This is a genomic window from Roseobacter sp. (assembly GCF_039970775.1).
Classification (GTDB): Bacteria; Pseudomonadota; Alphaproteobacteria; order Rhodobacterales; family Rhodobacteraceae; genus Roseobacter.
The window spans coordinates 1-114,817 of sequence record NZ_JBDVLG010000051.1; the positions used below are offsets into that span (position 1 = coordinate 1).

At 59.3% G+C, this 114,817-nt stretch carries 105 protein-coding genes and 2 pseudogenes; 57 read left to right on the forward strand and 50 right to left on the reverse strand.

All coding sequences use genetic code 11. The features are described 5' to 3' along the window. From ABJH13_RS12880 to ABJH13_RS12895, 4 genes are all read right to left on the reverse strand, one after another. Window positions 1-607, reverse strand: a 607-nt coding sequence (locus tag ABJH13_RS12880; RefSeq protein WP_348406619.1) for an ABC transporter permease, incomplete at its 3' end; no start/stop codon positions are given. Continuing rightward, window positions 604-1,329, reverse strand: coding sequence for an ATP-binding cassette domain-containing protein (locus ABJH13_RS12885; protein ID WP_348406620.1), 726 nt, complete (start codon window positions 1,327-1,329; stop codon window positions 604-606). The genes ABJH13_RS12880 and ABJH13_RS12885, both read right to left, overlap by 4 nt. Continuing rightward, window positions 1,323-2,006 carry an ATP-binding cassette domain-containing protein gene (locus ABJH13_RS12890; protein WP_348406621.1) on the reverse strand — a complete coding sequence of 228 codons (684 nt, stop codon included), beginning with the start codon at window positions 2,004-2,006 and terminating at the stop codon, window positions 1,323-1,325. Before ABJH13_RS12890 ends, ABJH13_RS12885 begins: the two co-directional genes overlap by 7 nt. Then, window positions 2,003-3,526, reverse strand: coding sequence for an ABC transporter substrate-binding protein (locus tag ABJH13_RS12895; RefSeq protein WP_348406622.1), 1,524 nt, complete (start codon window positions 3,524-3,526; stop codon window positions 2,003-2,005). The genes ABJH13_RS12890 and ABJH13_RS12895 overlap by 4 nt, the downstream gene beginning before the upstream one ends. A 281-nt stretch (window positions 3,527-3,807) precedes the next feature. On the opposite strand from ABJH13_RS12895, the gene ABJH13_RS12900 reads away from it, so the two are divergent. Both ABJH13_RS12900 and ABJH13_RS12905 read left to right on the forward strand, forming a co-directional pair. After that, window positions 3,808-4,212, forward strand: coding sequence for an Rrf2 family transcriptional regulator (locus tag ABJH13_RS12900; protein ID WP_348406623.1), 405 nt, complete (start codon window positions 3,808-3,810; stop codon window positions 4,210-4,212). Window positions 4,213-4,346: 134 nt separating this feature from the next. Continuing rightward, a pseudogene (locus tag ABJH13_RS12905) lies at window positions 4,347-4,539 on the forward strand (SDR family oxidoreductase); the annotation flags it as partial. 71 nt (window positions 4,540-4,610) lie between these two features. Here the strand turns inward: ABJH13_RS12905 and ABJH13_RS12910 are convergent. The 8 genes from ABJH13_RS12910 to ABJH13_RS12945 all read right to left on the reverse strand — a co-directional run bounded on the left by ABJH13_RS12910 (window position 4,611) and on the right by ABJH13_RS12945 (window position 11,298). Then, window positions 4,611-4,727, reverse strand: a complete 117-nt coding sequence (locus ABJH13_RS12910; RefSeq protein ID WP_348406624.1) for an EcnA/B family entericidin — start codon at window positions 4,725-4,727, stop codon at window positions 4,611-4,613. A gap of 95 nt (window positions 4,728-4,822) precedes the next feature. Then, window positions 4,823-5,302 (reverse strand): class I SAM-dependent methyltransferase, encoded by a 480-nt coding sequence (locus tag ABJH13_RS12915; RefSeq protein ID WP_348406625.1) that lies wholly within the window; start codon window positions 5,300-5,302, stop codon window positions 4,823-4,825. Beyond that, a complete protein-coding gene (locus tag ABJH13_RS12920; RefSeq protein ID WP_348406626.1) occupies window positions 5,299-6,060 on the reverse strand; it encodes a polysaccharide deacetylase family protein in 762 nt (253 codons plus the stop codon). Before ABJH13_RS12920 ends, ABJH13_RS12915 begins: the two co-directional genes overlap by 4 nt. Next, the gene (locus tag ABJH13_RS12925) at window positions 6,050-7,192 is read right to left on the reverse strand and encodes a glycosyltransferase (RefSeq protein WP_348406627.1); all 1,143 of its coding nucleotides are present in this window, start codon (window positions 7,190-7,192) and stop codon (window positions 6,050-6,052) included. Before ABJH13_RS12925 ends, ABJH13_RS12920 begins: the two co-directional genes overlap by 11 nt. After that, window positions 7,189-7,773: a histidine phosphatase family protein gene (locus tag ABJH13_RS12930; protein WP_348406628.1), complete on the reverse strand. Its 585-nt coding sequence runs from the start codon at window positions 7,771-7,773 to the stop codon at window positions 7,189-7,191. Before ABJH13_RS12930 ends, ABJH13_RS12925 begins: the two co-directional genes overlap by 4 nt. Then, a complete protein-coding gene (locus ABJH13_RS12935) occupies window positions 7,770-8,843 on the reverse strand; it encodes a glycosyltransferase family 4 protein (protein WP_348406629.1) in 1,074 nt (357 codons plus the stop codon). Before ABJH13_RS12935 ends, ABJH13_RS12930 begins: the two co-directional genes overlap by 4 nt. After that, window positions 8,840-10,087, reverse strand: a complete 1,248-nt coding sequence (locus ABJH13_RS12940) for a glycosyltransferase family 4 protein (protein WP_348406630.1) — start codon at window positions 10,085-10,087, stop codon at window positions 8,840-8,842. Before ABJH13_RS12940 ends, ABJH13_RS12935 begins: the two co-directional genes overlap by 4 nt. Beyond that, the gene (locus tag ABJH13_RS12945) at window positions 10,084-11,298 is read right to left on the reverse strand and encodes a glycosyltransferase (RefSeq protein ID WP_348406809.1); all 1,215 of its coding nucleotides are present in this window, start codon (window positions 11,296-11,298) and stop codon (window positions 10,084-10,086) included. The genes ABJH13_RS12940 and ABJH13_RS12945 overlap by 4 nt, the downstream gene beginning before the upstream one ends. Window positions 11,299-11,588: 290 nt before the next feature. On the opposite strand from ABJH13_RS12945, the gene ABJH13_RS12950 reads away from it, so the two are divergent. After that, complete coding sequence (locus tag ABJH13_RS12950; protein WP_348406631.1) at window positions 11,589-13,943, forward strand: mechanosensitive ion channel family protein; 2,355 nt, start codon at window positions 11,589-11,591, stop codon at window positions 13,941-13,943. Window positions 13,944-13,966: 23 nt separating this feature from the next. Here ABJH13_RS12950 and ABJH13_RS12955 read toward each other — a convergent pair whose 3' ends face one another. The 4 genes from ABJH13_RS12955 to ABJH13_RS12970 are packed head-to-tail and all read right to left on the reverse strand — an operon-like array spanning window position 13,967 to window position 19,833. Next, the gene (locus ABJH13_RS12955) at window positions 13,967-15,121 is read right to left on the reverse strand and encodes an ABC transporter permease (RefSeq protein ID WP_348406632.1); all 1,155 of its coding nucleotides are present in this window, start codon (window positions 15,119-15,121) and stop codon (window positions 13,967-13,969) included. Continuing rightward, window positions 15,121-16,146 (reverse strand): ABC transporter permease, encoded by a 1,026-nt coding sequence (locus ABJH13_RS12960; protein WP_348406633.1) that lies wholly within the window; start codon window positions 16,144-16,146, stop codon window positions 15,121-15,123. Before ABJH13_RS12960 ends, ABJH13_RS12955 begins: the two co-directional genes overlap by 1 nt. Beyond that, a complete protein-coding gene (locus ABJH13_RS12965; protein WP_348406634.1) occupies window positions 16,143-18,071 on the reverse strand; it encodes an ABC transporter substrate-binding protein in 1,929 nt (642 codons plus the stop codon). The genes ABJH13_RS12960 and ABJH13_RS12965 overlap by 4 nt, the downstream gene beginning before the upstream one ends. Then, entirely contained in the window at window positions 18,064-19,833 is a 1,770-nt protein-coding gene (locus tag ABJH13_RS12970) for an ABC transporter ATP-binding protein (protein ID WP_348406810.1), read from the reverse strand. Before ABJH13_RS12970 ends, ABJH13_RS12965 begins: the two co-directional genes overlap by 8 nt. A 174-nt stretch (window positions 19,834-20,007) precedes the next feature. On the opposite strand from ABJH13_RS12970, the gene ABJH13_RS12975 reads away from it, so the two are divergent. Next, complete coding sequence (locus ABJH13_RS12975) at window positions 20,008-20,493, forward strand: class I SAM-dependent methyltransferase (RefSeq protein ID WP_348406635.1); 486 nt, start codon at window positions 20,008-20,010, stop codon at window positions 20,491-20,493. Window positions 20,494-20,521: 28 nt separating this feature from the next. Here ABJH13_RS12975 and rpe read toward each other — a convergent pair whose 3' ends face one another. Beyond that, window positions 20,522-21,211, reverse strand: a complete 690-nt coding sequence (rpe, locus tag ABJH13_RS12980) for a ribulose-phosphate 3-epimerase (protein ID WP_348406636.1) — start codon at window positions 21,209-21,211, stop codon at window positions 20,522-20,524. Between the two features lie 142 nt (window positions 21,212-21,353). Here rpe and ABJH13_RS12985 point away from each other — a divergent pair, with 142 nt between their 5' ends. The 3 genes from ABJH13_RS12985 to ABJH13_RS12995 are packed head-to-tail and all read left to right on the forward strand — an operon-like array spanning window position 21,354 to window position 23,933. Continuing rightward, window positions 21,354-22,373 (forward strand): ABC transporter substrate-binding protein, encoded by a 1,020-nt coding sequence (locus tag ABJH13_RS12985; protein ID WP_348406637.1) that lies wholly within the window; start codon window positions 21,354-21,356, stop codon window positions 22,371-22,373. Between the two features lie 5 nt (window positions 22,374-22,378). Continuing rightward, window positions 22,379-23,146, forward strand: coding sequence for an ABC transporter ATP-binding protein (locus ABJH13_RS12990; RefSeq protein WP_348406638.1), 768 nt, complete (start codon window positions 22,379-22,381; stop codon window positions 23,144-23,146). Between the two features lies 1 nt (window position 23,147). After that, window positions 23,148-23,933, forward strand: a complete 786-nt coding sequence (locus tag ABJH13_RS12995) for an ABC transporter permease (protein WP_348406639.1) — start codon at window positions 23,148-23,150, stop codon at window positions 23,931-23,933. Here the strand turns inward: ABJH13_RS12995 and ABJH13_RS13000 are convergent. After that, window positions 23,930-25,633 (reverse strand): AMP-binding protein, encoded by a 1,704-nt coding sequence (locus tag ABJH13_RS13000; RefSeq protein WP_348406640.1) that lies wholly within the window; start codon window positions 25,631-25,633, stop codon window positions 23,930-23,932. The genes ABJH13_RS12995 and ABJH13_RS13000 overlap by 4 nt on opposite strands. A 10-nt stretch (window positions 25,634-25,643) precedes the next feature. Further along, window positions 25,644-26,516 carry a MurR/RpiR family transcriptional regulator gene (locus tag ABJH13_RS13005; protein ID WP_348406641.1) on the reverse strand — a complete coding sequence of 291 codons (873 nt, stop codon included), beginning with the start codon at window positions 26,514-26,516 and terminating at the stop codon, window positions 25,644-25,646. Window positions 26,517-26,635: 119 nt separating this feature from the next. Here ABJH13_RS13005 and ABJH13_RS13010 point away from each other — a divergent pair, with 119 nt between their 5' ends. From ABJH13_RS13010 to ABJH13_RS13040, 7 genes are read left to right on the forward strand one after another with little or no spacing between them, the layout of a single operon-like run. Beyond that, window positions 26,636-27,400: an N-formylglutamate amidohydrolase gene (locus ABJH13_RS13010; protein ID WP_348406642.1), complete on the forward strand. Its 765-nt coding sequence runs from the start codon at window positions 26,636-26,638 to the stop codon at window positions 27,398-27,400. Then, window positions 27,397-27,975, forward strand: a complete 579-nt coding sequence (locus tag ABJH13_RS13015) for a TRAP transporter small permease subunit (RefSeq protein ID WP_348406643.1) — start codon at window positions 27,397-27,399, stop codon at window positions 27,973-27,975. Before ABJH13_RS13010 ends, ABJH13_RS13015 begins: the two co-directional genes overlap by 4 nt. Continuing rightward, window positions 27,965-29,287 carry a TRAP transporter large permease subunit gene (locus tag ABJH13_RS13020; protein ID WP_348406644.1) on the forward strand — a complete coding sequence of 441 codons (1,323 nt, stop codon included), beginning with the start codon at window positions 27,965-27,967 and terminating at the stop codon, window positions 29,285-29,287. Before ABJH13_RS13015 ends, ABJH13_RS13020 begins: the two co-directional genes overlap by 11 nt. 48 nt (window positions 29,288-29,335) lie before the next feature. Then, the gene (locus ABJH13_RS13025) at window positions 29,336-30,370 is read left to right on the forward strand and encodes a TRAP transporter substrate-binding protein (RefSeq protein WP_348406645.1); all 1,035 of its coding nucleotides are present in this window, start codon (window positions 29,336-29,338) and stop codon (window positions 30,368-30,370) included. Window positions 30,371-30,428: 58 nt separating this feature from the next. Beyond that, window positions 30,429-31,793 carry a glutamine synthetase family protein gene (locus ABJH13_RS13030; RefSeq protein ID WP_348406646.1) on the forward strand — a complete coding sequence of 455 codons (1,365 nt, stop codon included), beginning with the start codon at window positions 30,429-30,431 and terminating at the stop codon, window positions 31,791-31,793. A 3-nt stretch (window positions 31,794-31,796) separates the two neighbouring features. After that, window positions 31,797-33,170: an aldehyde dehydrogenase family protein gene (locus tag ABJH13_RS13035; protein ID WP_348406647.1), complete on the forward strand. Its 1,374-nt coding sequence runs from the start codon at window positions 31,797-31,799 to the stop codon at window positions 33,168-33,170. Between the two features lie 4 nt (window positions 33,171-33,174). Beyond that, on the forward strand, window positions 33,175-34,320 hold the full coding sequence (locus ABJH13_RS13040; protein ID WP_348406648.1) for an iron-containing alcohol dehydrogenase: 1,146 nt from the start codon (window positions 33,175-33,177) through the stop codon (window positions 34,318-34,320). 3 nt (window positions 34,321-34,323) lie between these two features. Here ABJH13_RS13040 and ABJH13_RS13045 read toward each other — a convergent pair whose 3' ends face one another. After that, window positions 34,324-35,073, reverse strand: coding sequence for a sulfite exporter TauE/SafE family protein (locus ABJH13_RS13045; RefSeq protein WP_348406649.1), 750 nt, complete (start codon window positions 35,071-35,073; stop codon window positions 34,324-34,326). A 206-nt stretch (window positions 35,074-35,279) separates the two neighbouring features. Between ABJH13_RS13045 and ABJH13_RS13050 the strand changes: the two genes are divergently transcribed. The 3 genes from ABJH13_RS13050 to ABJH13_RS13060 all read left to right on the forward strand — a co-directional run bounded on the left by ABJH13_RS13050 (window position 35,280) and on the right by ABJH13_RS13060 (window position 38,792). Continuing rightward, window positions 35,280-36,668: a cytochrome ubiquinol oxidase subunit I gene (locus ABJH13_RS13050; protein ID WP_348406650.1), complete on the forward strand. Its 1,389-nt coding sequence runs from the start codon at window positions 35,280-35,282 to the stop codon at window positions 36,666-36,668. 3 nt (window positions 36,669-36,671) lie between these two features. After that, a complete protein-coding gene (locus ABJH13_RS13055; RefSeq protein WP_348406651.1) occupies window positions 36,672-37,676 on the forward strand; it encodes a cytochrome d ubiquinol oxidase subunit II in 1,005 nt (334 codons plus the stop codon). An 87-nt stretch (window positions 37,677-37,763) separates the two neighbouring features. After that, window positions 37,764-38,792 (forward strand): aldose epimerase family protein, encoded by a 1,029-nt coding sequence (locus ABJH13_RS13060; RefSeq protein WP_348406652.1) that lies wholly within the window; start codon window positions 37,764-37,766, stop codon window positions 38,790-38,792. Here the strand turns inward: ABJH13_RS13060 and ABJH13_RS13065 are convergent. From ABJH13_RS13065 to ABJH13_RS13080, 4 genes are all read right to left on the reverse strand, one after another. Continuing rightward, entirely contained in the window at window positions 38,789-39,460 is a 672-nt protein-coding gene (locus ABJH13_RS13065; RefSeq protein WP_348406653.1) for an HAD-IA family hydrolase, read from the reverse strand. The genes ABJH13_RS13060 and ABJH13_RS13065 overlap by 4 nt on opposite strands. Before the next feature lie 72 nt (window positions 39,461-39,532). Beyond that, the gene (locus ABJH13_RS13070; protein WP_348406654.1) at window positions 39,533-40,921 is read right to left on the reverse strand and encodes a PepSY domain-containing protein; all 1,389 of its coding nucleotides are present in this window, start codon (window positions 40,919-40,921) and stop codon (window positions 39,533-39,535) included. A gap of 62 nt (window positions 40,922-40,983) precedes the next feature. Continuing rightward, on the reverse strand, window positions 40,984-41,289 hold the full coding sequence (locus ABJH13_RS13075) for a hypothetical protein (protein WP_348406655.1): 306 nt from the start codon (window positions 41,287-41,289) through the stop codon (window positions 40,984-40,986). A 263-nt stretch (window positions 41,290-41,552) separates the two neighbouring features. Further along, window positions 41,553-42,629, reverse strand: coding sequence for a DUF2793 domain-containing protein (locus ABJH13_RS13080; protein ID WP_348406656.1), 1,077 nt, complete (start codon window positions 42,627-42,629; stop codon window positions 41,553-41,555). Between the two features lie 212 nt (window positions 42,630-42,841). Between ABJH13_RS13080 and ABJH13_RS13085 the strand changes: the two genes are divergently transcribed. Beyond that, on the forward strand, window positions 42,842-43,360 hold the full coding sequence (locus tag ABJH13_RS13085) for a FecR family protein (protein ID WP_348406657.1): 519 nt from the start codon (window positions 42,842-42,844) through the stop codon (window positions 43,358-43,360). Further along, window positions 43,357-45,135, forward strand: coding sequence for an adenylate/guanylate cyclase domain-containing protein (locus ABJH13_RS13090; RefSeq protein WP_348406658.1), 1,779 nt, complete (start codon window positions 43,357-43,359; stop codon window positions 45,133-45,135). Before ABJH13_RS13085 ends, ABJH13_RS13090 begins: the two co-directional genes overlap by 4 nt. Window positions 45,136-45,145: 10 nt before the next feature. On the opposite strand, the gene ABJH13_RS13095 is transcribed toward ABJH13_RS13090, so the two are convergent. The 4 genes from ABJH13_RS13095 to ABJH13_RS13110 form a co-directional block, all read right to left on the reverse strand. Further along, window positions 45,146-45,925, reverse strand: a complete 780-nt coding sequence (locus ABJH13_RS13095; protein ID WP_348406659.1) for an IclR family transcriptional regulator — start codon at window positions 45,923-45,925, stop codon at window positions 45,146-45,148. 10 nt (window positions 45,926-45,935) lie between these two features. After that, on the reverse strand, window positions 45,936-47,294 hold the full coding sequence (locus tag ABJH13_RS13100) for a TRAP transporter large permease (protein ID WP_348406660.1): 1,359 nt from the start codon (window positions 47,292-47,294) through the stop codon (window positions 45,936-45,938). Then, window positions 47,294-47,962 (reverse strand): TRAP transporter small permease subunit, encoded by a 669-nt coding sequence (locus ABJH13_RS13105; RefSeq protein ID WP_348406661.1) that lies wholly within the window; start codon window positions 47,960-47,962, stop codon window positions 47,294-47,296. The genes ABJH13_RS13100 and ABJH13_RS13105 overlap by 1 nt, the downstream gene beginning before the upstream one ends. A 114-nt stretch (window positions 47,963-48,076) precedes the next feature. Next, window positions 48,077-49,306, reverse strand: coding sequence for a TRAP transporter substrate-binding protein (locus ABJH13_RS13110; RefSeq protein ID WP_348406662.1), 1,230 nt, complete (start codon window positions 49,304-49,306; stop codon window positions 48,077-48,079). A gap of 107 nt (window positions 49,307-49,413) precedes the next feature. Here ABJH13_RS13110 and ABJH13_RS13115 point away from each other — a divergent pair, with 107 nt between their 5' ends. The 3 genes from ABJH13_RS13115 (at window position 49,414) to phnN (ending at window position 54,000) form a co-directional block, all read left to right on the forward strand. After that, window positions 49,414-51,009, forward strand: coding sequence for a choline dehydrogenase (locus tag ABJH13_RS13115; RefSeq protein ID WP_348406663.1), 1,596 nt, complete (start codon window positions 49,414-49,416; stop codon window positions 51,007-51,009). An 87-nt stretch (window positions 51,010-51,096) separates the two neighbouring features. Beyond that, window positions 51,097-53,259, forward strand: a complete 2,163-nt coding sequence (locus tag ABJH13_RS13120) for an esterase-like activity of phytase family protein (protein ID WP_348406664.1) — start codon at window positions 51,097-51,099, stop codon at window positions 53,257-53,259. Between the two features lie 198 nt (window positions 53,260-53,457). After that, the gene (phnN, locus tag ABJH13_RS13125) at window positions 53,458-54,000 is read left to right on the forward strand and encodes a phosphonate metabolism protein/1,5-bisphosphokinase (PRPP-forming) PhnN (RefSeq protein ID WP_348406665.1); all 543 of its coding nucleotides are present in this window, start codon (window positions 53,458-53,460) and stop codon (window positions 53,998-54,000) included. Here phnN and ABJH13_RS13130 read toward each other — a convergent pair. Further along, window positions 53,979-54,644 (reverse strand): DUF1045 domain-containing protein, encoded by a 666-nt coding sequence (locus ABJH13_RS13130; RefSeq protein ID WP_348406666.1) that lies wholly within the window; start codon window positions 54,642-54,644, stop codon window positions 53,979-53,981. The two genes, phnN and ABJH13_RS13130, sit on opposite strands and share 22 nt — an antisense overlap. A 53-nt stretch (window positions 54,645-54,697) precedes the next feature. Here ABJH13_RS13130 and ABJH13_RS13135 point away from each other — a divergent pair, with 53 nt between their 5' ends. The 3 genes from ABJH13_RS13135 to ABJH13_RS13145 all read left to right on the forward strand — a co-directional run bounded on the left by ABJH13_RS13135 (window position 54,698) and on the right by ABJH13_RS13145 (window position 57,347). Further along, entirely contained in the window at window positions 54,698-55,843 is a 1,146-nt protein-coding gene (locus ABJH13_RS13135; RefSeq protein ID WP_348406667.1) for an alpha-D-ribose 1-methylphosphonate 5-triphosphate diphosphatase, read from the forward strand. A gap of 65 nt (window positions 55,844-55,908) precedes the next feature. Further along, window positions 55,909-56,871 (forward strand): NADPH:quinone oxidoreductase family protein, encoded by a 963-nt coding sequence (locus ABJH13_RS13140; RefSeq protein WP_348406668.1) that lies wholly within the window; start codon window positions 55,909-55,911, stop codon window positions 56,869-56,871. A 158-nt stretch (window positions 56,872-57,029) separates the two neighbouring features. Continuing rightward, complete coding sequence (locus ABJH13_RS13145; RefSeq protein ID WP_348406669.1) at window positions 57,030-57,347, forward strand: polymer-forming cytoskeletal protein; 318 nt, start codon at window positions 57,030-57,032, stop codon at window positions 57,345-57,347. A gap of 38 nt (window positions 57,348-57,385) precedes the next feature. Here ABJH13_RS13145 and ABJH13_RS13150 read toward each other — a convergent pair whose 3' ends face one another. Further along, window positions 57,386-58,363, reverse strand: coding sequence for a DMT family transporter (locus tag ABJH13_RS13150; RefSeq protein ID WP_348406670.1), 978 nt, complete (start codon window positions 58,361-58,363; stop codon window positions 57,386-57,388). A 171-nt stretch (window positions 58,364-58,534) separates the two neighbouring features. Between ABJH13_RS13150 and ABJH13_RS13155 the strand changes: the two genes are divergently transcribed. The 9 genes from ABJH13_RS13155 to ABJH13_RS13195 all read left to right on the forward strand — a co-directional run bounded on the left by ABJH13_RS13155 (window position 58,535) and on the right by ABJH13_RS13195 (window position 66,684). Next, on the forward strand, window positions 58,535-59,473 hold the full coding sequence (locus ABJH13_RS13155; RefSeq protein WP_348406671.1) for an ABC transporter ATP-binding protein: 939 nt from the start codon (window positions 58,535-58,537) through the stop codon (window positions 59,471-59,473). After that, entirely contained in the window at window positions 59,470-60,231 is a 762-nt protein-coding gene (locus tag ABJH13_RS13160) for an ABC transporter permease (protein WP_348406672.1), read from the forward strand. The genes ABJH13_RS13155 and ABJH13_RS13160 overlap by 4 nt, the downstream gene beginning before the upstream one ends. 69 nt (window positions 60,232-60,300) lie before the next feature. After that, window positions 60,301-61,098, forward strand: a complete 798-nt coding sequence (locus ABJH13_RS13165; protein WP_348406673.1) for a S49 family peptidase — start codon at window positions 60,301-60,303, stop codon at window positions 61,096-61,098. A 172-nt stretch (window positions 61,099-61,270) separates the two neighbouring features. Then, the gene (locus tag ABJH13_RS13170; protein ID WP_348406674.1) at window positions 61,271-62,221 is read left to right on the forward strand and encodes a calcium/sodium antiporter; all 951 of its coding nucleotides are present in this window, start codon (window positions 61,271-61,273) and stop codon (window positions 62,219-62,221) included. Then, window positions 62,146-63,024, forward strand: coding sequence for an SDR family oxidoreductase (locus ABJH13_RS13175; RefSeq protein WP_348406675.1), 879 nt, complete (start codon window positions 62,146-62,148; stop codon window positions 63,022-63,024). The genes ABJH13_RS13170 and ABJH13_RS13175 overlap by 76 nt, the downstream gene beginning before the upstream one ends. 281 nt (window positions 63,025-63,305) lie before the next feature. Beyond that, window positions 63,306-65,189, forward strand: a complete 1,884-nt coding sequence (uvrC, locus tag ABJH13_RS13180; RefSeq protein ID WP_348406676.1) for an excinuclease ABC subunit UvrC — start codon at window positions 63,306-63,308, stop codon at window positions 65,187-65,189. A gap of 126 nt (window positions 65,190-65,315) precedes the next feature. Further along, complete coding sequence (gene pgsA, locus ABJH13_RS13185; protein ID WP_348406677.1) at window positions 65,316-65,984, forward strand: CDP-diacylglycerol--glycerol-3-phosphate 3-phosphatidyltransferase; 669 nt, start codon at window positions 65,316-65,318, stop codon at window positions 65,982-65,984. Then, window positions 65,981-66,226 carry a molybdopterin converting factor subunit 1 gene (gene moaD, locus ABJH13_RS13190; RefSeq protein ID WP_348406678.1) on the forward strand — a complete coding sequence of 82 codons (246 nt, stop codon included), beginning with the start codon at window positions 65,981-65,983 and terminating at the stop codon, window positions 66,224-66,226. The genes pgsA and moaD overlap by 4 nt, the downstream gene beginning before the upstream one ends. A 5-nt stretch (window positions 66,227-66,231) precedes the next feature. Continuing rightward, a complete protein-coding gene (locus ABJH13_RS13195; protein ID WP_348406679.1) occupies window positions 66,232-66,684 on the forward strand; it encodes a molybdenum cofactor biosynthesis protein MoaE in 453 nt (150 codons plus the stop codon). A 69-nt stretch (window positions 66,685-66,753) separates the two neighbouring features. On the opposite strand, the gene ABJH13_RS13200 is transcribed toward ABJH13_RS13195, so the two are convergent. The 3 genes from ABJH13_RS13200 to ubiA all read right to left on the reverse strand — a co-directional run bounded on the left by ABJH13_RS13200 (window position 66,754) and on the right by ubiA (window position 69,992). After that, window positions 66,754-67,077 carry a hypothetical protein gene (locus tag ABJH13_RS13200; protein ID WP_348406680.1) on the reverse strand — a complete coding sequence of 108 codons (324 nt, stop codon included), beginning with the start codon at window positions 67,075-67,077 and terminating at the stop codon, window positions 66,754-66,756. Further along, window positions 67,070-68,968 carry an OmpA family protein gene (locus ABJH13_RS13205; protein WP_348406681.1) on the reverse strand — a complete coding sequence of 633 codons (1,899 nt, stop codon included), beginning with the start codon at window positions 68,966-68,968 and terminating at the stop codon, window positions 67,070-67,072. The genes ABJH13_RS13200 and ABJH13_RS13205 overlap by 8 nt, the downstream gene beginning before the upstream one ends. 61 nt (window positions 68,969-69,029) lie before the next feature. Continuing rightward, window positions 69,030-69,992: a 4-hydroxybenzoate octaprenyltransferase gene (gene ubiA / locus ABJH13_RS13210; RefSeq protein WP_348406682.1), complete on the reverse strand. Its 963-nt coding sequence runs from the start codon at window positions 69,990-69,992 to the stop codon at window positions 69,030-69,032. Window positions 69,993-70,015: 23 nt separating this feature from the next. On the opposite strand from ubiA, the gene ABJH13_RS13215 reads away from it, so the two are divergent. The 3 genes from ABJH13_RS13215 (at window position 70,016) to ABJH13_RS13225 (ending at window position 72,690) form a co-directional block, all read left to right on the forward strand. Next, a complete protein-coding gene (locus ABJH13_RS13215; RefSeq protein WP_348406683.1) occupies window positions 70,016-70,735 on the forward strand; it encodes a 16S rRNA (uracil(1498)-N(3))-methyltransferase in 720 nt (239 codons plus the stop codon). Continuing rightward, the gene (locus ABJH13_RS13220; protein WP_348406811.1) at window positions 70,726-71,253 is read left to right on the forward strand and encodes a hypothetical protein; all 528 of its coding nucleotides are present in this window, start codon (window positions 70,726-70,728) and stop codon (window positions 71,251-71,253) included. The genes ABJH13_RS13215 and ABJH13_RS13220 overlap by 10 nt, the downstream gene beginning before the upstream one ends. A 66-nt stretch (window positions 71,254-71,319) precedes the next feature. Next, window positions 71,320-72,690, forward strand: a complete 1,371-nt coding sequence (locus ABJH13_RS13225; RefSeq protein ID WP_348406684.1) for a glutamate--cysteine ligase — start codon at window positions 71,320-71,322, stop codon at window positions 72,688-72,690. A gap of 148 nt (window positions 72,691-72,838) precedes the next feature. Here the strand turns inward: ABJH13_RS13225 and ABJH13_RS13230 are convergent. Together ABJH13_RS13230 and ABJH13_RS13235 are read right to left on the reverse strand one after the other, a co-directional pair. Then, window positions 72,839-73,648 (reverse strand): annotated as a pseudogene (locus ABJH13_RS13230) (TIGR03915 family putative DNA repair protein); the annotation flags it as partial. After that, a complete protein-coding gene (locus ABJH13_RS13235; RefSeq protein WP_348406685.1) occupies window positions 73,645-74,880 on the reverse strand; it encodes a putative DNA modification/repair radical SAM protein in 1,236 nt (411 codons plus the stop codon). The gene ABJH13_RS13235 and the pseudogene ABJH13_RS13230, both read right to left, overlap by 4 nt. Window positions 74,881-75,055: 175 nt before the next feature. Here ABJH13_RS13235 and ABJH13_RS13240 point away from each other — a divergent pair, with 175 nt between their 5' ends. The 9 genes from ABJH13_RS13240 to cysG all read left to right on the forward strand — a co-directional run bounded on the left by ABJH13_RS13240 (window position 75,056) and on the right by cysG (window position 88,177). Next, window positions 75,056-75,640 carry an ANTAR domain-containing protein gene (locus ABJH13_RS13240; RefSeq protein ID WP_348406686.1) on the forward strand — a complete coding sequence of 195 codons (585 nt, stop codon included), beginning with the start codon at window positions 75,056-75,058 and terminating at the stop codon, window positions 75,638-75,640. Continuing rightward, the gene (locus ABJH13_RS13245) at window positions 75,637-76,809 is read left to right on the forward strand and encodes an ABC transporter substrate-binding protein (RefSeq protein ID WP_348406687.1); all 1,173 of its coding nucleotides are present in this window, start codon (window positions 75,637-75,639) and stop codon (window positions 76,807-76,809) included. Before ABJH13_RS13240 ends, ABJH13_RS13245 begins: the two co-directional genes overlap by 4 nt. A gap of 274 nt (window positions 76,810-77,083) precedes the next feature. Further along, complete coding sequence (locus ABJH13_RS13250) at window positions 77,084-78,451, forward strand: CmpA/NrtA family ABC transporter substrate-binding protein (protein ID WP_348406688.1); 1,368 nt, start codon at window positions 77,084-77,086, stop codon at window positions 78,449-78,451. Between the two features lie 112 nt (window positions 78,452-78,563). After that, window positions 78,564-79,646: an ABC transporter permease gene (locus ABJH13_RS13255; protein ID WP_348406689.1), complete on the forward strand. Its 1,083-nt coding sequence runs from the start codon at window positions 78,564-78,566 to the stop codon at window positions 79,644-79,646. 5 nt (window positions 79,647-79,651) lie between these two features. After that, window positions 79,652-81,328, forward strand: coding sequence for an ABC transporter ATP-binding protein (locus ABJH13_RS13260; RefSeq protein WP_348406690.1), 1,677 nt, complete (start codon window positions 79,652-79,654; stop codon window positions 81,326-81,328). Window positions 81,329-81,332: 4 nt separating this feature from the next. Beyond that, a complete protein-coding gene (nirB, locus tag ABJH13_RS13265; protein WP_348406691.1) occupies window positions 81,333-83,768 on the forward strand; it encodes a nitrite reductase large subunit NirB in 2,436 nt (811 codons plus the stop codon). Continuing rightward, window positions 83,765-84,094 carry a nitrite reductase small subunit NirD gene (nirD, locus tag ABJH13_RS13270; protein ID WP_348406692.1) on the forward strand — a complete coding sequence of 110 codons (330 nt, stop codon included), beginning with the start codon at window positions 83,765-83,767 and terminating at the stop codon, window positions 84,092-84,094. The genes nirB and nirD overlap by 4 nt, the downstream gene beginning before the upstream one ends. Beyond that, window positions 84,094-86,724, forward strand: coding sequence for a molybdopterin-dependent oxidoreductase (locus ABJH13_RS13275; RefSeq protein ID WP_348406693.1), 2,631 nt, complete (start codon window positions 84,094-84,096; stop codon window positions 86,722-86,724). Before nirD ends, ABJH13_RS13275 begins: the two co-directional genes overlap by 1 nt. A gap of 46 nt (window positions 86,725-86,770) precedes the next feature. Further along, window positions 86,771-88,177: a siroheme synthase CysG gene (gene cysG / locus ABJH13_RS13280; protein WP_348406694.1), complete on the forward strand. Its 1,407-nt coding sequence runs from the start codon at window positions 86,771-86,773 to the stop codon at window positions 88,175-88,177. A gap of 9 nt (window positions 88,178-88,186) precedes the next feature. Here the strand turns inward: cysG and ABJH13_RS13285 are convergent, their stop codons facing one another. Both ABJH13_RS13285 and ABJH13_RS13290 read right to left on the reverse strand, forming a co-directional pair. After that, the gene (locus ABJH13_RS13285) at window positions 88,187-89,071 is read right to left on the reverse strand and encodes an MBL fold metallo-hydrolase (protein WP_348406695.1); all 885 of its coding nucleotides are present in this window, start codon (window positions 89,069-89,071) and stop codon (window positions 88,187-88,189) included. A gap of 72 nt (window positions 89,072-89,143) precedes the next feature. Continuing rightward, window positions 89,144-89,548, reverse strand: coding sequence for a rhodanese-like domain-containing protein (locus ABJH13_RS13290; protein WP_348406696.1), 405 nt, complete (start codon window positions 89,546-89,548; stop codon window positions 89,144-89,146). A gap of 333 nt (window positions 89,549-89,881) precedes the next feature. On the opposite strand from ABJH13_RS13290, the gene ABJH13_RS13295 reads away from it, so the two are divergent. Then, window positions 89,882-90,373 carry a hypothetical protein gene (locus ABJH13_RS13295; protein ID WP_348406697.1) on the forward strand — a complete coding sequence of 164 codons (492 nt, stop codon included), beginning with the start codon at window positions 89,882-89,884 and terminating at the stop codon, window positions 90,371-90,373. Between the two features lie 30 nt (window positions 90,374-90,403). Here ABJH13_RS13295 and ABJH13_RS13300 read toward each other — a convergent pair whose 3' ends face one another. Continuing rightward, complete coding sequence (locus tag ABJH13_RS13300; protein ID WP_348406698.1) at window positions 90,404-90,979, reverse strand: TlpA disulfide reductase family protein; 576 nt, start codon at window positions 90,977-90,979, stop codon at window positions 90,404-90,406. A gap of 24 nt (window positions 90,980-91,003) precedes the next feature. Here ABJH13_RS13300 and argH point away from each other — a divergent pair, with 24 nt between their 5' ends. The 6 genes from argH (at window position 91,004) to ABJH13_RS13330 (ending at window position 98,000) form a co-directional block, all read left to right on the forward strand. Continuing rightward, complete coding sequence (argH, locus tag ABJH13_RS13305) at window positions 91,004-92,416, forward strand: argininosuccinate lyase (RefSeq protein ID WP_348406699.1); 1,413 nt, start codon at window positions 91,004-91,006, stop codon at window positions 92,414-92,416. After that, complete coding sequence (locus tag ABJH13_RS13310; RefSeq protein ID WP_348406700.1) at window positions 92,413-92,586, forward strand: hypothetical protein; 174 nt, start codon at window positions 92,413-92,415, stop codon at window positions 92,584-92,586. The genes argH and ABJH13_RS13310 overlap by 4 nt, the downstream gene beginning before the upstream one ends. 150 nt (window positions 92,587-92,736) lie before the next feature. Then, window positions 92,737-93,057 carry a DUF2834 domain-containing protein gene (locus tag ABJH13_RS13315; protein WP_348406701.1) on the forward strand — a complete coding sequence of 107 codons (321 nt, stop codon included), beginning with the start codon at window positions 92,737-92,739 and terminating at the stop codon, window positions 93,055-93,057. A gap of 258 nt (window positions 93,058-93,315) precedes the next feature. Then, entirely contained in the window at window positions 93,316-94,026 is a 711-nt protein-coding gene (locus tag ABJH13_RS13320; RefSeq protein ID WP_348406702.1) for a VPLPA-CTERM sorting domain-containing protein, read from the forward strand. 135 nt (window positions 94,027-94,161) lie between these two features. Further along, window positions 94,162-95,427, forward strand: a complete 1,266-nt coding sequence (gene lysA / locus ABJH13_RS13325) for a diaminopimelate decarboxylase (protein ID WP_348406703.1) — start codon at window positions 94,162-94,164, stop codon at window positions 95,425-95,427. Between the two features lie 38 nt (window positions 95,428-95,465). After that, entirely contained in the window at window positions 95,466-98,000 is a 2,535-nt protein-coding gene (locus ABJH13_RS13330; RefSeq protein ID WP_348406704.1) for a TIGR02302 family protein, read from the forward strand. Window positions 98,001-98,006: 6 nt separating this feature from the next. Here the strand turns inward: ABJH13_RS13330 and ABJH13_RS13335 are convergent, their stop codons facing one another. Then, window positions 98,007-98,765, reverse strand: coding sequence for a zinc-ribbon domain-containing protein (locus ABJH13_RS13335; protein WP_348406705.1), 759 nt, complete (start codon window positions 98,763-98,765; stop codon window positions 98,007-98,009). A gap of 158 nt (window positions 98,766-98,923) precedes the next feature. Here ABJH13_RS13335 and ABJH13_RS13340 point away from each other — a divergent pair, with 158 nt between their 5' ends. Genes ABJH13_RS13340 through ABJH13_RS13355 form a run of 4 tightly spaced genes read left to right on the forward strand, consistent with a single transcriptional unit; the run spans window position 98,924 to window position 101,835 of the window. Next, window positions 98,924-99,601: an ATP-binding cassette domain-containing protein gene (locus ABJH13_RS13340; RefSeq protein WP_348406706.1), complete on the forward strand. Its 678-nt coding sequence runs from the start codon at window positions 98,924-98,926 to the stop codon at window positions 99,599-99,601. Further along, window positions 99,598-100,503 (forward strand): FtsX-like permease family protein, encoded by a 906-nt coding sequence (locus ABJH13_RS13345; protein WP_348406707.1) that lies wholly within the window; start codon window positions 99,598-99,600, stop codon window positions 100,501-100,503. The genes ABJH13_RS13340 and ABJH13_RS13345 overlap by 4 nt, the downstream gene beginning before the upstream one ends. After that, window positions 100,503-101,243, forward strand: coding sequence for a lysophospholipid acyltransferase family protein (locus ABJH13_RS13350; protein ID WP_348406708.1), 741 nt, complete (start codon window positions 100,503-100,505; stop codon window positions 101,241-101,243). The genes ABJH13_RS13345 and ABJH13_RS13350 overlap by 1 nt, the downstream gene beginning before the upstream one ends. After that, window positions 101,218-101,835 (forward strand): MSMEG_1061 family FMN-dependent PPOX-type flavoprotein, encoded by a 618-nt coding sequence (locus ABJH13_RS13355; protein WP_348406709.1) that lies wholly within the window; start codon window positions 101,218-101,220, stop codon window positions 101,833-101,835. The genes ABJH13_RS13350 and ABJH13_RS13355 overlap by 26 nt, the downstream gene beginning before the upstream one ends. Window positions 101,836-101,874: 39 nt before the next feature. On the opposite strand, the gene lpdA is transcribed toward ABJH13_RS13355, so the two are convergent. From lpdA to mdh, 11 genes are all read right to left on the reverse strand, one after another. Continuing rightward, window positions 101,875-103,263 carry a dihydrolipoyl dehydrogenase gene (gene lpdA, locus ABJH13_RS13360; RefSeq protein ID WP_348406710.1) on the reverse strand — a complete coding sequence of 463 codons (1,389 nt, stop codon included), beginning with the start codon at window positions 103,261-103,263 and terminating at the stop codon, window positions 101,875-101,877. A 245-nt stretch (window positions 103,264-103,508) separates the two neighbouring features. Beyond that, complete coding sequence (locus ABJH13_RS13365) at window positions 103,509-103,898, reverse strand: MAPEG family protein (RefSeq protein WP_348406711.1); 390 nt, start codon at window positions 103,896-103,898, stop codon at window positions 103,509-103,511. Between the two features lie 42 nt (window positions 103,899-103,940). Further along, window positions 103,941-104,306, reverse strand: a complete 366-nt coding sequence (locus tag ABJH13_RS13370) for a hypothetical protein (protein WP_348406712.1) — start codon at window positions 104,304-104,306, stop codon at window positions 103,941-103,943. A 13-nt stretch (window positions 104,307-104,319) separates the two neighbouring features. Further along, window positions 104,320-105,816: a 2-oxoglutarate dehydrogenase complex dihydrolipoyllysine-residue succinyltransferase gene (gene odhB, locus ABJH13_RS13375; protein WP_348406713.1), complete on the reverse strand. Its 1,497-nt coding sequence runs from the start codon at window positions 105,814-105,816 to the stop codon at window positions 104,320-104,322. Between the two features lie 19 nt (window positions 105,817-105,835). After that, window positions 105,836-108,793 carry a 2-oxoglutarate dehydrogenase E1 component gene (locus ABJH13_RS13380; protein ID WP_348406714.1) on the reverse strand — a complete coding sequence of 986 codons (2,958 nt, stop codon included), beginning with the start codon at window positions 108,791-108,793 and terminating at the stop codon, window positions 105,836-105,838. Window positions 108,794-109,234: 441 nt separating this feature from the next. Then, window positions 109,235-110,122, reverse strand: a complete 888-nt coding sequence (sucD, locus tag ABJH13_RS13385) for a succinate--CoA ligase subunit alpha (protein ID WP_348406715.1) — start codon at window positions 110,120-110,122, stop codon at window positions 109,235-109,237. A gap of 110 nt (window positions 110,123-110,232) precedes the next feature. After that, a complete protein-coding gene (locus ABJH13_RS13390) occupies window positions 110,233-111,051 on the reverse strand; it encodes a glycosyltransferase family 25 protein (RefSeq protein ID WP_348406716.1) in 819 nt (272 codons plus the stop codon). Window positions 111,052-111,128: 77 nt separating this feature from the next. After that, on the reverse strand, window positions 111,129-111,521 hold the full coding sequence (locus ABJH13_RS13395) for a hypothetical protein (RefSeq protein ID WP_348406717.1): 393 nt from the start codon (window positions 111,519-111,521) through the stop codon (window positions 111,129-111,131). Window positions 111,522-111,655: 134 nt separating this feature from the next. Beyond that, window positions 111,656-112,345 carry a hypothetical protein gene (locus ABJH13_RS13400; RefSeq protein WP_348406718.1) on the reverse strand — a complete coding sequence of 230 codons (690 nt, stop codon included), beginning with the start codon at window positions 112,343-112,345 and terminating at the stop codon, window positions 111,656-111,658. A gap of 4 nt (window positions 112,346-112,349) precedes the next feature. Beyond that, window positions 112,350-113,543: an ADP-forming succinate--CoA ligase subunit beta gene (sucC, locus tag ABJH13_RS13405; RefSeq protein ID WP_348406719.1), complete on the reverse strand. Its 1,194-nt coding sequence runs from the start codon at window positions 113,541-113,543 to the stop codon at window positions 112,350-112,352. 263 nt (window positions 113,544-113,806) lie between these two features. Next, window positions 113,807-114,769 carry a malate dehydrogenase gene (gene mdh / locus ABJH13_RS13410; protein WP_348406720.1) on the reverse strand — a complete coding sequence of 321 codons (963 nt, stop codon included), beginning with the start codon at window positions 114,767-114,769 and terminating at the stop codon, window positions 113,807-113,809. Between the last annotated feature and the right edge of the window lie 48 nt (window positions 114,770-114,817).

Consider the following 114,817-nt stretch of genomic DNA (forward strand, 5'->3'; position numbering starts at 1 on the left):
GCGCGCGGGCCTCCAGAATGCCGGAGCGGATGATCCGTGTGAGTGCGGCCGCCACGCCGAGGCCCAGCGTCAGCGCGGGCAGGATCACGTGGGTGGGGGTGCGCGTGCCCATGGCGGGCAGCCATGCCAGTTTGACCGCAAACAACAAGATCAACAGCAGCCCCAGCCAATACGCAGGGATAGCCGCGCCCAATGACGCCGTGGCCACGGCCAGCCTGTCGCCCCAGCCGCCGGGCCGCCGTGTGGCCAAAACCGCGAGGGGAATAGCAACCACAAGCCCAAACGCCAGCCCCGCCAGCGCCAGCGGCGCGGTGTAGGATATCGCGGTGGCAAGATCGGGCCAAACCGGGCGCCCCGTGACAGCCGAATTGCCAAAATCCCCGACCAAAAGTGGCCCAACCCAGTCGCGAAAGGCGGGCCAGAACCCTGCATCCAGCCCCGCTTCGACCCGCAGTTGATCAATGACATCGCTGGACACAACTGCGTTAAACCGCGCCAATGAAATCGCCAGCGCGGGGTCTCCGGGGGCGTGCCACAGCAAGGTAAAAGTGGCCAGCGCCGTCACCGAGAGCACCACAACCGCGCGCAAGACCAAGCCAGCTATCACGCGACGCGTTCCAATGCGCCCAAGGCAAAGGCCGCAGCGCGCAGTGTTTTGCCGTAGTCAGATGCGGGGTTTTGCACAAAGGCCTCTGTGGGGGTGATCTCTTCTATACGGCCGTGTCGCAAGACGGCGATGTCATCGCTGAAGGCTGTTGCGTAACCCAGATCATGGGTCACGATAAGTGCTGCAAAGCCTTCTTCGCGCTGTCGTTCTGCGATCAGCCGGGCAGTGTGTTTTTGGGTTACGGCATCCAGCGCCGATAGCGGTTCGTCGAATAAAATCAATGCGGGGCGGGCGATCAGGGCGCGCAAAATACCGGCGCGTTGTGCCTGCCCGATAGAGACCTCGGCGGGCAGCCTGTCCAATAGATCAATGGGCAATTCCAACCCGTTGCACAGACGCGTCAGACGCGTTGGGCACAAAGGCGTTGCATGGGCGGTCAGGGGTTCCAGCACAGACCGGCGCAGTGACAGCGCGGGGTTGAAGGCGGCGCGCGGTTCTTGCATGACCAGCGCGGGGTGGCAGGTTTTGACGGGGGCACCAGCCCACGTGATATGGCCGCGCGCTAATTTCACCAACCCCAATATCGCCGCGACCAGGGTGGATTTGCCGGCACCGCTTTCGCCTACCACGGCCAATGTATGTGCGGGTGGTAGGTCCAACGAGATATCTGATAAAGTCGTGTTTTTGCCGCGTTGAACGCTGATGTTGTCTAGTTTCAGCACGGCAAAACCCGCCAATTGCGATGGGTGCAAAGCAACCGTGCTGCGGGGGTTTTGGGTGTGTGCAACAGGTCCAGCGTGGGGCGGTCTTCGACGATCTGACCTGCGTGCATCACCAAAAGCCGTGCAACATGCTGTGCGGCCAACCCAAGATCATGGGTGATCAACACCAACGCGGTCTCACGGTCGGCCAAATGCGTGGTCAGCAGATCCATGGTGCGGGCGGCAACCACGGGATCAAGCGCAGATGTGGGTTCATCCATCACCAACACATCCGGCGTGCCGATCAGCGCCATTGCGATCACAAAGCGTTGCTGCATGCCGCGGCTCCAGCTCCAGGGGCGTTTGCGCAGGTCGCCGCTTTCGATCTTGAGCGCATGAAACAACATCTGTTGGCGCGCGGCGTCATGGGGCAGGCCAAGCGCGCGTTCGGCTTCGTGCCAATGGAACCCCATGCTGCGCAGCGGGTCCAGCGCCTCATCGGGGCTTTGGGGGACATGTGCGGCGCGCGCGCCCTGTGCGGGCAGGGCATCAATCAGCGCGTGGCCCAATGTGGATTTGCCCGACCCCGACGCACCAACAAGCCCGATGCGCGCACCGGGGGGGATATCTATCGAGGTCGGGTGCAGGATGGTCCGGCCCGAACGCTGCGCGCTTAGGCCGGAAACGGTGAGTGTCATTTGGTAAAGGCCGTCTCGTGGGTGATCCAATAGGTTTCTGTTGGGTGCACCTTGTAGCCGGTCAGGCCTGCTTTTGCGACATTGGCCTGACTGACGTGGAACACCGGGATGAGTGCGGTATCAGAGGCGATGATGTCTTGCACCTGATCGTAGATTTTCTCGCGTTTGGCCTGATCAAACGTGACGCGCCCGGCGTCTAACAGCGCATCCAGATCCGGGTTGGAATATTTCCCCGCGTTTGATCCGCCGTCTGTTTTGACCAAGAATTCCAAGACCGATCCGGGATCGCCTTGGGGCAGCATGACCCACGCCTGTAGGAATAAATCGCCCTCGCCTGCGGCAAGCGCATCATTGCTGGCGCCGTATTCACCGACCCTGATCGACGATGAGATGCCGATTTGTTGCAAGAACGCTTGGGTCAGTTCTGCGGTGGGCGGAAGGGCCGCGCGCGAGGCATAGGTCAGGATGTTGACCTCGAGCGGGGCTCCGTCGAGCATCCAACGCCCACCTTCCTTGGTGGCGCCTGCTTGGGTCAGCAACGCTTCGGCCTGTGCCGGGTCGTAGGCGGGGTCGATATCCGCAGCCCAGCTTTTGCCACGGGGATAAACGGTGCCCGCCGGGACCCCGCCAACACCAGAAAGTACCGTGTCAACAATGCCTTGCCGGTCGATCGCAAGAGACACCGCCTTGCGGATCAATGGGTTAACCATTGGCCCGGTTGTTGCATTCACCGTGTAAAAATAAAGCCGCGCGGTGGGGGCCGTAAACCCAAGCGCACCGGTTTCTTTAATGCGGTCAAAATCGGCTTCGGGGTAGTTGACCACCATGTCGATCTCGCCCGCTTCAAACGCCAGCGCCGCTGTCGCAGGATCCCCAGAGACGACGACACGCACCTCTTCGAGACCCGGCGTGCCTAGGCGGTATTCTGGGTTGGCTTCGGCGCGATACAATTGATCAGGGATCGCCTCGCGGAACACATAGGGGCCTGTCGCGTTGATCGGATAGGCGTCTGAGACAGGGCCCAAAATGGCGATGCCGGGTTCGGACAATGTCCAAGGGAAGGCAGCGTTTGGGGCGTTGGTTTCAAACACAATCACTGCGTCGCCGTCAGTGGACATGCCCGCCAGATCCAGCAGTTTGGCGATGCGCGCATTATGCGCCGGGTGGTCTGCATCAGAAATTGCCGCGATGGCAGCGATTGCCGCATCAGACGTGACGGCAGTCCCGTCGTGAAAATGCAAGTCATCACGCAGGGTGACGCGCCATGTTGTGGGCCCCGTTTGATCCACGCTTTTGGCAAGGCGTGGGTATAGGTTCATGTCGTAATTGATGCCCATCAGGGTTTCGGTCACGCCGGTTTGGTTCGACATCCAACCGTTGTAGCCTGCGCGCGGGTCCGGGACTTCGGCGTTGGGCCCAAAGGTCACCGATATCGACAGGCTGCCGTCTTGTGCGGCGGCAGGCAGCACCGGGGTAAAAGCGGCAAGGGTGGCAAAGGCCAACCGGGTGAATAAGGACATAAGTTTGGTTCCTTTAGGGAGTGGTTTTTATGCGGTGTTGGAGCGGCGGCGTTGAAAGATGCGCGGATATATGTGGGTGATGGCACAGCACAGGGTGGCGGCGTTTTTGCTGGCTGGGTCCACGTGGCAAGTCGTGCGGGGTGGCCTGATTTGGCGAAATGTGCAAGATCGCATTTGGGACACCGATGGGACCGTGCTTGACTTCTTACGCAACTATCGCAGTTACTGGAGGCGCGCAATAACTTCTGTTGCTTGATGTTACAATTGTGAGGAGCTTTGGCATGAAACGGAACAGCCGTCTTTTTCTGGCATTGCATACGTTAAGCCACATGGCGAATGAACCGGCACGGGTGCGCACATCCGCCGATATCGCCGAGCACGCGGGCACCAACCCGGTGGTGGTGCGCCGGGTTTTGGGGCACCTGCGCGCGGCGGGGTTGTTGACCTCGGAAAAGGGGCACGCGGGGGGCTGGCGTCTGGCGCGCGCGCCCGAAACGATCACATTGGCAGACGTTTACCTCGCGCTGGACGAAAGTCTGGTCGCATCGCACGACCCTGAAATGGTGCCTGACTGTTCGGTTGAACATGCGCTGCACCGCCGCGTTGCCGTTGTTTTGGACGAGGTCGAACAGAGCCTGATTGGCCGTTTGGCCGAGACATCTATAGTGGACGTGCGGGGCACCTAACACCCGGTGCACGCTGTTGAATGCGTCGGGCGCGTACTCGCCTTTGTGTCATGCATAGCAAAATCGCAATAGTCGCCGGCGCTGCCCGCGGTATCGGCTTGACCACGTCTAAATTGTTACAGGGCGGTTGGCGCGTGGCGATGGCGATACATTCGCAAGAGATCATCGATGCCTACCATGATGCGATCCCGCTGAACCGGTACGGCATAGAGACCGAGATCGCCGGTTTTATGTTCGGCCAAGGCCAGTTACGTCACGGGCCAAGTGATTGCAGCAGATGGTGGGTTTGAGGCAACGGGCGTGGGTTTGCCTGCGCTGCGGTCTTAGCCCGGTGTGGGGCTGGCGACAACAGGCGCGCCTGTTGTCGCGTTTGGCGGGTCGGTCCCGCCTGTGTTTGGCTAGATCGCGTCGTCGAGCGCCTCACCGGCGTTGGTGACGTCGCGGCCGATGCCTTTGGTGGTTTCGCAGGCCGTCAGAGTGAAAATGACGGCAAGGGCAACGGCAAGTTTGATCATGGGAGAGGTCCTTTGTTTGAATTCCTGTCCCAACTTATACCGATTTCCCGTATGAGTTCACCTAAAAAACGCGGTGGCGGGCGGCATTGCAGATATCAAGGGGCGCGGTAGAACAGATAGCGGTCCGGGGCGATGGTGTCAGGGCCTGCGATCTGTTCAAATCCGATCAGCGGCTGTTGGCTTACGACCAGCCCGCCTGGCACCATCAAGGGTGCAATCAAAGGTGATAATCGCGCGCCCTCGGCCACGTCTTTGTCTTTGACGCCAAACCCGAAATCATAGTGGGCCAACACGATACGTGCGCCTTGGTCGGCCAAACGGGCCAACATGGCGTCGGCCTCACCTTGCAAGAAACACTCCGCGGGCGGGATGCACGACGGGTGGGGTTGCAAAATGCGGTCGATCACCCAAATGCGCCGGTTGGGCAGGCGGTCACGCAGGTGGTCATAGGTGCGCCCGTTACCCAAGCCCAATTCCAGCACATCGCCGTTCAGTGGCGCGATCGTTTCGGCGGCCCAGTTGATCCCGTCGATTTGTGCGGTCAGCCTGCGGCGCATGGATTCCAATCGGCTCATGACGTCTCCTTGAGGGTGTGGGTCAGGGGGGTGCTGGTCGCGCCGCCCTCCAGAAGTTCTATCAAGAACCTACGTGAAAAAGACCAGATATCAACGTTGTGCACCAGATGATGCGTCAGATATCCAAAGGGTTCGGTGGCATCGGTGTCGCCGCATCTGCGCGCGGCCAGCTGGTGCACGGTTTCGGCGATGATCTCTGCGGGTGGCTTCAGGCCGCGTGTGCCGCGCCAATCGATGGGGTCGATGTGGGTGTTCACGGCCATTAACCCGGCCACTGGATGGCGGCAGGGGCGGGGCTGAAACGTTGACACGATGCGGTGGCCTGCGCTGACCAAATGGGGCAAAATATTCGGGTGCAGCCGGTTCCACGGCGCCACAAACACAGGCAACAGCGCGTCACCAAACAGCCCGCGTAATTTGGCCATCCCGCCGTGCAATTGCGCAGGCGTGTCGGGATGCAGGGCGCCGAATTCGGCCTTTTTTTGGCCGTTGGGCGCGCGGTTTTCATGGGCCCAACCGTGCACCGTGGGCAGGAACAACGGGGTGTCTGCGACCGCATCCGCCAGCGTTTGGTCGGCCAAGGCCGGGATCACAGCAATATGCACCGGCAGCCCAATGTCATGTACCAGATCATGCAACTGCGCCAAGGCGGGTGTTGCGGCAATGGCATCGTCATCGCGCCACCACAGCGGCAGCGTCGCGCGATCTGCGCGCCACAGGGCCAATTCGCGGCGCAGGGGGGACCAGTCAGCTGTCATTGTTCGCTCGCAATCGGTCTAGGATACGTACGGTTTCTGCGGCGCCATCCAACCCCTGTGTGAGGGGGGGGCGTCGTGGGCTTTGTAAGGCGCGCGCAAGACCATCGCGCAGGGTGTCTGCGCTCAATTTGGCGGTCGGCAACACCGCGACACCTGGCCAGTGGGCAAGCGCTTGGGCGCGCAGGGTTTGTTCGGTCTCGCCGCCCGCATCGAACGGGACCAACACAGCAGGTGCACCCGTCTGCAACAGATCTAATGCGGTGTTGTACCCGGCCATCGACACCGACGCGGTCACGTGGTGCAACATCTGGCGAAAATCGGGCCGCGCGGGTTCGACATGGGCGTTGGCTGGTGCATGGGCGCGCAAATCCGCGACACGGGCGGGCGCATCGGCGCCCCCAACCAACAGCCGCCACTGTTGGGCCGGGTTGGCGGTGGCGGCGTGCAGGGCTGCGTAAAACAGGTCTGTCCCCACATCACCGCCGCCTGCGCTGACCAAGATCTCGCCGGCGCCAAGCGCCTGTGGGTGGGGCAATGCGGCGGGCGGCGCCACAAAACCGGTGTAGTGCAATCGGGCCGCCAGCGTGGGGGTGACCGGCCAACTGACATCAAGAGGGGTCACGTCTGGGTCGGAATGTACCAGCACGGCATCATAGAACTGGTCGAGGATCGCGTGCGTTTTATCGGCTTTGGCAGGTTTGGACGGTGGCGCCAGGATATCACGGATGGATGCGCAGATGACCGCGGGCCGGGGCAACGCGTGGGCTGTTTCGACAGCAGTCAGGAATTCGGCAGCCAGCACCCGACGCCCAAAGGGGAATAATTCGGTCACCAAAACATCAGGCGCGATGTCGGACAGGGCACGCCGGATCATGGTCTGCCGGGCGCGCAGGTGATCCGCGCTTGCGGTATCGCCCGCAGCATCACGCAACTGGGTGAAATTGGTGCCGTCTGATCGCAGCGGCGGCAGTTGCACCAAGGTTAGGCCTGTCGCATCCAGATGGGGGGCAGGCACCCCCCCCGACAGCACGGTCGCATCATGCCCGGCATCCCGGCAGGCCCGCGCCAAGGTCAGTGCCCGCGCCAAATGCCCGGTGCCCAACAGATGCGTCACGAGAAAGGCGACCTTCATGGCGCGCGTGCCTCTAGGCGGACAGGCGAGGGTTCTAGGTGCCAGTCATCGCCGGACAGGGTGATCACATACAGCCGGTTGCGTTTGATCTGAAACGGGGCGGGGCCCTCAAACGCCCAACCGGTGGCCTGCGCCAACAAAACGCGCATGATCCCGATGTGGCACACCGCGACGGTGTCTGTGTGTAGGGCCGCGACCCAAGGCATCAGGCGGGCGCGCACTTCGGCGGGGCTTTCGCCGCCGGGGGGGCGGTAGTCCCACCCCCATGTTTCGATGTCGCGAAAGCCGCTGTCGGTGTCTGCGCGCAGGGTTTTGCCGTGCTGGCCTTCCCACGTGCCCCAATCCATTTCGGTCAATGCGGGGGTGGTGTTGGGGGTGCGTGCCGCGACCAGTTCGGCGGTACGCCGGGCGCGGGACAGGGGGCTGGCCCAAAGTGCGGCCGTGTCCCATGGAGCAGGCAGCCGCAGCTGCGCCAATGCGGTTTCGGCGGCGGCATCCAGCGCAACATCGGTGCGCCCCTGAATACGGCCTGCGCGGTTCCACGGGGTGTGCCCGTGCCGCAACACTCCCAACCGCATCACGCCGTTGCCTGAGCAATGGCATCGCACAGCGTTTTGCTGGCGTCGGGCAGCAGGTGGCGCTGTGCCACATGCGCGCGCGCGCGGTCGCCTGCGGCCTGTCGGGCGTGGGGGTCGGCCAGCCATTTGTCGATACATGCGGCCATGGCGGCGGGGCCTGCATCGACGGGCGGGTAGGTGCCGGGGGCCAGAACATCGCGCACGCCGGGGCGGTCTTGGGCCACGACGGGCACGCCCGTTGCCTGCGCTTCGAGATAGGTCATCCCAAAGGCCTCGTTAACGCCGGGCCAAAACAACAGACTGGCGTCGGCATAGCTGGCTTGCATCTGTGCCGCGTCAAGGGAACCACGCAACCGCACCCGCGGTCCGAAATCTTGCATCATCGACGCCACCGCATTGAGGGCCGGGCCATCCCCGGCGATCACGACCTGCCAGTCGGGTGTTTGCAACAAACGCAGCGTGTCAGAGATAAGCTCGTAGGAGGCCAGTTTGTCGCCGTATCGCAGCATGCCAACGCTGAGCATCGGGCCCGCGCGTGTGCCCAGTTCGGGCAGATCCGTGCGTGCCAAAAACGGCCGCAACTGCAACAGACGTTGGTGCGGAGGGCCGTAGGCGCGCAGGGCTTCGGCGTCTTGTTCGGTCACATATAGCACGGTGTGGGCTGCATCGGTCGCGGCCTCGGCAGCGATGGCAAAGCGGCGCCAAGAGCCGGTCAGGCGCTTGCGTGCGCGGCTGGCTTCGATCTGAATATAGGGGATGTTCAGCGCGGCACTGACGGCGGGGCCAACCAGATCGGGCGCTTTGTAGTAGCTGTGGTAGGTGACCCAAACGTCCCATTGCGTGTGTTGCGCGCTTTGTATCACGCGCTGGGCTTCTGCTTGGGCGGCGTCGAACAGGCGCTGTTGGGCGGCCGCATCGCCCGCCTTGTCGCGGATTTGCAGGGTCGAGACAAGATCCCAGCCAATACCGCCATAGTCCAATGCCTTGAGCAACGCGCGCGCCATCGTGCGGTCACCTGACGGGACGGGGTGGTCGGGCGACTTCATCGGGGCGTAGAAGGCCACGCGTGTCATTTGGCGGCCCGTATCATCGCGCGCAGCCTTTGGTCGAGATGCGCGATGCCCGGATTCATTTGAAACGCATCCGTCAGGCGGGTGTGGGCGGCATCTGCCATGCGTCGCGCCTGTTCGGGGTCTGCGGCAATGGTGCCCATCGCGTGGGCGAGGGTAGCGGGCGCGTCATCGGTCAGAAGGCCGTGAACGCCGGTGTCAATGAATTCGGGGATAGCCGAGACAGGCGTGGACAAAATGGGCAGCTTTTGGCTGGCGGCTTCCATCAAGACATTGGGCAGTCCGTCGCGGTCGCCATCATCGGCCACGCGGCTGGGCAGCACAAAAAGATCACAGGCGCGCATTGCGGCGATCACTTCGGGCTGGTCGCAGGCACCACGCCAAGTGATGCGATGATTGACCCCGCGCGCGGTGGCCTGCGCCTGCAACGCGTCATTCAATGCGCCGCCCCCGATATGGGTCCAGTGCCAATCAAGGGTGTCGGGCAGCAGCGCAAAGGCGTCGATCAGCCGGTCAAACCCCTTTTTCTCGACCAATCGCCCCACTGACATCATGGCAAAGGGCGCATCCGGCGCACGCAGGGGGCGGTCTGGCGGTGCGGGAAAGCGCGTCAGATCTAACCCGTGATACACCAGATCCACCCGCGCCGGGGTATCGGCCAGCCCCTGTAAATACGTGGCGCCAAACCCGGTGCACGTGGCCCCAAAGGCGGCGCCATGACTGTCTGGGTGCAGCTTTTCGCGCAGGTCCCATTCTGGCGAGGTCCAGATGTCTTTGGCGTGGGCCGAAAACGACCAAGGCAGCCCGCGCAAGATCGCCGTATACCGGGCCACAGACGATGGCGTGTGCATGAAATGGGCGTAAAGGCCGGGGGTGTCGGCGGGCAATTCGCGGGCCAGAACGCAGGCCTGCCCAAAGCGCCGCAACCGGTTGGGCGTGCGGTCGCGAGCGTAATCGCGCCGCAACGCGCCCCACGCCGCCCCAAACCCCGGCTGGCGCAGCGCATGGAGAACCCCGCGCAGCACGCGCAGGGGTTCGTCCTTGAGATATTCGGGCAAATAGCGCACGCGCGCTTGCAGGCGGTCATGCAGCGGGTGGGTTTTGTGGTCCGTCGGGTGGCGCAATGACCACAGCTCCAACGGCAGGCCGCCCTCTTCGAGGGCTACGAGTTCCTGCGCGATGAAGGTCTCGGACAAGCGCGGCCATCCCTTGAGCACAACGGCCAGTTTTTCGGTGTTTGGGGTCATGTGTCGGCCAACAATGCAGAGGCGCGCGCCACGACCACGTCGAGCCCGTCAAGCAGGCCGTTGGCACCGGCGTCAGATGGTTTGCGCTGGGTGGGCAGGGCGCGGATGAAATCGACCATGGTTTGCGGGGTCAGTCCGTCGCGTTTTTCGTCGAGCATGCGCACAAGGCCCAGCTCTTCTGCGCGGGCGGCGCGGATCCATTGTTCTAGGCGGGGCACGGTGCGCGGCACAATCACGGCGCGTTTGTCAAAGGATAAGACCTCGCAGAAGGTGTTGTAGCCGCCCATGCACACGACCCCTTCGGCCCCTGCAAAAAGCGCTTCGATGCGCGATTCAAACCCAACCGCGCTGACACGGCCGTTCAATTGCGCCACGCGGGTCTCAAAGGCGTCGCGCACGTCGCCTGACAAAAACGGCCCGTACACCAACACCGCATTGGGCGCCAACGTGGGGTCCTGTTCGTAGGCCTGCAACACCAGATCGACCATCGCGGCCCCGTCACCGCCGCCACCGGGGGTGATCAAAACATAAGGCGTGTCGGGTGTGTCGGCCACATCGGTGACCTCGCGGCGCAAATAGCCCGTCCAATGGATGCGGGCCCGTGTGGCGGCGGACAAAGGCAACCCCTGCGTCGGGTCGTACACAGACCGTGGGCCGTAGACCCAAATTTGATCGTAGTATTTTTCGGTGGCGTCTGTTGCCCCTTTGCGCGCCCATTCCGTGGCCAGAACCGTCGCCTCGTCGAGCACATCGCGCAGCCCCAACACACAGCGCGTGGTGCCGCGTACGGACAGCCATTCAAGCGTGGGCAAAAGTTCGCCGCGAAACCCGGTTGGCTCTTTGTCAACGATCAGCAAGTCAGGGTCGTACTGTTCGATCGCGCTCTGGATCAGGCCAGATCGCAGGCTGGTCGTGGCGTCGATATCAAGGCCAAGGTTCTGACTGACATAGGTGCCGTCGGGCAATTTGGTGACACCGGGTAGGCGGACATGGTCGACCCGTTCGGGGAAAGTAAACCGCCCCGCCACGGGGGACCCCGTCAGGATGATCGCCGAGGCGTTGGGGTTATGGGCCGTCAGCGCCGAAGCCAGCGCCCGTGACCGGCGCAAATGGCCCAGGCCGAACGTATCGTGGCTATACAGCATCACCCGGTGATGTGGATGCGACCGGCCTGCGTCCTTGTCTGACGACGACCCGCCTGTGGGTTTCATATTTTCTTGCATATTCACGACACAGGGCCCCCGGCAGGGCATGGGGTGTGCCGCAAACAGGTCTTGTTGTCACCGGCCGCGGCGGTTCGAGAGTATATCAGCCGCATTGGCCAGTCCTTGCGTCTTAGCTGCGAGGCCACGGGCCCCTGTCGTTTCGTCGCTTTTGGCACAAAAATACGCGGGGTGCAAAACACGACTGACAAAAGCGCAATGTGGTGATGTTGAATTGCAATGCCCGGCGCGCTCGCCTACCGTCCCGGTGCAACTCTCACTCTGTTTCGGACTTTTTCATGCGCCTTATCTCCCTTATGTCTTATCTGCTTTGTTTAGTTCTGGCGTTGGGGGTGTTTGCGCCGCCGGTACAGGCCCAAGGGGTCGGGTCCCTTTTCAGTGGCGCGTCGACAGACACCGTCGATGACGATGAGCAAATATCCGACATTATGCAACAAGCCGCCGAAAACGGCGTTGGCGTGGTAGTGATCGACCGCGATGGCCACATAATGACCAGTGCTGCCCCCACCGAAGACAGCGCGACAAAGACATCTGATACCTCGACATTCATGAGAGCCCAGGACGTTGCGGTGCGCTTTCGGTCGGCCCTGATCGAACGTGTGCTGGACCTGCCAAGCGCCTTTAACGAAGTGCTGTATATCCTGCGCGCCACCAGCCCAACCGGCGGTATTTGGGCCTATGGGCAGGTCTTGGTCTATTCGTTGTTATTGTTTGGCGTTGGCTGGGTGGTGGAACGGTTCTACTATGGTGAACGCCTTGCCCGTCGCTGGGTGGTGGCAAAAACACAAGATAATCCAAAGGGCTACGCCGAAAAAATGCCCTGGCTGGTGTTTCGGTTTTTCCTAGGCGTCGTGGGGGTGCTGATCTCTATGACGGTGGCCTACGTGCTGGGCGCGCTGGTCTTTGGCCCCATCGAAAACGCGGCGGTACAATTCACAGCCAGCATCGTGAACGCAGGCTATTTCATATGCCGCGTTTTGGCCGCCCTGTGGCGCATGATTTTGTCGCCCTACATGGCGCAATACCGGATCCCACGGATGGAAACCCGAGATGCCAAACGGCTACATGTGTGGTTGGTGACCGTCGGAACGGTGGATGTCTGCGCAATCCTGTTTGGTTTGTGGGTCGGCGAACTGGGCCTGAATTACGACGTCTATGCGTTCTTGTCTTCGATGATGTCGGGGTTTGTGGTCTTTCTGAACGTCTTGATGGTTCTGGTGAACCGGGCGGCGATTTCCAACGCGATCCGCAATGGAACACCGGCAGATCAAGCCAGCCGCGCGATCAAGCTTTTGACGTCAATCTGGGCCCCACTGGCGATTTTATATGTGATCTTTGCGTGGCTGGAACTGACGTATGATCTGGTTTTGGGCAATCCGTCTTCGATCCCACTGATCGCGGGGGCCTATATGATTCTGATGTCGATCATTGTGGTCTATGGGGTGATCAATTTTGTGATTGAGCGCTGCTTTGAGCGGGCGCGGGCCCTGCGCGATCTGAATTCCGCGCGCGAGGAAAGCGATCTGACCGCCACCCAAGAGGCCGCGCTAGAAGAAGAGATGCGCCAGCTGCAAGTGCGCCAACCGCTCAATAGCTTTGAGGGATTAGCGCGGCGTGTTGCTGGTATTTTGGCCTTTGTGGCCGGTACCTACGCGTTTTTCTATATCTGGGATAACAATTCCGCTCAGGTGGTCGAAGGTGCGGCGGCGCAGCTTTTGGACATTATGGTGATCGTGTTTATCGGCTATATCGTCTACCACAGTTTCCGCATTTGGATCGATCAAAAGATCCGCGAAGAACAAGGCGACATGGCCGAGGGCGAGTTGGGCGACGAGGGGGGCGGTACCAGTGCCAGTCGTTTGGCGACACTGCTGCCGCTGTTCCGTAATTTTATCCTGATCGTGGTGTTGGTGACCATCGGACTGATTATTCTGCTCGAAATTGGCGTGAATGTTGGCCCGTTGTTTGCCGGTGCTGGTGTGGTTGGCGTCGCGGTCGGTTTCGGCAGCCAAGCCTTGGTGCGCGACATTTTCTCGGGCGGGTTCTTCCTGTTTGACGATGCGTTTCGCAAAGGCGAATACTTGGATATTGGTGGGGTAAAAGGCACGGTCGAGAAAATCTCGGTGCGGTCGTTTCAGTTGCGTCACCATCTGGGCGCGTTGCACACGATCCCCTTTGGCGAAATTCAGGTGATGACGAATTATTCGCGCGACTGGGTGATCATGAAACTGCCGCTGCGCGTGACCTACGACACCGATGTCGAACACGTGCGCAAACTGATCAAAAAGCTGGGCGTCGCGTTGTTGGATGACCCGGTGATCGGCGAGAATTTCATCCAGCCGTTGAAATCTCAGGGCGTGATCGAAATGCAAGATTCTGCGATGATCATCCGGGTGAAATTCATGACGAGACCGGGCGATCAATGGCTGGTCCGCAAGCGGGTCTACGAAGATATCCGCGAGCTCTTTGCCCGCGAGGGGATCAAATTTGCCCATAAAGAAGTCACCGTGCGGTTGGCCGACGGCAAGGTGGATGACCTGTCTGAAGACGAGAAAAAGACGGTCACTGCCGCTGCGCAAGCGCATATTGAAGAAGAGCTGTTAGACGGGGATGAGGGCGGCGATGACCGCTAAACGGGGGGGGGGCGAAGGGTAGCCTAGCCCTTGTACGGATCCAGCGACGCGCGCAGCCCGTCACCCAGAAAGTTGAACGCCAAAACCACAAAAATAATGGGCAGCATCGGGATTGCTGTCCATGGGTAGATCTCGATGCTGGCGAGGTTTTGCGCGTCATTCAGCATCACGCCCCAGCTGACAGCAGGTGCGCGCAGGCCCAAGCCTAAAAAGCTAAGCGCGGTTTCTCCCAAGATCATTGCAGGAATTGACAAGGTCGCGCTGGCGATCAGGTGCGACATGAAATTGGGCAACAAGTGCCTGCGGATCACCCGGCCGGGTTTGGCGCCCATCATTTCGGCGGCTTTGACATATTCCTCTTCGCGCAGCGACAGGAATTTGCTGCGGACGGCACGGGCCAAGCCGGGCCAATCTAGGATGCCGAGGATGATCGAGATGATGAAAAACACGGCCACCGGCCCCCAGTTGGAGGGCACTGCGGCCGACAGCGCCAACCACAAGGGGAGTTCTGGCAACGACCGCAGGATTTCGATGGCGCGGTTGATGATCCAGTCTGTTTTGCCACCAAAATACCCCGCAATGGATCCAAAAAAGATGCCAAGGACAAAGGACACAGAGATGCCGATCAACCCGACGGTCAATGACAATTGCGCGCCGTAAAAGATACGGCTGAAGACATCGCGGCCCAACCGGTCGGAGCCCCACAGGAACACGGTGGCCCCTTCGGGTGCACAAAAAAGATGCGTGTCAGAGGGGATGAACCCAAACAGATTATAGCGGTCTCCGTCGCAGAAAAACTGCAGTGGCATGGGGCGCGTGGTATCGGTCTCGTAGGTCCAGCGGTAGTCGACCAGATCGGCAGTGGCCACTGTGGGGTAGACAAATGGGCCGATGAACGTGCCGTTGTGCCATAGTTTGATAGATTGCGGCGGCGCGTAAAGATACTCGGAGCTGCGTTCATTAGGGGTGTAGGGCGCGATGAACCCTGCGATTGGCAGCATCAGATAGCTGATCAACAGGAACAATCCCGAGATCAGGCCCAGTTTGTGGCGTTTGAATTTGCGCCACACCAGCACCCAGTTGGGCGCATCCATATCTGAACGTTCGAGTGCAGATAAGTCGGCATCATCCGACCATGGCGTTTCGTCGACATAGCGGCCATCGGGGTCGTTTTTCATCAGCCGCGTGCCCCGTACCGGATGCGTGGATCGAGCAAGACCAACAGCAGATCAGAGATCATAGTGCCGATCAGCGTGAGCAACGCAACGAACATCAATATAAACCCGGCCAAGAACTGATCTTGCGATTTCAGCGCGGTCAGCAACGCAGGCCCGATTGTCTGCAGCCCCAGCACCACCGACACCAAAACAGACCCCGAAATCATGGCGGGCAGCAGGTTGCCGATATCTGCGACAAAGGGGTTAAACGCCATGCGCAGTGGGTATTTTGCCAGTAATTTCGTTGGGGCGAGCCCCTTGGCCTTGGCGGTTTCAACGTAGGGTTTGCTTAGCTCGTCCAACATGTTGGCGCGCAGGCGTTGCATCATCGCGGCGGCCCCTGATGTGCCGATCACAAAGGTGGGCACGATGAGATGCACAAGGATGGATTGCACTTTGCCCCACGACATAGGCTCGCCCTCGAACTGGGGGGACATCAAGCCCCCGATAGGCAGGTCAAAGTACTTGTTGCCGTAGTAAAACAACATCAACGCCAGCAAGAAGTTTGGCGTCGCCAGCCCCAAGTACCCGACAAACGCCGCGGTATAATCAACCCAGGTTTCTGATTTTGCCGCCGCGATCACCCCCAAAGGTAAGGCCACCAGATAGACAAACAAAACCGCCGCAAGGTTTACCAATACCGTCAACCACAGCGCATCGCCTACGATTTCTGAGACCGGTTGGTCGAATTCGAAGGACCAGCCAAAATTGCCTTGGATCAACCCAAACCACCCTTGGGGTCCCGGCGCCATGCCCACCCAGATCAGGTATTGCTGCCAAATTGGGCGATCCAGCGCATATTCGGTGCGCAAAAATTCGGCCTTGGCGATACCTTCTGCCTGACCGGTGGCACGCAATTCTGCGATCTGGTTAGACAGGTAGTCGCCCGGCGGCAGGTTGATGATGGCAAAGATCAGGATCGAGACCACCCAAAGGGTCAGCAACATCGTGATCAACCGGTAAATGGCGTAGCGTAAAAACATCATTGGCTTTGCTGCTGGAACGGTGCGTCATAATAGAATTCGTCGATGCGGTGGATGCCGAAATGCGCGCCGGGGTCCCACGCCCATTTGGCCTGTTCGGGCACGTTGCGCAGTCTGTCGGAAACAACAATCGGTTGTGGCGCTTCTGATAGGATGCCAATGCCAAATTGATGTTGGGCATGAATCGCCAGCATTTCTCGCCAGATCACAGTGCGTTCTTCGGTGTCATCGGTGCGATCCCAGTCGTGGCTGAGTTGCATCAGGCGCTGTGCAGCGGGCATATCAGGGGCCTCGCCGACCTCGCCGCCGGTCTGATAGTATTGCCCCCATTTGGGCCAGGCAAAGAATTCCTGATGCGTGGGGGCCAGATATTCTGGCGGGGTGTAGGCCTGTGGCAGACCATTGTCCCACCCAAACCAAACGGCAGACATGCTGAGCCCCGAATACACGCGATTGCGTAGAATATCACGGTCAAGCGGGCGCATGATCAGTTTGATGCCCAATTCACGCCACGTATCGGTGACGATGGCCAACGCGTTTTCGACCTCTTGGCGTTCGCCGGCAGTCTCGATCACAAATTCCATCGGTCGGCCGTCGGGCAGTTTGCGGATGCCCGCGGGGGTGCGCTCTGTCAGGCCCATTTCGTCTAGTAGCGCGTTGGCCTTGGTGGGGAAGTAGATCGACCACTTGGACAGGTTTGCAGGATCAAACAGGGGGCTCTTGGCCAGCGCCGTCATGCCGCCCTCTTTAGCCAGCCCGAAATACAGCGCGCGGTTGATCATACGCCGATCAATCCCAAGGCTAAGCGCTCGGCGGAACCGGACATCGCGCATCACTTTGCGCCAGACTGGGTCGGCGAAATTTAGGTTTGGATAGATCGTGATCTGGTTTGCCGCGCCATTCGCCCACAGCAAGGTCCGGTAACCCGCGCCATCTTTTTCACCCTTTTTCAGGATGGAAATATCAGGGAAATTCAGCCCGCGCGCCTGCAGATCGACCTCTCCGGCATTGGCTTTGGCGGCGATCAACCCGCCCCCGACCACGGTCATTTCTACCACATCGATGTAGGGCAATTGCACGCCCCGCGCGTCGATGCGGTGGTAATAAGGGTTGCGCACAAAGATATGGCGGCTGGATTTGGTGCCCGACGCATTCATCCACGGCTGCAATGTTGGCAGGTCGGGATTGTCGAATTTATACATGTTGTCGCGGTCGTTGTGCAACGCGGCCCATGTCCGCACACGCGCCTTTTTGATCGCGCGTCTGAGGGTCTTGGGGTCGGTAAAATCGGCATGAAACTGCTTGAGATAATGGGCTGGGCGGTAGATGAAAAACGGGCTGGCCTGCGCCAAAAGTTGCAAGAATTGCGGATTTGGCCGGGGCCATTCGATGACAACCGTATGCGCATCGGGAAACTGCATATCCGCAAGCGTGCCATCGACGATCATGTTTTGTGGCGGGCCTGCGGGGCTCAGCTCTGCGTTCTGAGCGACCTGGGTCCAGTAGTATTCAAAATCGGCAGAGGTAAAGGGGTGCCCATCCGACCACCGATGCCCTTTGCGCAAATGAAGGGTGAATTTACGCCCGTCTTCGACATCTATATCCCGTAAAATATCGGCGTACATTTTGTAGTTCTGGTCGTAGCCCACCAGTCGCGCATAGCCGTAAACGACCATCTGGCGCACATCTTTTGACCGCGACACCAGCGTACGCAACGTGCCCCCCTGTTTGCCGTATGCGCGCCCCTTGGCGGGCAGATCCACGATCAGGGGTTCTGATGGCAAACGGTCCATCACTGGCGGGACGATCCCACTGTTCACTTCGCTGTCCCAAAACGAGCTTTCCTGTGGGGTAGGCGTGGGCGTGGGCACATCCGCGTGCGCGGCAAAACCGGTTAAAACCAACGCGAGAAGGGCATATTTAAACATGGCAACGGACCTTGTGACCGGGTTCCAGCTCTATCAGAGCGGGGGCTGAGGTGCCATCAAATCGAAAGGCTTCGGGCCAATTGGATGGCTTTCCAGCGCCTTTGGCCACCAGATTTAGATCAATCGGCCGGTTGACGTCTGGCTCAGGCTGGGCGGCGATCAATGCACGGGTGTAGGGGTGACGTGGGTTGTAAAACAACGTGTCTGGGGGGGCTTGCTCGACGATCACGCCTTGGCGCATGACGGCGACCTCATCGGCGATACGGGCCACCACCGCCAGGTCGTGGCTGATGAACAGATAGCTTAACCCCATACGGTCGCGAATGTCTTCGAGCAACGTCAGGATCTGTTCTTGCACCGACACATCCAACGCGGACGTCGGTTCATCGCAGACCAACAACACAGGGTCCAACGTCAAGGCCCGTGCGATCGACAACCGCTGGCGTTGGCCGCCCGAAAACGCGTGGGGGTAGCGGCTGAGCATGGACGGGTCGAGCCCGACCCACCGCAACATTTCCGCCGCTTTTTCGCGCCGGTCGGTGCGGGTGCCAATGGCGTGGATATCCATGGGTTCGGTTAACGCCTGCCCAATACGCATGCGCGGCGACAGCGATGAATAGGGGTCTTGGAACACCATCTGCGCCTGCCGTTGAAACTGGATCCGGTCGGCGGATGACATGGCGTGGATTTTTATAGGGTCGCCGTCCTTTTGGGGCCGAAAGAGAACCTGCCCGCCGTCGTCGGGCAGCTCTGCGCCCAAGGCCATGCGTGCGCAGGTGGTCTTGCCGGACCCGCTTTCACCAACCACGGCCAGTGTTTTGCCACGCTGCAAAGACAGGTTCACCTTGTGGCAGGCGGTCACGGCCATCGGTTTGCTCCAACCGCCGGCGCGCATTGTGTAGGTTTTGCACACATCGCGCAGATCCAAAATCAGATCTTCGGCTGTTTCAGGGCGCGCTGGTGCCGCGACCTGTGGGATAACCGGTGCCGCGGCAAATAGCTTTTTGGTATAGCCGTGTGCGGGCGCACCCAAAACCGCAGGCGCAGGCCCGCGTTCCATCACGCGGCCCTTGTTCATCACCACGACCTGTTCGGCCATATTGGCGACCACGCCCAGATCATGGGTCACCAAGATCACGGCCATGCCGGTTTCTTTTTGCAGGTCTTTGATCAGCCCCAAAACCTGCGCCTGTGTGGTCACATCCAGCGCGGTTGTGGGTTCATCTGCGATCAGCAATTCGGGCTTGGCCACCATCGCCATCGCGATCATCGCCCGTTGCCGCATGCCGCCCGACATTTCAAACGGATAAGACCGCCAGACGCGCGCAGGGTCGGGAAACCCAACCCGTTCAAAGGTTTCCAGCACGCAGGCCTTGGCCGCAGCCGGGCGCATGTTGCGGTGCAATCGCAGCACTTCGGCCACTTGGTCGCCCAACCGGTGCAGCGGCGACAGCGACCGCATGGGTTCTTGGAAAATCATCGAGATCTGATTGCCGCGGATGCCCCGAATGTTGCGCCGCGTTTCGGTCAGTAGGTCGCGACTGTGGCCGCCGCAGTTAAACTGAATAACCCCGCTGTCGATGCGTGCAGCGGCGGGTAAAATGCGCAAGACCGACCGGCACGTCAGCGTTTTGCCTGACCCGCTTTCGCCCACAAGCGCCAGCGTTTCACCGGGCATGACCTCAAAGCTGACATCTCGCACGACGGGCTTTGCCGTGCCAAAGCCAATGCTCAGGTCGCGCACTTGCAACAGTGGTTTCACCACGTGATTGTCTTTCCAGTGTTTGCCATGCGTCCTAAACGTTGTCGTCCCGTCTGCGCAGTCAACGCGATTTCACTGCGCGCGTCCAGCACACAGATGCGTGAACGCCTTTGTGCTACCATTTCCTAACAAGAAGAGGCATCAGAATATGAATATTTTGCAAAGGAACTGCATATGAGCCGCCTTGATCTCTTTATTGCCCGTATGGTGTCGCAACGGGCGTGCCTCAATCATGCCGCACAGCTGACCGCGTCAATTGCGGGGCCGGTGTTTGAATTGGGACTCGGCAACGGGCGCACCTATCACCACATGTGCAGTATCTTGCCCCCGCGCGACATTCACGTGTTTGAACGCGCAGTGGCGTCACACCCCGACAGCACGCCCCCCGAAGACCGTGTGCTGTTGGGCGATGTGTTTGACACGCTGCCGCAGGCCTTGGCGCAGTTCGGGGCGACCGCGCGGCTGATCCATGCGGATCTGGGCGGGCACAATGCGCAAAAGAACGATGTTTTCGCGCGCAAAGTGTCGCCGTTGATCGCGCCCTTGCTGGCCCCCGATGGGCTGATGGTATCCAGCGACCGGATGTATTTTGAGGACCTCGAAGAGCTGCCATTGCCCGCAGATGCGGTGCCGGGGCGGTGCTTTATCTACCGTCGGTGAGTTGGGGGTGGACCGCACCTGGTGGTGATCAGGTGTAGGTGCCCACTGCGGCGGCGCGGATGGCGCGGATGTTGTCGCCGTAGGGTGCGGGGTTGCTGACTGACCCACCCCGAAACACCGCCGACCCTGCGACCAACACATCAGCCCCCGCCTTGGCAACGATAGGTGCGGTGGTTGGGTCCACGCCGCCGTCAATTTCGATATGAATGGGGCGGTCGCCGATCATGGCGCGCAACTGTTGGATTTTCGCGGTCATGTCGATGAATTTTTGCCCGCCAAAGCCGGGGTTCACCGTCATCACACAGATCAGATCAACACTGTCGAGCAATTCCGACACCGCGCTGGCCGGGGTGCCGGGGTTCAATGCAACGCCTGCCATGGCGCCCGCGCCCCGGATGGCCTGCACCGTGCGGTGAATATGAGGGCCGGCTTCTATGTGGGCGGTGATCACATCGGCCCCCGCTTGGGCAAAGGCGTCAATATAGGGGTCGACCGGCGCGATCATCAGATGCACATCCATCACGCCTTTGATGTGCGGGCGGATGGCAGCGCAGGTGGCCGGGCCAAAGGTAATGTTAGGCACGAAATGCCCGTCCATGACATCGACATGCACCCAATCGGCGCCTTGGGCTTCGATGGCCGCGCATTCGGCCCCAAAATTCGCAAAATCGGCGGCGAGGATGGACGGGGCAATCTTGATCGAGCGATCGAAGGGCATGGGGCGACCTTTGGTTATGGGGTGGAATCGGGCGTGATATAACGGTGCAAAGAGCTGCGAAGCAAGTGGCATCGGTGCTTGCGGTCAGCGTTAGGTTGGGTAAACGTTAGGGAGAACACTATCATATGGGGGGGAGACCAAGATGACACAGTTCAATCGTCGTGGCGCATTGGGCGTTCTGGGGGCTGCAACGGCTTTGGGGTTGGCCGCACCAGCTTATGCAACGGGGCGCAAAATCACCGTGGGGGCGTTGCGGTTCACCAGCCATTCCGGCACATTTGTGGCGTTTGAGCGGGATTATTTTGCGCAAGCGGGCCTTGATGTTGAATTGAAGTTCTTTCAGGCGGCGCAACCCATGGCTGTCGCGATCGCCAGCGGTGACGTGGATTACGCGATTACCGCGATATCTGGCGGTCTTGTGTCGCTGGCCGACAAGGGCGCGATCAAGGTGATTGGCGGCGCGTTATCCGAAGAAAACGGGATCGACGGTCAAAAGATCTTGGTCAGTGATGCGGCGTTTCGCGATGGCCTGACCTCACCTGCCGCGCTGAATGGCAAACAGTTCGGGATGACAACCGCGGGGTCGTCGTTCCATTATATGGGGTCTAAGATCGCCGTTTCCGAGGGCATTTCAATGTCGTTCCGGGCACTACAAAAAGTGGGTGCCATCATTGGCGCGCTGAAATCCGGGCAGATCGATGCATGGTCTATCGTGCCGCATATTGCGAAACCGTTGGCGGCCTCTGGGGCGGTGCATATCATTGGCGATGTGGCTGACTATTTGCCCAACTACCAAGTAACGACTGTGTTTACCTCGGCCAAACATGCAGCCCAAGACCGCCAGATGACCAATGACTACCTGGCAGCCTACGCGCAAGGCGTGGCGGATTATAACGCAGCGATGATCGCCCAAGATCAGGGCCAAGGTGGCGTCGATGCGATGGTCAACCTCATCCACAAATACGTCTACACGGACCGGACGCGTGCCAAAGCCGCACCATCGATTATCAACGGCACCATGCGCCTGAACGAAGGGGCCGCGTTGAACGTGACATCTGTGCGCGACCAGTTGGAATGGTTTCAATCGCGCGGGTTGGTCGATGAAAATATCGCCCTGACGACATTGCTCGACACGTCGTTTGTTGACACGGTTGGCAGTTAATCACGATGGAACTGCAGTTGCGTGGGATCAACCACAGCTACGCTGACCGCGAGGTGCTGCGCGGCATCGATCTGGATATCCCCGACGGTCAGATAGTCTGTATCGTTGGGCCGTCCGGATGCGGCAAATCTACGTTGTTGCGGATGATGGGCGGGTTGGAACAGCCAGACCAAGGGCAGGTGATCCAACAGGGTGCAGCCCCGGTGGGGTGCCTGAACCCGCTGACCTATATCTTTCAGGACTTTGCACTGCTGCCATGGCGCACGGTGGCGGGAAATGTATCGCTTGTTTTGGAAGATCACCCGATTGCTCAGGCGGATGCGCGGGCCATGGTGGCAGATGTCTTGGCCCGCACGCGGTTGACGGATTTTGCCGATGCCTTGCCGCGCCAACTGTCGGGGGGAATGAAACAACGTGTGGCGATTGCACGGGCCTTGGTGGTGAAACCAGCCGTGATGCTGATGGATGAACCACTGTCTGCGCTGGACAGCCAGACCCGCGAATTGCTGATGGAAGATTTGGTCAACCTGTGGACAACCGCCCCGTTTACAGCGGTTTATGTCACACATAATCTGGCGGAGGCCGTGCGCCTGGGGCACCGGATCGTCGTGCTATCACGCCGACCCGGCCAGATCCGAGAGATCGTTGAATTGGATAAACCACTGGCAGACCGGACCCATGGCGATAGGGATCTGGATGCGCAACAAGCGCATTTATGGGACGCGATGCGCGCCGAAGCTGCCGCCGCAGACGCAGAGCTTGTCGGGGGATAACATGACCACAAATGTTGCCTTTAGGGGGGGGGGGTTCGCACCTCAAAGACGCCGTTTCGTTGGGGTTTGCATCTTTGTCGTGCTCATTTTAGGAGCGGAATGGGGGACGCGCACAGGGGTCATCTCGGCGCTGACTTTGCCGCGCCCCAGCGATGTTTTGCAAACCTTTGCAGAGCTTTACCAGTCAGGGTTGCTCTTTCAACATATCCTGCCGTCGTTGATGCGGTTGCTTGTGGGCGCGGCGATGGGCGCGTCTATCGGGATCGCTGTGGGTTTCTTGATCGGATTGTTCTCTTTTGTGCGTGCAGGTTTGGTGCCTTTGGTGGCCGCGATCTTCCCCATTCCCAAAATCGCGCTGCTGCCGTTGTTTGTCATCTGGTTCGGGATCGATGAAGGCAGCAAATACGCGTTGATCGCGTTTGGCACCTTTACCCCGACAGTGGTGGCGACGTATGCCGCTGTGGATAATGTCGATAGGACACTGATCCGCATGGGGCAAAGCTTTGGGCTCAGCTGGTTCAGCATCGTGCGCAAAATTGTGTTGCCCGGAGCGATGCCGGGCATTCTGGCGGGGCTCCGGATCAGCCTGGCCATCGCGATCATCTTGTTGGTCGCGGCGGAAATGCTGGGTGCGGAATACGGCATCGGTGCCTATATCCTGGAGGCCGGCGCGCTGTATGATCTTGAGCGGCTCTTTGCAGGGGTCACTATTCTATCTATCTTGGGCGTGATCGTGAGTGCCGCGATCGGCGCGATTGAACGGCGCGTCTTACGCTGGCGCAACTAGACCTCGCCGCTATCCCCGCGCAGATCTGCAACCATTTGATCACGCATGATAAATTTCTGCGGCTTGCCGGTGACGGTCATCGGCAGTTCGGTTTTTAGGCAAACGTGGGTGGGCACCTTGAAATGCGCGATATTATCTTTGCAAAACAGACGGATGTCGTCAGCCGTGGCGGTCGCGGTGTCCTGCAGCACGATCCACGCGCAGACGCATTCGCCCAGCGTGTCATCGGGAACGCCAAACACCTGCGCTTGAGCGATATCGGGGTGGGTATATAGGAACTCTTCGATCTCGCGGGGGTAGATGTTTTCACCGCCGCGCAGGATCATATCCTTGACGCGCCCGGTGATACTGCAATAGCCGTCGGCGTCCAGAACGGCCAGATCGCCGGTGTGCATCCAGCCGTCGGCGTCGATGCTACCTGTGGTTTGCGCCTGTGCGCCCCAATAGCCTTTCATCACCGAATATCCGCGCGTTAGCAGCTGACCTTGATGCCCAACCGGAACGATTTGGCCGTGCTGATCGACCAGCCGAACTTCGACATGCGGATGAATGCGGCCCACCGATGACACGCGTTGATCCAACGGATCATCCACGTTGCTTTGAAACGAGACAGGCGAGGTTTCGGTCATGCCGTAGGCGATGGTTACGCCAGACATATGCATCTGCGATTGCACCTGTTTCATGACCGCGCGCGGGCAGGGGGCGCCGGCCATAATGCCGGTGCGCAGGCTGCTCAGGTCGAAGGTGTCGAAATCAGGCAACGCCAATTCGGTCACGAACATGGTCGGCACGCCAAACAGGGCCGTGCAGCGGTGGTCGGCGACGGCTTGCAGGGTCTCACGGGGGGCAAACCCTTCGCCGGGAATAACCATGGCGGCCCCTTTGGTCACGCAGCCCAACGTGCCCATGACCATGCCGAAACAGTGGTAAAAGGGCACCGGAATACACAGCCGGTCGGCCTGTGTGAAGTCCATAGCATCGCTGACAAAGCGGGCGTTGTTGAGGATGTTGTGATGGGTGAGGCTGGCGCCTTTGGGGCTGCCGGTGGTGCCGGATGTGAATTGGATGTTGATCACATCGTGCGGGTCTAACCGGGCGGTGATCGCATCAAGCTGCGCAGTGGTGGCAGTGCCAGATTTACAAATCGTATCAAAGCGATGCATGCCGGGGGGGATATCATCACCCATCACCACCACATGGCGCAGATGGGGCAACCGCTGTGCGCACAAAGGGCCTGCAGTGCGCCCCAATTCGGGCGCCAGCGCGCGCAACATGCCGGTGTAATCAGATGATTTAAACGCCCGCGCCGTGATCAGTGTACTGCAACCCACTGCGTTCAATGCGTATTCAAGCTCGGAGGTGCGGTAGGCGGGGTTGATGCAGACCAGTATGGCACCGATACGGGCCGTTGCGAATTGGGTCAGCAGCCATTCGGCGCGGTTGGGGGCCCAGATCCCGACCCGGTCGCCGGGCGTGATACCCAAGCTCAGCAACCCGCTGGCCAATTGGTCGACCGCGCGGCTGAAATCTTGGTAGGTCCACCGGATGTCTTGGGCGCAGAAAATCGCGGCCAGACGGCCCGGCCACCGCGCGGTGGTTTGGGCCAACATCGCGGGCAGGGTCATGTTCAACAATGGGGCGGACTGGTCGCCAATGACATGCGAAATACCGCCACGGGGTCGTCTGTTGTGCGCTGTCATTGCGGCCCCTTCAGGTGAATTTGCGGAACAATTTGGTCTGATCGAACATGTCTTCCAACGTCTGCATCCGCGTCTTTGTGCTGTCCCACGACAGATCCTGCACCGCTGCGATCAGGGTTTCGACCAACAACAGCGTGGTCGCGGCAGAATCCCATGCGGATGGCACCACGATCCTGCTGGAAAAACAGATATCGGCCATTTGATGCACCGGCGAGCGCCATTGATCGGTAAACAGAATAATCCGCGCGCCCCGGTCACGGGCCATTTCGGCTAGTTTCAGCGTGTTGCTTTCGTACCGCCGCACGTCGAAAATAACAAAGGTATCACCGGTTTGCACATCCAGCAGGTAATGGGGCCACGCGTTGGATGTGGATTGAATATGGGTCACATTCGGGCGGATCATCTGCATGTGCAGATACAGGTATTCGGCCATCGTGTGGGTGATGCGACCGCCCACAATATGCAGCCGGGATGTGGGGTCAGCCAGCTGCGCGCAGGCGGTATCGAAATCGCCGGTGTCGATTTGCCCCAAAGAATGGCGGATGTTGTCGATCACGGCCTCGGTGAACCGATTGAGCATGTGGCTTTGTGGTGCGCCTTCGGCCCAGGTGTCATGTTTGGCGATGGGGCTGCTGACTTGCGCTTTGAGCTCTTCGCGCAGGTCTGCCTGAAAGTCGGGGTAACCCTTGAACCCCAGTTTTTGCACCATGCGCGCGACGGTGGGTGTGGATACATCTGCATCACGGGCCAACGACGAAATAGGCCCCAAACCCGACGCCGGGTAGTTCGCCAAGATTGCATCTGCCAGTTGCCGTTCGGCGCGGGTCAGGCTGTCGAGGCGCGCTTGAATGCGGTCTGCGATGGTTAGGGTGGTGTCATCCACGGGCGGTGCCTTTATATTGACGTTTTTTATTACAGCGGGTAGCAAACTGAAAAGATCGTTTCATTATTCTGTTGACAGAATCTCGATCCGGCAAGAGATTTGTTTCAAACGGGGGTCGAATGTCGGATCAAAACGCAAATTCACACGGTGACGCGGTGGTGCAGGTTGTGCACCCGCGCGGCGCGTCGGGCATTGTGTTGGTGTGCGAACATGCTAGCCATGTTTTTCCGCCGGAATTTGACCATTTGGGGCTGACCGCCGACATGCAACGTGGCCACGCCGCGTGGGATCCGGGTGCGGTGGCGGTGGCGCGCGGGATGTCGCAACAGTTGGATGCGCCTTTGGTTGCGGGGGCGGTGTCGCGTCTGATCTACGATTGCAACCGCCCGCCCGAGGCCCCCTCGGCGATGCCTGACAGCAGCGAAGGCCGTGATATTCCCGGTAATATTGGCCTTAGCGATGACGCGCGCGCGGCCCGTGCCGCTCAGTATTATGTGCCATTTGAGGCCGCAGTGCGCCAGACGATGGATGCCGCGGACGCCCAGATTTTGGTGACGATGCATAGTTTCACGCCGGTGTTCAAGGGACAGCAGCGCGCGGTGCAGATCGGTATTTTGCACGACGATGACACACGTTTGGCTGACGCAATGCTGGCGTGCACGAAACGTCACACCGGGTTGGTCACCCAACGCAACGCGCCCTACGCGCCGCAAGACGGGGTGACCCACACGCTGAAATTACACGGGCTGGACCGGGGCATACCCAACGTCATGCTAGAGGTCCGCAACGATCTTATCGCCACACCGCAGGCGCAGGCTGGCATGGCGCAGATGCTGTCGGGTTGGCTGTGCGAAAGCATCCAAATACTAGAGGCCACACTATGACACGCATCGCCGGATTTTACGTGCGTTGGGTGGATGCCGTGAACTACCGGCTGGGCCGGATCATGATGTACGGTATCTTTGTGATGATGGCGATTTTGCTGTGGTCGTCGGTCTCCAAGACGTTCTTTTTGCCCACGCTGTGGACGCTGGAAATGGCGCAATTCGCCATGGTTGCTTATTATATTACCGGCGGGCCTTATGCGATGCAACTGGGCGCGAATGTGCGGATGGATCTGTTTTATCACGAATGGAGCGTGCGCAAAAAGGCGTGGTTTGATGCGTTTACCGTGCTGTTGTTGATCTTTTATTTGGGCGTGCTGCTCTATGGCGCGTTGGGATCCACCGCCTATTCGCTGGGTTATTGGGGCAAAGAGCCCGTCGCCTATTTCGCGGGGCTGCTCACGGGCAGCGAAGAGATCGGCCGGCTGGAACGGTCAAGCACGGCGTGGCGCCCCTATATATGGCCCGTCAAAGCGGTGATGATCGTGGGCTTTTTTCTCATGTTGCTGCAGGCGATATCCGAGTTGATCAAGGATATTGCGACTCTGCGCGAGGTTGATCTTGATGTCGTATGAACTGATCGCGATCTTGATGTTCGCGTCTATGATGCTGATGCTGATGACCGGCCAGCGGGTGTTTGGCGCCATCGGCGGGGTGGCCGCGATCGCCGCGTTGCTACTGTGGACGCCGGGCGGCGTGAATATCCCGTTTTCCAGCGCGATGAAGCTGATGAAATGGTACCCGCTGCTGACGCTGCCGATGTTTATTTTCATGGGCTACGTGCTGTCAGAAAGCAAGATCGCCGACGACCTGTACAAGATGTTTCACGTCTGGATGGGCCCGGTGTCGGGCGGGCTGGCGATCGGGACGATCGGGTTGATGGTGCTGGTGTCCGCGATGAACGGTCTCAGCGTGGCGGGCATGGCCATTGGTGCCACTATCGCGCTGCCGGAATTGCTGCGCCGGGGGTACGATAAACGGATGGTCACAGGGGTGATCCAGGCGGGGTCGTCCTTGGGTATTTTGGTGCCGCCGTCGGTGGTGCTGGTGCTCTATGCGATGATCGCGCGGCAACCTGTGGGGCAGTTGTGGTTGGCGGGCGTGGTGCCGGGGCTGATGATGGCGGCGGCGTTCATTCTATATATCTACCTGCGCTGCAAGGCGAACCCCAGCTTGGGCCCAGTTTTGCCGCTCGAAGAACGCACGGTGTCAACGGCCGAGAAAATACGCCTACTAAGCGCGGGCCTGCTGCCCATCGGGATTTTCATGGCGATGATGGTGCCGTTTGTGAACGGTTGGACGTCGCTGGTCGAAAGCTCGGCGATTGGGGCGTTGACGGCGCTTGCCGCGGCCGTTCTGAAGGGCCGCATGACCAAAGCGGTGTTTGAAACGTCGGTTCGGCAGACGCTGGCGATTTCTTGCATGTTTATGTGGATAATTCTCGCCGCCCTCGGGTTTGGTGCGGTTTTCGACGGTTTGGGTGCGGTTAAAGCGATAGATCAGTTGTTTACGGACCAGCTGGGCTTGAACCCCTGGATGATCCTGATCTTGATGCAGCTGTCATTTCTGATCATGGGTACCTTTCTGGATGACACAGCGATGCTGGTGATTGTCGCGCCGCTGTACGTGCCCTTGGTGGCCGCCCTTGGGTTTGATCTGATCTGGTACGGGGTGCTTTATACCATCACCACGCAGATCGCTTATATGACGCCGCCGTTCGGATATAACCTGTTTTTGATGCGCGCGATGGCCCCCCCCGAGATCACGATGAAAGACATCTACGGATCTATCTTGCCGTTTGTTATAGTGATGCTGGGGTGTCTTGCACTGATCATGACCTTCCCGCAGATCGCCCTTTGGCTGCCAGAATACGTATACGGAAAATAACCAAGACCCCGACGAGACGGGGCGTTCAACCCCACAAGGAGTAAGACCATGACAACCAGACGTAAGTTTATCACCACAGCTGCGGTGGGTGCCGCCGCCGCCCCGCTGGCCGCCCCGGCGCTGGCACAATCGACCATTCGCTGGCGGATGCAGACCTATGCGGGCTCGTCGCTGGCCGAACACGTGATCAAACCGGCGATCGACAGCTTTAACAAGATCGCGGGCGACCGCATGCAGATCGAACTGTTCTTTGCGGACCAGCTGGTGCCCACCGGCGAATTGTTCCGGGCCATGCAAAACGGCACCATCGACGCGGTGCAATCGGATGACGACAGCATGGCATCGCCCACCGATGTCACCGTGTTTGGCGGCTATTTCCCATTCGCATCGCGCTATAGCCTCGATGTGCCGGTGCTGTTCAACCAATACGGCCTGAACGAGATCTGGGACGAAGAATATTCCAAAGTTGGCGTCAAACACATCAGCGCCGGCGCGTGGGATCCGTGCCATTTTGCGACCAAAGACCCGATCAACAGCTTGGCGGACCTTAAAGGCAAACGCGTCTTCACCTTCCCCACGGCGGGTCGGTTCCTGACGCAATTCGGTGTCGTACCTGTGACCTTGCCATGGGAAGATATCGAAGTGGCGATGCAAACCGGCGAACTGGACGGTATCGCGTGGTCGGGCATCACCGAAGACTACACCGTTGGCTGGGCAGACGTGACCAACTATTTCCTGACAAACAACATCTCGGGCGCTTGGGCAGGGTCGTTCTTTGCAAACATGGAAAGCTACAATGCGCTGCCTGACGACCTGAAAGAACTGCTGAAGGTTTGCATGGATCAGTCGCATTATTACCGTCAGTGGTGGTATTGGGGTGGCGAGGCCAACCTGCGTGTGAACGGCTCCAAAATGCAGCTGACGACGATCCCTGATGAAGAATGGCAGCAGGTCGAAGACGCGGCCCTGAAATTCTGGGACGAAATCGCCGCTGAATCCGAGACCAAGGCGAAGGTCGTTGATATCTTTAAGAAATACAATGCCGACATGGTCAAGGCTGGACGGCCCTACCGCTACGGTTAACACATTTTGGGGGCGGCACGGGTCGCCCCCAACCTACATCAGGATGGAACAACACCTCATGGCTGGCACGTTGAGTTTTGAGCAACTGAAATCGCAGGTTGCAGAGGGCAGTATCGATACGGTGCTGGCCTGTTTTGTGGATATGCAGGGCCGTTTGATGGGCAAACGTTTCCATGCGGCGAATTTTATCGACCATTCCCATGCGGAAACGCACTGTTGCAACTATTTGCTGGCCACGGACCTCGAAATGGCGACGCCCGATGGGTATGCCAGCACATCGTGGCAATCGGGCTATGGCGATTACGTCATGCAACCCGACCTGACGACGATCCGGCCGATGCCGTGGTTGGAGGGCACCGCGATGGTGTTGTGTGACATCTTGGATCATCGCACCCATGCGCCGGTTCCACATGATCCGCGCGCGATTTTGAAAAAGCAGATTGCCCGGCTAGAGGCTTTAGGTTTGACGCCTAAGATGGCGACAGAACTGGAATTTTTCCTGTTCGAGCAGAGCTATGATGAGATCCGCAAAAGCGAGTTCCGTGATCTGACGCCGATCAGCGGGTATAACGAAGATTACAACATTTTGCAGACCACCAAAGAAGAGGCGGTCATGCGCCCCCTGCGCAATCATCTTTATGCTGCAGGTATTCCGATCGAGAACAGCAAGGGCGAGGCCGAGACCGGTCAGGAAGAGCTGAACATCCGCTATGCTGCGGCGCTGGATTGTGCTGATAACCATTCAATCGCGAAGCATGCGATCAAAGAAATCGCGTGGCAACAAGGCCGTGCGGCGAGTTTCTTACCCAAATGGGCGGCGGACAAAGTCGGCAGTTCCAGCCACGTGCATCAATCGTTGTGGCAGGGCGATACGCCTGCGTTTTACGATGCGTCGGGTGATTTGGGCATGTCGGAACTGATGCGACACTATATGGCGGGTCTGATCGCCTATGCGCCTGATTACACGTTCTTTTTGGCCCCTTATGTGAACAGTTACAAACGGTTTTCCAAGGGGACATTCGCGCCCACCAAGACCGTATGGTCTGTCGACAATCGCACCGCTGGGTTCCGTTTGTGTGGTGATGGCACCAAAGGTGTGCGGGTCGAATGCCGCATCGGTGGGTCGGATCTGAACCCTTATCTGGCGCAGGCCGCGATGTTGGCGGCGGGGATCAAGGGCGTCGAAGACAAGATGGATCTGGCACGGCCCACCACCGGCGACGTTTATGAAGACGCCAAAGCCGCAGACATTCCCCAAACCTTGCGTGCTGCGACCGAAACCCTGCGCGGGTCGGCGATGTTGCGTGCGGCGATGGGTGACGATGTTATTGACCACTACACCCGCTGCGCCGAATGGGAGCAGGAAGAATTTGACCGCGCCGTGACCGATTGGGAAATCGCGCGCGGCTTTGAAAGGGCATAAGCCATGACGATCACTTGTATTTCGCCCATCGACGGGTCGACCTATGTCAGCCGCGCCGTGTTGACCGAATTTGAGGCCGCCGAAGCGGTTGCCAAAGCCAAAGCGGCGCAACTGGCCTGGGCCGAGCGCCCTTTGCAAGACCGGATCGATCTGGTCTCGGCCGGTGTCGCCAATGTGGGCGCGATGAACGACGACATCGTACCGGAACTGGCCTGGCAGATGGGGCGTCCGGTGCGCTATGGCGGCGAATTTGGCGGGTTCGAGGAACGCGCAACCCATATGGCGCAGTTGGCCCAAGAGGCGCTGGCCCCTCTTGAGGTTGAGGACAGCGCTGCGTTTAAACGAGTGATCAAGCGTGTGCCACATGGTGTGGTGTTGGTGGTCGCACCGTGGAATTATCCATATATGACAGCGATTAACACCGTGGCGCCAGCGTTGATCGCGGGCAATGCGGTGATGTTGAAACACGCCAGCCAAACCCCTTTGGTGGGCGAAGGGATGGCGCGGGCGTTCCATGCGGCAGGTATCCCCGAAGAGGTGTTTCAGAATGTGTTTCTTGACCATCAAACGACTTCGGCACTGATCGCTGACCGGGCTTTTGGGTTTGTGAATTTCACTGGGTCCGTTGGCGGCGGCAAGGCGATGGAAGCCGCTGCACAAGGCACATTCACCGGGTTGGGGCTGGAATTGGGCGGCAAAGACCCCGGATATGTGACCGATGACGCAGATGTTGATGCGGCCGCCGAAACCTTGATTGATGGTGCGATGTTCAATTCTGGGCAGTGCTGCTGTGGGATCGAACGGATTTATGTCGCCGAGGCGTTGTTCGACCGGTTTGTGGATAAAGCCGTCTCGATCGTAGAATCGTACAAGCTTGGCAATCCGCTGGACGCGGAGACAACGTTGGGCCCGATGGCACAGGCGCGGTTCGCTGATGAGGTGCGTGCCCAAACCGCCGAGGCTGTCGCTGCGGGCGCTAAGGCGTTGATTGATCCAGCATTGTTCCCGCAGGACGGCGGTGCCTATCTGATGCCGCAGATCTTGGTTGATGTGGATCATTCCATGCGTGTGATGCGCGAGGAAAGCTTTGGCCCGGTTGTGGGCATCATGCCTGTACGCGACGACGCCGAAGCGATCCGCCTGATGAACGACAGCGACTTTGGCCTGACTGCGTCCGTCTGGACAGCGGATGCTGCGCGTGCCGAGGCCATTGGCGATGCGCTCGAAACCGGGACCGTGTTCATGAACCGTGCCGATTACCTTGATCCGGGCTTGTGCTGGACGGGGTGCAAGGATACGGGCCGGGGCGGCGGGCTGTCGGTCATTGGATATCACAATCTGACACGCCCCAAATCATACCACCTGAAAAAGGCCTGATCCGATGACGTTGACAGCAAACTGGTCCTACCCCACCGCAATCCGTTTCGGTGCCGGACGCATATCCGAAATTGCCGAGGCCTGCGCGGCGGCTGGCATCACCAAACCTCTCTTGGTCACTGACAAAGGGTTGGCGGACCTGCCGATTACACAAAATACGTTGGAACTGCTGACCGTAGCCGGTTTGGGCCGTGCGATGTTTTCTGACGTTGACCCAAACCCCACCGAAATCAATGCCGCAGAAGGCGTGCGCATCTACCGCGAAGGTGGGCATGACGGTGTGGTGGCTTTTGGCGGCGGTTCGGGGTTGGACCTTGGCAAGGTGATCGCCTTTATGGCAGGGCAAACCCGGCCTTTGTGGGATTTCGAAGATATCGACGACTGGTGGTCGCGCGCGGATCCAGATGCGATAGCGCCCATCGTGGCGGTGCCGACCACGGCAGGCACCGGATCAGAAGTGGGGCGCGCAAGTGTCATCACCAATTCCGAAACCCACGAGAAAAAGATCATTTTCCACCCCAAAATTCTGCCGGCAGTTGTGATCTGCGACCCTGAATTGACCGTGGGCATGCCGCCCATGATTACGGCAGGGACGGGCATGGATGCATTCGCCCATTGCCTCGAGGCGTATTGTTCGCCGCACTACCATCCGATGTCTCAGGGGATGGCTTTGGAAGGTATGCGGCTGGTCAAGGACAACCTTTTGTTGGCCTATGAAGATGGCACAAATCTGGTGGCACGGGCGCATATGATGTCGGCGGCCGCGATGGGGGCCACGGCGTTTCAAAAGGGACTGGGCGCGATCCATGCGTTGTCTCATCCGATTGGCGCGGTCCACCACACCCACCACGGCACAACCAACGCCGTCGTGATGCAGCAAGTGTTGATGTTTAACCGCCCCAAGGTGCGCAAACACCTTGCGCGCGCCGCGAACTACCTCAGCATCTCGGGCGGGTTTGACGGGTTCCACGCGTTTGTGGGGGAATTGAACCAAAAGTTGAATATTCCCAAGAATCTGACCGATCTCGGTGTAAAAGACCCCAATATTGACGCGCTTGTAGCATCTGCTTTGCAGGACCCCAGCGTTGGGGGGAACCCTGTCAAGATGACCGTAAAGAACACTACAGACCTGTTGGAGGCGTGTTTCTAGACGTCACACGTACCAGATCGCCCGGCGGATCAGGTTGATCCCCATTACGGCAAACACCACTAAAATCGCTGTTCGGAACCCGGTTCCGGACAGCCGGTTCCGCACTTTTTCGCCCAGAGTAAAGCCGATCAGCGTTGGGATCAGCATCGCGATAGAAACACCGGCAAGCGGCCCCGTCATGAACCCCAGCTGAATATACGTCACGCACAGGGGCAGGCTGCCTACGAAAATCAGAAAACCAGTGGCACGCACGAACTCGTCTTTGTCCACCTGTTTTGTCGCCAAATACATCGCGATAGGGGCCCCCCAACCGGCCGTCATGCCGCCCACAACACCTGCCAGAACGCCAAACCCGATTTGCGCATGACGGTCATATTTGGCGGCCAGCGGTGGCACCAAGCCGCGCCAAGACATCACCACAAAAAACAAAATAACGGCCCCCAAAATCGCCAGCAGGGCGCGGTCGCCTGTGTCTTGCGTGGCGAAGACTGTCGAGGCGACGCCAACAAACAACACCACTGCAAAGACGCGGTAACGGCGCACCGTTCGCCACAGCTGACCCGCCCGCAGGACCTGCCACGCGTTTGAGCCCAACATCGGAAACAGCACCAGCGCAATCGCCGTGCGTGGGTCCAGCACCAGCGTCATCAACGCAATTGCGGCTGTTGGCATGCCAATCCCGGCCAACCCTTTGACCGCGCCCGCAAAAAGAAACGCGGCGCCTGCCACATAAAACAACGTCAAATAATCCAAGGATGGCCGTCCAATCGTGAGTGCGCGCAGGGCAATTTTCGGGACCGTCACCCCAAATTGACGTGGTGTCAATGACGACAGGCAGCGCCCGTTTGCAACAGACGCCTGTTGCGTTTCGTCGCACGGGGCCTGACGTTGAGGGTGGTCGTATTATTTACCAGTCAGTGAAGCGCGATGTGTGCGCAAAAATTGCCGAGGGTAGACCGATGGACACGTTGTTATTGTCTCGCATTCAGTTTGGCGCGAATATTTCGTTCCATATTTTGTTTCCGACGATCACGATTGCTTTGGGGTGGGTGCTTTTGTTCTTCAAACTGCGTTTCAACGCGACCGGAGACCAAAAATGGATGGATGCCTATATGTTTTGGGTCAAGGTCTTTGCCTTGTCCTTTGCGATGGGTGTTGTGTCGGGCATCACAATGTCTTTTCAGTTCGGCACAAACTGGCCCGGATTTATGGAAACCGTCGGCAATGTTGCGGGGCCCTTGTTGGCCTACGAAGTCATGACCGCGTTCTTTCTAGAGGCGGTGTTTTTAGGGATCATGTTGTTTGGGGCCTCGCGGGTCAAACCTTGGGTGCACACGCTGGCCACGTTTTTGGTGGCCTTCGGTACAACGATGTCGACCTTCTGGATCATCGTGCTGAATTCGTGGATGCACACGCCGCAAGGGTTTGAACTGCGCGATGGCGTTGTGTTTGCAACCAACTGGTGGGACATCATTTTTAACCCGTCGATGCCGTACCGATTGGTGCATATGGTGCTGGCCTCGGGGCTGACGGTGGCCTTTTTGGTGGCGGGTATTTCGGCGCTGCGGCTGCTGTGGGGCGACCGGGCCGAGAACGTGAAATCAACCTTGCGGTTTGGGATCGTCACGGCGGCGTTGCTGATCCCGTTGCAGATTGTCGCGGGGGATTTCCACGGGCTGAACACGCTGGAACACCAGCCTGCAAAAGTTGCGGCGATGGAAGGCAACTGGGACACGAGGCCCAACGTGCCATTGGTGCTATTTGCGATCCCCGACGAGGCCGCGCGCGAAAACCGGTTTGAGATCGGCATCCCCAATGGCGCCTCGCTGATTTTGACACACAAGACCGACGGCGTGGTGCCCGGATTGAACGATTTTGTCGCCGAAGACGGTACCGTCCTGCACCCGCGCGTGGCGCCTGTGTTCTTTAGTTTCCGCATCATGGTGGGGACGGGCATGGCGATGTTGGCGCTGTCTTGGGGAGGGCTGTGGCTGTTGCGGCGATACGGTGCGGGCGACATGCCCCGGTTGCCGCTTTATGGGTTCGCCGCGATGAGCTTTAGCGGCTGGGTCGCCACGCTCGCGGGTTGGTACACCACCGAAATTGGACGCCAGCCGTGGTTGGTGCAAGGCGTTCTGTCGACCAAAGACGCGGTGGGCGATGTGCCCGCAGGCATGGTTTTGGGCACGTTGATCGGCTATCTGGTGATCTACGCGGCGCTGATCTTTGCCTATATCGCGGTCATCACCTATTTGGCGCGCAAAGCGTCGCGCGGCGATCCGCTGTCGTCGCGGAAATACCCGCGCCGGGGTGAAACCGATATGCCGCTATTGCGGCCGGGGGAATAAGACATGGATGTGTTTGGTGATCCGGCCATTTGGCTGCCGTGGAGCTTTGCGGCCCTTATGGGGCTGTCCATTCTGATCTACGTGATCTTGGATGGGTTTGATCTGGGGGTGGGGCTGCTGATGCCTCTGGCCGATGACAGCGAAAAAGACCGTTTGGTGGCGTCGATCGGCCCCTTTTGGGATGCGAACGAAACATGGCTGGTTTTGGCGATCGGGCTGTTGCTGGTGGCCTTTCCCCCCGCGCATGGGGTGATCCTGACGGCGTTATACCTGCCGGTTTTTGTAATGCTGGTCGGGCTGATCCTGCGCGGAGTGTCGTTTGAATTTCGCGCCAAGGCGCCCATTGCGCAAAAACCACGTTGGAATTTTGCGTTTTTCGCCGGGTCGCTTCTGGCATCAATGAGCCAAGGGTTCATGTTGGGCATGTATGTTATGGGGCTGACGTGGACGCTCCCACATGTGGTGTTTGCGCTGCTGACGTCGGTGTTTTTGACCGTCGGGTATAGTTTTATCGGCGCGGCGTGGTTGATCGCGAAAACAGACGGGCCGTTGCAGGCGCGTGCTGTTGGCTGGGCGCGCGGCGGGATCTGGGGGCTGATCCTTGGGATGCTGGCGATTTCACTGGCGACACCGTTTGTCAGCACGCGGATCTTTGACAAGTGGTTCAGCATGCCTGAATTTCTATACCTGTCGCCTCTGCCGATTTTGTCGTTGTCGTTGGTGGCCTATGTGTGGTGGCACCTGCGCCGTTTGCCCGAAGGCCGCGCGCCATGGGGGCCGTTTGCGGCAGCGATGGCGCTGTTTGCGCTGGCGTTTGGGGGGATGGCGTATTCGTTTTACCCCTATGTGGTGCCCGAACAGATCACCATCTATGATGCCGCCGCCGCCCCAGAAAGCCTGTTTATCATCCTGATTGGCACGCTTTTTGTGTTGCCGGCGATCTTGGGGTACACGGTGTTGTCATACTACATTTTCCGGGGCAAGGCGACCGAACTGCGGTATGATTGACCCCCACCGCAAAAATGGCCTTCTCCTTTTGGGGGAAGGCACTTAGCATCCGACCTGAATGTGAAACACCCGCAGGCAGGCCCCTATATGACACGCGACCCTTTTGGCACGTTGGATGGCGTAGATGTCGCGGCGGTGACCCTGTCAAACGGCGGGCTGACGGCGCGGTTTATCACCTATGGCGCGCGGTTGACGCAACTGTGGGTACCAGATGCGATCGGCACGCGGGCAGATGTGGTTTTGGGGTTCGATGATCTGCAAGGATACGTGCAGGGCGGTGGGTATCTGGGGGCGGTGTGCGGCCAATATGCCAACCGTGTCGCCAACGGCCAGTGCCGCGTGGCGGGCCACCCTGTACATCTGGACACCAACGAAGGCGTACATCATCTTCACGGTGGATCGCACGGATTTGACAGTAAAATATGGGAAATCACAGCGCTGGCTGACCATAGCGTGACGTTTTCGGCGGTGTCCGAAGATGGCGAAATGGGGTTTCCCGGTCGGTCGTGCCTGACGGCGCGCTATACCCTGACGCCCGATGCCGCGCTCGACATCGAACTGACCGCCGATACCGATGCGCCAACCCTGATGAACATGACCAACCACGCCTATTTCAATCTGGCCGGGTACACGGGGGGCGATGTTTTAGGGCACCACCTTGGGATCGCCAGCGGGTTTTACACCCCGGTGAACGACGCCCTTTTGGCAACAGGCGAGGTGCGGCATGTCGGTGGCACCCCCTATGATTTTCAAACGTCCAAACCCATCGGGCAGGATATAGTCCCCCTGTGTCCGGTGATGGGCGACGGTGGGTATGACCACAATTGGTGCCTTAATCCGTGCCAAAACGCGGTGCGCTTATTTGACCCCGGATCGGGGCGGCGCATGACGCTGACGACCACAGAGCCCGGCGTGCAGGTCTATACCGGTGGGGCGTTCGATGGTCAGGCACGCGGCAAGGGCGGCCACCCGCTGCATCGGTTTGCGGGCGTCGCGCTAGAGCCGCAAAAGTACCCGTGTTCGCCGAATTTCGCGCATTTCCCCGATGCGACCCTGTGGCCAGGGCAAATCTACCGTCACCACACGCGGTTACAGTTTAGCGCGGACGCGCATTAACCTTTTGGACCGACGGCGGCAAATAGGTCTGGATCTGCCCAATGGTCAAACCGGTGGGCGCATCCGTCATTCGGCAAGGGCGCATTCAGATAGCCCTGCGTGTATAGCCAAAATTCCACACCGGCGGCGCGGGCGGTGTTGTGGTCAATCAGGCTGTCGCCCACATAAATGACGTCTTGGGGCTGTGCGCCCAGATCTGCGATGGTTTTGTGCAACATGGCCGGGTCCGGCTTGCGGGGCAGATCGGGGGTGGCCCCGACGATGCTGTCGAAAAACGTCGAAATCCCCAGCGCGTCGCAGATCTGGTTGGTGGGGGCTTGGGGTTTGTTGGTGCACAGCCCCAATGTGACCCGGCGGTCCTTGAGCCCACCGAGCTGCGCGAGCACCCCGTTGTAGGGTTTGGTCAGCGCCACGCCATTTGCGGTGTAGACATCAAGAAACCGGTCCAGTGTGGCGCGGTGCAGCGCCGCGTTGCTGCCGCCTGTCGCGATCAACCCACGTTCTACCAGTTTTTCAACGCCGTTGCCGATAAACGAAATGACACGCGTCAGATCAAGCGGCCCCCGCTCAAGCGGGTAGAGAGCGGCATTGAGGGCGGCGTGCAGGTCGGGCGCGCTGTGGATCAGCGTACCATCGAGATCAAAGATGAGCGTGGTTTTGGTGTGCATGACTTGGCATAACGCGGCACGGCGTCGGTGGCCAGCCTTGCGCGTCGCGGCGAACCGCGACGCGCTGGTGTGTTACGTCAACGCGCGGCGCAATTGCGGCAGGCGCGACAGGATCACAGTATCGATGGCCAAGACCGTCAGCAGCGCCAAACCGGCCATCGGAAACGCCATAGACACCCCCAGCCCGACCAGCGCGGCCCCCTGCCACAGGGGCATTTCACGTGGGAAGGGCGGGGCCGCCAGCCGGTTTGACCCGCTTGGCCGACGTTTCCACCACAATACAACCGAGCTGACGCATAAAAATAGAACGCTCAGGCAGACGGTTGTGTTGGCCAGTACGCTCAACAACCCCATCGTGCCCATGTGCAGCGAAATCCCTACGGCCATGGCTTTGCCCGCCAGAGAATAGTCGTCATAGCGCACATCGGCGAGAATGTTGCCGGTATATTGGTCCACGTGCACCGTGCGGTCTGACATTGGGTCGGTGCTGTCTGTGTTCATGGAATCCCGGCTGAGGGTCCAGACACCATTGGCCGATTGCGGCAGGTTCATCTGATAGCGGCCACCAAACCCGATGTCGCGGGCCAAAGTATCGATGGTGTCGAGCGTGATCAGCGGGCCCGCGATGCCGGGGGTTCCGGCGGGGCTGCCTGAGACGGGCATCGGGGTGAGCTCTAGCGCCCAAGGCACCTCGCGTCGGGCGTGGTTCATGCTGGCGTGGGTGTCATCGGACAATGGCACGGCATCCCATTTTTCGGCGGGGAATTGGCTCCAGGCTTGCACCATTTTGCCGCCCCAAACACCCGACCACGACAGGCCAGAGAGCAGGAAGAACACCAAAAACACCGACAACCAGATGCCAACGACCCCATGCAGGGATTTCCACAGGCTGCGTCCACGTGCAAATGTTGGCACCAACGTGCGGCGCCAACCGGCCCCGCGGGGCCACCACAAGTAGAGGCCCGTGGCGACTAGCACCATGGTCAGGGAGGCGGCGGTTTCCACCATGCGGTCACCGGTGACGCCCAGCATTAAACTGCCGTGGATGCCATCTGCGAAATCGTACCAGCCGCTGTGGCGTGGGTAGGTTTCGATCACGGTTGCGGTAAACGGATCAACCGCGACCATGATGGCGTCGGCGCCTTGATCAACGCGAAAGAGGGCCGCAACATCCGGCGTGCGGGGGGCGACATATTGGATCAACGTGCCGTCGGGGATAGCCGCGACTGCGGCGTCGGCCTGTGCAGAGACGGCCATTTCCGTGGCCTGCGGGACAACGGGTGTGCGTTCGCCGTCGCGCCCATCGACCCATGCGATCCAAAGCATCGACATTCCGGTGACCGCAAGTGTGCAAAGGAACGGTATGACAAACAGGCCCGCGTAAAAGTGCCAGCGCCAGGCGGCAAAGTAGAGTTTATTCACGCCGGTATCGGTTGGCGCATCTGTATCGAATGTGGTCATGGAGACCTCCAAGCTGGTGCCCGCTCTGTTGCGGGGTGTGATCTGTGAATTTGGGGTTCAGATCAGGCTTGGGGTGGGGCGCGGGTCAGTTGGCTGGGGTCAAGAGGTTTCGCGTGGTGGCGCAGTTGTGCGATCACGCGCATCCGGTCTGTCCGGGTCAGGTGCTGAGTATAGGGGGCCGCAACATGGTGTGGGCACATAAGCGTATCGCCAAGGCGGCAGGCGTCGCAGTTTTGCCCCGCCCCGTTTTGGGTGTCACCCGCGAGGCCGCATAGGTCGTCTAGGGTCCCGCCTGCGTCAAGATAGGCCAGCAGATCAGGGTTCATGGAAGGGGCAGATGTCCGGTGCGCAAATCCGATTGTGGCCATCGCAACGCACACCACCAAGGTGATGAGTAACTTTGCAAAATGGTGCACCGGAAACCGCATAATTCTGTCTAATCCAGATAATGGCACGATGCCAGAGCAACGTGCACATCATCTGCGATCAAAGCCAACCCATTGGCGCCACGCGAGTTTTGTCTGGGTCAGGGCGCGGGTTGGTTTCCCAATTGTCAGTCGCTTTGATGCGCACCCGTTGCAAATGCCACCGCGGGTGCGCAGCTGACGTATGCGCTGCGCACAGCCCCGGCTTAACCGACCTTAAAGCCCCAAAAGCTGGTTTGGTCTGCCATGAAATACCCATCGAACCCGCGCAGCAACCCTTGCAATTCGACAGTGTCGCCCGGTGCCAACAGGGCCATCGTCTGGATCTGCAACGTGGTTTGCTCTGACACATGCGCCCCGGTGATTTCGCCCAACGATCCGGCGATCACGTCTGTCCCGTTAAGCAACAACCGCGCGCTGAGCCGGGCTTTGTCGGATGCATTTTGTTTAAACGTTAACGTCGCGCCAAAGGTGTAGGTGCCCGCAACGGGGGCTATGAATTGGTTGCTGCCCGCGTCCAACACGCTTTGGTCGTTGAATTCAGCCGCGTTGATCGCGATGGTCGTCCAGACATCGGCGCTTGTGTAATTGTCGAAATTGGTCATCGCCTTGAACCGGGGCAGGTTGGGCTGTTCGACCACGCCGGTGCCTGCATCAATCACCAGCCCATCGCGGAAATCGACCCCATCGGCCGAGGTGGACAGGCGTATGTTGTCGCTGCCAAACAGACCCAATAGCGCGCGGGTGTTGAAATCTTTTTGAAAGATCAACCCGGCGTCGTCCAGACTGGTTTCCTTGTTGAGCGTTGACAAAACACTGCCGGTGCCGCCATCGGCCTGATAGAGCGCCGTCCACAAAGCGCTGTTCAGTTTTGCGGCGAATGGGGTGGTTGGCAAGGTTTCCATGCCCAACCCAAATGTGGCGATGTCCTGCAACTCGTCGCTGTCCAGATCGATCCAATCGGTGCCGTCATATACCACCATCGACTCGCGCCCGATGACATAGGCACGCCACCCTGGTTTGGGGTCAAAATACTGCCACAACCCGTTTTCAAGCAATGCAATTGCACCGTCATGACCCGCCCAAGCATCCGTGGCTGCATCCCCCACGATATGGCGGTCCCCTTCGACTGGCGCGGTGGGCGGTACCGATTGATCGTCGGTCAACACGCCAAGTTGGGTTAGCACATCCAGAATGCGCAAGGCTTCGTTGTGGGTGACGTGCTTTTGGGCCTGGCTGGGCAGGATATACGGCAAGGATAGGCAGCTGGAGGTATCGGCCATTGGATTTCCCCTGAGAAGATATGTACCGGCCAAACCTGCGCGAAAGGGATTGCAACGCGCTTAAACGACCGTGCGCATGGGTAACGAGTGCGCGCGGCTCTTTTGTCAAAATGAGATTGGTGCTAGGCCTGACACAGGCCATATCCGGGGCGGGCTGTTTGCCTGGGTGGTGGTGCAAAACGGCGTCTGACTGAAATATGAAGAGTATATATATGACTGTTTTACGGGGCATTGGCGTGTGGTTGTGTTTTACCATGTCGGTGATGGCGGGTGCCGCGCAGGCGCAGGTGCCGCCCAATTGTGCGGTAGAAACGGTGACGGACCCGGACCGGCAGGTGTTGTCTTGCGCCTTTGGCGTGATCATCGAAATGGAGGCCGCGGCCCAATTGGGGTTCGGGGATACACCGGGGGGTGCCGCGCCACAGGTGCTGGATCTGGACCGTGGAGGCGTGTTGTTAGAGGTGGCGCCCGGCACCCTGCGCCCGCAAATCCGCACGCCGCATGCCATCGCGGCCGTGCGTGGCACCGGGTATGTCGTTGATGTGCAAGACATGTCGACGTCTGTGTTTGTCCTGCATGGGGTGGTTGCGGTGTCGCATATCGGCGATGAGGGCGCGCCCGTTGTGTTGCGCGCAGGCGACGGCGTAGATGTGCGCGTTGGCGCCCCACTGGAAGTCCGCCGCTGGCCTGCGGGCCGGGTTGCGGATCTGTTGGCCCGCTTCGGCAGATGAAACCACCGGGGCAACGGCCTTTGTTCCTAGGGGTTTTGGTTCTGGTGATCAGCGGGGCGTGGGCGGCGATGGTCGTGACCCCGCATGTTATGGCGCGGGCCAGCATGCTCGATGGGCTAGAGACCGCGTTTTTGGACATGCGGGTGGTTCTTTTGGGGCCTGCCGACCCGGCGCCAGACGTGGTGATCGTGGCCATCGATGATGCGACCCTGACCTATGCCCAAGACACCAACCTGACGGCGCGCGCCGTACTGGCCCACACGCTTGACCACATCGCAGACATCGGGGCGGGGGCCGTTGGGGTCGACGTGATCCTTGCCGATGCGGGCGATGCCGATGTGACGGCAGATCTCGCTGCGGCGTTAGGGCGGGGGGCCACGGTCATTGCGGCGGGGGGCAGGTTCACCCCCGATACCACGACGCCGCATACAATTTTGCGCCCGCACCCGGCCTTTGCCCAAGCCGCGGATGTGGGGCTGGTGAACCTCTCGACCGATGCACATGGAGTGCCACGATACGCCCCGATGGTGTTCACAACGGACCGGGGTATAGAGCCGTCCTTTCCCATGGCCGTCGCGGCGCGGTTCTTGCAGGTCGCGCCCACCCTTGCGCCGGGTCACCTAACGCTCGGGCACAGTCAGTTGCCGTTGGACATTGGGGCGATGTTGCCCATCCGCCTGATCGGCCCGCAAGGGCACATCCCAACCTATTCCGCACGCGATGTGATGACCGGCATGGTTGCCAGTGAACTGGCGGGCAAAGCCGTTTTGGTCGGCTACACGGCCACCGCCTTTGGCGATACCTTCCCCACCCCGTTTGAGGGCAGTGTCCCCGGCGTAGAAATCCTGGCCGGGGTGGTGTCGCAGATGTTGGGGGGCCCGACGCTGCGGCGTGATCCGGGGGTGCGGCGGGTTGATGCCGCGGTGGGCATAGTGCTGGCGGTTGTGGCGGCAGGGCTGGTGGTGACACTGCCGCTGTCGATGGGCGTGCCCGCTGCGTTTGGGGCGGGGGCGCTGTGGGGCGCGGGGGTGATCGTTGCTTTCTATGTGGGGGTCTGGATGGGGGCAGCGGTCCCGCTTGTCGCTGCGATTGTCCCGATTGTGGGGGCAGGGGGCCTGCGGTATGTCATCGAAAACCGCAGAGCGGCGCGCGGGGTGACGGCCCTGGCCGCACTGAAACAATTCCAATCACCGGCACTGGCCGAGATGATCGCCCGCGACCCGGCTTTTTTGCAGCACCCCACAGCCCGGCCCCTGTCGATTTTCTTTGTGGATCTGAGCGGGTTTACCGCCCTGTCCGAACGGTTGGGCCCGGCGAAAACCCAAGAGCTGCTCAAACAGTTTCACCAACTGACTGCACAGGCCATAGAGACCCACGGCGGTGTCGTGCTTAACTACATGGGCGACGGTGCGCTGGCGGTGTTTGGCATGACAGATGCGGAAACGCCCGCCGATCAGGCGCTGGCGGCGTCTTTTGCGCTGATCGACGATCTGCGGGCGCTTGCCATCGCGTGCCGGATCGGCCTGCACCACGGCGATGTGGTTGTATCGCGGTTGGGCGGAGACCAGCACCATCAGGTGTCGGTGGCGGGCGACGTTGTGAACCTGACCAACCGGTTGCTGGAGATCGCAAAAACGGAACATGCCGTATTGGCCGTGACGGATACGGTGATGCAAATGGCAAGCACACGCGCGTTTCGGGCCTGTGATGTCACCAAACCGGTGGCCGTGCGGGGGCGGTCCGGCAGTGTGGATGTGCATTTTTGGAAGGCCTGACGGAGGCCCGTTAGCTTTGGATCAAAATGCTCAGCTCTTGTGCGGCGGTTTGTAGGTCGCCCACATGTTGGCGCAGAGATGTCAGGTCGTGGCGTTGCAGGGGCGCGTGCACCGATAGGGTCGAGACCAGACGATCTTGGTCATCCAGAATGGGCACGGCAATGGCGGCCATGTCATCCATGAATTCCTGATCATCGGTGGCATAGCCGCGCTTGCGGGTGGCGTCGATCTCGGCTTTGAGCGCGGTTTTGTCGACAATTGTGCCCGGTGCGCGGGGGTCAAATGTAGTGGCGGCCAAATACCGCTCTAGGTAGGCGGGGCGCAACGACGACAGATACATCTTGCCACTTGCCGTGCAATAAAACGGGACCTGCGTGCCAATCGGTAACTGAATGCGCAGCGGCCAGTGGGTTTCGACCCGGTCCAGATAGGTCATGCCATCCCGGTCGGGGGTGGCGATGTTGCAGGTTTCCCCGATTTTATCTGCGACACTGCGCAATATCGCCAACCTGACCGTGCGCATCCGTTGCGAAGACGCCGTGCGCAGCGACAGTTGCCGCAATCGAGGGCCGGGTCCATAAGACCGGCCGTCGATATCTTTTTGCAAGAACCCCTCGGCCTCGGCGGTGTTGAACAGCCGGTGCAACGTGGGCTTTGGCAGGTTCAACACATCCTTGAGGGCTGTGGGCGTCACGGGCACCCCGGCCTTTGCAACTTCTTCAAGCAAGACCAGCAACCGCAAGTTGGTTGGGATCTGGCCTTGTTGTTGGTGTGCGTAATCATCCGGCATGGGGGTTCGTTTACCTATCTGGAAGCAACATCAAGGCCATTTCAGGCGTGAGAGCAACAAAGATCCACACGGCCATCAACGCTGCAAGATACATGGTCGAATAGCGCAGAATTCGGAAGTAGGGAACACCCGTCACGCCAGATGCCACGTAAAGATTAAGGCCGTAGGGCGGTGTGATGAACCCAATGGAGGCCCCCACCAAGAAGATCACCGAAAAGTGGATGGGATCCACCCCAACCGACCCCGCGATGGGGGCCAAAATCGGCGCCAGGATGATCGTCACGGGCAGTGATTCCAGCACCATCCCCGATACGAACACGATCAACATAGCCGTGGCCAGAACCGCGTAATACCCCCCCATCGAAATCACGAAATCGCCGATGACCTCTTGGGCGCCGAGCAATGACAGAATTTGCTGCATCACGACCGAGATCGCAATCAGTGGTGCCAAGATGCCCGTGATCTGGGCCGACCGGACAACAATGCCGGGGATCTGCGGGAGAGTGAACCCTTCGACCAATAGCATTTCGGCATAGCTCTTTTCCTCCCAGGTGCGGCCATCTTTGATCTTGAATACAGAGCTCAGCAGCCAGCTGACCAGCCCCGCGATGATGCAAAACCCAACGGTTACGCCTGCCGCTTCGGTGGGGGAAAATTTCCCTGTGTAGATGCCCCAAAGGACCAACCCGATGGCGAAAAACCCAAGCCACGCGCCGAATGCGGTTTTGAGCACCCGGTTTAGTTGCAGCGGGATCAGAAATCCCCAGCCATTGGCCCGGCAGATGATCCAGCAGGCGAATTGCATCCCAAAGACCATCAACGCGCCGGGGATAATACCCGCCACAAACAGGTCAGAGATCGGTAGGTTCATCATGAAACCATAGACGATAAAGATGATAGATGGCGGGATGATGATCCCCACCGTGCCGCCTGCAGCGGCTGTTGCGGCGGAGAACCGTTCGTCGTAGCCGCCTTTGACCATTTCGGGGTGCAACATTGACCCAATCGTCGCCGTGGTGGCCGAATTGGACCCAGAGATCGCAGCGAACAAACCGCACGCCCCAAGCGACGCCATCGCAAGCCCGCCGCGCAGCCATCCCAGACAGGAATAAGCAAAATCAGACAGTCGCCGGGCGATGCCTGATTTGTTGATCAAATCTCCCGTCAGGATAAACAGCGGCATCGCCAGCAGCGCAAAGCCTTTGTTGAAGACGTTGAGCAGTTCCGACCCCATATTGTCGAGCGTCAGCCCCAGCACAAACGAGCAACCAACCACCCAATAGGCGATCACCAGCAGCACGGGCACGCCCAGCATGAACAAAAACGTAACGCCCAGTGAGATGAGCGTGATAAATGTACCGTCGGTCATTAGGTGTCCCCCCCGATCACGGCTTGTTCAACAAGCGGAGCGCCTGATTTATAGCGTCGCATGTCTTCGGCGATGTTCTGAAACGCGCGCCCGGCCATCAAAACAGCCGCCACTGGTGCGGTGATCAGGAACCACCACTGCATGGTGTTGTCGGTGCCCAGCACGATCTGGAAATTGGCCGCGGAATTGGCGGTTAGGCGGCTGGTGGTGACAAATAGGATCAACGCGAAACCGAACCACAAAAAGAAATCCAGCCACAGGCAGGCGATCTGGCCGCCGCGTGGCATTTTGCTGCGAAATTCGGAAAAGCTAAGGTGGGTGCGTAGGCGGATATTATATGCCGCGCCAAACCACGCCATGATCATGAACAAAAACGGTGGAATCGTCGTTGACCACGGTTGTTGGCTGTTGAACACAAAGCGGTCGATCACCCCCCAGAAAATGATGAACGCGATGGCGAGATACGAATACACCATGATCGTGCGTTCCAGATGGCGTTCGATAAACGGCCACTTGGTGTAGATCACAGACACCCCATAGCCGCTGATGATCAACACGATCACTCCAAGATACCATTTGGCATCCGCGCGCAGGGCATTGGTAATTTCAAAGCTGTCTTGCGAGGCAAGCGCCGAAAAAATTGTCCCGATATCAGATAAAATCGACAAACCTGTTCCTCCCAAAAAGGTTTGGCCCGTCAGATGCGGTGCAGATCACCCCCTGACGGACAAACGGACCGGCCCCGACATGGGGACCGGCTGTTTGGCACAACGCGGGTGGCTTTATGCCTTCCACCACCGGCGGGGTTCGACGTTTTCGGCGAGCGTGTGCGGGTTATTGCGCACCTCGTTGTAGATGTCTTGATAGGTGTCGATGCCACCGGCCCAGCCGTTGATCCGCTCGCGCCACTGCTCCCATAGTTGCGGTTGGAATTCGGGCGAACACATCTCTTCGGCTTTGCGGCGCTCTGCGTCCGACAGGGTCGCCATGCGCACGTTGTTTTTGGCAAAGATCGTATCGGGCAATTGCGGGTCAGAGAAACCAACCGTGTTGACCAACGCGGCCTCGTTGGCGGCCTGCACGTGCACCTGCGTTAGGTAGGACGATTCCATCACCGCGTCTTGTAATTCGCCGCCCAAGCTGTCGAAGACCGACGCCGACATAGCGGTGTGTTCGGTACCGCAAAAGAACCGCAGATCGACGCATTGGCTGACCACGGGTGACATGTTGGCATAGGCCACGGCTGACGCCCATGTTTCGGCGCCATCGATCAGACCCTGTTTCAGACCGTCGAGCGTTTCTTCCCAGGCAATCGGCACCGGGTTCAGGTTCAACGCGTTCATCGCGATGCGGCCCAATTGAGTGCCTGTCACGCGGTTTTTGGAGCCGAACAGCTCTTCGATGCTGGTGACAGTGGGTTTGTCTTCCCATGCCAGACCCAACTGAATGCCGCGCAATTCCGCGTGGCTGAACAGGAATTTCAGGCCGTGACGTTTTTCAAAGGGGTCGCGCAGGATGCGCTGAGATTCGGGGCTGTACATGAAATAATACTGATCCGCCCGCGAGCGGAACATATATGCATAGTCCAGAACGTTCAGATAAGGCGCGCCGCCCGCCGAGTTTTGTGTCGAAGCCGCGTACATGTCGACGATACCCTGCTGGGTTTTTTCCACACAGCTTAGCTGGTTACAGATCTGGTTGTTGCCAATAAATTCGACGCGGATCTCACCGTCTGTGCGGCTTTCAAGATCGCGTGCGAATTCCAGAACGCCGGCGCGTTCAACCAGCAGGTTTTGCGGGTTAAACCCTGCAGCGCCCATTTTCAGCGTAAATTTCGGCTCTTTGGCAAAGCGCTTTTTGTATGTCGATTCAGATGCTTGGGCAAGGTTCGACAGGCTCATCGCGCCGCCAAATGTGCCTGCCGCCAGTAATGTGGAACTAAGGCCATACCGACCTGCAACGCGGAATAAATCGCGCCGTGACAGGTGCTTGATATTGTTCTGAACTTTCATGACTTCCTCCCTGAATGTCATTTTTTGAGACCTGAAGTCCCAAAAAAACAGTAGTATGGTTAATTCTTTTTGCCTAGAGTTTTTTTGCAGTGCTCTAGGAGGTCAAATTGGAAGCAGATTTTATCGTAGTTGGTGCCGGGTCTGCGGGATGCGTTTTAGCCAACCGTCTGAGCGCAGACCCCAAAAACAAGGTCATTCTGCTCGAGGCAGGTGGCCGTGACTGGAACCCGTGGATCCACATCCCGGTGGGGTATTTCAAGACAATCCACAATCCTGCGGTGGATTGGTGTTATAAAACGCAACCCGATCCCGGCCTGAACGGGCGGTCTATCGAGTGGCCCCGCGGTAAGGTTCTCGGGGGCTCCTCCTCCCTGAACGGTCTCCTTTACGTGCGCGGTCAACCACAAGACTACGACCGCTGGCGGCAAATGGGCAATAGTGGATGGGGCTGGGATGATGTTTTGCCGTTGTTCAAGCGGGCCGAAAACAACGAACGCGGCGCCGATGAATACCACGGGAATGACGGGCCACTGTCGGTCTCAAACATGCGCATCCAGCGGCCCATCACCGATGCCTGGATCGCGGCGGCGCAGGCGGCGGGGTACAAGTTTAACCCCGACTACAACGGTGCAGATCAGGAAGGTGTCGGGTTTTTCCAACTGACGGCGCGCAATGGGCGGCGGTGCAGCACGGCGGTGGCCTATCTGAACCCGGCCCGAAAGCGCCCCAATTTGCAGATCATCACCCACGCGCAGGTCGATAAGATCGAGATCTCAGAAGGGCGCGCGACCGGCGTTAGCTACACCGATGCGGGCGGGCAGGTGCAAACGGTGACGGCCCGACGCGAGGTTGTGTTATGCGGGGGGGCGATCAATTCGCCGCAATTGTTGATGCTGTCGGGGGTCGGCGAGGCCGCGCAACTGGCCGATCATGGCATTGACGTAAAACAAGATTTGCACGGTGTTGGCAAGAATATGCAAGACCACCTGCAGGCGCGGTTGGTCTACAAATGCAACGAGCCGACGCTCAACGACGAAGTGTCGAGCCTTGCAGGGCAGGCGCGGATTGGGCTGAAGTATCTGATGTTTCGGTCGGGGCCCATGACGATGGCCGCCAGTCTGGCAACCGGGTTTCTTAAGACGCGACCAGACGTTGAAACACCTGACATTCAGTTTCATGTGCAACCGCTGTCGGCTGAAAACCCCGGCAAGGGCGCGGATAAATTCTCGGCGTTCACGATGTCGGTGTGTCAGTTGCGCCCCGAAAGCCGTGGCGAAATTCGTCTGGCATCGGCGCAACCGCGGGCCTATCCAAAGATCATCCCCAACTATCTGTCGACTGAAACGGATTGCCGCACGATGGTTGCGGGCGTGAACATTGCGCGCAAAATTGCCCGCTGCGCGCCCCTGACTTCGAAGATTTCGCAAGAATTTCGCCCCCACGCCAGTCTGGATATTGACGACTATGATGCCACCTTAGATTGGACGCGCAACAACACCGCATCGATCTATCACCCCACGGGGACGTGCAAAATGGGGTCGGGCGCGGATGCGGTGGTGGATGCAGCCTTGAAGATACATGGGGTCCGGGGGCTGCGCGTTGCGGATTGTTCGATCATGCCCGAGATCGTTTCGGGCAACACCAATGCGCCTGCGATCATGATCGGCGAGAAGGCCGCAGATCTGATACTAGCCGAAACCTGAGGTGTCATAAAACAGATACCAAACTGTCATGCCTTTGTGGTCTGACCCTGCGCCTTTGTGCGCAGTTCAGAACCAAAGGGGACCCCCATGACCAAACACTTGCTGCTTGCCAGCACCTTCGTAACGGCTGTTGCCGCAGGGCCCGCCCTGGCAGACCGCGCCTTTAATCGGATCGCGTCTTTTCCGGTGGCGTCTAATTTCGTTGGGGGCGCACCTGGTGAAACATCCGCCGAGATCATCGATGTCACCGCCGACGGGATGACGCTGGTGTACACCGACAGCCCGGCAGGCGTAATCGGGATGATCGACATCACAGACCCTGCCGCGCCGGCGCCTTTGGGCGTGTTGGAGGTTCAGGGCGAACCCACGGCGGTGTCTGTCATCGGCAACATGGCCTTTGTTGCGGTCAATACATCGCAAAGCTATGACACCCCGTCGGGCCATCTGGCCACGGTGGATCTGGCCGATATGCGCATCACCGCAACCTGCGATCTGGGCGGGCAGCCTGACAGCACCGCGCGGGCCAAAGATGGGTCTTTCATCGCAATCGCCATTGAAAACGAACGTGACGAAGACCGCGGCACAGGCCGTGTGCCGCAAATGCCTGCGGGTGATTTGGTTGTGATCGACATCATCGATGGCGCCGTGGCCTGTGCGACGCTCAGACGTGTCAGCCTGACGGGCCTTGCCCAGATCGCGGGCACGGACCCAGAGCCCGAATTCGTTGACATCAACGCGCTGGGCGAGATCGTCGTGACCTTGCAAGAAAACAACCACATCGCGGTGGTGACCAAAGAGGGCCGCGTGGTGTCGCATGTGTCGGCGGGCGCGGTGGATCTGGAGGGGATCGATACCCTTGATGATCGCGCGTCGTTGGTGTTTGACCAACGCCAACCCGGCCGTTTGCGTGAACCAGACGGCGTGCAATGGATCGACGACGACCACTTCGCGACGGCCAACGAGGGCGATATGGATGGCGGCGCGCGCGGCATGACGGTGTTTCACAAAGACGGCACGTTGGTTTGGGAAAGCGGCGCCAGTTTGGAACACGCGATTGTGCAGATCGGGCACTACCCCGACAAACGTTCTGACAGCAAAGGGGTCGAACCTGAGGGCATGGAATTCGCCCATTTCGGGGGCACGCCCTATCTGTTCGTCATGGCAGAACGCGCGTCGATTGTTGCGGTGTATGACATGACAGACCCTGCTGCGCCGGTGTTGAAACAGATGTTACCATCGGGCATGTCCCCCGAAGGCGCCGTGGCGATCCCCGAACGCGGGTTGCTGGTCACAGCCAATGAATTTGACGGTCTGGAGGACGGTGCGGCGCGCGCGCATGTGATGGTGTACCGGTATGCCGAAGGCCCTGCAGCCTACCCGCACCTGACATCGGCGGGGATGCCAAACCTGACAGGGTGGGGCGCGTTGTCGGGTATGGTCGCGGACGCGCACGGCATGATCTACGCCGTGTCCGACAGCTTTTACAGCGCCCAGCCGCGTATCTTCAAGATTGACCCCACCGTGACGCCTGCCCGCATCGTGGATGCGATAGATGTGACGCGCAACGGGGTGCCTGCGCAAAAGCTAGATATGGAAGGCATCGCATTGGCCGATGATGGCGGCTTTTGGGTGGCGTCTGAAGGGCGCACAGACAGGGTCACGCCGCACGCGCTTTATAAGGTCGACGCAGGTGGGGACATCACGCAAGAGATCGGCCTGCCGCCCGCGTTAATGGCTGTCGAGACGCGTTTTGGCTTTGAAGGGATCACGCGGGTTGGTCACACCTTGTGGATGCCGGTCCAGCGGGAATGGAAAGACGACCCGGAAAACCACGTCAAACTGGTGGCCTACAACCTAGAGACCCAAGAATGGGGCGCGGTGCTCTATCCCAAAACGGCGACAGACACCGGGTGGGTTGGGCTAAGCGAAATCAGCCTGCACGGTGACCACGTTTATATCATCGAACGCGACAACCAGCATGGGCAGGCGGCCGCAACCAAAAAGATCTATGCGGTGTCTTTGGAAGACATGGTGCCTGCGCTGTTGGGGTCGCATTTGCCTGTGGTGCCCAAGACCTTGGTACGCGATCTTATCCCCGATCTGACATCGACAGGTGGGTATGTTCTCGACAAGGTCGAGGGTCTGGCGATTTTGCCTGACGGGACGGCGTGGGTGTCTACGGACAATGACGGGGTCGATGACCATTCCGGTGAAACGATGTTTTTTACCATCGGTGTGGTTGGCGATTAAACTGGCACGCGCTGCGCCGGGCGGTATGTTCGGCGCAGCAACCGCCCGGTTTTAAACGCGCCTACGAGGCTGTAGGGTCTGGCAAACAGGCCGTATCGCCGCCGCACCGGGGCAATTGGGCGGCAAGAAAACAAAGGCACTGCGCATGATCTACGGCAAATCCTGGTGCGCGACAGAGGCGGTCACCGGGGGGTACGAATGACGGGGCGGTTGATCGCGGTGGTCGGGCCATCGGGCGTGGGCAAAGACACGGTGATGGAGGCGCTCTGCGCAGTGCATCCCGCGCTCTACCTCGTTCGGCGGGTGATCACACGACCTGCCGACGCGGGGGGCGAGACATTTGAAGGGGTCACCCCGGACATATTTGAACAGCGGCGCGCGGCGGGGGCGTTTGTGCTGTCTTGGGGCGCGCATGGTTTGCGGTATGGTGTGCCCATCGCCGTGTTGGATGCGTTGGCTCAAGGCCAAGACGCGGTTGTAAACCTGTCTCGGGGTGTGTTGCCCAAGGCGCAGGCGCTGTTTGACCCGTTTCATGTGGTGTGGTTGACCGCACCGCCGCAGGTACGGGCCACACGGCTGGCCGCGCGCGGCCGTGAAACCACCGACCAAATTGCCGGGCGGTTGACCCGTCAGGGCGACGGCGTGCCCGATGGTGTGCCTGTGACTTTGGTGCGCAACGACCGACCCTTGGCCGACACAGTTGCCGAAATCACCGGCGCCTATTTCCCGGTTAGGCCGTAACGATGCAGCGTATGAAACATCCCCGTGCAGCCTTCGCCCACCAATGTCAGGCTGTCGATCACAAAAGGGCGCGGCGAAAGGTCGGCGAAATGGGCATTGGCGTCAGCGCGCGTGCTGCCGATCAGGGCGTGGGGCAGGGGGCCGGTCAGGGTCATGTGAAACTTGAACGCCTCCATGACATGCGGATAGCCCCACCGCGCCAAGTTGTCTTGTTGGGCGGGGGTCAGGCGCGACGGGTTGCGGCGGGCCAGTTCGGCGTTGGTTGGGGGCGCGCGAAACCCATCAAGCTCTTTGACCACAGTGGCCGCCAGCGCCGCCAGATCTCGAACATCGCCGGTTGGGGTCAGCGCCAGAAACGACCCGATCTGCGACAGTGTCAGCCCATCAAGCGCCACGGGCCCAAGCCCCCCCGCCAAGGTCGTCAGCGCATCGTGCAGACCGGCGGCGGTTGTGTCATCGGCCAACCGGAAGGGCGGTTTGATCGTCCCGTGGAACCCATATTTGCGGGGCCGTGCGGTGATGGCATCGTCTGGGGTGCCCACGTGTTGCCCCGCTGCCAGATCCCAGCCCAACCAATGGGCGCCTGCCTGTGCAAATGCGCCGGGCCGTGGTGTGAAATAAACCCCGTAGCGTGTAAATTCCATTGCATCAGACCCCATTTTGCGACCACGTTCTTTCATTGCAGGATTACAGGCGCATGACATCCCAGACTATTTTCGCAAATGCAAAAGTTGTTTTGCTGGACGAGGTGATCACCGGGGCCGTGACCATCGCAAACGGCCAGATTACCGGTATCGACACAGGCACGGCGGTGCCCGCAGGCGCGGTGGATTGCAAGGGCGATTACCTGTGCCCCGGTCTGATCGAATTGCACACCGACAATCTGGAACGCCACGTTCAGCCTCGCCCCAAGGTCGATTGGCCCCATGATGCCGCGATTGTGGCGCATGATGCGGAACTAGCAAGTGTCGGCATCACCACGGTTTTTGACGCCATCCGGGTTGGGTCGATTTTGACCAATGCGCCCAGCCGGTTGCCCAAATACGCGCGCAGATTGGCCGATGAGATCGCGCATATGCGGCAACATGGGGCGCTGCGGATCAGCCACCACCTGCATTTGCGCGCGGAGGTGTGTTCTGAGACCCTGCCTGACGAATTGGACGAATTCGGCCCGGATGACGGCGTGGGGATCGTGTCGTTGATGGATCACACCCCCGGTCAGCGCCAGTTTCGCGACCTTGCCAAATTCGAAGCCTACGTGCGCGGCAAACGCGGTATGTCGGCGGCGGAATTTAGCGACCATGTGGCGCATCTTTATGCGCTGCGGGCCCGGTTGGGCGATGCCCACGAAACCGCGACGGTTGCCGCCGCCGCACGGTACGGCGCGACACTGGCCAGCCATGATGACACCACCGCAGCGCAGGTTGCGGCGTCCGCAACCCAAGGCGTGACGGTGGCGGAATTTCCGACAACACGTGCAGCGGCGCAGGCCTGCCGCGACAAAGGGATTTTGATCATCATGGGGGCGCCGAACCTTGTGCGGGGTGGGTCGCATTCGGGGAATGTGGCGGCGCAGGATCTTGCGCACCATGATTTGCTTGATATTTTATCGTCAGATTACGTGCCCGCCGCCTTGCTGAAAGGCGCGGTGCAACTGGGCGAACTTTGGGGCAATGTCGCGCGCGGGTTGGCCACCGTCACGGCGCACCCAGCGGCGGGCAGTCACCTGACGGACCGTGGGCGCATTGCGCTGGGACTGCGCGCAGATCTGATCCGCTTTGGGGTGGTTGGGGGCACGCCGGTTTTGCGCGGGGTGTGGTCGCAGGGGAACCGCGTGGGCTGATACGCGGCACTTGCCAATCTGGGCGTGCTCTGGCCTTGTGAGAGGCACATTTAAAGGGGGCAATTATGCGCGCGATGCAGGTTACGGAATTGGGGCAGCCTTTGGTCTTGCGGGATATCCCGCGGCCCACTGCAGGCCCCGGACAGGTGCAGGTCAAGGTGCACACCTGTGGGTTAAATTTTGGTGATCTGTTGATCATAAAAGGGACCTATCAGGAAAAACCCGCGCGCCCTTTTACGTTGGGCATGGAACTGTGCGGCACGGTCACTGAGGTGGGCGCGGGGGTGCAGGGCTTGGCGGTAGGGCAGCGTGTTGCGGCCTATTGCGGGTTTGATGCGTTGGCCGAGTATGCCGCGATCCCGGCCAATATTTGCGTGCCGGTGCCCGATGTAATGACAGATGCGCATGCGGCCGCGTTTTTGATTGCTTATGGCACCAGCCATGTGGCGCTGGACTACAAGGCGCATTTGCGCGCGGGCGAACGGTTGTTGGTGCTGGGTGCGTCGGGCGGTGTTGGATTAACGGCCGTAGAACTGGGCAAGTTGATGGGCGCCGAAGTCATTGCCGTGGCGCGCGGCGATGCCAAGCTAAAGGTGGCGCAGACGATGGGCGCGGACCATCTGATCAACTCAGAAACCGATGACATCCGTAATATCGTCAAGGGGTTGGGGGGCGCAGATGTGGTCTATGACCCGATTGGCGGCGACCAGTTCAAGGCGGCGATGCGCGCGTGCAACCCCGAGGCGCGGTTGATCCCGCTGGGGTTTGCCAGTGGCGAGGTGCCGCAGATTCCGGCCAACCACCTGTTGGTCAAAAACCTAACAGTGATCGGGTTTTATTGGGGCGGATACACGCGGGTGAACCCACGCGTTTTGACTGACAGTTTCAAGGTCCTGACGGAGTGGTATGTGCAGGGCAAAATCAAACCACACGTCAGCAACGTTTTGCCGTTGGAGCAAGCCAACGCGGCGCTTGATTTGCTGCGCAACCGCACGGCGACGGGAAAGGTTGTTGTCAGCGTCGCATAAGGGCGCGGCGCCACAAATACCGGCGATTGTGGGCGGTGGAAACAAGTGGTTTTTTGGCAGCGATCCATTGCTCACAGTATGGTTCGCTTTCTAACAAGGTTTTCAAAGCGCCCTGAGCGTTCTAGGGTTCTTGGATATCACGCCGAGAGGAAATCAATGTGGCAAGTTCTACGATCGAAGAAGACCTGAAAATCGACGGCAACGTTGTTTCAAAGAGCGGAAGTGTGGACATCAAGGGATCCGTCGTCGGGGATGTCACGGGGGAGGCGATCAACGTACAGTTGACAGGCTCGGTGGATGGGGTTGTGTCGGCCAAGCGGGTGGCGGTCGAAGGCAAGCACAAGGGCAGCATCAAATGTGATGACCTCAGATTTGCCTCGACTGCGCAGGTGCGCGGCGAGGTAACCGCACAGACCATGACCACCGAAAGCGGTGCGCGGGTCGTTGGCAATATCAATGTGACGGGCGCTGAATAACCGCGCGTTTTAACGGGCTTGCCCGGTCATGTGGTGGTTCATCGCCGCATGACCGTGGTGCGCGCGACGATGCGCGCCTTGCGGCGTTCGCGCAAAAACACAAACAACCCGGCGCCCAAGATCAATGCGATCCCGGCCCAGACCTCCCAGGTTGGTAGGTCTGAAAACACCAGCCACCCCCAAAACACCGCCAACGGCAGGCCGATGTATTCGAATGGCGCGATGGTTGCGGCATCGGCCATCCGGTAGGCTTGGCTGAGGCAGTACCCGATAATGCCAGCGTTGACGCCCATGCCAATCATGACCCACCAATCAGCGGGCGTGGGCCAGACCCAGGCGCGCAACAGAAACTGCACCGGCGCGGTGGCGTTTTCGGTGGCAAACCGCCCATCGCCCGCGACGATGTAGAACCCCACCGACACCGCGATAAAGCTGGCCTGAATGTAGATCGCAAGCGCGGATGCTTTGCTGTCGACGCCCAGTTTGCGGGTCATCAACTGGTTTAACGCATAGGCCAACGCCCCCAGAACGGGCAGCAACAGCACCAACCGCGAGACGTCCAATGTGTCGCTTGCGGCCCAGGGGCGTTGCATGACCACCACGCCCGCAAACCCCACCACCACCGCCGACAGCCGCATCGCTCCGACTTTTTCCCCCAAGATGGGGATGCTCAGAACGGTGATAAAAAGCGGCGCGGCAAAAAACAGCGCCGTGGCATCTGCCAGCGGGATCGCCGCGAGCGCCACGAAATAGCTCATGTTGGCGATCACGATCAGCAGCCCGCGGATCAGGTGCAAACCGGGGGTTTTGGTTTTGAGTATCCGCCAGCCGCCTTCCATGTGCAGCAGGCCCAGCGAAAACATCAACCCGATGCTTGACCGTAGAAAAACGATTTCATGCAGGGGGTACCCGCCCGACAGCTGTTTGATCAACATGTCGTTGATCGAAATGGCGCATATTCCGGCGGTGATAAAGGCAATGCCAAGGCCGGCGCGATTATGGGGCAGGGTGTTCATACCGGTGGTCCTATCAGGCCTGTTTGCGCTGTCGAGCCGGTTTGCGAAAGGACGCGGCGCTGCGGAAATACCTTTGTGCACACAGCGCAGAGGGGGCTGTGCATTGGCGCGCTTTCAACTTGGCGTGTGGGCCTCTAGGTTGCGCGCGACCTCGCATAGGATCTGAACGTCATGCCCCCCATTCTCGAAATCAAAGCGCTGCGCAAGTCATATCGCGATGGGTTTGAGGCGCTTAAGGCGGTGGATCTGTCGATTGAACAGGGCGAAATACTGGCGTTGCTTGGCCCCAATGGCGCGGGTAAAACCACCCTGATTTCAACGGTTTGTGGGATCACGAATGCCACGTCTGGAAGTGTGACGGTAGGCGGGCATGATATCATTAGCGGGTTCCGTCAGGCCCGTGCGATCACCGGGTTGGTGCCACAGGAAATCAACCTAGAGCCCTTTGAGACGGTGATCAGCACGGTGCGGTTTTCACGCGGCCTGTTTGGCAAACCACGCAACGACGCTGAAATTGAGCGGATTTTGCGGCAGCTGTCGTTGTGGGACAAACGCAACACGCAGATCCGCGCCCTGTCAGGCGGGATGAAACGTCGCGTGTTGATCGCCAAGGCGCTCAGCCACGAACCGCGTTTGTTGTTTTTGGACGAACCCACCGCGGGCGTCGACGTAGAGCTGCGCAAAGACATGTGGGAGATCGTCAAGGCGCTCAAGGCTGACGGCGTCACCATCGTTTTGACCACCCATTACATCGAAGAGGCCGAAGCCATCGCAGACCGCATCGGGGTGATTGCCAAGGGCGAGTTGCTGTTGATTGAAGACAAAGATGACCTGATGGCGCGCATGGGGCGCAAACAGTTGGACGTGCAACTGTCGGCCCCGCTGGACGCTGTGCCAGAGGCGCTGGCGGGGTATGGTTTGGTGCGGGCGGACGACGGGCGCACGCTGACCTATTCCTACGACACCCGCGCCGAACGCACAGGGATCACCAAGCTATTGCAGGATGTCGCGGCGGCGGGTCTGGTGCTGCGCGATGTGGTTACCCGTCAAAGCAGCCTAGAGGATATTTTCGTGGACTTGGTGCACGATGACAAGGACAACACCCAATGAATTGGACAGCGATCAAGGCAATATACCTGTTTGAGATGGCACGGTTTTTCCGAACATTGGCGCAAAGCTTTTTCTCGCCGGTGCTGTCGACGTCACTGTATTTTGTGGTCTTTGGTGCAGCCATCGGCAGCCGGATCACCGAGGTCGAAGGCGTCAGTTATGGGGCCTTTATCGTGCCGGGCCTGATCATGCTGTCGGTGATCACTCAGTCGATCTCCAACGCGTCTTTTGGCATCTATTTCCCGAAATTTATCGGCACGATGTACGAATTACTGTCTGCGCCGGTAAACTTTTTGGAAATCGTGGCGGGGTATGTGGGGGCGGCAGCGACCAAGGCGTTGTTTGTCGGAGTCGTCATCTTGGTGACCGCGTTCTTTTTTGTGGATGTGCAGATCCAACACCCATTTGCGATGGTGGTGTTTTTGCTGCTGACCTGTATCAGCTTTTCGCTATTTGGGTTTATCATCGGCATTTGGGCGGGCAATTTCGAACAGCTGCAACTGGTGCCTTTGTTGGTGGTGACGCCCTTGGTGTTTTTGGGCGGGTCGTTTTACTCGATCTCGATGTTGCCGCCGGTTTGGCAGACGATTTCGTTTTTTAACCCCGTTGTGTACTTGATTTCCGGCTTTCGGTGGTCGTTCTTTGGCGCGGCGGATGTGCCGATTGGCCTGTCGCTGCTGGCGATCACCGCGTTTACCGGGGCGTGCCTGTTGGTCATCGGTTGGATTTTCAAAACCGGTTGGCGCATTCGACAATAAAGCCGCAAAGTGAAACTCTCCGGGCTTGCCTCCTTGTTTGCGACGGGGCGGCATTCTACATGGGGACACATGAAACGCTGGATACCATTTTTGAAATCCGACCCAACGGTCGCTGTTATTCGCCTGTCGGGTATGATTGCGGCGTCGGGTCGGGCGGCTTTGAACGACGCAAGCCTCGCGCCCGTCATTGAAAAGGCCTTTGCGCGCGGCAAACCCAAGGCCGTGATCCTAGAGATAAATTCGCCCGGCGGCAGCCCGGTGCAGTCTTCGTTGATTGGGGCGCGCATTCGGCGGCTGTCCGAAGAAAAGAACATACCCGTCATCGCATTTGTCGAAGATGTGGCCGCATCGGGGGGCTATTGGCTGGCCGCGGCGGCAGATGAGATCTACGCTGACGACAGTTCGGTTGTTGGGTCTATCGGGGTGATTTCGTCGTCTTTTGGGGCGCATGAATTTTTGGCAAAGCAAGGGATAGAACGGCGGGTCTATACGGCCGGAAAATCGAAATCCATGCTGGACCCTTTCCGCCCGGCCAACCCCGAAGACGTCGCACGGCTGAAAGAGCTGCTCGATGATATCCATGTGAATTTCAAAGACCACATCACTGCGCGCCGCAAAGGCAAGCTGCCCGAAGACCGCGATTTGTTCACCGGCGAGATCTGGCTGGCGCGCAAAGCCGTTGATCTGGGGTTGATCGATGGCATTGGGCACATGAAACCGATGATGCAGGCGCGATTTGGCGCCAAGGTCAAATTCAACCGGTACGGCGTGCGCAAACCCTTCCTGTCGCGCTTTGGCACGCAACTGGCGGGGGATGCCCTGCACGGGATCGAAGAGCGCAGCGCCTTTGCGCAGTTCGGGCTTTAGCGCTGATGATTTTCAAAATTGTGACCCTGTTTCTGGTCGTCATGGTCGTGTTGGCAATGTTTGGCAAAATGCATTGGTTGGGCGGCAAACGTTTGGCCAACGCAAAATGCCGCCGGTGCGGGCGCTATCGAATTGGGCGTGGCCCTTGCGGATGTGGTAAAGGGGACGGTGCATGATCCTGCCTTGGGTGCTGTGTGGTTTTGGCCTGATTTTACTGCTTTTGGCAGGGGATGCGTTGGTAAAGGGGGCGGTGAACGTGTCCCTGCGCCTTGGGGTTCCGGCGTTGATCGTCAGTTTGACGATTGTGGCCTTTGGGACCTCTGCGCCCGAGCTGTTGATTTCGGTGCAGGCGATACTGGATCAGGCTCCGGGCTTGGCGCTTGGCAATGTGGTGGGGTCGAACACTGCGAATATTTTGCTGGTTTTAGGGGTGCCGGCCTTGCTGGCGACGATGCACACCTCTGAGTGTAATACGCGAAAAACATACAATATCATGATCGGGGCCAGCCTGCTGTTTATCCTGCTGGCCTTTCGCGGGGTGTTTGACTGGATCGCGGGCGCCGTTTTGTTGGTGGCGCTGTTTTTGATGTTGGGGGATGCCATTCGTGATGCGCATTTGCACCGGCGTGCGTGTATAGGCGACCCCGATGAAGACCCCGAAGGCGCCGACCCCGATATGCCGTGGTGGCGGATCGGGATGTTTTTGGTGCTGGGGATGGTCGGGCTGCCGTTGGGGGCCAGTTTACTAGTAGATAACGCCACGATCATCGCCAAAACCTACGGCATTTCTGATACGGTGATTGGGCTGACGCTGGTGGCGATTGGCACCTCTTTGCCAGAGCTGGCCACAACGGTGATGGCGGCGTTGCGACGGCAGGCGGACGTGGCGCTTGGCAATGTGATCGGGTCCAACATGTTCAATCTGCTGGCGATTATCGGGATTACGAGCTTTGTGGGTCCGATCCCCGTTGACCCCGCGTTTTTACGGTTTGACCTGTGGGTTATGTTGGGCGCCTCTGTTCTTTTGCTGCCCTTCGTCTATCTATCATGGAACATCACGCGGTTTTGGGGGGTGATCCTAAGCGGTCTTTATGTGACCTATCTGGTGATCGTGCTCAGCTGACCGCCCAGCAAAGGGAAACGACCATGGCGACAGCACTGGTGACGGGTGCAGGGCACCGGATTGGCCGCGCAATCGCGCTTTATCTGTCAGGGCGCGGGTTTGATCTGGCGGTGCACTACGCGTCTTCCCATCAGGGCGCGCAGGAGACGGTATCCAGTATCGAGGCCGCAGGGGGCCGCGCTGTGGCGCTGCAGGCCGATCTGTTGGAGGATGCCGCAACTGAGGCATTATTTGATGCGGCAGCCGCTGCGTTTGACGGGCCCGTGACCTGTTTGGTCAACAATGCGTCGATCTTTGAATATGACACCATAGAGAGCGCCACGCGGGCCACTTGGGACAGGCACATGCAGAGCAACCTGCGTGCGCCGTTTGTGTTATCGCAAAAGATGGTCGGCCAGGGGTTGGTGCCTCTGTCGGACAGCGCGAATGAGCCGCAGGCTGCAGGTTTAATCGTAAATATGATCGACCAACGGGTGCGCAAGCTGACGCCAGAATTCATGACCTATACATTGGCCAAGATGGGTCTTTGGGCGCTGACGCAGACCTCGGCGCAGGCGCTGGCACCGGCTATCCGGGTCAATGCGATTGGCCCCGGTCCGACGTTGCAGGGCGCGCGGCAGTCGGCAGAGCATTTTGCCACCCAGCGGGCCAATACTACACTGGAGCGGGGCGCGAACACAGGCGATATCACGGCGGCCGTTGGTTATTTTTTGGATGCGCCTGCGGTGACGGGGCAGTTGCTATGCGTTGATGGTGGGCAGCATTTGGCGTGGCAAACACCGGACGTTTTAGGGGTTGAATAAACCGCAGGGCAGGAAAGTTTTGCACGCCGTTAATGAGTCTTACGTATTCGTTACTAAAATGTGTTTGTTTTCAAAAACTTGCACCGCGTAAAAGAAAATAACAAGCAAAATCAATGTGTTAAATTGTCGCCTATTTTTTATGCAAGTGACGAAAAACCCCTTCTTACAACGGAAAACGATCGATGCTCAGAAGTTATCGGCAGAGTTATCCACATGAATGGTGGAAAGGTTATCTCTTGCGGTCTCTTCACCTACGGTGCAGCCAAGGCTAGAATCATACTATGCAGATTGACGACTCAGACGCTGTTCCGCCCAAGGACGTGGCCACCGGCCACGACGTGATCCAGGACTATCTTAAAACGCTGGACACATCGCCCGGCGTGTACCGCATGTTGGATGTGGAAAGCCGCGTTTTATACGTTGGCAAGGCGCGTAATTTGCGTGCCCGTGTCAGCAATTACGCGCGCCCCTCTGGGCACAGTGCGCGGATTGCGCGGATGATATCGATGACCGCGTCGATGATGTTTTTGACCACCCGCACAGAGACCGAAGCGCTGCTGTTGGAGCAGAACCTGATCAAGCAGCTAAAGCCCAAATTTAACGTGCTGTTGCGTGATGATAAGAGCTTTCCCAATATTCTGGTCACGGCAGAGCACGGGTATCCGCAGATCAAAAAACACCGAGGCGCGAAAAAGGAAAAGGGCGCGTATTACGGGCCCTTCGCCAGTGCGGGTGCGGTGAACCGGACGTTGAACCAGTTGCAGCGGGTGTTTTTGCTGCGGGATTGTTCGGATTCGATGTTTGAAAGCCGCACGCGCCCGTGTTTGCAGTATCAAATCAAACGGTGCAGTGCGCCCTGTGTGGGCAAAATTTCACCGGACGAATATGGGCAGACGGTGCGCGACGCGCAGAAGTTTCTGTCTGGCAAGACGACGGATATTCAGGCGCGGCTGGCCTCTGACATGTCGCAGGCCTCTGAGGCGATGGAGTTTGAGCGTGCCGCGGCCCTGCGCGACCGGATCAAGGCGCTGACGCAGGTGCAGACGGCGCAGGGGATCAATCCACAAACTGTGGCCGAGGCTGATATCATCGCGTTGCATATGGACGGGGGACAAGCCTGTGTGCAGGTGTTTTTCATCCGGGCCAATCAGAATTGGGGCAACAAAGACTATTACCCTCGCGTGGGGCCCGACGTGGATGCGGCCGAAGTGTTGGAGGCGTTTATCGGTCAGTTTTACGACACGCGCGAACCGCCGCCGCAGTTGATCCTGAGCAATGCGATCGAAAACCCGGACCTAATGGCCGAAGCGTTGAGCGGCAAATTGGGCCGTAAGGTGGAGCTGTTGGTGCCGCAACGGGGCGAAAAGGCAGAGCTGGTAGACAGCGCCTTGCGCAACGCCCGCGAGAGCCTTGCGCGCAAGATGGCCGAGACCGCCACGCAGGCCCGGTTGATGAAGGGCATCGCCGAGGCCTTTGGCCTAGACGCGCCGCCTGCACGCATCGAAGTTTATGACAACTCGCACATCCAGGGTGCGTTTGCCGTGGGGGGCATGATCGTGGCGGGGCCCGAGGGGTTCATGAAAAACCAGTACCGTAAATTCAACATCCGCGGCGATGATCTGACGCCGGGGGATGATTTTGGGATGATGAAAGAGGTCCTGACACGGCGGTTCAAACGCCTGATCAAAGAAGACCCGGAACGTAAAGAGGGGCATTGGCCGGATTTGCTCTTGATCGACGGGGGCGCGGGGCAGGTGAGTGCGGTGCGTATGATCATGCGTGAATACGGTGTCGAAGACATTCCGATGGTGGGCGTGGCCAAGGGCATCGACAGGGATGCGGGCAAGGAAGAATTTCATCGCACGGGCAAGCCGACGTTTGCGCTGCGCCACAATGACCCTGTGTTGTACTTTGTGCAGCGGATGCGCGATGAGGCGCACCGATTTGCCATTGGAACGCACCGCGCGAAACGGTCCAAGGCGGTGGGGGCCACGCCGCTAGATGATGTGCCGGGCGTGGGGGCGGCACGCAAACGGGCGTTGTTGGCGCATTTTGGCTCTGCCAAGGCCGTGGGGCGCGCGAACCTGAGCGACCTGAAAGCCGTCGAGGGGGTGTCGGGCGCGCTGGCGGAAAAAATCTATGATTATTTCCACGAACGCGGGTGATCCAAAGGCCGCGCTGGCGCGCGACACTATTCTTGATTGCCGTGTTACGCGCGGGGGTTGGCCAACAATGAGCGGCGGGTGCGGTTGCGCCTTTCGTCTCGATTGGGGGCGTTGTATGGTGATGCAATGACACTGACTTTGCCAAATATCCTGACCATCATCCGGTTGATCGCGGCGCCTATGGTGGCGGTGATGTTTTTATATTTTACCCGGCCTTATGCCGATTGGTTCGCGTTACTGCTGTTTGTATCGGCGGCGATTACGGATTGGTTTGACGGGTATTTGGCGCGGGCCTGGAAGCAGGAAACCAAATTGGGTGCGATGTTGGATCCGATTGCGGACAAGGCGATGGTTGTGGTCGCGTTGATGGTGATTGTCGCGTTTTCCAGTTGGTCGCCTTGGTTGGTGCTGCCTGCCACTGTGATCTTGTTTCGCGAGGTGTTTGTTTCGGGGTTGCGCGAATTTTTGGGCGATACCGCGGGCACGTTGAAGGTCACGATATTGGCCAAGTGGAAGACCACGTTTCAGATGGTGGCGATTGCGGTGCTGTTTTCGCAAGGGGTGTTTGAGCATTATCTGGGCATGTCGGCCTACGGGATGGATCAGGCGATGGTAAATGCTATCTTTGCCGGGGAAGAGCCTGATTTACTGGGGCTGCGATGGAAACTTGCCGCGATGGAATGGGCCGGCGTCGGGGGTTTGGTTTTGTTGTGGCTGGCTGCTGGGTTGACCCTTGTGACTGGGGTTGATTATTTTAGGAAAGCCTTGCCGCATTTGAAGGAAAGCAACGAATGAATGTGCTATATTTTGCGTGGGTACGCGAACGGATCGGTCTGCCGCGCGAAGAAGTCGACAGTGCCGCGACCACGGTTTCGGAGCTTGTCGATGAACTCGTTGCGCGCGAAGACCGGTATGCGGTGGCCTTTGCTGATCGCTCTGCGTTGCGTGTGGCCATTGACCAAGAGTTGACGGATTTTGACGCCCCTCTGGCGGGCGCGCGCGAGGTCGCCTTTTTCCCACCAATGACGGGGGGCTAGGCGCCGTGCGGATTGTCGTAGAGGATGCGCCCTTTGATCTGGGCGCCGAGACCGCGCAATTTGCAGCGGGCCATATGAATATGGGCGCTGTCGTGACCTTTACGGGCGTGGTGCGCGATAGTGAGACCTCGCCGTTGCAAGCCATGGAAATCGAACATTATCCGGGCATGACCGAGGCCGCATTGACGCGCATTGCACAAGACGCCATGGCGCGGTGGTCGTTGGGGGATGTGTTGGTTATTCACCGGCATGGTCGTCTTGTGCCGGGCGAGATGATCATGATGGTCGCGACCGCCTCAAAGCACCGCAAAGATGCGTTTGAGGCGGCTGAGTTCTTGATGGATTACCTGAAATCACGCGCGCCCTTCTGGAAGCGGGAAGTCACGTCGGATGGGGCCGCATGGGTGGATGCGCGCGCAGAGGACGAAGACGCACTACACCGTTGGACGCCGTCTTAAGACACATGCCTTAACGTTTGGCACCGGGACCACGCAGCATTGCATATGGTGGCAGGGTGTCGCGCGTGGTTAAGCAGGCTCGTGGGTCAGCTGTGTGCGCAACTCTTCGGTTTCTTGCCGGGCATCTCGGAGGCCATCCATGGCCGCGCGCAATTCTGCTTCGGTTTGGGCTAACTGATTTGTCAGTTCGGCTTCGCGCTGTTGCAGATACGTGATGGCTTGGTCGCGGGTTTCTTCGGCTTCATGCAGCTCTTGGCTCATCCGATCTAATTGCGCGACATCATCGGCAGCAACGCGGCTAAACCGATGCGCAATCCAATTCGCGAACCACCCCAAACAGAATGCCACGAAGAGAATGATCGCCGTTGCCACGACAAACTCTGTTCTACTCATCGCCTTGTCCTTCCAGACCTTCACCTGACTCAATATCGCCGGAATCGGCGGCGTTTTCCAGCGCTGTTTCGCCTTGTGGTTGAGGAATAGGAGGGCCAATCAGGCGAAATTCGATGCGACGGTTGGCTTCACGGCCTGCTTCGGTGTCATTTGCAGCTATGGGTTGTGTTTCGCCATAGCCTTTCGCGAGGAACGCACTGGTGAGCACGCGACGGGCGCGCAGCTCGTTCAGCACTGATTCTGCGCGCGCCTGACTAAGCGATAGGTTCATTTCTTCGCGGCCCTGGCTGTCGGTGTGGCCCTGAACCTCTAGGCGAATATCACCGCAATGTTCCACCACTTCGGCGATGCGATCCATGGTGCTTAATGCGCTTTCGTCTATCGTGGCGCTGCCGGGTTCAAAGGTGATCTTGGCTGCGGCGGTAATCGCCCCGATATCGGCCTCGCATTCCTGCGGCGTTGGCAGGCCCGCGATGGGGTCCAGCGCCTCAACGTAGACCACGTCAATGTCGTAGGTGGTGTCTTGGCCAAACTTGCTGACCATAAACTGGGCCACGGCGGCGCGAGCATTTTGGTTGCCTGTTTTGCCAGACAGTTTGATGGCCTCGGGGGTGACGGTTACGGCGCCATTGTGCAAAAATGCGAGCGCCTGTATCCCCGTCAGCACCCGCGCAGACCAGTCAACGGGCAGGCCATCTACCACACGCGCGGCGGTATACACGTTGTTAGATCCGAACTTTGCCCGCGCAAAACTGTCGGCGGCGTTGCGCATTTTGTCATCCGATAGACGCCCGCGCAATTGCACCTGCCCTTCGGGGCTAAGTGTCGCCAGAAATTCGACGGGGCCTGATGTTGGGTCTGGCGTTTTGGGCAGTACAGGAAAGAGCGCAAAGACCTCGGGCAGGCCGGTTTCCAATTCGCCGGTCACCCGGTCAAACAGCTTTTGGTCGGTGCCTTCAACGGCCACCAGCGTCACGTCGGCATCCGAAAATGTCACGCTGCCTGCGCCCAGTTCCGCAAGGGCCTTGATGCCGGTTTCAACGGCCTGCGCCCAGTAGGGCGAAGGCACGCCCATGCCGATGGTGCAGGCGTTGGGTGCATCTAGCCCGGCAGCTTGTGCGGCCGCGACAATGCGCTGCTGTGCGGCTTCGGTATCCGCAGAGCACGCGTCGAAATGCGGGCCTGCATCGTTCATCACGAAACGCAGCGTAAAGGGCGTGATCACGGGCCGGGGGGCTGTGATATCCAAGGTCAGTTGCAGGTCCGGCGGGGCGTCATGGATCAACGCGGCCTCTAGTGCGGTTTTGGCGGCGATGTCATCGGTGATGGCGGTCACATGGACCTGACCGGCCGTCACCGACACTTTGGCGCGGGGCAGATCTTCGATGGCGTCGATGGCGAAATCAAGCGCGTCTTCCCAGCCGGCGGGCGCAGGGTAATCGGCGGTTTCCAACAGGTCTGTCACGGGCAGGTGGCTCATGTCGGCGAACCCGTCGACCATGGCGTCACGGTCGGTGGATTGGGGGATCAGCCCGATGATCGATAGCCCGGCGGTGTTGCGCAGAACCTCGGCAGAAAACGTAGGTGGGGTGATGGCGTCGGCGGCTTCGACGTGCATGTCGTCAATGACGCGGGCCGCATCTACGATTGTCCCAGCGGCGGTCAGCGCCCGAAATCGAAGGGCCTCGGTGGGGGCGGTGCCCGATAGCATCACGCGTAACCCGTCTGCTTCGACCTCGGCCCAAACCAAGGCGTTGGTGTCCAGCGCGTCACGCACGCCGATTTCTGATGCATCTTCAACCAGCTGCACCGATGCATTGGCCGCGACCAAGGCGGCCACGGCGGCTGTTACAAAAAGCGAAGCGGTCAAGACAGTAGCGGGCAAAGTCATGGCACCTGTTGGTCTGAGTGCGGGATCCCTTTGTGATACGCGCCCCGGCCGCAGGTTTCAATCATACCAGCAACGCCGCCGCGAAAAACAGCAGCGGGATCATGCCGGTATCGCGGTTTGCGCGAAACAATCCTAGCAATTTTGCGTTATTGTCGATGTCGAGGCCGCGCAATTGCCACGTCATGTGCCAGCCCATCGCCCAAGGGCCCACCAGCGCCAGCATCATCGCCAACACCGAAGGGTGCGGCAGCGCGCTAAAGATCACGGCAAGACCCATCAACCCGACCGTCGCGATCAAGAACCGCCGCAGCCACGCGCCGGTTTTGTCGCCAAAAAGCCGCGCGGTGGATTTGATGCCAATCAGCGCGTCATCTTCGGTGTCTTGGTGGGCATAGATGGTGTCGTAGAATAGGGTCCAGGCGATGCCCGCCAGGTACAATACAATCGCGGGCGCATGCAGGGTGCCACTATGGGCCGCCCATGCCAGTAGCGCCCCCCAGTTGAACGCAAGGCCCAAAAACACCTGCGGCCACCATGTGAACCGTTTGGCAAACGGATAGACGGCCACCGGCAGCAACGCCAACACACCCAGCGCAATGGCCGCGATGTTGAAAGTTAGCAGAATGCAAAGCGACAACACAGACTGCGCGCACATCCAGATCACGGCGCCGGTCACGGTGACTTGCCCCGATGGTATGGGCCGCGACCGCGTGCGGTCTACCGCTGCGTCGAATTTGCGGTCGCTGATGTCGTTCCAGGTGCAACCGGCCCCACGCATCAGCCACGCGCCCATGGCACAGCCCACCGCGATCCACAGATCATACCAACCGGCGCGTTGGTCGTGCAGCATCGCCAGCGCCAGCCCCCACCAGCACGGCAACAGCAACAGCCATGTCCCGACGGGGCGGTCGGCGCGGCTAAGCCGCAGGTAGGGGCGCGCCCATGCGGGGGCCACTGTATCAACCCAATTGTCAGGAACGGCATCCGCGACGGAGCCATCTGGCGCAGGCGTAAGGTTTTGCATATGTCTCTCTCATGGATGAACAGGTGACAGCCAAAATCAGGCTTTATGTAGAGCATGCCTTGCAGCAGGGGCAATCGGTTCCAGTGTCGCGGGACCAGGCGCATTATCTTTTTGGGGTAATGCGGTTGGATGTGGGCGCGCAGGTGTTGCTGTTTGACGGGCACAGCGGTGAATGGCTGGCTGATGTCGTCGAGGCGGGCAAACGGCGCGGGGTCTTGCAGGTGGTGCAGCAAACGCGACCTTTGCAAATGCCGCCTGATCTGTGGTTGCTCTTTGCCCCGATCAAAAAGGCGCGCACCGATTTTATCGTTGAAAAAGCTGTTGAAATGGGCGCCGCGCGGGTCGTGCCAGTGCAGACGGAGTATACCAACGCGGGCCGCGTTCAACGCGACCGGTTGCAGGCCCACGCGGTAGAAGCCGCCGAACAATGTGGCGGCACCTTTGTGCCTGAGGTCGCGCCACTGGTGCGATTCGACCGGATGTTGGCCGATTGGGGCACAGACCGGCAGATCATGTTTTGTGATGAAACCCAGCTGGCGCTGAAACCTGCGTTGCCCACAACACGCGGGCCATGGGCGATTTTGATCGGGCCAGAGGGTGGGTTTTCCCCAGCAGAACGGACCCGTTTGCGCGGGTTTGATCAGGCGCACCCTGTGTCGTTGGGGCCACGGGTGTTGCGGGCTGATACGGCGGCCGTGGCGGCCTTGACCCTGTGGCAGGCCGCGTTGGGGGATTGGGTATGATCCGCCCCGAAGCACGCGCGCAGCTGATGCGTTGGCGCGAGGCCCTTGCCGGTGGGGCATGTGTGGCCTTGGGCGCGTGGTGGTTGATTGGGCCGGGTCGGTTGTTGGTCTTACCAGCGGTGGCGTTGATGGTCGCTGGCGCTGCGCTGATCTGGGTTGGCGTGCAGCGCGCACGGTTTCGCAGCAGCGGTCAGGGGCCCGGCACCATCCGTGTCGACGAAGGCCAAATCACGTATTTCGGGCCGTTGACGGGGGGCGTTGTGGCGCTGCGCGAATTGCGGGTGCTGGCGCTGGACCGCGGGCAGCATCCTGCCCACTGGCGATTGACGCAAAACGGCCAACCCGATCTGCTGATCCCAGTGAATGCAGACGGGGCAGACGCCCTGTTTGATGCCTTTGCGACCCTGCCGGGGTTGCGTACACAGCGGATGTTGCAGGCGCTGCAAGGCACGGGGGGGCACATTATTGTGATCTGGCAACGTAACGGCACGCGGGTGCCTGTTCTCGGTGTGCATTGACACAACCGGAAAATCACCTCATCCCTGCACGTTGAACACATCTTTTGAATGAACGGAGCCTGCCTCATGTCTATCCCTCAATCCGGTGGCGGACCGATCACATCCCATGACCAACTTGCGCAGTATCTCGAAGACGGATGCAAGCCCAAGGATCAATGGCGCATCGGCACCGAACACGAAAAGTTCGGCTATTGCAAAGACACGCTCAAACCGCTGCCCTATGAAGGCGACAGATCCATCCGGATCATGCTGGAAGGGCTGCGCGACGGCCACGGCTGGGCCCCCGTCGAAGAACGCGGCAAGCTGATCGGGTTGGAAAAAGACGGCGCGAATATCTCGCTGGAACCGGGCGGGCAGCTGGAACTGTCGGGCGCCCCGCTCGAGACAATCCACGAAACCTGCGACGAGGTGAACGTCCACCTGCGCGAAGTGCAGGACGTCGCCGACCGGATCGGCGCGGGGTTTATCGGGCTTGGGGCGGCGCCGCAGTGGTCACATGATGACATGGATCTGATGCCCAAAGGCCGCTATGCGCTGATGAACGACTACATGACACGGGTCGGCAGCATGGGGCGCGTGATGATGCGGCGCACCTGCACGGTTCAGGTGAACCTCGATTTCGGGTCCGAAGCGGACATGGTGCAAAAGATGCGTGTGGGCTTGGCCTTGCAGCCTATTGCGACCGCGCTGTTTGCCAATTCACCGTTTTTCGAAGGCCGTCCGAACGGGCATAAATCATGGCGCAGCGTGTCTTGGCGCAACTTGGATGCGTCGCGCACGGGCATGTTGCCCTTTGTCTTCGAAGACGGTTTTGGCTTTGAGGCATGGGTGCAATATGCGCTGGATGTGCCGATGTATTTTGTCTACCGCGACGGCCAATATATCGATGCGCTTGGCCAGTCGTTCCGGGATTTCCTGCAGGGCAAATTGGCCGCACTGCCGGGCGAGATCCCGACGCTAAGCGATTGGGCAGACCATCTGACCACCGCCTTCCCCGAAGCCCGCATGAAACGGTTCATCGAAATGCGCGGGGCCGATGGCGGACCGTGGCGCAGGCTGTGCGCGTTGCCGGCGTTTTGGGTCGGGCTGATGTATGATCAGACGGCGCTGGATGCGGCCTGGGATCTGGTCAAAAACTGGGATATGGGCACACGCGATATGATGCGGGTGGCGGCCGCCGTAGATGGGCTGCAGGCCGAGGTGCAAGGGATCAAATTGCACGACATCGCTCGCGAGGCCGTGGCGATCAGTGCGGTGGGTCTAAAGGCCCGCGCGCGTGCGGGTGCAGGCGGTATGGTCCCCGATGAAACCCATTTCCTGAACGCCCTGCATGAAAGCGTGGAAACTGGCAAAGTCCCCGCAGATGAACTGCTAGAGCGGTATCACGGTGATTGGGGCGGCGATTTGGATAAGATCTACGCGGATTATTCCTACTGATCCGACACGTGACAATGTGACATGCCCGCAAAAGGCCGCCTTACTGGGCGGCCTTTGTTTTGCGCGGCACTAACATGTCGTCCGCACCGGATGCATCTTCGATCAGTACATCATCAGATGCATGGCGCGCCAGCGCGCGGGCGGCTTTTTGCACGCGTTCGGTGCGCAGCGGCGGCAAGGTCGGGGCGGCGTCGGCCATCGCGCGGGCGCGGGCAGGGGCGTTGGCGATGAGGTCAGGGATGATCACGGCCTCGGGCATGTTGTGCCAGTATTTCTTGGGCATTTCCGATGTCATCGCCTGCACCTTGAGGCGGGCCGGGTTAAAGATGTTGCGGAAATACGTGATCCAAAGCCCTTCGTTGGCGTCTTCGGGTAAGTCCGGGCGGGGTAGATCGCGCGAAAACCGCAGCGCCCCGTTTTCGAACATGGCAGAGACATCGGGGGTGAAAATGCACCAATCCATATCGGCGAACCGCCGGGCAAAAAATGTTGCGGTGGGCTCAATGGTGTGGTGCGTGGGCTCAAACCATGCGGCAAACCTGCGCCGCGTTGCGGTCTTGTCGCCAATCTCGCGAAACCGCACAAAGGCTTTCATTTTGTGCTGGCACCGATGCACTGCCTTTTCCATGCGCCGCAGGTCTGCAAGCTGCGGGTCGCCCCGGTCACGGATCAGGCCGGGCTGGGTCTGCAAACGCCACGCAAAGCGATAGAGCTGATCAAACCTGTCCGCGCGGCTGTGCCACACAACGGAATTTCCCAGCGACACAAACGCACGCGGGACGGTCACGGGACGTTGGGGCGGCGGCACGTCGGCGGGGGTGTCAAACAACCCCGATCCGTCGGTTTGGTCGGTCCAGCTCAGGGCCTCGGGCGGGACCTGCGCCGACAGAAACCCACGGGCGGCCGTGCGCCATGCATCTTGGGTGCCGATGCGGGGTAGGGTGACGCGCCCGGTCAAAACAGGCTCAGCTGTTCGGGGGGCGGCGCAAAGCGGGCGCGCAAATTGGCGCTGTCGGTCAGGGCGCCGGGGGTCCAACCGTCTGCCACAATAAACGACTGCGCCTTCTTGACGGACGCGCCGATGCGGATCAGATCTTCATAACGGATGCGCCGGTGCCGCCGGGTGCCCAAAATGCGCTTGACGGTTTTCACCCCGAACCCCGGCACCCGCAGCAGCAATTCGCGGCTGGCGCGGTTCACATCCACAGGGAAATCGGCCCGGTGCGCCAGCGCCCACGCCAGTTTTGGGTCAACGTCTAGGTCTAGGTTGCCATCCCGCGTGGTGCTGGTGATCTCGTCCAGCCCAAAATCGTAGAACCGCAGCAGCCAGTCGGCCTGATACAGCCGGTGTTCGCGTTGCAACGGCGGGCTGATCAGCGGCAAGCGTGACGACGCATCCGGTATTGGTGAAAACGCAGAATAATACACACGTTTCAGACCATAATTGCCATAAAGCCGCGTGGATTGCCCAAGGATCGTGCTGTCGTTGGCGCCATCGGCCCCCACGATCATCTGCGTTGATTGACCGGCCGGGGCAAAACGCGGCGCGCGGCGCCCGGTGTGGGTGCGATCTTTGGCGGCTTGCCGGCGCTTGCCCACATCTGCCATGGCCTGACGGATCTGATCGGGGTTCTTTTCGGGCGCGTATTGCCGGACGGACGCATCTGTCGGCAATTCCACGTTGATCGATAGGCGATCAGCCAACTGCCCGGCTTCTTCTATCAATTCAGGGGCGGCATCAGGGATGGTCTTGAGGTGAATATAGCCGCGAAAATTCTCTTCTTGGCGCAGTTTGCGCGCGATCCGAACCATATCTGACATGGTCGCATCCGGCGACCGGATGATGCCCGACGACAAAAACAGCCCCTCAATATAGTTGCGCCGGTAAAATTCGATGGTCAGGGTCACGACCTCATCCACCGAAAACCGCGCCCGCGGGACGTTTGATGACACCCGGTTGATGCAATAGGCGCAGTCATAGATGCAAAAATTGGTCATCAGGATCTTGAGCAGGCTGATGCAACGCCCATCTGGTGTGTAGGCGTGGCAAATGCCCGACCCTTCGTTGGAGCCCAGCCCCTTGCCATCGCGGCTGTCGCGTCGGGTTGACCCTGACGAGGCGCAAGAGGCGTCATATTTGGCCGCATCGCTAAGGATCGCCAGTTTGTCTTCGAGGGAGAGTCTTGCCATATGTTCATGTTATGTTCCAACTCTCTTTGATGCAAGCCCGTTCCAACAAGGGTAACGCCGTAAATCGTGTGAAACCGCCTAAATATTAGACGTTTGATGCCGCGCTGCAGCGCAGACTGACACAGAATGCAGTCGCCGGTTTACATCAGCCGCGCAGCCGCGCGATGTCGCCTTTATGTCAGCAAAGATGTCCATAATTGTCGTTGAGGCAGATCGTGACCGTGCGTTGCAGATCGTCGAAGGATTGCATCAGGCGGGTGCCTTTGAGGTGCAGGTGATCGCCGAGCCCACGCGGCTGGCGCAGGAAATCAAGGCGCGCCAACCTGATATGGTGTTGATCGACATCGCGGATCCGTCGCGCGACACCCTAGAAGAACTGGCGCTTGCGTCGGGTCCGTTGGACCGCCCCGTTGCGATGTTTGTGGACCGGTCCGAGGCGGGGCTGACCGATGCCGCGATCGAGGCGGGCGTATCGGCCTATGTGGTCGATGGGATGCAGCCCGCGCGGGTCAAACCGGTGTTGGATGCGGCCATCGCCCGGTTTCGGATGTTTCAACGGATGCGCGCTGAATTGGCCGAAACCAAACGCGCGCTCGAAGAACGCAAGCTGATTGACCGCGCTAAAGGCATGATCATGAAGGCCCGCAACGTCGAAGAAGACGCCGCCTATGCGATCTTGCGCAAAGCCGCGATGGATCAGGGCAAACGCGTGGCCGACATTGCCGCGGCGCTGGTCACGGCGGCAGGAATTTTGTCATGAGAACGTCGGCGTTATCCGTTGGGTTTATCCCGTTGGTCGATGCGGCCCCGTTGATTGTGGCACAAGAAATGGGGTTTGCCGCGCAAGAGGGCATCTCGCTTGACCTGCGCAGCGCGCCGTCGTGGTCTAGCCTGCGCGACATGCTCAGCTTTGGGCAGGTGGACGCCGCACATATGTTATCGACGGTGCCGGTGGCCTGCGCGATGGGGGTGGGCGGCGGCGGCACACCTTTGGCGGCGGTGTCGGTGTTGTCGGTCAACGGCAATGTGGTCGGGGTCAAACGCGAGCTGGAAGACCGGCTGCGCGACAATGGATACACCTTTGATTTCAAAGACGCGCGTGCGGCGGGGCTGGCGTTAACGCAGGCCAGCAATGGACCGCTGCGCATTGGTGTGCCCTTTCCCTTTTCGATGCACGCCGAACTGATTTATTACTGGTTGGCCGCGCTGGGGTCTGCTGCGCGCGATCAGATCCAGATCAAAACTGTGCCTCCGACCTTGATGGCCGAAGCCATCGCGGCAGGTGAGATTGATGCGTTCTGCGTGGGCGAACCTTGGGGGTCGCGCGCGGTCGAACGGGGGCAGGGCGCCTTGTTGTTGCCGGGGGCCGCGATCTGGAATTTCGCCCCTGAAAAGGTACTGGCAGTGCGGCAGGACTGGGCGGACACAGAACAATCGTTGTTGTTCCGGTTGATCCGGTCTGTCTGGCGGGCGGGGCGTTGGTTGGCCGAAGAGGGGTCAACCTTGCTGGCCGCAGAGCTGCTTAGCCGGCCTCAATACCTAGACCTGCCGCCCGAGATGATAGAACGCGCGCTGACGGGGCAGTTGACCATCAACGCCGCAGGCGCAGAACGCCGCACCGATCAGTTTCTGGAATTCAACCGGGGGGCCGCAAATTTCCCGTGGCGCAGCCAGGCGGAATGGATCGGGCACCAAATGGCATTGCGCACGGGCGCAGATCCGGCCGGTGCACGCATCGCGGCAGCGGGGGTCTACCGGTCTGATTTGTTCCGCGCAGCGCTTGAGGGCACCAGCGCCGATTTGCCCGGCGCATCGTCCAAGATCGAAGGCGCGTTGGGTGATGATACCGCCGTTGCCTCGGCGGGTGGCCGTGTGATTCTGTGCCGTAATCAGTTCTTTGATGGGCGCACATTTGAGCCGCAGTGCTGAAATCTGCCTGTAAATTGTGCAAATTCGAGGCTGTGCATGCTGCGTCGCAGAAAAGTAGACGAAATCCTCATAGTTTCGCTTGATCGCGTGGCCTTTGACCGGGCATCACTGTCCCACAGGTAGGCAACGATGCCCACTGACGACATATTCCCTACGCTAGGGATTTACTGAGCAAAGCCGCTCGACCAGACCCGCCATTCTCCTCCCCGGCGGTTCAGGTCGGCGGCTTTTTTTGTTTGCCCGGATGCCGGGCGCGAAAGCGAAAGGCTTTGAAATGAAACGCATTATTCTAGGTCTGGCCACCGCAGCCACGATCACGGGACCCGCAGTCGCGCAGTCCTTAGAACTGGAAAAAGACGAACTGACGTTCGGATTTATCAAACTGACAGATATGGCGCCGCTCGCTGTGGCGTATGAAAACGGGTACTTTCTGGACGAGGGTCTGTTTGTCACGCTCGAAGCGCAGGCCAACTGGAAGGTCCTGTTGGACGGTGTGATTGGCGGGCAGCTTGACGGCGCGCATATGCTGGCGGGCCAACCGTTGGCGGCCACAATCGGCTTTGGCACCGAGGCCCATATTGTCACGCCCTTTTCCATGGATCTAAATGGCAACGGCATCACCGTGTCGAACGAAGTGTGGGAATTGATGAAGCCGAACGTCCCCAAAATGGACGACGGACGCCCGCAGCACCCGATTTCTGCCGAAGCACTGGCGCCTGTGGTTGAAAAGTTTCGCAACGACGGTCGGGCCTTTAACATGGGGCAGGTTTTCCCCGTGTCGACCCACAACTATGAACTGCGGTATTGGTTGGCCGCAGGTGGGCTGCACCCCGGATATTACAGCCCTGAAAACGTGACCGGCCAAATCGCCGCCGATGTTTTCCTGAGCGTGACGCCCCCCCCACAAATGCCCGCGACGCTAGAGGCCGGCACCATTCATGGCTATGCGGTGGGCGAGCCGTGGAACCAGCAAGCGGTGTTTAAGGACATCGGCGTGCCGGTGATCACAGACTACCAGCTGTGGAAAAACAACCCTGAAAAGGTGTTTGGCATCACGGCAGAGTTTGCGGAAAGTTACCCCAACACGACATTGGCGCTGACCAAGGCGCTTATTCGCGCCGCGATCTGGTTGGATGAAAACGACAACGCCAACCGGGCCGCTGCGGTCGAAATGCTAAGCCAGCCTGAATATGTTGGTGCGGATGCGGATGTGATCGCGAATTCCATGACCGGGTTCTTTGAGTTCGAAAAGGGTGACAAACGCGACATTCCGGACTTTAACGTCTTTTTCCGCCACCACGCGACGTATCCTTTTTATTCGGATGCGATCTGGTACCTGACGCAGATGCGCCGTTGGGGTCAGATTGATGCGGCAAAAGACGACCAGTGGTATCATGATGTGGCCAAAGATGTGTACAAGCCTGCGATTTACCTCGCAGCGGCGCGTTTGTTGGTGGACGAAGGTCTCGCCAACGAGGCTGACTTCCCTTGGGACAGCGACGGCTACAAAGCACCGACGCCTGCTGCTGATATCATCGATGGTATCCCCTACGATGGCCGTGCACCCAATGCCTACCTCGATACGTTGCCGATTGGCCTGAAAGACGGTCAGACGGTTGTGGGAACCGAAATTCAAGGATGAATTACGGCTTTCCGGGGGGCGTCTTGGTCTCCCGGAGACCCCCCTTGAAACCTCCGCCCGTCTTACCCGCCAAATGACTATAGCCCGTTGACCCCCTTCAGGAGCGTCCCAGATGACCACCGTTGACCCGGATTTCGCCACCCAAGAGGCCAAGGAAGCGCGCCGCGCGCGTCTCTTTACCCGCATAAACAAAGCCGACAACTGGTTTCAGGTGCTGGGCCTTGCCTGGGTCACCCCGATCCTCAAGGCTGTCGCGGGGGATAACCCGCGCGCCCAGATGAAAGACCTGTGGCGGCTGGCGGCGGTACCACTGTTGGCTATCTTTGCATTTTTGTTGATGTGGGGCACCTTGGCGCCCAAGGTGCAGACCTCGTTGGGGGCGGTGCCCGGGCCTGCGGCGGTGTGGGCCGAAATGGTCAACCTGCACGAAGACGCGAAAGCCAAAGGCGTTAAAGAAGCAAAATTCAATGCAATGGTCGAAAAGCGCAATCAAAAACTGATTGCCGACGGGCGCGCGGATCAGGTTAAGAGCATCGCTTACACCGGCGCTCCCAGCTATTACACGCAGATCTGGACTTCGATCAAAACCGTGTTCTTTGGGTTCCTGATTGCCACCGCGTTTGCCGTCCCCTTGGGGATCGCCGCGGGCCTTTCGCCGACGGCCAATGCGGCGCTAAACCCGCTGATCCAGATCTTCAAACCGGTGTCGCCGCTGGCGTGGTTGCCGATTGTAACTATGGTGGTGTCTGCGGTTTATGCCACCAACGACGGGCTCTTTTCTAAGTCGTTCCTGATCTCGGCCATCACCGTGACACTGTGTTCGTTGTGGCCCACGTTGATCAACACCGCATTGGGGGTTGCCAGCATCGACAAAGATCTGGTGAACGTATCCAAGGTGTTGAAAATGAACACCTATACCAAGATCATCAAACTGGTCTTGCCCTCTGCCTTGCCGCTAATTTTCACCGGGTTGCGTCTGTCGCTGGGTGTGGGCTGGATGGTGTTGATCGCTGCTGAAATGCTGGCGCAAAACCCCGGCCTTGGCAAATTCGTCTGGGATGAATTCCAAAACGGGTCGTCCTCTAGCTTGGCGCGGATCATGGTTGCTGTTTTCACCATCGGGGTCATTGGGTTCTTGCTCGACCGGGTGATGTTCACGCTGCAATCGCTCTTTACCTTCACGAACAATCGGTGAGCGGCATGGGTATTTTGACATTCAATAAGGTCTCGAAGTCATACGGCGAAACGGTGGTGTTGAAAGACATCGACCTGACCGTGAAAGAAGGCGAATTCCTTGTGATCCTTGGGTTTTCCGGCACCGGAAAAACCACGCTGATCAACATGATGGCGGGTCTGGACACACCAACAACCGGCGCGGTGACCTTTCGCGACAAGCCGATTACCAGCCCCGGACCGGAACGTGGCGTGATCTTTCAGAACTATTCGTTGATGCCGTGGTTGACCGTCAGTGGCAATGTGCGGCTGGCCGTTGATACGGTGTTCCCCAAGGCATCAGGCGCCGAAAAGGCAGAAAAAGTCGCACGTTACGTTGATATGGTCGGGTTGGGTCACGCCGCCCACCGCCGCCCTGCCGAATTGTCGGGTGGCATGCGCCAACGGGTCAATGTGGCCCGCGCCTTGGCGATGAACCCCGAAGTGTTGTTGCTGGACGAACCCCTGTCGGCGCTGGATGCGCTGACCCGTGCCAATCTGGCCGACGAGATCGAACACATCTGGCAAGCGGACCGCAAGACATGCGTGTTGATCACCAATGATGTCGATGAGGCCATTGTGTTGGCCGACCGCATCATCGCCCTGACGCCCGAAGGCACGCTGGGCGCTGAATTCAACGTCAGCATTCCGCGCCCGCGCGACCGCACCGCGATGAATTCCGATGCTACGTTCAAGGCTCTGCGCGCCGAGGTCACGGGGTATCTGATGGACGTGGGGATCGAGGCCAAGGTCGAAGGCACCCGCGTGTTGCCTGATGTCACCCCGATCCACGGGGTGCCTGCTGCCGTGGCCAAGGCGCAATCGGGGATGATCGACAACCGGTTCCTTGATTTCAGCCAATTGCACAAGATCTACCCAACGCCCAAAGGTCCGCTGACGGTGGTCGAGGATTTTGACCTTAAAATCGACCGGGGGGAGTTCATTTCCCTGATCGGGCATTCGGGGTGCGGGAAATCTACGGTTTTGACCATGGCTGCCGGCCTCAATGACATCTCAAAGGGGGCGATCAAACTTGATGGTCGTCACGTCGAAGGCGCCGACCCAGAACGCGCCGTGGTGTTTCAGTCGCCTAACCTGTTCCCTTGGCTCAGCGCCAAGGAAAACGTGGCGATTGGGGTGGACAAGGTCTACCCCAAGGCCAGCCGCGCCGAACGGCAGGATGTGGTGGAATACTACCTAGAACGTGTCGGGTTGGGTGATGCGATGGATAAATCTGCCGCAGATCTGTCCAACGGGATGAAACAACGTGTGGGCATTGCGCGCGCCTTTGCTCTGAGCCCCAAGCTCCTGTTGTTGGACGAACCTTTTGGCATGCTCGACAGCCTCACCCGGTGGGAGCTTCAAGAGGTCCTGATGGAGGTGTGGTCGCGCACCAAAGTTACCGCGATTTGCGTCACCCATGACGTCGACGAGGCGATCTTGCTGGCAGACCGCGTGGTTATGATGACCAACGGGCCGCAAGCGACGATTGGCAAAATCACCAAGGTTGATCTGCCCCGGCCACGCACCCGCAAGGCGCTGCTGGAACACCCAGATTACTACACCTACCGGCAAGACGTGCTCGATTTCCTTGAGGAATATGAGCACGGCAACACCTCCAAGGCGGATAAGAAACCCGCCCCCAAACCCATAGCGGCGGAGTAAGCACATGACACAGAAACTGATCGTCATAGGGGCCGGCATGGCATCCGGGCGGGTGCTAGAGCACCTGACAGACACCGATCGTGACGCCTATGATATCACGCTGTTCAACGCGGAACCGCGCGGCAACTACAACCGCATCATGTTGTCGCCCGTGTTGTCTGGCGAAAAAACATATGAGGACATCGTCACCCACGACGATGATTGGTACGCCGAGGCGGGCGTGACCTGCCGGTTTGGCGAAAGCATTGCAGCCATCGACACGCAGGCCAAAACGGTCACGTCGCAATCGGGCGATGTGTTGCCCTATGACAAGTTGCTGTTTGGCACCGGCTCGACGCCCTTTATGATCCCGTTGCCTGGGCATGATCTGGACGGCGTGATCGCGTATCGCGATCTAGAAGACACGCAAACCATGATGGCGATGGGCGCGAGCAGCCGCGTGGTTGTGATTGGTGGTGGTTTGTTGGGTCTTGAGGCCGCGGCGGGCATGGCGGCACGTGGTGCTGATGTGACCGTTGTGCACATCATGGGCCACCTGATGGAACGGCAACTGGACGAAGCGGCCGGGTACCTGTTGCGCAAATCGCTCGAAGAAAAGGGCATCACCATTCTATGTGGCGCCAATTCCAAAGAGATCGCAGGCGAGGATGGCAAGGTGCGTGCGCTGATGCTGGACGACGGCACAGAACTGCCCTGTGATCTGTTGGTGATGGCGGTGGGCATTCGCCCCAATGTGGCGTTGGCGCAGGCGGCGGATGTTGCTGTGGGCCGTGGTATCCATGTGGATGACCAGATGCTGACATCGGTGAACGACGTATTGGCCGTGGGTGAATGCGTGGAACATGACGGGGCGGTTTTTGGCCTTGTGGCGCCGCTTTATGATCAGGCCAAGGTGGCTGCCCAAACGTTGTTGGGCCAAGATGCGGCCTTTGTGCAAAAGAGCATCTCGACCAAGCTTAAGGTCACGGGCTGTGATCTCTTTAGCGCCGGTGATTTCGCCGAAGGCGAGGGCCGCGAAGACATCGTGTTCCGCGACCCCGGACGCGGCATTTACAAACGTTTGGTCATTGAAAACGACCGTTTGATTGGTGCGGTGATGTATGGCGACACGGCAGACAGCAACTGGTTCTTTGGGTTAATCAAAGACGGCACCGACATTGCCGATATGCGCGAAACGCTGATCTTTGGCCCGGCCTATCAGGGGGGATCCCCCGTGGACCCGCTGTCAGCCGTTGCAGCATTGCCGCCTGACGCGGAAATCTGTGGCTGTAACGGCATTTGCAAAAGCACAATCACCGATGCCATCGCGGGCGGCGCTACCGATCTGGGCGCGATCCGCGCGACAACCAAGGCCAGCGCATCGTGCGGCACCTGCACCGGGTTGGTGGAACAATTGTTGCAGGTCACCTTGGGCGATGCGTTCAAAATGCCCACCACGCAACCTGTTTGCGGGTGCACGGATATGACCCACGAAGACGTGCGTCGCTTGATCAAATCGCAGGGTCTGAAATCGCAGCCCGCGGTTTGGCAAGAATTGGGGTGGAACACGCCCAACGGCTGCCATGTGTGCCGCCCTGCGGTGAACTTCTATCTGCTGGCGGATTGGCCGCTGGAATACCGCGACGACCCCCAAAGCCGGTTTGTCAACGAGCGCAAACACGCCAACATCCAGAAAGATGGCACATTTTCGGTGGTGCCGCGCATGTGGGGCGGGATCACCAACGCCGACGAATTGCGCGCTATTGCGGACGCCGCCGACAAATACGATGTGCCGACCGTCAAGGTCACGGGTGGTCAACGGATCGACCTGTTGGGCGTAAAGGGCGAAGATTTGCCCCATATTTGGGCCGATTTGAACAAGGCTGGTCTGGTATCGGGGCACGCCTATTCCAAAGGGCTTCGCACTGTCAAAACCTGTGTGGGCACGGATCATTGTCGCTTTGGCACGCAAGACAGCACCGGTTTGGGGATCAAGCTGGAGCGTTTGTTGTGGGGGTCTTGGACGCCGCATAAACTGAAACTGGCCGTATCGGGGTGCCCGCGCAACTGTGCCGAAGCCACCTGCAAGGACATCGGTGTAATCTGTGTCGATAGCGGCTTTCAGATCAGCATCGGCGGTGCGGCTGGCATGGACCTGAAGGAAACCGAACTGTTGGTGCAGGTGCCCACCGAAGAAGACGCGATAGAGGTCATTATGGCCGTGACCCAAGCCTACCGTGAGGGCGCGAAATACCTCGACCGTCTGTACAAATGGTTGGCCAAGGTCGGCATGGATTGGGTCAAAGAACAGGTGGTGGATGACCTCGAGAACCGCCGCGCATTGGCAGAACGGTTTGAGCTGTCGCAAACCATATATCGCAAGGATCCTTGGGCCGAACATGCCGCTGAACCCGCGTCATTTGCCCCCCTTGCCAACCTGACACTGGAGGCTGCGGAATGAGCTGGATCGACGTTGGTCATATCGATGACATCCCCCTACGCGGTGCGCGGGTTGTCAAAACACCCGTCGGCTGTGTCGGGTTGTTTCGCACCGCCGAGGCGCAGGTTTTTGCCGCATCCAACACCTGCCCACACAAGGCAGGCCCCCTCAGCGAGGGCATCGTGCATGGTACCCGCGTGACCTGCCCGTTGCATAATTGGGTGTTTGATTTGAACACCGGCGAAGCACAGGGCGAGGACGCGCGGCTAGACACCTATCCGGTTCGGCTTGAGGCAGGGCGCATCCTGTTGGACGGGGCCGCCGTCGGCAAGCGGAGCGCGGCCTGATGGACGGCGCCTGCCTGCCCGAAGTTCGGTCAACCTGCCCTTACTGTGGGGTGGGGTGCGGCGTGTTGTTGCGCCCGGACGGGCAGGGCGGGCTTGCCGTGCGCGGTGACCCGGAACACCCGGCAAACCGGGGTAAACTATGCTCCAAGGGTACGGCGTTGGGCGAAACGGTCGGCATGGGCACGCGCCTTACGGCGCCGCAAATTGCGGGTCAAACCGTCAGTTGGGACACCGCATTAGATCAGGTCGCGACCCGGTTTTCGGACACGCTCGCACAACATGGCGCCGATAGTGTGGCGTTTTACGTGTCGGGTCAGTTGCTGACCGAAGACTATTATGTCGCCAACAAACTGATCAAAGGTTTCATGGGCTCGGCCAATATCGACACCAATTCGCGGTTGTGCATGGCGTCGACCGTGGCGGGGCACAAACGCGCGTTCGGGACAGACACAGTGCCCGGCACCTACGAAGATCTGGACGAGGCAGATCTGGTCGTGCTGGTGGGGTCGAACCTGGCGTGGTGCCACCCGGTGCTATACCAACGGCTGTTGGCGGCACGGGCCGCGCGCGGCACGCGGATTATTGTGATCGACCCGCGCCGCACCTCCAGTTGTGATCAGGCAGATCTGCATCTGGGGTTGGCGTCAGGCAGCGACGTGGCGTTGTTTAACCACCTTCTGGTCCAGATTTACGAGAATGACGCGCTTGATGAGACCTATCTCAAACATGTCGATGGGTTCGATGATGCCCTGCGCGCGGCCTATTCCGATGACGTTTCGGTCACAGATCTGGACCCTGCGGATATCGCCCGGTTTTGTGCCGAATGGATCGGGTCTGAAAAGGTCGTGACTGTCTTTAGCCAAGGGGTGAACCAATCAATCGCGGGGGCCGATAAGGTCAACGCGATCCTGAATTGCCACCTTGCCACCGGTCGGATCGGCCGCCCCGGCATGGGGCCGCTGTCGGTCACCGGGCAGCCCAACGCGATGGGCGGGCGCGAAGTGGGCGGTTTGGCGAACATGCTGGCCAGCCACCTCGACCTAGAAGATGTCGATCACCGCGCCGCCGTGCGCGAATTTTGGGATAGCGCGCCCTTGCCGGATGCGCCCGGCCTCAAAGCCGTCGATATGTTCAGGGCGGTCGAGACGGGTCAGATCAAGGCGTTGTGGATCATTCACACCAACCCCGCCGTGTCGATGCCCGATGCAGACCGCGTCTCGCGCGCGATTGCTGCGTGCGATTTCACCGTGGTCAGCGACATCACCGCCCAGACCGATACCGCGCGGCTGGTGGATGTGCTGTTGCCTGCCACTGGGTGGTCCGAAAAGAGCGGCACGGTCACGAATTCCGACCGCACGATCAGCCGCCAACGCGCGGCGGTGCCCGCGCCGGACGGCCCGCGGGACGATTGGGCCATTTTGGCCGATGTCGGGCGGCGCATGGGGTGGGTCGATGCGTTTGATTACGCAGGCCCCGCCGAGATTTTCCGTGAACACGCCGCCCTGTCTGGCATTGCCGGGTCCTTTGGGCTGGATTTCGATATATCGGGGCTGCAAACGCTGGACGACACCGCCTATGACGCGCTGGACCCCACCCGTTGGCCGGTCAGCGGTGCCAAAACGGGGGGGCGGTTCTTTGCGCAGGGTGGGTTTTACCACGCCAATCGTCGCGCCAAGATGTTGCCGCTGCAGTGGTGCCCACCGGCCAGCAAAACCGAACCGCGCTATCCGTTCCGGCTCAATACCGGGCGCATCCGTGATCAGTGGCACACGATGACACGCACGGCCTTGTCGCCGCGGCTGTCGGCGCATTTGGCCGAGCCCTTTGTGGATATGCACCCCGATGATGCTGCGCGTTTGGGGGTGAAACCTGCGTCACTGGTGCGTCTGACCAGCCCCGAGGGGCAGGTGATTTTGCGCGCTCGCATCACGGATGCGCAACGCCCCGGCGACCTGTTTGCCCCCATTCATTGGACCGGCGAAACAGCACCCGCAGCGCGTATTGATACCGTTGTGGCCAGCCACGTTGACCCGGTCTCTGGGCAGCCCGAAAGCAAGGCTGCGGTGGTGGCTGCCGCCCCGTTTGAGGCCGCATGGTACGGGTTTGCAGTCTCGGGTCATGCCCTTGCGCCGCAGTGCGACTATTGGGCCCGGGCCAAAACGCGCGCAGGCTGGCGGGCAGAATTGGCGGGCGCGACACCGGTGCAAGACTGGGACGCGCAGGCCCGCGAGATGTTTAATTTGCCCCACGCGGATGTGCAGATCGTGCAAGACAAAGGCACCGGGGCCGCGCGGTTGGCGTTTATGGCCGATGGTGTGCTGATTGCGGCGCTCTTTGTGTCCCGCAAACCGGTGGCTGTGATGCGCGATTATCTGGCCGGTCAGGTGGATCAGCCGGTCACGGATGTGTTGACGGGGGTCCCACCCGCGGATCAACCAAACCCGGGGCCGATCTTATGTGCCTGCATGGACGTAGGCATCAACACCATCCTTACGGCGGTCGAAACGCAAGGGTTATTGACGGTCGAGCAGATCGGCGCGGCATTGGGTGCAGGGACCAATTGCGGATCTTGTCGCCCTGAAATTGCCGCGTTATTGACCAGCCGCCGCCTGGCGCAAGCCGCAGAATGATGCAAACCACCCAGCCCGTCCTATTCGGCGCAAGGAGACGCATGCCATGAAGAGCTTTCCGATGTTTATCCGCACGACGGGCCGTCGTGTTGTCATTTTGGGTGGGGGGGAGCAGGCCGCACAAAAGATGCGTTTGATCCTGAAATCAGACGCACGGATCGAAATCGCGGCCCCTTCACTGGACCCTGAACTGCAAAGCGTTGTGCAGGACGGCCGCGTGACATGGCACCAAGGCCCGATCACACCAGGGTTCTTTGAGGGCGCCGCAATGGGGTTCATTGCCACCGGTTGTCCGGGGTTGGACGCCAGCCTGCATGCCTTGGCGGGCGTTGCGGGATGCGCCGTGAATGTGGTGGACCAACCGCACCTGTGCGATCTGACTACCCCGTCGATTGTGGACCGTGACCCCGTTGTGGTGGCCATCGGCACCGAAGGCACGGCCCCGGTATTGGCCCGCCAGATCAAAACCAAGGTCGAAGAAACACTGCCGCCCACGTTGGGGGGGCTGGCGGCAGCTGCCGGACGGTTGCGTATGGCGGCGGCGGGCCGGGTGCCGCAATCGGGGCGCCGTGCGTTTTGGCGGTGGGTCTTTGATGGGCAACCGCGCCGTGACTGGGTGCGTGGGGCCGAACGCGCGGCCATTGATACCATCAAACGGGCCATTGCAAAGGGCGGCGCACCGGATGAAACGCAAGGGGGCTCCATCGCGTTGGTGGGCGCGGGGCCCGGCGCGCGCGACCTGTTGACCCTGCGCGCGGTGGCGCACCTGCAAGAGGCGGATGTGATCTTTTATGACCGGCTGGTGGACCCAGATGTCCTAGAACTGGCCCGCCGGGATGCGGAACGCGTGTACGTGGGCAAAGTCGTTGGCGCCAGCGCTTGGCCGCAGGACCGTATCAACGAATTGATCGTCACAGAGGCCCGCAAAGGGCGCCGCGTGGTGCGCCTGAAATCTGGCGATCCGGGTATTTTTGGCCGCGCGGGCGAAGAGCTCGCTGCGGCCCGCGCGGCAGGGGTGACCGTAGACATTGTGCCCGGTGTGACGGCGGCCTGTGCGGCGGCTGCATCCGCGGGGATCAGCCTGACGGAACGTGGCGTGACAAACGCCTTGGTGATGGCCACCGCGACGGGGGCAGATGGCAACGTTATTCCCGGTGCAGTCCGGCTGAGTGGGCCCGGCACCAGCACGGTGTTTTATATGGCGACGCGTCAATCGGCGCAGATAAAAACCGCACTTTTGGGGCAGGGTCTGCCTGCCGATGCGCAGTTTCGGTTGATCGTGGATGCGTCCAAACCGACCGAACGCCAGTTTGCGGGGCCCGTGTCCGAGCTAGACGTGATTGTCTCTCAGCACAACATCACGGGATGCGCTGTTATTTTGCTGACGTGGCCTTTGGACGCCGCCCAAACTGTGCCGCACCCACCGGCCGTGTTGGCGACAGTGACGGGTTAACGCGCTGCGTTACAGTTTGTTCAGCGGTACCTTTAGCGCCATGTTCCCGTCGCTATCACGCGGCACCTCGCCCGCACGGATGTTTACCTGAAGCGAGGGGATAATCAGCTTGGGCACAGCCAGTTGCGCGTCGCGTTCGGTGCGCATTTTCACGAAACTGTCGCGGCTGGCACCATCGCCCACATGAATGTTCGCGGTCTTTTGCGCGCCAATTGTTGTTTCCCACGCGATGGACCGCCCCCCGGGGCCATAGTCGTGGCACACAAACAGGCGCATGTCGTCGGGTAGTGCCAGAATGCGCTGAATAGAATCGTAGAGCGCGCCCGCATCGCCCCCCGGAAAGTCAGCCCGCGCTGAGCCACCATCTGGCATAAATAACGTATCGCCCGCAAAGGTGGCATCGCCCAGAATATGCACCATGCACGCGGGTGTATGCCCCGGTGTGTGCAACGCCACACAGTCCAACGTGCCTACTGTATAGCGATCACCATCCTTGAACAGCGCGTCGAACTGCGACCCATCGCGTTGAAATTCAGTGCCCTCGTTGAAGATCTTGCCAAAGGTGTCCTGAACCGTCTGGATATGTTCGCCAATGCCGATTTTGCCGCCCAATGTCTGCTGGATATACGGCGCGCCCGAGAGGTGATCGGCGTGCACGTGGGTTTCGATGATCCATTCCAGTTGCAGCCCTTGGGCGCGGACATAGGCGATGATCTCATCGGCGCAATCATAGCTCAGTCGCCCCGCCGCATAGTCGAAATTCATCACCGCATCGATCACCGCGCAAGCGGTGCTGTCGGGGTCTTTGACCACATAACTGATGGTGTTTGACTGCGGGTCAAAAAACGATTGCACCTGCGGGTGCTTGTCCATGTGAACGTGGGGCAAACTCATCTGGGCCTCTCTCGTTTTGCACCGTTGCATACCACATGCAGGCCGGTTTGTCTGCGGTTGCGCGCCGGGCGGTCAGTCCGGTTTTTGGGCCGGGTCGACGGGGCCGCCCTGTTCAACCCACGTCGAAAACCCTTCGCGCAGGTGTGCGGCGTCAAACCCCATGTCTTGCAAGGTGGCGACTGTCAGCGCCGAACGCCAGCCCGATGCACAGTGGAACACGTATTTTTTATCCTGCTGGCCAAAGACCTCTTTGAAGTAGGGGCTGTCTGGATCCACCCAAAATTCGATCATGCCGCGCGGCGCGTGCACCGATCCGGGGATCGCCCCTGTGCGTTGGCGTTCGCGAATATCGCGGATATCAACGATAACCACATTTGGGTCATCCACCAGTTTGATCAGATCTGGTGTTTCTACTTCTTCGATCCGCGCGCGCGCAGATTGCACCATCTGGGCGGCGGATGTTTTCAGCTGTGTCATAACATTAAGGTCCCGATTTTGGATGCGCTTACATCCATAGTGGGAGCAACATCTGTCAGGTTCAACCCGTTTGAGGCAGGCACAACCGCTCAGATGAAAGGCGGCTGCATCATGTGGCCGCGATACGTGTCGGGTGCAGTGCCCTTTCAGGCGGGCGGTACGGCTATGGCGGGTGCATGATTCGTAGGTGTTAACGAGCGCATAAAATGTCAATCTCCTCAAATCTGGGGGTTGGATTTACAACACTATGTGAAGCATCCGTATTTAAATATTCACACTTCAATGCAATTTTGTTACCCGAATACAGCCGAATATTTGTAGTGGGTTCATAGGATGTCATCAGGTTTGCAGCGCATTTGCATCATTCCGTGGTCTCAAACGGAGCTAGACGGGCTGGATGCAACGGCAATCGATACTCTTGAAGTCGGTACAGCTTGGTCTTGGCGTGGCGATGCAACACAAATCGGTGACCCTTCGGATATCGCCGCCATATTAGGGCGTATGGGGCAAGAAAAAACCTGCGCGATGTCACCGAGCCCCTGCCCAAGCTGTGGCGCATCCGCCCCAGATATTGACCCGTCGGGCGGCTATTTTATCGTCAGCAACGGCGCAAAGAGCTACCGTATCGGGGTGGTTTTTGGCACCACCGACCAACAGCCAATGGTGATGTTCGACGGAGAAACCCCGCCGCGCAACACCGATTTGTGGGTGGTCGAATACGCCTTGCCAACGGTTGCGTCCTCCAAAGACGGCGATGTCGTGTGCCTGAAAACACGCCGTGTTGCGATGGTCCCGTGGGATACGCCGACTGCGCAGACGGTTTAGTCAACCGCCTGCCGATCTTGCGTTAGGCCGTCAATCGTCTGCCCCAATCGCTGCGGCGATCACCGCTTTGGCGCTGTCGCTTGACCAGTCCGCATCGCCGCGCAAACGGGCGATTTCGCGGCCTTCGGGGTCAATCAACACCGTGATGGGCAGGCCGAATATGCCCATTTGACTGGCCAATGCTTGTTTTGGATCCTGATGACGCGGCAGATTGTCGACGCCGATCTCGGTAAAGAATTTCTGGATGCCGGTGGGCGAATTGCGCCCTGTCGCAATGGTGACGACCTCAAACGCGTCGCCGCCAAATTCGGACTGCAACGCTGACAGTTGCGGCATTTCTTTGCGGCAAGGCGCGCACCACGTGGCCCAAAAATTCAACAACACATATTTGCCGCGATAAGCGTCAAGGGATTGATCCCCCGCCCCATCGGCCAGTTGATAGGCGGCGTTTGATGTGGCCTCGGGGACCTCATGGATCACCAGCTTTTTCATATCGCCCTCACGCAGCAGCGCGGCGGCGGCCAGATCGGCCTGTGCGGCGACGGGGGCCATGATTGCGCCCGCGCCAAGGGCCGTATACACGAGCGCAACAATTGTTCTTTTCATATCCCCTCCGAAGGGTCCAAACCGATGACAGACACGTCCGCTTCCTCAAAAACCACCGCCTCCAACCAAATGTGGGGAGGCCGCTTTGCTGCCGGTCCCGATGCCATAATGGAGGCGATCAACGCGTCCATTGGGTTCGACAAACGGATGGCCGCGCAGGATATTGCAGGGTCGCGTGCGCACGCCGCGATGCTAGGGGCAACCGGCATTTTGCAATCTAGCGATGTCGACGCGATACGTGAAGGCCTGCTCACGGTGTTGTCAGAAATCGAAGGCGGTACGTTCGAATTTTCCGCAGCCCTCGAAGACATCCACATGAACGTGGAGGCGCGCCTCAAAGAGATCATCGGCGAACCTGCGGGGCGTTTGCACACCGGACGCAGCCGCAATGACCAAGTCGCCACCGATTTCAAACTATGGGTGCGCGACCAACTGGATGCCACCGAAAGCGGGCTGATTGCCTTGATCCGTGCGCTACTGGATCAGGCCAACGCCGGGGCCGATTGGGTCATGCCGGGGTTCACCCATCTGCAAACCGCTCAGCCGGTCACTTGGGGCCACCACATGATGGCCTATGTCGAAATGTTTGGCCGCGACCTGAGCCGGGTGCGCGATGCGCGGGCGCGGATGAACACGTCGCCCTTGGGCGCTGCCGCCCTTGCAGGCACGTCGTTCCCGATTGACCGGGACATGACGGCGCAGGCCTTGGGGTTTGACGCGCCCGCGGCCAATTCGCTCGATGCGGTCAGCGACCGTGATTTTGCCTTGGAATTTCTAGGCATGGCCAGCATTTGCGCCATGCACCTAAGCCGTTTTGCCGAAGAACTGGTGATCTGGTCGTCTGCGCAGTTCAGATTTGTCAGCCTGTCTGACCGGTTTTCCACCGGCTCATCGATCATGCCGCAAAAGAAAAACCCGGACGCGGCAGAATTGATCCGCGCCAAGGTGGGGCGCATTTTTGGGGCCAATACCGCCTTGATGATGGTGATGAAAGGCCTGCCGCTGACCTATTCCAAGGACATGCAGGAAGACAAAGAACAAGTCTTTGATGCGGCTGACAACCTGATGCTGGCCTTGGCCGCCATGACCGGCATGGTGGCCGATATGACCGCAAACCGCGATAGCCTCGCGGCGGCGGCGGGGTCGGGGTTTTCCACGGCGACCGATCTGGCGGATTGGTTGGTGCGGGTGCTGGGCCTGCCGTTCCGGGACGCGCATCACATCACCGGCAGCCTTGTGGCCTTGGCTGAACAAAAGGGCTGTGACCTGCCAGACCTTGCCCTAGAGGACATGACAGCGCATCATTCGGGCATCACCGCAGACGTCTTCGACGTGCTTGGGGTGGAAAATTCGGTCAACAGCCGTATTTCATACGGTGGGACGGCGCCTGCGCAGGTGCGTGCGCAAATCATTCGGTGGAAGGACTTGCTGTCATGAAGAACATCATTGCGATGGCACTGTGCGGTTTGCTCGCTGCATGTGGCGCCGATGGAGAACCCGTCGCGCCGCAGTTCAACGGGGGCGTGACGATCACCCCAAATGGGATCTCTCCAAGTGCGTCTGTTGGCTTTGGAAAAGGGCCATTGTCGGTCTGGTTAGGCCTGTGATCAGGTTAGGCGTCTGGGTTGTTTTGGGGCTGGGCCTTTGCGCGTGCACGGGGCCGGATTTGTCCAAGCCAGCACATGAAGATGCCGCAGGATCAACTGGGATCGCGATCTCGGGGCATGCGATCATTGGCCTAGAGAAAGGCTAACGACATGGTGTCTCTTAGGGCGGTATGGCTTGTGTTGGCCGTTTGGGGCGCTATCCACCCGATGTGGTATTTTGTAAAGTGGTTCCGCCAGAACGGGTATGACCTGATGGTAATGGTTGACGCTTGGCATGCCAATGCAGCCTCCAGCGGGCTGGTCTGGGATCTGACAATCGCAGCGATTGCGCTGACGATCTGGGTGATCGCCGAGAGCATTCAGGCACGTCGATGGTTGGGATTACTCGCGATTCCCGCGACGTTTTGCATCGGCGTAAGCTGTGGATTGCCCTTGTATCTCTACCTTAGATTGAGGGTTGTTCAAATTTGAGCCGCACCAAATAAAAAAATATTCTGGTTTTGGCCCGGGTTAACATTTTATTGCGGGTCGCGCCGATACCGGCCCTATTTTTCTGATACAAAATGTGGCAACACAGCGGTGTGGTGAGCAAGACTCTGTCAGTTCGCACACTGATTGAATTGTCGCGGTTGGGGATAGATGCGGGCGAAACGTCCTATAAGGACAAGTGCAAGGCACATAACCTGTATCCAAATGCGGCTTGATAACACAAGAACGGGAGATAATCTTGTGACTAATTTTGTTAAAACGACCGTAGCTGCGGTCGCATTGATGGCCGCGCCATTGGTTGCATCCGCCAGCACATTTGATTTTGAAGATTTCGCAAGCGGCGATTTCGTGACAGACGTCACCTCGAGCGACGGCCTCGTGACGGCGTCGGTTTCTGCGATTGACCGCGATCCACGCCGTGACCCGGTGTTTGCTGTTGGCGCAGCGCGCGCCTTTGATACAGAAGCAACAGGGACCGCCGACCCGGACCTCGAAATCGATTTCATCGACGACACAACCGGCTTGGTTGATACGTCTTTCCGGCCTGGCAATGTTTTGATCGTCCAAAACCCGAGATCAGGGGATACACTGGACGACAGCGGCACCGGCGGTAGCCTGTCGTTTGATTTCACATCCGGCCCTGTCGGCTTCACCGGCTTTACCATTGTGGATGACGCAACAATCACCGTGACAGCGTCCTTGCTGGGTGGTGGGTTGTTTGACGTTGGCACGTTCGATGTTGCGGCAGACCGTGGCTTTGAAACTTTCAGCTTTGGCGAAGTGTCCGACGTTATCGGGCTGACGTTCGATTTTGGCAGCGCGTCTGGTGCCATTGATGATCTGACATTTGCGGATATTGCTGCTGTGCCGGTGCCTGCGGCGCTGCCACTGCTGCTGGCTGGTTTGGGCGGCTTGGGCTTGATCGCACGCCGCCGCAAGGCCGCAAGCTAACCCTAGCTTTGCAATTTTATCGGGAAGGGCGGCTTTTGCCGCCCTTTTTCGTTTGTGCCCGTCTTTTTACGACGGGTGATTGCCTTACCCAACCGGTCTGATAAGACGCACAAGGCTTTCAGTAAAAGGTTGGATATGGACCATTTTCTTTACCGCAACGGCGCTTTGTACGCCGAAGATGTCCCCATTGCAGATATCGCTGCCGCCGTTGGCACGCCGTTTTATGTCTATTCGACGGCCACGTTGCTGCGTCATTTCAAACTGTTCGACGACGCGTTGGACGGGATGGACCATCTGGTGTGCTACGCAATGAAGGCCGCCAGCAATCAGGCGATCCTGACCACATTGGCACGGGCCGGCGCGGGTATGGATGTGGTGTCGGGCGGCGAATATATGCGCGCCAAAGCCGCAGGCGTTTCTGGCGATAAAATCGTGTTCTCTGGGGTGGGCAAAACCGTTGCCGAAATCCGGTTGGCGCTAGAAGGCGGGATCCGGCAGTTCAACGTCGAATCAGAACCCGAGATGGAGGTCCTGAACGCCACGGCCTTGGCCATGGGCACCCGCGCGCCGATCACCATTCGCGTGAACCCGGACGTGGATGCGAAAACCCACGCTAAAATCGCCACCGGGAAATCTGAGAATAAATTTGGCATTCCGATTTCGCGCGCGCGCGAGGTTTACGCACATGCGGCGGCCTTGCCCGGGTTGGAGGTCATCGGCATCGATGTGCATATCGGCAGCCAACTGACGGACCTTACCCCGTTCGAACTGGCGTACCAAAAGGTCGCTGAACTGACAGACACACTGCGCGCGGACGGTCACACGATCCGGCGGCTGGATCTGGGCGGCGGCCTTGGCATCCCTTATGTGCGCGATAATCAAGCCCCCCCGTTGCCTGTGGATTACGGCGCCTTGGTCAAACGTACCTTGGGGCATCTGGGCTGCGAGATCGAGATCGAGCCGGGCCGTTTGATCGCCGGCAATGCGGGGGTCATGGTGTCCGAAGTGATCTATGTGAAATCGGGTGAAGACCGCGAATTTCTGATCATCGACGGGGCGATGAATGACCTGATTCGCCCTGCGATGTACGACGCCCATCATGATATTATCCCGGTGGTCGAACCCGCGCCGGGCACGGAACAGGCGACATATGATATCGTCGGCCCCATCTGCGAAAGCGGTGATACCTTTGCCAAGGGGCGGCAGATGCCACCCGTCGGGGCGGGCGATCTTGTCGCGTTCAGGTCGGCTGGGGCCTACGGCGCGGTGATGAGCAGCGAATACAATTCGCGCCCCCTGATTCCGGAGGTTTTGGTGCATGGGGATCAATTTGCGGTTATTCGCCGACGTCCGACCTTTGACGAAATGATAAATCGCGATACCATCCCCGAATGGCTCTGATCCCGCGTCGCGGGATTTTGCACAAACGGAGACAGATGATGACGTCATTTTCCCGGACCGATGCGCAGCGCAAACTGAACATTGTGCGCTGGCCCCTGCGGTTGACATGGCTGGGTATGTGCGCCGAAGCACTGGTGCAAAGCCTATGGCCGTTGATGTCTGTGTGCCTCTTCGCGCTTGCGGCGCTTATGTTGGGGCTGCAGGATCACGTCGCGATCGAAGCGGTGTGGGCCATGACGGTGGCCTTCGGGCTTGGGATGTTGGGCACGTTTGGCTATGCGCTTATGCGGTTTCGGTTGCCCACGCGGGCGCAGGCCATCGCGCGGTTGGATGCCAGCCTCGCGGGGCGGCCGTTGCAGGCGTTGTTGGATACGCAAACCATCGGCGCAACAGATGCCGCATCAATGGCCGTTTGGCGGGCGCATCAGGCCCGAATGGCCGACCGTGCAGCGGATGCCTCGGCAGTCCCTGCCGATCTACGGGTGTCATCGCGGGACCCTTACGCCTTGCGCTACCTTGCGGTGCTGGTCTTCGGGATCGCGCTGCTTTTTGGGTCGATCTGGCGGGTTGGGTCGGTGGGCGACATGGCACCGGGCGGGGCGGCGCTTGCCACGGGCCCCGTTTGGGAAGGTTGGGCTGAAAGCCCGCGCTACACCGGGCGGCCGACCATTTACTTGAATGACATCCCCGAAGGACCGCTGAACGTGCCGGTGGGCAGCCTGATCACGGTGCGGCTTTATGGTGAAATCGGCGCGCTGACCCTGTCCGAAACCGTATCGGGGCGCACAGATGTGCCGCCTGCGTCTGACCCCGCGCAGGATTTCAGTGTCATTCATGACGGCACGATCAGCATCGGCGGTGCGGGTGGGCGCAGTTGGCAGGTGATGGTCATCGCAGACACGCCCCCCCAGATCGCCGTTTTGGACGACCCCACCGCCAGCGCATTTGGCGAGATGACGCTGCCGTTTGAGGCGCAAGATGACTACGGTGTCGAAGCGGGTGAGGCGCGGTTTGTGCTGGACCTGGCTGCCGTGCCTCGGCGCCATGGGTTGATGATAGACCCCGAGACGCGCCCCGATTTGATCGTGCCCTTGCCGACACCGATTGCGGGCAACCGGCAAGCATTCGAAGAGAACTTGATCGAGGATTTCTCAGAGCACCCTTGGGCCAATCTACCGGTGTTGGTGCGGTTATCGGCGTTGGATGCGGCAGAGCAAGAGGCTCAGACCGCGCCACGTGCGATGGTTTTGCCGGGTCGTCGGTTTTTTGACCCGGTGGCGGCTGCGGTGATCGAACAACGGCGCGATCTGCTGTGGGCGCGGGCAAACGGGGGCCGCATCGGCGAAATTTTGCGGGCCATTTCCTATTTGCCCCAAGAGATCTTTCGCAAAGAGACCGACGCATTGCGCCTTCGCAAGCTGATCCAGCAGCTCGAGACCTTTGCCAAATACGGGCTCAGCGACGAGATGCAGGAAGATTTGGCGCAAGAGATGTGGGAGCTTGCGCTGATCCTCGAAGAAGGTGATTTGGCCGATGCCGCCGAACGGTTACGCCGCGCGCAAGACCGGCTAAACGAGGCGATGGAAAACGGGGCCTCTGACGAGGAAATCGCTGAATTGATGCGCGAGTTGCGCCGCGCGACCGAGGACTACATGCAACAAATGGCCCGTCAGGCCGAACGTCAACGTCAGGAAAACGATGACAATTTTGGTGCGCAAAACGAAAATTCGATGATCCTGTCGCAAGACGATCTGCAGCGCATGATGGACCGGATCCAAGAGCTGATGGAACAGGGGCGCATGGCCGAAGCGCAACAGGCGCTGCAAGAACTGCAAGAGTTGATGGAAAACATGCAGATGGCGCAGGGCCAGCAGGGGCAGGGCAGCCAAAGTCCGGGCCAACAGGCCATGGAAGGGTTGTCAGAGACTCTGCGCGACCAACAGGGGCTGTCGGATCAGGCATTTCGTGATTTGCAGGACCAGTTCAACCCCAATGGGCAGCCCGGCGAGGGGCAGAATGGGCAAGACCCCGGTCAAGGGCAAAGCGGCCAAAACGGTGACACGCCGCAACCGGGTGGCGAAGGATCGATCGCAGATCGCCAGCAGGCCTTGCGCGATGAATTAGGCCGCCAACAGGGCAACCTGCCCGGTGCCGGAACGCCGGAGGGCGACGCGGCGCGGGATGCGCTTGACCGGGCTGGGCGGGCGATGGATGGGGCCGAAGATGCCTTGCGCAATGATGATTTGGCCGGGGCCATCGATGAGCAATCTCAGGCGATGGAGGCATTGCGTGAAGGCATGCGTGCCTTGGGCGAAATGATGGCTGAACAGCAGCAAAACCAACAGCCGGGGCAGGGGGCGCAACCCTCGGAGGGGCGCGCGACCAATCGTGATCCGCTGGGGCGTGAGCAGGGCGACTCTGGGCAAGACGGGGACACCGGGCCATTGGCCCTGAACGATGACGCCTATGGGCGCGCCCGCGAGTTGCTGGATGAGATCCGCCGCAGGTCTGGCGAAACCGTTCGGCCTGAACAAGAACGCAACTACCTGAAACGTTTGCTAGACCGGTTTTAACGCAGGCTATGTAGGGTTCGATGCCGTTACGCTGTCGAGCCAGCGCAACGCCGCCGTGATCTGACCGTCAAGCCAGACGCGGCCATCATCGACGATGCCGACATATGCGCTCAGCCAAGGGTCCGTTTCCGGCACAGCCTGCGCCAATTCGGGTGCGAACGCATAGGCAAGCACACAGATAAGCGTCACGGCCACCACCGCCATGAACCCGCGCCCAAAGCTGCGCTTTTCGCGGATCTCTACTTGCGCGGTTTGGCCCGGGTCATCGTTGGCCGAACGGTTGTTGTTTGACCGTAAGGTCGAATTGATCTGCGCGATGTCAGGCAACAAATCACGTGACCCGCCCGTAACGGCAGTGGGCGTTGGCGCCATTTCCGTCGGGGGGGGCGGTGGTGCGTCATGGGTGGGAGCCGCGATGTCGAGCCCCAGATCAGGTTGGCTTTCAACGGCTGCGGTGGTTTCGGTTTGCCGGGCGCGTGTCTCTAGGGCGGCTTCTTGGCGAAGAACATCGGCGATATTGGGGTCCAGCGACCGGCGTGTCGGTTTGCTTGGCGCGTCTGGCGGCGCGGGTTGAGGGTCGGCGCGCGCAGGCTCAGGCGCGGAGGCGTCATCAACAGGCCCGGCAGTATCCGGGCCGGCCCCATCGGGATGGACCTGAAACCACGTGTGATCGCAGTTGGAACATTGCACATCCCGCCCCTGAGGCGGCATGACATCGTCAGGCACTTCGTATTGCGCATCGCAGTTGGGACAGATCAGTCGCATGTGATATTTTGCTTCATGGAGACCCCGGTTCGTACGTCTTTTGATGCACCTTATTGACATCAGGGTCGTGCGAAAAGCGTTAACTGCGTATAAGGTCGCGCGAGGCGCATTGAAACTGGCCCACCGTTGGGGCAAAACAACGTAAAAAAGGGGGCCGCGTGATCGAGCTGGAAAATGTCGCCTATAGTTATGGCGGTGATGCGTTGCTGTCGAATATTTCGTTAAAGCTGGCGCCAGGGTCGTTTCATTTTTTAACTGGGCCGTCTGGGGCGGGGAAAACCACGCTGCTCAAACTGTGCTACGGGGCTTTGCTGCCGACCTCCGGCGGGATCACCTTTCGGGGCGAGGATCTGGCGGGGTTGCAACGAGACGACATCGCCGAACTGCGCCGACGTATGGGCGTGGTGCACCAAGATTGCCGGTTTCTGGATCACCTGTCTGTCGCAGAAAATATCGCATTGCCAGTGCAGGTGTCGGGGCGGCGGTCTGATGGTGTGCAGGATGATCTGGCCGAACTGATGGCTTGGGTCGGCTTGACCGACCGAGCGGCTGCCCTGCCGCCAGAACTGTCGGGGGGCGAACGTCAACGTGCGGCGTTGGCCCGTGCGGTGATCATGTCGCCGGATGTGGTTTTGGCAGATGAACCAACTGGCAACGTGGATTGGGAAATGTCGCAACGGCTGCTGCGTTTGCTGGTGGAACTGAACAAAATGGGCAAAACCGTCTTGATCGCCACCCATGATCTCAGCCTGATCCGGGCGGCCAAAACACAGGTGCAGGCCCGTGTTCTCAGGATCGCCAACCGGGGCGTGCAACTGGCCGGGGCTGATCTATGAGCGTGCTAAAGCTGGATTTCAAACGGGCGTTGATGGGCGACCGTCAGGCCGACCGGGTGGTGCCGCCCTCTGGGTTCACGGCCCAACTGACCATATTTGCAGCGGCCGCGATGGCCTTTTTGGCGGTGTTTGCAATGGCGTTGTCTCTGGCGGCAGGGCGGTTGGCGACCCGTTGGGGCGATGAACTGGCGCAATCTTCCACAATCCGGATCGTGGCACCCCGTGAACAGCGCAGCGCGCAAACCCAAGCGGCACTTGGCATATTAGAAACCACCGCCGGGGTCGCGTTTGCCCGCGCGCTGGACGACGCCGAACAACAGGCGTTGCTGGCGCCATGGTTCGGCCCTGATCTGGATGTGCAGGCGCTGCCTGTCCCGCAGTTGATCGAAATCTTGGAAGAAGACAGCGGGTTTGACGCCGCAGGGCTGCGCCTGCGGTTGGCCGCCGAAGTGCCGGGCGCGGTGCTGGATGATCACAGCCGTTGGCGCGCCCCGCTGGTGGACGCCGCACACCGGTTGCGCGCATTGGGGTGGCTGTCGGCGGTGCTCTTGGCGGGGAGCGTTGCAGCCATGGTGACCTTGGCCGCGCATGCCGCGTTGGCGGCAAATGCACAGGTTATCGCCGTGCTGCGTCTGGTGGGCGCGACGGATCAATACATCGCACAGGCCTTCATCCGGCGGTTCACGTGGCGCGCGTTCAGTGGCGCGATGGCAGGGGCCGTCATGGGGCTGATCGCCGTCGCGTTCTTGCCTGATATCTCCCAAGCCTCCGGATTTTTGACAGGCTTGAGGCTTCAGGGATGGCATTGGACATTGCCCTTCGCGATCCCGTTTCTTTGCGCTTTGGTGGCGTTTCTTTCAACAGGGGCTGCGGCTGGGCGCGCGCTGAAAAGGTTGGCTTGATGATCCAATACATCCGTTCTGTTATTTTCATTGTGCAAATGTATCTGGCGATGCCGATCTTCGGACTGGTGTTCGCACCATGGGCGCTGTTCAGCAGACGCGGGGCCTATGCGGCCTGCAAAGGGTATTCGCGCTATGTGTTCTGGACCGCCCGCTGGATGGTTGGCATGCGCTGTGAAGTGCGCGGCACTCCTCCACAGGGCGAGGCGCTGATTGCCGCAAAACACCAGTCCTTTCTGGATATCATGATGATTTTCACGGCGTTGCCCGCGGGAAAATTTATCATGAAAAAGGAAATCCTGATCACGCCGATTATTGGCCAATACGCACGTCGGCTTAATTGTGTCGCCGTTGATCGTGGCAAACGCGGCGCCGCTATCGAAAAGATGGTCGCGGACGTCAAAGCAGGCCGCACAGAGCCCGGACAGCTGATTATTTATTCGCAAGGCACGCGTGTGGCGCCGGGTGCCAAGGTCCCCTACAAGGTGGGCACGGGCGTGTTGTATGAACAAGTCAGCCAGCCCTGTGTGCCGGTGGCCACCAATGTTGGCGTGCTGTGGCCCAAGCGGGGGATGTTGCGCAAGCCGGGGGTGGCCGTGGTGGAGTTTTTGCCGGCGATTGAACCGGGTATGGCACGCGGGGCGTTTATGAAACATCTCGAGAGCACAGTAGAAGACCGATCCGATGCACTGATGAAAGAGGCAGGGTTTCACGATGACGGACAAAGCACAGGCGATTGATAACATCGACGCGCTTAGGGCGCATTATGGCACGCCGGGTGCGGCCTCGCTGCGCAAAGTGGCGCACAGCCTGACGCCGCTATACCGCAAATGGATCCTATCCGCGCAGTTTTGCGTCCTAAGCACCGTTGGCCCGGAAGGCACCGATGGTAGCCCCCGTGGTGACGCGTGCCCCGTTGTGCAAGAGATCGGTCCGGGCACCTTGGCGATGCCCGATTGGCGCGGGAATAGTCGGTTGGATTCGCTTGAAAACATCGTACGTGACCCGCGGGTGTCATTGATGTTTTTCGTCAGCGGGTCAAATACGGTTGTGCGGGTGAATGGACGCGCCTGGGTCACGGCGGATGCGCCTATGCGCGCGCGTTTTGCCAAAGACACGCGGAGGCCCGCAACTGTGATCGTGATCGAGATTGCCGAGATCTATACCCAATGTGCGCGGGCTTTAACGCGCGCAGATCTTTGGACGACCAGCCCGGTTGCACAAGACCTGCCGACGGTTGGTGAGATCCTCGCAGAGGTGTCGGATGGCGAAGAGGGCGGCGCGCCTTATGATGCCGCATGGGGCGCACGCGCGGCCAAAACGATGTGGTAACATCGGGGGCAGGGTGGCCTTTCAGCCACCCCGGTCCGGTCACATATGGATCGCACCATCGCCACAGGCCAATGCGGCCTCGCGGACGGCTTCGGAGTAGGTGGGATGCGCGTGGCATGTCATGGCCAGATCTTCTGCAGAGGCGCCGAATTCCATGGCGACGCAGATTTCGTGGATCAAATCACCCGCTGCGGGGCCAATGATATGCGCACCCAAAATTCGGTCGGTTTCTCTGTCCACGATGATTTTCACAAACCCATCGCCCGCGAAATTCGCCTTGGCGCGGCCGTTCCCCATAAAGCTGAACTTGCCAACCTTATAGGCACGTCCCTGCGCTTTTAGGTCTTCTTCGGTGGCGCCCACATTGGCGACCTCTGGGTGGGTGTAGATGACGCCGGGGATCACACCGTAGTTGACGTGCCCATGTTTGCCCGCGACCTGTTCGGCGGCTGCCATGCCTTCGTCCTCGGCCTTATGCGCCAACATAGGGCCCTCGATGACATCCCCGATGGCAAAAATGCCCGGTACGCTGGTTTCCCAAGTGTCGTTGACAGCGATCTGCCCACGGTCTGTCATTTTCACGCCCAGATCAGCCAGCCCCAGCCCGTCAGTGTAGGGTTTGCGCCCTGTCGCGACCAAAACAACATCGGCGTCGATCACGTGTTCGCTGTCATCCTTGCGCAGCTTGTAGTGCACTTTGGCCTTTGTTTTGCTGGCTTCGGTTTTTTGCACAGCGGCGCCCATAATAAAGGTCAGCCCTTGCTTTTTTAGCGTGCGCTGGAATGTTTTCTGGATTTCGGCATCCATACCCGGCGTGACCACGTCCAAGAATTCTACGACCGTAACCTCGGCGCCCAACCGCGCATAAACCGACCCAAGTTCGAGCCCGATGACCCCGGCGCCGATCACGACCATCTTTTTGGGGATCTTGCCCAATTCCAACGCGCCGGTTGATGTTACCACGACCTTTTCATCGACCTCGACACCCGGCAGCGAGGCAGGTTCTGAACCCGACGCCACGATGATGTTCTTGGCCTCATGCACCTCGTCACCGACTTTGACTTTGCCCGCCTCGGGGATGGACCCCCAGCCTTTGAGCCAATCTACCTTGTTCTTTTTGAACAAAAATTCGATGCCCTTGGTGTTTTGCCCAATCGTGTCGTCTTTGTAGGACAACATCTGTTTCCAATCGACCGACGGGCTTTTGCCCTTGAGCCCCATGGTCGCGAAATTATGTTCAGCCTCATGTAACATATGGCTGGCATGCAGCAACGCTTTGGACGGGATACAACCGACGTTCAAACAGGTGCCACCCAACGTATCGCGCCCCTCTACGCAGGCCACTTTAAGCCCCAGTTGCGCGCAGCGGATGGCGCAAACATAGCCGCCGGGGCCAGAACCAATGATGATCACGTCGTAATTTGCCATGGGGAAGTTCCTTTAGTTTATGCGCCTGTGACGCGTCGTTGGTGTGTCAGCATCGGGTGCCTGTGACACAATGTGGGTATGGGGAGGGTGCCATTAAATGCGCGCCCCGATCAACAAAATGAGTGTCACGCCAAACCGCGCTATCCTGATCATCAATTGCCAGAGCACAAAGCCATGTGCCGGATTGACGGGTGTTGTCAGAACGCGGTCGGCCCGTTTGGTGGCTATGGAGAGGGCAGGCATGATCAGAGCGCCGCGAGGTAAAGATAAGCCGTCGAGAGAAACCCAGCTATCCACACCAGCGTCCGCAAAAACGGGATCGGAAGCCCTAGAATATACACCGGCAAAAACGCCACACGCGCCACAAGGAAAACCTGCGCGGCCAATAGGGTGTCCGCGGTCGAGATATCCTGCTGGGCCAACATCAAGACTGCAGGGGCAAACAGCACCATAGCCACCACGGAATTGTCCAACGTACGCGCCGTGCGCCCGGCCACACCCGTCAACGGGGGCATGCCATCCCGCGGACCGGCCAGCGTTTTCACGCCAACCTGTGCCATCGCCGTGAGGACATTGAGCAGGATCGTCACGATAATCAGTAGCCCATAGAGGGCCAGAATGGTCAGTTCAGTCATGTCTCATCTTTCCCGTTGGTTGGTTTGTCCGCGGTGGCCGGGTTAGGCACGGTATAGAAAGAAGCCCTCACTAGTCAGAAACTTGTCTTTTTCCAGCTGTTTAACTGTGAAACACGTCTCGTCTCCGCTCAAAAAGAGCTCGAACTGGGCGCAGATGGTGTTTCCGGTCAGGCGCCATGTGCCAGCGTCATGGAGGCCACTGTCTGTTGCAAACGTGATGTTGCCATTGGGCAAGATCTGCAGGTGCCCGGTAAATAGGACCCCTGACGCATTGCCGAAACCCGAATACCGGAAACCACCGCCGACCAGCTCCGAGCGGACTTCAGGCCCGCTCAGAACACGGGGCTGTTGGGTCGCGCAGGCGACGACCGACAACAAAGCCCCGACAAGAAGAATACCGCGTATCATGCCGCGCCTCTGATCACAGATCCATCAACAAACGGCGCGGATCTTCGAGCGCTTCTTTCACGCGTACAAGGAAGGTCACAGCCCCTTTGCCATCCACGATCCGGTGGTCATAAGACAGCGCCAGATACATCATCGGACGGATCACAACCTGCCCCTTGATCGCCATCGGACGGTCCTGGATCTTGTGCATGCCCAAAATACCAGACTGCGGTGGGTTCAGGATCGGCGACGACATCAGCGACCCATAAACGCCGCCATTAGAAATGGTGAACGTCCCGCCTTGCATTTCAGCCATCGACAGCTTGCCGTCCCGCGCGCGGGCGCCTTTTTCGGCGATGGCCTTTTCAATCGCGGCAAATGACATCGCGTCAGTGTCGCGAATGACCGGTACCACCAGACCCGTCGGCGTACCCGCGGCGATGCCCATATGTACGAAGTTTTTATACACGATATCGGTGCCATCAATCTCGGCGTTGACCTCGGGCACTTCGCGCAGCGCATGCACACAGGCCTTGGTGAAAAACGACATAAAGCCCAGTTTCACACCGTGTTTTTTCAAGAACAGATCTTTGTATTCATTGCGCAGAGCCATCACCTCGGTCATGTCGACCTCGTTATAGGTGGTGAGCATGGCCGCAGTGTTTTGGCTGTCTTTCAAACGCTTAGCGATGGTTTGGCGCAGGCGCGTCATCTTGACCCGCTCTTCGCGGGCCGCGTCATTGGCGGCAACAGGTGCGCGCGGGGCTGCAGCCGTTGTTGGCGCGGTGCTTGCGGCTGCGACGGCCTTTGTCACGTCGTCTTTCATAACGCGGCCATCACGGCCCGAACCGTTGACCTGATCGCGGCTTAGCCCTGCTGCAGCCATGGCTTTCTTGGCGGATGGCGCATCCTCGATGTCCTTCCCGCTGCCCGAAACCTCCGAAGAGGCGGCTGGGCTGGCGGCGGCGGTTGGTGCAGCAGCGCCTGCGCCTTGGCTCATCACGGCCAATTTGGCGGCTGCATCTACGGTCGCACCTTCGGGGGCGAGTATCTCCGTCAACGTTCCAGCCGCCGGGGCCGGAACCTCGACGCTCACCTTATCCGTTTCCAACTCGCACAGCATTTCGTCGGCGGCAACGGTGTCGCCCACGGCTTTGAACCACGTGCTAACTGTCGCCTCTGTTACGCTCTCACCTAGCGTCGGAACCATAACGTCGATGGTGCCGCCCGTTGCTGCTGGCGCGGCGGGTGCTGTGGTTGGCGCAGCGGCGGGAGCATCGCTCCCGGCACCTGCGCCCTCCGAAATCGATGCCAAAAGCGCGTCCGCACCAACGGTTTCGCCTTCTGCGGCCACGATTTCAGATAATGTACCGGCCACGGGGCTGGGTACTTCGACAGTAACCTTGTCAGTTTCCAACTCGCACAGCATTTCATCCACAGCGACGGTATCGCCGGGCTTTTTGAACCACGTGGCAACAGTTGCTTCGGTGACGGATTCGCCCAGCGTGGGGACGCGAACTTCGGTGGTCATATTATATTCCCTTCGGCGCTTATGTCGTGATCGTCAGCGCATCGTCGACGAGCGCTGCTTGTTGTGATTTGTGCTGGCTGGCAAGACCCGTGGCAGGTGACGCAGATGTCGCGCGACCTGCATAAATTGGGCGTTGGTGCTTGGCTTTGATACGGCCCAAGACCCATTCGATATTGGGTTCGATGAACGTCCAAGCCCCTTGATTTTTCGGCTCTTCTTGGCACCAAACGACTTGCGCCTGTTTGAAACGCTCCAGCTCCTTGACCGCGGATTGCGCGGGGAAGGGATAGAACTGTTCAACCCGCAACAGATAAACATCATCAATTCCACGGGCATCACGCTCTTCGAGCAGGTCATAATAAACCTTACCCGAACACATCACCACGCGTTTGATTTTGTCGTCAGCGACCAATTTGGTATCAGAATTACCTTGCTGTGCATCGTCCCACATCAACCGGTGGAAGCTGGATCCAGTGGTGAATTCTTCGGTTTTGCTGACGGCCATCTTGTGACGCAGCAATGACTTGGGTGTCATCAAAATCAACGGTTTACGGAACGACCGATGGATCTGGCGGCGCAGGATGTGGAAATAGTTGGCGGGTGTCGTGCAATTGGCCACGATCCAGTTGTCCTGCCCACACATCTGCAAAAACCGTTCCAATCGCGCAGACGAATGTTCTGGGCCCTGACCTTCAAACCCGTGGGGCAGCAGGCACACCAAACCAGACATCCGCAACCATTTTGATTCACCAGAGCTGATGAATTGGTCAAACATGATCTGCGCGCCGTTGGCAAAATCACCAAACTGCGCTTCCCATAATGTTAGCGCGTTGGGTTCAGCCATCGAATACCCGTATTCAAAACCCAGCACCGCGTATTCCGACAACATCGAATCGATGACTTCGTAATGAGCCTGCCCCGGTTTGATATTGTTCAGCGGGAAATACCGTTCCTCGGTGTCTTGGTTCACCAGGCCGGAATGGCGTTGCGAGAACGTGCCGCGGGTACTGTCCTGACCGGACAACCGCACTGGGTAGCCTTCGGCCAGCAACGACCCAAACGCCAGCGCCTCGGCGGTGGCCCAATCGACGCCTTCACCGCTCGCAAACATCTGCTTTTTGGTGTCGAGCAACCGCCCCACAGTTTTGTGCAGCGGGTAGCCGTCGGGCACTGTGGTCAGCGCCTTGCCCACTTCGGCGAGTGTGCCTTTGGCGACGGCCGTTTTGCCGCGTTGGTATTTGTTTTTCTTCTTGTCCAGATGTGACCACTTGCCATCCAGCCAATCGGCTTTGTTGGGGCGGTATTCTTTGCCCGCCTCGAATTCCTCGCTCAGGTGCGCTTGGAATACGGCCTTCATGTCTTCGACTTCGCCCTCGGGCAGCAAGCCGTCTTTGACCAACCGTTCGGTATAGAGGCTCAGCGTGGTTTTGTGGCCCTTGATCTTTTTGTACATCACCGGGTTGGTGAACATCGGTTCGTCGCCTTCGTTGTGCCCGAACCGGCGGTAGCAAATGATGTCCAATACCACGTCTTTATGGAACTTCTGGCGGAATTCGGTGGCGACCTTGGCCGCATGCACAACGGCCTCTGGATCGTCGCCATTCACGTGGAAAATCGGCGATTCAACAACCAGCGCGTTGTCGGTCGGGTAGGGCGACGAGCGCGAGAAATGCGGCGCGGTGGTAAAGCCGATTTGGTTGTTCACCACCAGATGCATCGTGCCACCGGTTTTGTGCCCGCGCAGACCGGATAGCGCGAAACATTCGGCCACGACCCCTTGCCCCGCAAAGGCCGCATCGCCGTGCAGCAAAATCGGCATGCAAGACGTGCGATCAGGGTCGTTGTTCTGGTCTTGTTTGGCGCGCGCTTTGCCCAAGACAACCGGGTTCACCGCTTCGAGGTGGCTGGGGTTGGCCGTCAGGCTAAGGTGTACGGAGTTGCCGTCAAATTCACGGTCGCTGGAGGCGCCAAGGTGGTATTTTACATCGCCCGAACCATCGACGTCTTCGGGTTTGTAGCTGCCGCCCTGAAATTCGTTGAAAATCGCGCGGTAGGGTTTGGCCATCACGTTGGCCAACACCGAAAGCCGCCCGCGGTGGGGCATACCAATGACGATGTCGCGCACACCTAGGGCGCCGCCACGTTTGATGATCTGTTCCATCGCGGGCACGAGGCTTTCGCCGCCATCAAGGCCAAACCGTTTGGTGCCCATGTATTTCACATGCAGGAATTTCTCGAACCCTTCGGCCTCGACCAGCTTGGAAAGGATCGCCTTGCGGCCCTCACGGGTAAAAGACACCTCTTTGCCAAAGCCCTCGATGCGTTCTTTGAGCCAACCGGCCTCTTCGGGGTTGGAAATATGCATGTACTGTAGGGCAAAGGTGCCGCAGTAGGTGCGCTGCACAATACTGAGGATCTCGCGCATTGACGCGGTTTCCAGCCCCAGCACGTTGTCGATAAAAATAGGCCGGTCCATATCGGCTTCGGTGAAGCCGTATGATTTTGGGTCTAGTTCGGGGTGGGGCGTTTGCTCTCGCATGCCCAGCGGATCAAGGTCTGCCACCAGATGGCCCCGGATGCGGTACGCGCGGATGATCATTAGCGCACGGATGCTGTCCAGCACGGCGCGCTTGACCTGATCGTCGGTGACCTCAACACCGCTGGAAGCCGCCTTGGCTTTGATCTTGTTGCCGGCACCTTTGACTTCGGCCTCGGGCGCCCATTCGCCCGTCAACGCTTGCGTCATTTCATCCCCGGGTTGGGGCGGCCAGTCGGAGCGTGCCCAGCTTGGCCCGGCGGCCTCGTGCTTTACGCTGACCTCATCATCGCCCATAGCCTTGAAAAACGCCTGCCATGCGTCATCGACCGCATTTGGGTCACTGGCATAGCGCGCATACATCTGTTCGAGGTATTCTGCGTTGTGCCCTTGCATGAAGCTTGAGGCGTGGAATTGATCGTTAGCTGGGTGGTCGGTCATGGGGTTACCTCATGTGGGTTGGGACCGTATCGGTTGGGGCCGGGTTGGGACGGAAGAGCGGCGAAGATGCCCAAGAACTCTAAAATGGCGTGATAAAGACAAAGGAAGAAAAGGCCGGAAAACATGTAACGAAGCGCGACAAACACGCAAATTGACAGGTAAACTGCAGTTCTAAAGCTTGATTTATCGGTTCGTCCTTTGAAGCCAAATAGCCTGAGCCTTGGAAACACTAATTTTTCCTTTGAATGTTCACCGTCAGATACGAGAGAGCCTGACATACTCCAAGACAAGCATGCGAGGCTTCTTAAACCGTACTTATTTGCTCCCATGGCGATCATTGACGGTGCAATCTAGCTTGAAGCCAACGTAGAGCCGTCTTTGCCCGGATGGGCTTCAAAGGCGCCATTGACGCCTTTGAGTTGCTTATGATTGGGGCGTAGCTCACCCCTTCGCAATCGCTTCCTGCACGGCTTCGCCCAAGGTCGCGGGGCTGTCGGCTACTACGATGCCAGCTTCGCGCATGGCGTCGATTTTATCTTCGGCGCCACCTTTGCCGCCGGCGACAATCGCGCCCGCGTGACCCATGCGGCGGCCGGGAGGGGCCGTGCGGCCAGCGATGAAACCAGCAGTGGGCTTCCAGCGGCCCTTTTTCTTTTCATCTGCCAAGAACTGCGCCGCTTCTTCTTCGGCGGATCCGCCGATTTCACCAATCATGATAATGCTTTGTGTCTCTGGATCGGCCAAAAACATTTCCAAAACGTCAATATGCTCGGTGCCTTTGATCGGATCGCCGCCGATGCCTACGGCTGACGACTGTCCCAGCCCCAGATCAGACGTTTGCTTGACCGCCTCATAGGTCAGCGTCCCGGAGCGTGACACCACGCCGCAAGAGCCGCGTTTGTGGATGTGGCCGGGCATGATGCCGATTTTGCAGGCGTCGGGTGTGATCACGCCGGGGCAGTTGGGGCCGATCAGGCGCGATTTGGAGCCTTCGAGTGCGCGTTGCACTTTCATCATGTCCAGAACCGGGATGCCTTCGGTGATGCAGACGATCAGTTCCATTTCGGCATCGATCGCTTCAAGGATCGAATCCGCGGCGAAGGGGGGCGGCACGTAGATCACGCTCGCGTTGGCTTCGGTGACGTGTTTGGCTTCGTGCACGGAATTAAACACCGGCAGGTCAAGATGCGTCTGGCCGCCTTTGCCGGGCGTCACACCGCCGACCATTTTCGTCCCATAAGCGATGGCCTGTTCAGTGTGGAACGTGCCCTGGCTGCCGGTCAAACCCTGACAGATGACTTTGGTGTTTTCGTCGATGAGTACGGCCATAGTGTTTCCTTTGACTTAGAAATTAAAGAGGATGGCATGTGGGCCACCCCATAGAGAGATGCCGCTGAGATCAGCGGGTTGTGTGGGCAAATGCGCGGGTGTGTTTGGGCTCATGTTTTATCCCCCGACGGGGCAGAGCGTGCCAGAAACGTGATCTGATGCAGCCGCGCGCGTCCGGTGAGGGCACGCAACAGTGTGGGCAGGGGATAGGCAATTTCGTAATAACCGCGTTTCAATTTTTGGCGGATCCGTGCCCAGCCCGTTGGGCGCAGCCGCTGAGGCGTTTGTGCAACCGCGTCATCAGGCTCATTGCCCTGTTCGACGAGCGCAGGGTGCACCTGATAAACGGTCATGCGCCGGGCGGCCGGGGATGCGTTGAAGTTAAACAACAGGTTGTCGACAGTGATATTGAAGGGGCGTTGGGCCAAAAAACGTTCGGCGGTTTGGCGCGTCATGATATAGCCCGCAGCGCCCACATGGCGCGATAACAACCGGGCAACCCGGCGACCGTGATGAGAGGTGCCGCGTGCCGACAACAAGACCTTGAGGCTGCGCCCCCGCCACCGTTCCAGTTTGACCATATCGGCATCCGCAGGCCACCAGCTCAGATCATCCAGCCATTGGCGCAGGTCGGGCGCGATAAAGACGTCATCCTCCATGACCAGGCACAAGTCTGCATCGCTGGCCAAGAACCGTTCCCACACACGGGCATGGCTAATTGTTATGGCCATATTGGCTGTGTGAAACAGCCCCCACGGGCCCTCAGGCTGGCATTGACGGTGCATTTCGGCGAGGGCTTCGGTGCTGCTGTCGAACGCTGGGAAAAATTGAGCGTCAATCCCGGCTTGCGCCAGTTCTGCGTGCATATGCACCCGGCGCTCATCGGCGCGCGCAAGGTTGATCATCTCGGTATAAAGACGCGGGGCCATTTAGGTGCGCCCCCCGTTTATAGGCAAACCGATGACGGCCAAGCGCACAGCGGGGTTGTCTATGGCAGCACAGCGGGTCATGCGGCCTCCGGGCGGAACAAGATCAACGCATAGCGGTACCAGCCAAGGCTTTCGGTGCGTTCTGTTGCGATAATGGCGGGTGGATCCGATGGGATCGACCACGCCTGTTCGATGTCATCGCCCAAGGTGGCGGGGTCAAGGGTGCGCGCATTGGGGTAGGTTTCGGCCACATAGGTCTGGAACCGCGTTGTTTGACCGGTGCGCGCGTCTGCCTGCACGAGACACATGCTATCGGATACGGCGACGGCGGGTTTTTTGGTATCAACAACAAAAGCTTTCACTCCCGCTGTGCGTTTGGGCAAGGGGACATAGCCCGCAGCGCGCAGTGATGTTTCGACGCCTGCGGCCGTCCGGGGGCCATTGGTACAGAACGTATCGAAAGCGTTCACAATCTGGGACGGTTTGCTTTTTGGAACGAGGTTGGACCATTTTGTATTGCGCAACTCAGCGGTGTCCGACGAGACGCCTTGCGACGTGCAGGCAGCAAGACAACCAGATAGAAGGGCCCAGGCCAGTCGCGGTATCATTCCATGATCTCCGCTGTGTGGTGCCCGACGTGTTCGGCGTTGAACAGGCGAATAAACGCGTACGCCGCGATCAGAAAGCTGAGCGCCATGCCCAATTCGCCGATTTCCTCGTAGGTCAGGGCTGCAAGGTCGACGCCTTCGGTGATGATAATCCCAAACTCTGCCAGTTTGCGTCCGAACCCATCCGCCAATTTGGACGTGAACGCCAGCGCGCTGCCCAAAAGGACACATAAAAGCACGCCGTCGCCTTCCCGCAATCGGCGCGGCAACCCACGCAAACCGCGCGCTAGCACGAAAACGATTGAGACAACAATCACCAGCAGGATGGCCAAAGAAACCACCCGTTCGCTTATTGGCACGGTGTCACCGACGAACTGTCGGCTTTTAAACAGCCCTTCGGTGAAAAGCTGTTTGTCGAGGTCAAATTCGCGCATGGAAAACACAGCCAACAACGTCACGAAAGGCCACACCGCCCTAAAGGCGGGCAGCAAAACGGCGATGGCAACCACATACAGCAGCGCCGATATGGTCTCTATGACGCCGCCTTCCTGTAGCAGACTGCGTTGCAGCACGTCTTCGAGTAGGCTCAGGCCACCAAACAGCGCCACCGTGACCGCAAGGCACGGGACGATGTAGGAGGCTGCGGCACTTTTACGTGCCGCAAGCAGGCTGTGGCCCGCGATCATGATCTTAGCCCTTCACAGCCGTCACGATTTTCTGCGCGCCGTCCTTGAGGTCATCAGCGGCGATCACGTCGACATCGGAATTGTTGATGATGTCTTTGCCTTGCTGCACGTTTGTGCCTTCCAGACGCACGACCAATGGGACCTGAAGACCGACTTCTTTTACAGCCGCAACAACGCCCTCTGCGATTACATCACAGCGCATGATGCCGCCGAAAATGTTCACCAGAATTCCTTTGACTTGTGGATCAGAGGTGATGATTTTGAATGCTTCGGTCACCTTTTCCTTGGTGGCGCCGCCGCCAACGTCAAGAAAGTTTGCAGGCTCGGCGCCATACAGTTTGATGATGTCCATCGTCGCCATCGCCAACCCAGCCCCGTTGACCATGCAGCCAATTTCACCATCCAGCGCGATGTAGTTCAGGTCGTATTTGGAGGCTTCGAGCTCTTTACTGTCTTCTTCGGTGGTGTCGCGCAGCTCGGCGATGTCGGCATGACGGTAGATCGCATTGCCGTCAAAGCTGACCTTGGCGTCGAGCACCTTGAGGTCACCGCTGTCGGTCACGATCAACGGGTTGATTTCAAGCATTTCCATGTCTTTTTCCATGAACGCTTTGTAGAGCAGACCCATCAGCGCCACGCATTGCTTGACCTGCTTGCCTTCCAGACCCAACGAAAACGCGATACGGCGACCATGAAACGCTTGGTAGCCCGACGCCGGGTCAACGCTGAACGACAGGATCTTTTCAGGGGTGCTGGCGGCAACCTCTTCGATGTCCATGCCACCCTCGGTGGAGCAGACAAACGACACGCGGCTGGTTTGGCGATCTACCAACAATGCCAGATAAAGTTCAGTTTCGATGCCAGAGCCGTCTTCGATATAGATGCGGTTCACTTGCTTGCCCGCAGGCCCGGTTTGATGGGTGACCAACGTGCGGCCCAACATCTTTTTGGCTTCTTCGGCGGCTTCTTCCACCGACTTGGTCAGGCGGACACCGCCCTTTTCGCCGGCATCCGCTTCTTTAAAGTTGCCTTTGCCGCGGCCGCCCGCATGGATCTGCGCCTTGACCACCCACAGCGGTCCATCCAAGGCACCAGCGGCTGTTTTAGCTTCTTCGGCCCGCAACACGACCCGACCGTCCGAGACCGGCGCGCCGTAGCTGCGCAACAATGCTTTTGCCTGATATTCGTGGATGTTCATGGATAAAGTCCCGTTTTGATGGATCGGATCGTTGGCGCCGATATAAAACGTGATTTTTCCCCGATGAAACCTATTTTCGCCTTTCACGGCCTGTGATCTGGTGAAAACGACATTTTGTGATCACACGTTGAAATCCTGTGATCACAAAACCCTTTTGCTTAACAAATCGTATATAAAGCAAGGGATTCGCAGCATACCTGCCGCAAGATGCAAAAAGAGCCCGACACTGCGGGCTCTCTTCATCGCTTTGGTTTGGCCACGTCTTAGGTCAGGCTGCTGTCGATGCCTTTGCAAGCTTCGACCAGACCTTTGACCGCATTGACGGAGTTGTCGAACATGCTTTGCTCTTCTTTGTCCATCGAAATCTCGACGACGCGTTCGATACCGCCCGCGCCGATCACTGTTGGCACACCAACGTAAAAGCCGTTCAGGCCGTAGGCGCCGTCAACATATGCCGCACAAGGCAGCACGCGTTTTTGGTCTTTGAGGTAGCTTTCGGCCATCTCGATCCCGGCTGTGGCAGGCGCGTAAAAGGCGGAACCTGTCTTGAGCAGGCCAACGATTTCGGCACCACCGTCGCGTGTGCGCTGCACAATCGCGTCGAGTTTCTCTTGTGTGGTCCAGCCCATCTTGACCAGATCCGGCAGTGGGATGCCAGCAACCGTGGAATACCGAACTAGCGGCACCATTGTATCGCCGTGACCGCCTAAAACAAAGGCGGTGACGTCTTTCATCGAGACGTTGAATTCGTCAGCCAGGAAATGGCGGAACCGCGCGCTGTCCAGCACACCGGCCATGCCGCAGACTTTTTCATGTGGCAGGCCAGAGAATTCGCGCAGCGCCCAAACCATCGCATCCAAGGGGTTGGTGATGCAGATCACAAAGGCGTCTGGCGCGTGGTCACGGATGCCTTCGCCGACAGATTTCATGACCTTGAGGTTGATGCCCAAAAGATCATCGCGGCTCATGCCAGGCTTACGGGCCACACCGGCCGTCACGATGCACACGTCAGCGCCTGCGATGTCCTCATAGGACTGGGTGCCTGACATGGTGGCGTCGAATTTCGCGGATGGGCCGCTTTCAGCAATATCGAGCGCTTTGCCCTCGGGGGTGCCTTCGGAAATGTCAAAAAGGACAACGTCGCCCAGTTCTTTCAGCGCTGCCAGATGGGCGAGTGTGCCGCCGATTTGACCGGCGCCGATCAGCGCGATTTTGGGTCTTGCCATGGAAATATGCTCCGCATTGGATTGAGGTTGCGCCCTCTGCTACCCATT

Bases quoted from the DNA above. Each gene is read 5' to 3' on its own strand.
- ABJH13_RS12890 (WP_348406621.1), bottom strand. From the start codon at position 2,006: ATGACACTCACCGTTTCCGGCCTAAGCGCGCAGCGTTCGGGCCGGACC.
- ABJH13_RS12895 (WP_348406622.1), bottom strand. From the start codon at position 3,526: ATGTCCTTATTCACCCGGTTGGCCTTTGCCACCCTTGCCGCTTTTACC.
- ABJH13_RS12900 (WP_348406623.1), top strand. From the start codon at position 3,808: ATGAAACGGAACAGCCGTCTTTTTCTGGCATTGCATACGTTAAGCCAC.
- ABJH13_RS12910 (WP_348406624.1), bottom strand. From the start codon at position 4,727: ATGATCAAACTTGCCGTTGCCCTTGCCGTCATTTTCACTCTGACGGCC.
- ABJH13_RS12915 (WP_348406625.1), bottom strand. From the start codon at position 5,302: ATGAGCCGATTGGAATCCATGCGCCGCAGGCTGACCGCACAAATCGAC.
- ABJH13_RS12920 (WP_348406626.1), bottom strand. From the start codon at position 6,060: ATGACAGCTGACTGGTCCCCCCTGCGCCGCGAATTGGCCCTGTGGCGC.
- ABJH13_RS12925 (WP_348406627.1), bottom strand. From the start codon at position 7,192: ATGAAGGTCGCCTTTCTCGTGACGCATCTGTTGGGCACCGGGCATTTG.
- ABJH13_RS12935 (WP_348406629.1), bottom strand. From the start codon at position 8,843: ATGACACGCGTGGCCTTCTACGCCCCGATGAAGTCGCCCGACCACCCC.
- ABJH13_RS12940 (WP_348406630.1), bottom strand. From the start codon at position 10,087: ATGACCCCAAACACCGAAAAACTGGCCGTTGTGCTCAAGGGATGGCCG.
- ABJH13_RS12945 (WP_348406809.1), bottom strand. From the start codon at position 11,298: ATGAAACCCACAGGCGGGTCGTCGTCAGACAAGGACGCAGGCCGGTCG.
- ABJH13_RS12950 (WP_348406631.1), top strand. From the start codon at position 11,589: ATGCGCCTTATCTCCCTTATGTCTTATCTGCTTTGTTTAGTTCTGGCG.
- ABJH13_RS12955 (WP_348406632.1), bottom strand. From the start codon at position 15,121: ATGAAAAACGACCCCGATGGCCGCTATGTCGACGAAACGCCATGGTCG.
- ABJH13_RS12960 (WP_348406633.1), bottom strand. From the start codon at position 16,146: ATGATGTTTTTACGCTACGCCATTTACCGGTTGATCACGATGTTGCTG.
- ABJH13_RS12965 (WP_348406634.1), bottom strand. From the start codon at position 18,071: ATGTTTAAATATGCCCTTCTCGCGTTGGTTTTAACCGGTTTTGCCGCG.
- ABJH13_RS12975 (WP_348406635.1), top strand. From the start codon at position 20,008: ATGAGCCGCCTTGATCTCTTTATTGCCCGTATGGTGTCGCAACGGGCG.
- rpe (WP_348406636.1), bottom strand. From the start codon at position 21,211: ATGCCCTTCGATCGCTCGATCAAGATTGCCCCGTCCATCCTCGCCGCC.
- ABJH13_RS12985 (WP_348406637.1), top strand. From the start codon at position 21,354: ATGACACAGTTCAATCGTCGTGGCGCATTGGGCGTTCTGGGGGCTGCA.
- ABJH13_RS12990 (WP_348406638.1), top strand. From the start codon at position 22,379: ATGGAACTGCAGTTGCGTGGGATCAACCACAGCTACGCTGACCGCGAG.
- ABJH13_RS12995 (WP_348406639.1), top strand. From the start codon at position 23,148: ATGACCACAAATGTTGCCTTTAGGGGGGGGGGGTTCGCACCTCAAAGA.
- ABJH13_RS13000 (WP_348406640.1), bottom strand. From the start codon at position 25,633: ATGACAGCGCACAACAGACGACCCCGTGGCGGTATTTCGCATGTCATT.
- ABJH13_RS13010 (WP_348406642.1), top strand. From the start codon at position 26,636: ATGTCGGATCAAAACGCAAATTCACACGGTGACGCGGTGGTGCAGGTT.
- ABJH13_RS13015 (WP_348406643.1), top strand. From the start codon at position 27,397: ATGACACGCATCGCCGGATTTTACGTGCGTTGGGTGGATGCCGTGAAC.
- ABJH13_RS13020 (WP_348406644.1), top strand. From the start codon at position 27,965: ATGTCGTATGAACTGATCGCGATCTTGATGTTCGCGTCTATGATGCTG.
- ABJH13_RS13025 (WP_348406645.1), top strand. From the start codon at position 29,336: ATGACAACCAGACGTAAGTTTATCACCACAGCTGCGGTGGGTGCCGCC.
- ABJH13_RS13030 (WP_348406646.1), top strand. From the start codon at position 30,429: ATGGCTGGCACGTTGAGTTTTGAGCAACTGAAATCGCAGGTTGCAGAG.
- ABJH13_RS13035 (WP_348406647.1), top strand. From the start codon at position 31,797: ATGACGATCACTTGTATTTCGCCCATCGACGGGTCGACCTATGTCAGC.
- ABJH13_RS13040 (WP_348406648.1), top strand. From the start codon at position 33,175: ATGACGTTGACAGCAAACTGGTCCTACCCCACCGCAATCCGTTTCGGT.
- ABJH13_RS13050 (WP_348406650.1), top strand. From the start codon at position 35,280: ATGGACACGTTGTTATTGTCTCGCATTCAGTTTGGCGCGAATATTTCG.
- ABJH13_RS13055 (WP_348406651.1), top strand. From the start codon at position 36,672: ATGGATGTGTTTGGTGATCCGGCCATTTGGCTGCCGTGGAGCTTTGCG.
- ABJH13_RS13060 (WP_348406652.1), top strand. From the start codon at position 37,764: ATGACACGCGACCCTTTTGGCACGTTGGATGGCGTAGATGTCGCGGCG.
- ABJH13_RS13065 (WP_348406653.1), bottom strand. From the start codon at position 39,460: ATGCACACCAAAACCACGCTCATCTTTGATCTCGATGGTACGCTGATC.
- ABJH13_RS13070 (WP_348406654.1), bottom strand. From the start codon at position 40,921: ATGACCACATTCGATACAGATGCGCCAACCGATACCGGCGTGAATAAA.
- ABJH13_RS13075 (WP_348406655.1), bottom strand. From the start codon at position 41,289: ATGGCCACAATCGGATTTGCGCACCGGACATCTGCCCCTTCCATGAAC.
- ABJH13_RS13080 (WP_348406656.1), bottom strand. From the start codon at position 42,629: ATGGCCGATACCTCCAGCTGCCTATCCTTGCCGTATATCCTGCCCAGC.
- ABJH13_RS13085 (WP_348406657.1), top strand. From the start codon at position 42,842: ATGACTGTTTTACGGGGCATTGGCGTGTGGTTGTGTTTTACCATGTCG.
- ABJH13_RS13090 (WP_348406658.1), top strand. From the start codon at position 43,357: ATGAAACCACCGGGGCAACGGCCTTTGTTCCTAGGGGTTTTGGTTCTG.
- ABJH13_RS13095 (WP_348406659.1), bottom strand. From the start codon at position 45,925: ATGCCGGATGATTACGCACACCAACAACAAGGCCAGATCCCAACCAAC.
- ABJH13_RS13100 (WP_348406660.1), bottom strand. From the start codon at position 47,294: ATGACCGACGGTACATTTATCACGCTCATCTCACTGGGCGTTACGTTT.
- ABJH13_RS13110 (WP_348406662.1), bottom strand. From the start codon at position 49,306: ATGAAAGTTCAGAACAATATCAAGCACCTGTCACGGCGCGATTTATTC.
- ABJH13_RS13120 (WP_348406664.1), top strand. From the start codon at position 51,097: ATGACCAAACACTTGCTGCTTGCCAGCACCTTCGTAACGGCTGTTGCC.
- phnN (WP_348406665.1), top strand. From the start codon at position 53,458: ATGACGGGGCGGTTGATCGCGGTGGTCGGGCCATCGGGCGTGGGCAAA.
- ABJH13_RS13130 (WP_348406666.1), bottom strand. From the start codon at position 54,644: ATGGAATTTACACGCTACGGGGTTTATTTCACACCACGGCCCGGCGCA.
- ABJH13_RS13135 (WP_348406667.1), top strand. From the start codon at position 54,698: ATGACATCCCAGACTATTTTCGCAAATGCAAAAGTTGTTTTGCTGGAC.
- ABJH13_RS13140 (WP_348406668.1), top strand. From the start codon at position 55,909: ATGCGCGCGATGCAGGTTACGGAATTGGGGCAGCCTTTGGTCTTGCGG.
- ABJH13_RS13150 (WP_348406670.1), bottom strand. From the start codon at position 58,363: ATGAACACCCTGCCCCATAATCGCGCCGGCCTTGGCATTGCCTTTATC.
- ABJH13_RS13155 (WP_348406671.1), top strand. From the start codon at position 58,535: ATGCCCCCCATTCTCGAAATCAAAGCGCTGCGCAAGTCATATCGCGAT.
- ABJH13_RS13160 (WP_348406672.1), top strand. From the start codon at position 59,470: ATGAATTGGACAGCGATCAAGGCAATATACCTGTTTGAGATGGCACGG.
- ABJH13_RS13165 (WP_348406673.1), top strand. From the start codon at position 60,301: ATGAAACGCTGGATACCATTTTTGAAATCCGACCCAACGGTCGCTGTT.
- ABJH13_RS13170 (WP_348406674.1), top strand. From the start codon at position 61,271: ATGATCCTGCCTTGGGTGCTGTGTGGTTTTGGCCTGATTTTACTGCTT.
- ABJH13_RS13175 (WP_348406675.1), top strand. From the start codon at position 62,146: ATGGAACATCACGCGGTTTTGGGGGGTGATCCTAAGCGGTCTTTATGT.
- uvrC (WP_348406676.1), top strand. From the start codon at position 63,306: ATGCAGATTGACGACTCAGACGCTGTTCCGCCCAAGGACGTGGCCACC.
- pgsA (WP_348406677.1), top strand. From the start codon at position 65,316: ATGACACTGACTTTGCCAAATATCCTGACCATCATCCGGTTGATCGCG.
- moaD (WP_348406678.1), top strand. From the start codon at position 65,981: ATGAATGTGCTATATTTTGCGTGGGTACGCGAACGGATCGGTCTGCCG.
- ABJH13_RS13200 (WP_348406680.1), bottom strand. From the start codon at position 67,077: ATGAGTAGAACAGAGTTTGTCGTGGCAACGGCGATCATTCTCTTCGTG.
- ABJH13_RS13205 (WP_348406681.1), bottom strand. From the start codon at position 68,968: ATGACTTTGCCCGCTACTGTCTTGACCGCTTCGCTTTTTGTAACAGCC.
- ubiA (WP_348406682.1), bottom strand. From the start codon at position 69,992: ATGCAAAACCTTACGCCTGCGCCAGATGGCTCCGTCGCGGATGCCGTT.
- ABJH13_RS13225 (WP_348406684.1), top strand. From the start codon at position 71,320: ATGTCTATCCCTCAATCCGGTGGCGGACCGATCACATCCCATGACCAA.
- ABJH13_RS13235 (WP_348406685.1), bottom strand. From the start codon at position 74,880: ATGGCAAGACTCTCCCTCGAAGACAAACTGGCGATCCTTAGCGATGCG.
- ABJH13_RS13240 (WP_348406686.1), top strand. From the start codon at position 75,056: ATGTCAGCAAAGATGTCCATAATTGTCGTTGAGGCAGATCGTGACCGT.
- ABJH13_RS13245 (WP_348406687.1), top strand. From the start codon at position 75,637: ATGAGAACGTCGGCGTTATCCGTTGGGTTTATCCCGTTGGTCGATGCG.
- ABJH13_RS13250 (WP_348406688.1), top strand. From the start codon at position 77,084: ATGAAACGCATTATTCTAGGTCTGGCCACCGCAGCCACGATCACGGGA.
- ABJH13_RS13255 (WP_348406689.1), top strand. From the start codon at position 78,564: ATGACCACCGTTGACCCGGATTTCGCCACCCAAGAGGCCAAGGAAGCG.
- ABJH13_RS13260 (WP_348406690.1), top strand. From the start codon at position 79,652: ATGGGTATTTTGACATTCAATAAGGTCTCGAAGTCATACGGCGAAACG.
- nirB (WP_348406691.1), top strand. From the start codon at position 81,333: ATGACACAGAAACTGATCGTCATAGGGGCCGGCATGGCATCCGGGCGG.
- nirD (WP_348406692.1), top strand. From the start codon at position 83,765: ATGAGCTGGATCGACGTTGGTCATATCGATGACATCCCCCTACGCGGT.
- ABJH13_RS13275 (WP_348406693.1), top strand. From the start codon at position 84,094: ATGGACGGCGCCTGCCTGCCCGAAGTTCGGTCAACCTGCCCTTACTGT.
- cysG (WP_348406694.1), top strand. From the start codon at position 86,771: ATGAAGAGCTTTCCGATGTTTATCCGCACGACGGGCCGTCGTGTTGTC.
- ABJH13_RS13285 (WP_348406695.1), bottom strand. From the start codon at position 89,071: ATGAGTTTGCCCCACGTTCACATGGACAAGCACCCGCAGGTGCAATCG.
- ABJH13_RS13290 (WP_348406696.1), bottom strand. From the start codon at position 89,548: ATGACACAGCTGAAAACATCCGCCGCCCAGATGGTGCAATCTGCGCGC.
- ABJH13_RS13295 (WP_348406697.1), top strand. From the start codon at position 89,882: ATGTCATCAGGTTTGCAGCGCATTTGCATCATTCCGTGGTCTCAAACG.
- ABJH13_RS13300 (WP_348406698.1), bottom strand. From the start codon at position 90,979: ATGAAAAGAACAATTGTTGCGCTCGTGTATACGGCCCTTGGCGCGGGC.
- argH (WP_348406699.1), top strand. From the start codon at position 91,004: ATGACAGACACGTCCGCTTCCTCAAAAACCACCGCCTCCAACCAAATG.
- ABJH13_RS13310 (WP_348406700.1), top strand. From the start codon at position 92,413: ATGAAGAACATCATTGCGATGGCACTGTGCGGTTTGCTCGCTGCATGT.
- ABJH13_RS13315 (WP_348406701.1), top strand. From the start codon at position 92,737: ATGGTGTCTCTTAGGGCGGTATGGCTTGTGTTGGCCGTTTGGGGCGCT.
- lysA (WP_348406703.1), top strand. From the start codon at position 94,162: ATGGACCATTTTCTTTACCGCAACGGCGCTTTGTACGCCGAAGATGTC.
- ABJH13_RS13330 (WP_348406704.1), top strand. From the start codon at position 95,466: ATGACGTCATTTTCCCGGACCGATGCGCAGCGCAAACTGAACATTGTG.
- ABJH13_RS13335 (WP_348406705.1), bottom strand. From the start codon at position 98,765: ATGCGACTGATCTGTCCCAACTGCGATGCGCAATACGAAGTGCCTGAC.
- ABJH13_RS13345 (WP_348406707.1), top strand. From the start codon at position 99,598: ATGAGCGTGCTAAAGCTGGATTTCAAACGGGCGTTGATGGGCGACCGT.
- ABJH13_RS13350 (WP_348406708.1), top strand. From the start codon at position 100,503: ATGATCCAATACATCCGTTCTGTTATTTTCATTGTGCAAATGTATCTG.
- ABJH13_RS13355 (WP_348406709.1), top strand. From the start codon at position 101,218: ATGACGGACAAAGCACAGGCGATTGATAACATCGACGCGCTTAGGGCG.
- lpdA (WP_348406710.1), bottom strand. From the start codon at position 103,263: ATGGCAAATTACGACGTGATCATCATTGGTTCTGGCCCCGGCGGCTAT.
- ABJH13_RS13365 (WP_348406711.1), bottom strand. From the start codon at position 103,898: ATGACTGAACTGACCATTCTGGCCCTCTATGGGCTACTGATTATCGTG.
- ABJH13_RS13370 (WP_348406712.1), bottom strand. From the start codon at position 104,306: ATGATACGCGGTATTCTTCTTGTCGGGGCTTTGTTGTCGGTCGTCGCC.
- odhB (WP_348406713.1), bottom strand. From the start codon at position 105,816: ATGACCACCGAAGTTCGCGTCCCCACGCTGGGCGAATCCGTCACCGAA.
- ABJH13_RS13380 (WP_348406714.1), bottom strand. From the start codon at position 108,793: ATGACCGACCACCCAGCTAACGATCAATTCCACGCCTCAAGCTTCATG.
- sucD (WP_348406715.1), bottom strand. From the start codon at position 110,122: ATGGCCGTACTCATCGACGAAAACACCAAAGTCATCTGTCAGGGTTTG.
- ABJH13_RS13390 (WP_348406716.1), bottom strand. From the start codon at position 111,051: ATGGCCCCGCGTCTTTATACCGAGATGATCAACCTTGCGCGCGCCGAT.
- ABJH13_RS13400 (WP_348406718.1), bottom strand. From the start codon at position 112,345: ATGATCGCGGGCCACAGCCTGCTTGCGGCACGTAAAAGTGCCGCAGCC.
- sucC (WP_348406719.1), bottom strand. From the start codon at position 113,543: ATGAACATCCACGAATATCAGGCAAAAGCATTGTTGCGCAGCTACGGC.
- mdh (WP_348406720.1), bottom strand. From the start codon at position 114,769: ATGGCAAGACCCAAAATCGCGCTGATCGGCGCCGGTCAAATCGGCGGC.